Origin of the sequence: Pseudomonas sp. NPDC089554 (assembly GCF_050280645.1) — a bacterium.
GTDB lineage: Bacteria > Pseudomonadota > Gammaproteobacteria > Pseudomonadales > Pseudomonadaceae > Aquipseudomonas.
In genome coordinates this window covers 1-109,500 of sequence record NZ_JBNNVR010000004.1, presented here as the reverse complement: position 1 = coordinate 109,500, position 109,500 = coordinate 1, and the positions used below count along the sequence as shown (strand labels likewise).

92 protein-coding genes, 3 pseudogenes and 2 riboswitches are annotated in these 109,500 nt (G+C 64.5%); of the genes and pseudogenes, 63 read left to right on the top strand and 32 right to left on the bottom strand.

Features of this window, described 5'->3' with window-relative positions; all coding sequences use genetic code 11:
- Positions 1 to 145: 145 nt before the first annotated feature.
- On the bottom strand, positions 146 to 1,522 hold the full coding sequence (locus ACQKPE_RS02790) for an L-serine ammonia-lyase (RefSeq protein ID WP_427663238.1): 1,377 nt from the start codon (positions 1,520 to 1,522) through the stop codon (positions 146 to 148).
- Positions 1,523 to 1,667: 145 nt separating this feature from the next.
- Here ACQKPE_RS02790 and ACQKPE_RS02785 point away from each other — a divergent pair, with 145 nt between their 5' ends.
- Positions 1,668 to 2,612, top strand: coding sequence for a LysR substrate-binding domain-containing protein (locus ACQKPE_RS02785; protein ID WP_427663237.1), 945 nt, complete (start codon positions 1,668 to 1,670; stop codon positions 2,610 to 2,612).
- A 48-nt stretch (positions 2,613 to 2,660) separates the two neighbouring features.
- Here the strand turns inward: ACQKPE_RS02785 and ACQKPE_RS02780 are convergent, their stop codons facing one another.
- Entirely contained in the window at positions 2,661 to 4,364 is a 1,704-nt protein-coding gene (locus tag ACQKPE_RS02780; RefSeq protein ID WP_427663236.1) for a sulfatase-like hydrolase/transferase, read from the bottom strand.
- A gap of 385 nt (positions 4,365 to 4,749) precedes the next feature.
- On the opposite strand from ACQKPE_RS02780, the gene ACQKPE_RS02775 reads away from it, so the two are divergent.
- From ACQKPE_RS02775 to ACQKPE_RS02655, 25 genes are all read left to right on the top strand, one after another.
- Entirely contained in the window at positions 4,750 to 6,117 is a 1,368-nt protein-coding gene (locus ACQKPE_RS02775) for a UDP-glucose dehydrogenase family protein (RefSeq protein ID WP_427663235.1), read from the top strand.
- Positions 6,114 to 7,178 carry an NAD-dependent epimerase gene (locus ACQKPE_RS02770; protein WP_427663234.1) on the top strand — a complete coding sequence of 355 codons (1,065 nt, stop codon included), beginning with the start codon at positions 6,114 to 6,116 and terminating at the stop codon, positions 7,176 to 7,178. The genes ACQKPE_RS02775 and ACQKPE_RS02770 overlap by 4 nt, the downstream gene beginning before the upstream one ends.
- Positions 7,175 to 7,921 (top strand): sugar transferase, encoded by a 747-nt coding sequence (locus ACQKPE_RS02765; protein WP_427663233.1) that lies wholly within the window; start codon positions 7,175 to 7,177, stop codon positions 7,919 to 7,921. Before ACQKPE_RS02770 ends, ACQKPE_RS02765 begins: the two co-directional genes overlap by 4 nt.
- A gap of 1 nt (position 7,922) precedes the next feature.
- Positions 7,923 to 8,564, top strand: a complete 642-nt coding sequence (locus ACQKPE_RS02760) for a CpsD/CapB family tyrosine-protein kinase (protein WP_427663232.1) — start codon at positions 7,923 to 7,925, stop codon at positions 8,562 to 8,564.
- Between the two features lie 22 nt (positions 8,565 to 8,586).
- On the top strand, positions 8,587 to 9,606 hold the full coding sequence (locus ACQKPE_RS02755; protein WP_427663231.1) for a polysaccharide biosynthesis/export family protein: 1,020 nt from the start codon (positions 8,587 to 8,589) through the stop codon (positions 9,604 to 9,606).
- A 14-nt stretch (positions 9,607 to 9,620) separates the two neighbouring features.
- Complete coding sequence (locus tag ACQKPE_RS02750; RefSeq protein ID WP_427663230.1) at positions 9,621 to 11,195, top strand: GumC family protein; 1,575 nt, start codon at positions 9,621 to 9,623, stop codon at positions 11,193 to 11,195.
- Positions 11,192 to 12,292 carry a glycosyltransferase family 4 protein gene (locus ACQKPE_RS02745; protein ID WP_427663229.1) on the top strand — a complete coding sequence of 367 codons (1,101 nt, stop codon included), beginning with the start codon at positions 11,192 to 11,194 and terminating at the stop codon, positions 12,290 to 12,292. Before ACQKPE_RS02750 ends, ACQKPE_RS02745 begins: the two co-directional genes overlap by 4 nt.
- Positions 12,289 to 13,659 carry an O-antigen ligase family protein gene (locus tag ACQKPE_RS02740; protein WP_427663228.1) on the top strand — a complete coding sequence of 457 codons (1,371 nt, stop codon included), beginning with the start codon at positions 12,289 to 12,291 and terminating at the stop codon, positions 13,657 to 13,659. The genes ACQKPE_RS02745 and ACQKPE_RS02740 overlap by 4 nt, the downstream gene beginning before the upstream one ends.
- Positions 13,656 to 14,621 (top strand): glycosyltransferase family 2 protein, encoded by a 966-nt coding sequence (locus ACQKPE_RS02735; protein ID WP_427663227.1) that lies wholly within the window; start codon positions 13,656 to 13,658, stop codon positions 14,619 to 14,621. The genes ACQKPE_RS02740 and ACQKPE_RS02735 overlap by 4 nt, the downstream gene beginning before the upstream one ends.
- Positions 14,614 to 15,750, top strand: a complete 1,137-nt coding sequence (locus ACQKPE_RS02730) for a glycosyltransferase (protein WP_427663226.1) — start codon at positions 14,614 to 14,616, stop codon at positions 15,748 to 15,750. The genes ACQKPE_RS02735 and ACQKPE_RS02730 overlap by 8 nt, the downstream gene beginning before the upstream one ends.
- Before the next feature lie 9 nt (positions 15,751 to 15,759).
- Positions 15,760 to 16,770, top strand: a complete 1,011-nt coding sequence (locus ACQKPE_RS02725; RefSeq protein ID WP_427663225.1) for a polysaccharide deacetylase family protein — start codon at positions 15,760 to 15,762, stop codon at positions 16,768 to 16,770.
- Complete coding sequence (locus ACQKPE_RS02720; RefSeq protein ID WP_427663224.1) at positions 16,767 to 18,071, top strand: lipopolysaccharide biosynthesis protein; 1,305 nt, start codon at positions 16,767 to 16,769, stop codon at positions 18,069 to 18,071. Before ACQKPE_RS02725 ends, ACQKPE_RS02720 begins: the two co-directional genes overlap by 4 nt.
- Entirely contained in the window at positions 18,068 to 20,014 is a 1,947-nt protein-coding gene (locus ACQKPE_RS02715; protein WP_427663223.1) for a hypothetical protein, read from the top strand. The genes ACQKPE_RS02720 and ACQKPE_RS02715 overlap by 4 nt, the downstream gene beginning before the upstream one ends.
- A gap of 33 nt (positions 20,015 to 20,047) precedes the next feature.
- Positions 20,048 to 20,722 carry an N-acetyltransferase family protein gene (locus ACQKPE_RS02710; RefSeq protein WP_427663222.1) on the top strand — a complete coding sequence of 225 codons (675 nt, stop codon included), beginning with the start codon at positions 20,048 to 20,050 and terminating at the stop codon, positions 20,720 to 20,722.
- 4 nt (positions 20,723 to 20,726) lie between these two features.
- Positions 20,727 to 21,890: a GNAT family N-acetyltransferase gene (locus ACQKPE_RS02705; protein ID WP_427663221.1), complete on the top strand. Its 1,164-nt coding sequence runs from the start codon at positions 20,727 to 20,729 to the stop codon at positions 21,888 to 21,890.
- On the top strand, positions 21,862 to 22,644 hold the full coding sequence (locus ACQKPE_RS02700; protein WP_427663220.1) for a ChbG/HpnK family deacetylase: 783 nt from the start codon (positions 21,862 to 21,864) through the stop codon (positions 22,642 to 22,644). The genes ACQKPE_RS02705 and ACQKPE_RS02700 overlap by 29 nt, the downstream gene beginning before the upstream one ends.
- Positions 22,645 to 22,714: 70 nt before the next feature.
- Entirely contained in the window at positions 22,715 to 26,482 is a 3,768-nt protein-coding gene (locus ACQKPE_RS02695; protein ID WP_427663219.1) for a dermonecrotic toxin domain-containing protein, read from the top strand.
- Between the two features lie 308 nt (positions 26,483 to 26,790).
- The gene (locus tag ACQKPE_RS02690) at positions 26,791 to 27,669 is read left to right on the top strand and encodes a helix-turn-helix domain-containing protein (RefSeq protein ID WP_427663218.1); all 879 of its coding nucleotides are present in this window, start codon (positions 26,791 to 26,793) and stop codon (positions 27,667 to 27,669) included.
- Between the two features lie 447 nt (positions 27,670 to 28,116).
- A complete protein-coding gene (locus ACQKPE_RS02685) occupies positions 28,117 to 28,755 on the top strand; it encodes a helix-turn-helix domain-containing protein (RefSeq protein WP_427663217.1) in 639 nt (212 codons plus the stop codon).
- 103 nt (positions 28,756 to 28,858) lie between these two features.
- Positions 28,859 to 29,356, top strand: a complete 498-nt coding sequence (locus ACQKPE_RS02680; protein ID WP_427663216.1) for a cupin domain-containing protein — start codon at positions 28,859 to 28,861, stop codon at positions 29,354 to 29,356.
- 22 nt (positions 29,357 to 29,378) lie between these two features.
- Positions 29,379 to 29,822, top strand: coding sequence for a cupin domain-containing protein (locus tag ACQKPE_RS02675; RefSeq protein WP_427663215.1), 444 nt, complete (start codon positions 29,379 to 29,381; stop codon positions 29,820 to 29,822).
- Positions 29,823 to 29,981: 159 nt separating this feature from the next.
- The gene (locus ACQKPE_RS02670; RefSeq protein ID WP_427663214.1) at positions 29,982 to 30,746 is read left to right on the top strand and encodes a transporter substrate-binding domain-containing protein; all 765 of its coding nucleotides are present in this window, start codon (positions 29,982 to 29,984) and stop codon (positions 30,744 to 30,746) included.
- Positions 30,747 to 30,749: 3 nt separating this feature from the next.
- On the top strand, positions 30,750 to 31,397 hold the full coding sequence (locus ACQKPE_RS02665) for an amino acid ABC transporter permease (RefSeq protein WP_427663213.1): 648 nt from the start codon (positions 30,750 to 30,752) through the stop codon (positions 31,395 to 31,397).
- Positions 31,398 to 31,411: 14 nt separating this feature from the next.
- Positions 31,412 to 32,143 carry an amino acid ABC transporter ATP-binding protein gene (locus ACQKPE_RS02660; protein WP_427663212.1) on the top strand — a complete coding sequence of 244 codons (732 nt, stop codon included), beginning with the start codon at positions 31,412 to 31,414 and terminating at the stop codon, positions 32,141 to 32,143.
- Positions 32,140 to 32,805 (top strand): amino acid ABC transporter permease, encoded by a 666-nt coding sequence (locus tag ACQKPE_RS02655; RefSeq protein WP_427663211.1) that lies wholly within the window; start codon positions 32,140 to 32,142, stop codon positions 32,803 to 32,805. Before ACQKPE_RS02660 ends, ACQKPE_RS02655 begins: the two co-directional genes overlap by 4 nt.
- A gap of 79 nt (positions 32,806 to 32,884) precedes the next feature.
- On the opposite strand, the gene ACQKPE_RS02650 is transcribed toward ACQKPE_RS02655, so the two are convergent.
- Together ACQKPE_RS02650 and ACQKPE_RS02645 are read right to left on the bottom strand one after the other, a co-directional pair.
- Positions 32,885 to 33,127: a DUF2790 domain-containing protein gene (locus tag ACQKPE_RS02650; RefSeq protein WP_427663210.1), complete on the bottom strand. Its 243-nt coding sequence runs from the start codon at positions 33,125 to 33,127 to the stop codon at positions 32,885 to 32,887.
- Between the two features lie 126 nt (positions 33,128 to 33,253).
- Positions 33,254 to 35,524: a putative bifunctional diguanylate cyclase/phosphodiesterase gene (locus ACQKPE_RS02645; RefSeq protein WP_427663209.1), complete on the bottom strand. Its 2,271-nt coding sequence runs from the start codon at positions 35,522 to 35,524 to the stop codon at positions 33,254 to 33,256.
- 140 nt (positions 35,525 to 35,664) lie between these two features.
- Between ACQKPE_RS02645 and ACQKPE_RS02640 the strand changes: the two genes are divergently transcribed.
- From ACQKPE_RS02640 to ACQKPE_RS02625, 4 genes are all read left to right on the top strand, one after another.
- Positions 35,665 to 37,284, top strand: a complete 1,620-nt coding sequence (locus tag ACQKPE_RS02640) for an NADP-dependent glyceraldehyde-3-phosphate dehydrogenase (protein WP_427663208.1) — start codon at positions 35,665 to 35,667, stop codon at positions 37,282 to 37,284.
- A gap of 121 nt (positions 37,285 to 37,405) precedes the next feature.
- Positions 37,406 to 37,873 carry a VOC family protein gene (locus ACQKPE_RS02635; protein WP_427663207.1) on the top strand — a complete coding sequence of 156 codons (468 nt, stop codon included), beginning with the start codon at positions 37,406 to 37,408 and terminating at the stop codon, positions 37,871 to 37,873.
- Positions 37,874 to 37,946: 73 nt separating this feature from the next.
- Positions 37,947 to 39,137, top strand: coding sequence for a hypothetical protein (locus ACQKPE_RS02630; RefSeq protein ID WP_427663206.1), 1,191 nt, complete (start codon positions 37,947 to 37,949; stop codon positions 39,135 to 39,137).
- A 134-nt stretch (positions 39,138 to 39,271) separates the two neighbouring features.
- On the top strand, positions 39,272 to 40,150 hold the full coding sequence (locus ACQKPE_RS02625) for an SDR family NAD(P)-dependent oxidoreductase (RefSeq protein WP_427663205.1): 879 nt from the start codon (positions 39,272 to 39,274) through the stop codon (positions 40,148 to 40,150).
- Positions 40,151 to 40,161: 11 nt separating this feature from the next.
- On the opposite strand, the gene ilvA is transcribed toward ACQKPE_RS02625, so the two are convergent.
- Positions 40,162 to 41,724, bottom strand: coding sequence for a threonine ammonia-lyase, biosynthetic (gene ilvA / locus ACQKPE_RS02620; protein ID WP_427663204.1), 1,563 nt, complete (start codon positions 41,722 to 41,724; stop codon positions 40,162 to 40,164).
- Between the two features lie 280 nt (positions 41,725 to 42,004).
- On the opposite strand from ilvA, the gene ACQKPE_RS02615 reads away from it, so the two are divergent.
- The gene (locus tag ACQKPE_RS02615) at positions 42,005 to 43,198 is read left to right on the top strand and encodes an MFS transporter (protein ID WP_427663203.1); all 1,194 of its coding nucleotides are present in this window, start codon (positions 42,005 to 42,007) and stop codon (positions 43,196 to 43,198) included.
- On the opposite strand, the gene ACQKPE_RS02610 is transcribed toward ACQKPE_RS02615, so the two are convergent.
- Positions 43,148 to 44,203, bottom strand: coding sequence for an alpha/beta hydrolase family protein (locus tag ACQKPE_RS02610; protein WP_427663202.1), 1,056 nt, complete (start codon positions 44,201 to 44,203; stop codon positions 43,148 to 43,150). The genes ACQKPE_RS02615 and ACQKPE_RS02610 overlap by 51 nt on opposite strands.
- 132 nt (positions 44,204 to 44,335) lie before the next feature.
- Positions 44,336 to 44,944 carry an FMN-dependent NADH-azoreductase gene (locus tag ACQKPE_RS02605; RefSeq protein WP_427663201.1) on the bottom strand — a complete coding sequence of 203 codons (609 nt, stop codon included), beginning with the start codon at positions 44,942 to 44,944 and terminating at the stop codon, positions 44,336 to 44,338.
- A gap of 135 nt (positions 44,945 to 45,079) precedes the next feature.
- On the opposite strand from ACQKPE_RS02605, the gene ACQKPE_RS02600 reads away from it, so the two are divergent.
- Both ACQKPE_RS02600 and ACQKPE_RS02595 read left to right on the top strand, forming a co-directional pair.
- Positions 45,080 to 45,982 carry a LysR substrate-binding domain-containing protein gene (locus tag ACQKPE_RS02600; RefSeq protein ID WP_427663200.1) on the top strand — a complete coding sequence of 301 codons (903 nt, stop codon included), beginning with the start codon at positions 45,080 to 45,082 and terminating at the stop codon, positions 45,980 to 45,982.
- Between the two features lie 7 nt (positions 45,983 to 45,989).
- A complete protein-coding gene (locus ACQKPE_RS02595; RefSeq protein WP_427663245.1) occupies positions 45,990 to 46,340 on the top strand; it encodes an MmcQ/YjbR family DNA-binding protein in 351 nt (116 codons plus the stop codon).
- A gap of 2 nt (positions 46,341 to 46,342) precedes the next feature.
- On the opposite strand, the gene ACQKPE_RS02590 is transcribed toward ACQKPE_RS02595, so the two are convergent.
- Entirely contained in the window at positions 46,343 to 46,765 is a 423-nt protein-coding gene (locus ACQKPE_RS02590) for a DUF1294 domain-containing protein (protein WP_427663199.1), read from the bottom strand.
- A gap of 1 nt (position 46,766) precedes the next feature.
- Positions 46,767 to 47,597: an undecaprenyl-diphosphate phosphatase gene (locus ACQKPE_RS02585; RefSeq protein WP_427663198.1), complete on the bottom strand. Its 831-nt coding sequence runs from the start codon at positions 47,595 to 47,597 to the stop codon at positions 46,767 to 46,769.
- 304 nt (positions 47,598 to 47,901) lie between these two features.
- Here ACQKPE_RS02585 and ACQKPE_RS02580 point away from each other — a divergent pair.
- The 11 genes and pseudogenes from ACQKPE_RS02580 to ACQKPE_RS02530 form a co-directional block, all read left to right on the top strand.
- A pseudogene (locus tag ACQKPE_RS02580) lies at positions 47,902 to 48,663 on the top strand (cache domain-containing protein); the annotation flags it as partial.
- Between the two features lie 138 nt (positions 48,664 to 48,801).
- Positions 48,802 to 49,536, top strand: a complete 735-nt coding sequence (locus ACQKPE_RS02575; RefSeq protein WP_427663244.1) for a methyl-accepting chemotaxis protein — start codon at positions 48,802 to 48,804, stop codon at positions 49,534 to 49,536.
- Positions 49,537 to 49,639: 103 nt separating this feature from the next.
- A complete protein-coding gene (gene pnuC / locus ACQKPE_RS02570; protein WP_427663197.1) occupies positions 49,640 to 50,206 on the top strand; it encodes a nicotinamide riboside transporter PnuC in 567 nt (188 codons plus the stop codon).
- Entirely contained in the window at positions 50,203 to 50,745 is a 543-nt protein-coding gene (locus ACQKPE_RS02565; protein ID WP_427663243.1) for an AAA family ATPase, read from the top strand. Before pnuC ends, ACQKPE_RS02565 begins: the two co-directional genes overlap by 4 nt.
- A 293-nt stretch (positions 50,746 to 51,038) precedes the next feature.
- Positions 51,039 to 51,488 carry a hypothetical protein gene (locus ACQKPE_RS02560; protein ID WP_427663196.1) on the top strand — a complete coding sequence of 150 codons (450 nt, stop codon included), beginning with the start codon at positions 51,039 to 51,041 and terminating at the stop codon, positions 51,486 to 51,488.
- A gap of 10 nt (positions 51,489 to 51,498) precedes the next feature.
- Positions 51,499 to 52,071 (top strand): adhesin, encoded by a 573-nt coding sequence (locus ACQKPE_RS02555; RefSeq protein ID WP_427663242.1) that lies wholly within the window; start codon positions 51,499 to 51,501, stop codon positions 52,069 to 52,071.
- Positions 52,072 to 52,126: 55 nt separating this feature from the next.
- Positions 52,127 to 53,089, top strand: coding sequence for a heme utilization protein (locus ACQKPE_RS02550; RefSeq protein ID WP_427663195.1), 963 nt, complete (start codon positions 52,127 to 52,129; stop codon positions 53,087 to 53,089).
- Between the two features lie 59 nt (positions 53,090 to 53,148).
- The gene (locus ACQKPE_RS02545) at positions 53,149 to 53,829 is read left to right on the top strand and encodes a C39 family peptidase (protein ID WP_427663194.1); all 681 of its coding nucleotides are present in this window, start codon (positions 53,149 to 53,151) and stop codon (positions 53,827 to 53,829) included.
- A 35-nt stretch (positions 53,830 to 53,864) separates the two neighbouring features.
- Positions 53,865 to 54,611 (top strand): hypothetical protein, encoded by a 747-nt coding sequence (locus ACQKPE_RS02540; protein ID WP_427663193.1) that lies wholly within the window; start codon positions 53,865 to 53,867, stop codon positions 54,609 to 54,611.
- A gap of 46 nt (positions 54,612 to 54,657) precedes the next feature.
- On the top strand, positions 54,658 to 55,938 hold the full coding sequence (locus tag ACQKPE_RS02535; RefSeq protein WP_427663192.1) for a hypothetical protein: 1,281 nt from the start codon (positions 54,658 to 54,660) through the stop codon (positions 55,936 to 55,938).
- 170 nt (positions 55,939 to 56,108) lie between these two features.
- Positions 56,109 to 58,313, top strand: coding sequence for an LTA synthase family protein (locus ACQKPE_RS02530; protein WP_427663191.1), 2,205 nt, complete (start codon positions 56,109 to 56,111; stop codon positions 58,311 to 58,313).
- Here ACQKPE_RS02530 and ACQKPE_RS02525 read toward each other — a convergent pair.
- Entirely contained in the window at positions 58,310 to 59,635 is a 1,326-nt protein-coding gene (locus ACQKPE_RS02525) for a sigma 54-interacting transcriptional regulator (RefSeq protein WP_427663190.1), read from the bottom strand. The two genes, ACQKPE_RS02530 and ACQKPE_RS02525, sit on opposite strands and share 4 nt — an antisense overlap.
- A 335-nt stretch (positions 59,636 to 59,970) precedes the next feature.
- Between ACQKPE_RS02525 and ACQKPE_RS02520 the strand changes: the two genes are divergently transcribed.
- Complete coding sequence (locus ACQKPE_RS02520) at positions 59,971 to 60,237, top strand: hypothetical protein (RefSeq protein ID WP_427663189.1); 267 nt, start codon at positions 59,971 to 59,973, stop codon at positions 60,235 to 60,237.
- Positions 60,238 to 60,325: 88 nt separating this feature from the next.
- Here ACQKPE_RS02520 and ACQKPE_RS02515 read toward each other — a convergent pair whose 3' ends face one another.
- From ACQKPE_RS02515 to cobW, 4 genes are all read right to left on the bottom strand, one after another.
- On the bottom strand, positions 60,326 to 60,913 hold the full coding sequence (locus ACQKPE_RS02515) for a vWA domain-containing protein (RefSeq protein WP_427663241.1): 588 nt from the start codon (positions 60,911 to 60,913) through the stop codon (positions 60,326 to 60,328).
- A 95-nt stretch (positions 60,914 to 61,008) separates the two neighbouring features.
- A complete protein-coding gene (locus ACQKPE_RS02510; RefSeq protein WP_427663188.1) occupies positions 61,009 to 62,010 on the bottom strand; it encodes an ATP-binding protein in 1,002 nt (333 codons plus the stop codon).
- Between the two features lies 1 nt (position 62,011).
- The gene (gene cobN, locus ACQKPE_RS02505) at positions 62,012 to 65,776 is read right to left on the bottom strand and encodes a cobaltochelatase subunit CobN (protein ID WP_427663187.1); all 3,765 of its coding nucleotides are present in this window, start codon (positions 65,774 to 65,776) and stop codon (positions 62,012 to 62,014) included.
- A gap of 3 nt (positions 65,777 to 65,779) precedes the next feature.
- The gene (gene cobW / locus ACQKPE_RS02500) at positions 65,780 to 66,847 is read right to left on the bottom strand and encodes a cobalamin biosynthesis protein CobW (RefSeq protein ID WP_427663186.1); all 1,068 of its coding nucleotides are present in this window, start codon (positions 66,845 to 66,847) and stop codon (positions 65,780 to 65,782) included.
- Positions 66,848 to 66,948: 101 nt separating this feature from the next.
- Positions 66,949 to 67,146, bottom strand: a riboswitch (cobalamin riboswitch).
- Positions 67,147 to 67,175: 29 nt separating this feature from the next.
- On the opposite strand from cobW, the gene ACQKPE_RS02495 reads away from it, so the two are divergent.
- From ACQKPE_RS02495 to ACQKPE_RS02460, 8 genes are all read left to right on the top strand, one after another.
- The gene (locus ACQKPE_RS02495) at positions 67,176 to 67,400 is read left to right on the top strand and encodes a hypothetical protein (protein WP_427663185.1); all 225 of its coding nucleotides are present in this window, start codon (positions 67,176 to 67,178) and stop codon (positions 67,398 to 67,400) included.
- Positions 67,401 to 67,677: 277 nt separating this feature from the next.
- Positions 67,678 to 67,902, top strand: a riboswitch (cobalamin riboswitch).
- A gap of 92 nt (positions 67,903 to 67,994) precedes the next feature.
- Positions 67,995 to 68,180: a CbtB domain-containing protein gene (locus ACQKPE_RS02490; RefSeq protein WP_427663184.1), complete on the top strand. Its 186-nt coding sequence runs from the start codon at positions 67,995 to 67,997 to the stop codon at positions 68,178 to 68,180.
- 11 nt (positions 68,181 to 68,191) lie between these two features.
- Complete coding sequence (locus ACQKPE_RS02485) at positions 68,192 to 68,890, top strand: CbtA family protein (protein ID WP_427663183.1); 699 nt, start codon at positions 68,192 to 68,194, stop codon at positions 68,888 to 68,890.
- Between the two features lie 17 nt (positions 68,891 to 68,907).
- Positions 68,908 to 69,300, top strand: a complete 393-nt coding sequence (locus ACQKPE_RS02480) for a cobalamin biosynthesis protein (RefSeq protein WP_427663240.1) — start codon at positions 68,908 to 68,910, stop codon at positions 69,298 to 69,300.
- Positions 69,301 to 69,333: 33 nt separating this feature from the next.
- On the top strand, positions 69,334 to 70,083 hold the full coding sequence (gene cobM / locus ACQKPE_RS02475) for a precorrin-4 C(11)-methyltransferase (RefSeq protein ID WP_427663182.1): 750 nt from the start codon (positions 69,334 to 69,336) through the stop codon (positions 70,081 to 70,083).
- 62 nt (positions 70,084 to 70,145) lie between these two features.
- Positions 70,146 to 70,409 carry a DUF1272 domain-containing protein gene (locus ACQKPE_RS02470; protein WP_427663181.1) on the top strand — a complete coding sequence of 88 codons (264 nt, stop codon included), beginning with the start codon at positions 70,146 to 70,148 and terminating at the stop codon, positions 70,407 to 70,409.
- A gap of 229 nt (positions 70,410 to 70,638) precedes the next feature.
- On the top strand, positions 70,639 to 71,253 hold the full coding sequence (locus ACQKPE_RS02465) for a response regulator (RefSeq protein ID WP_427663180.1): 615 nt from the start codon (positions 70,639 to 70,641) through the stop codon (positions 71,251 to 71,253).
- A gap of 12 nt (positions 71,254 to 71,265) precedes the next feature.
- Positions 71,266 to 74,535 (top strand): transporter substrate-binding domain-containing protein, encoded by a 3,270-nt coding sequence (locus tag ACQKPE_RS02460; RefSeq protein ID WP_427663179.1) that lies wholly within the window; start codon positions 71,266 to 71,268, stop codon positions 74,533 to 74,535.
- On the opposite strand, the pseudogene ACQKPE_RS02455 reads toward ACQKPE_RS02460, so the two are convergent.
- The 3 genes and pseudogenes from ACQKPE_RS02455 to ACQKPE_RS02445 all read right to left on the bottom strand — a co-directional run.
- Positions 74,510 to 74,941: pseudogene (locus tag ACQKPE_RS02455) on the bottom strand (methyl-accepting chemotaxis protein); the annotation flags it as partial. The gene ACQKPE_RS02460 and the pseudogene ACQKPE_RS02455 overlap by 26 nt on opposite strands.
- 105 nt (positions 74,942 to 75,046) lie before the next feature.
- Positions 75,047 to 75,730 (bottom strand): annotated as a pseudogene (locus ACQKPE_RS02450) (PAS domain-containing protein); the annotation flags it as partial.
- A 200-nt stretch (positions 75,731 to 75,930) separates the two neighbouring features.
- The gene (locus ACQKPE_RS02445) at positions 75,931 to 76,950 is read right to left on the bottom strand and encodes a LacI family DNA-binding transcriptional regulator (RefSeq protein ID WP_427663178.1); all 1,020 of its coding nucleotides are present in this window, start codon (positions 76,948 to 76,950) and stop codon (positions 75,931 to 75,933) included.
- A 195-nt stretch (positions 76,951 to 77,145) separates the two neighbouring features.
- Here ACQKPE_RS02445 and ACQKPE_RS02440 point away from each other — a divergent pair, with 195 nt between their 5' ends.
- From ACQKPE_RS02440 to ACQKPE_RS02430, 3 genes are all read left to right on the top strand, one after another.
- Entirely contained in the window at positions 77,146 to 77,685 is a 540-nt protein-coding gene (locus tag ACQKPE_RS02440) for a gluconokinase (RefSeq protein WP_427663177.1), read from the top strand.
- 106 nt (positions 77,686 to 77,791) lie between these two features.
- Entirely contained in the window at positions 77,792 to 79,144 is a 1,353-nt protein-coding gene (locus tag ACQKPE_RS02435; RefSeq protein ID WP_427663176.1) for a GntP family permease, read from the top strand.
- A gap of 83 nt (positions 79,145 to 79,227) precedes the next feature.
- Positions 79,228 to 79,512, top strand: a complete 285-nt coding sequence (locus ACQKPE_RS02430; protein ID WP_427663175.1) for a hypothetical protein — start codon at positions 79,228 to 79,230, stop codon at positions 79,510 to 79,512.
- 100 nt (positions 79,513 to 79,612) lie between these two features.
- Here the strand turns inward: ACQKPE_RS02430 and ACQKPE_RS02425 are convergent, their stop codons facing one another.
- From ACQKPE_RS02425 to ACQKPE_RS02410, 4 genes are all read right to left on the bottom strand, one after another.
- Positions 79,613 to 81,040 carry a sigma-54-dependent transcriptional regulator gene (locus tag ACQKPE_RS02425; protein WP_427663174.1) on the bottom strand — a complete coding sequence of 476 codons (1,428 nt, stop codon included), beginning with the start codon at positions 81,038 to 81,040 and terminating at the stop codon, positions 79,613 to 79,615.
- Positions 81,030 to 82,502, bottom strand: a complete 1,473-nt coding sequence (locus tag ACQKPE_RS02420) for a sensor histidine kinase (protein ID WP_427663173.1) — start codon at positions 82,500 to 82,502, stop codon at positions 81,030 to 81,032. Before ACQKPE_RS02420 ends, ACQKPE_RS02425 begins: the two co-directional genes overlap by 11 nt.
- A gap of 231 nt (positions 82,503 to 82,733) precedes the next feature.
- On the bottom strand, positions 82,734 to 84,170 hold the full coding sequence (locus tag ACQKPE_RS02415; RefSeq protein ID WP_427663172.1) for a sensor histidine kinase: 1,437 nt from the start codon (positions 84,168 to 84,170) through the stop codon (positions 82,734 to 82,736).
- Between the two features lie 96 nt (positions 84,171 to 84,266).
- On the bottom strand, positions 84,267 to 84,863 hold the full coding sequence (locus ACQKPE_RS02410) for a lytic transglycosylase domain-containing protein (protein WP_427663171.1): 597 nt from the start codon (positions 84,861 to 84,863) through the stop codon (positions 84,267 to 84,269).
- A 173-nt stretch (positions 84,864 to 85,036) separates the two neighbouring features.
- Between ACQKPE_RS02410 and gspG the strand changes: the two genes are divergently transcribed.
- Positions 85,037 to 85,462, top strand: a complete 426-nt coding sequence (gene gspG, locus ACQKPE_RS02405) for a type II secretion system major pseudopilin GspG (RefSeq protein ID WP_427663170.1) — start codon at positions 85,037 to 85,039, stop codon at positions 85,460 to 85,462.
- An 11-nt stretch (positions 85,463 to 85,473) separates the two neighbouring features.
- The gene (locus tag ACQKPE_RS02400; RefSeq protein ID WP_427663169.1) at positions 85,474 to 86,664 is read left to right on the top strand and encodes a type II secretion system F family protein; all 1,191 of its coding nucleotides are present in this window, start codon (positions 85,474 to 85,476) and stop codon (positions 86,662 to 86,664) included.
- Positions 86,665 to 86,673: 9 nt separating this feature from the next.
- On the opposite strand, the gene ACQKPE_RS02395 is transcribed toward ACQKPE_RS02400, so the two are convergent.
- Both ACQKPE_RS02395 and ACQKPE_RS02390 read right to left on the bottom strand, forming a co-directional pair.
- A complete protein-coding gene (locus tag ACQKPE_RS02395; protein ID WP_427663239.1) occupies positions 86,674 to 87,519 on the bottom strand; it encodes a site-specific integrase in 846 nt (281 codons plus the stop codon).
- A 65-nt stretch (positions 87,520 to 87,584) separates the two neighbouring features.
- Entirely contained in the window at positions 87,585 to 87,854 is a 270-nt protein-coding gene (locus tag ACQKPE_RS02390) for a hypothetical protein (protein WP_427663168.1), read from the bottom strand.
- 119 nt (positions 87,855 to 87,973) lie between these two features.
- Here ACQKPE_RS02390 and ACQKPE_RS02385 point away from each other — a divergent pair, with 119 nt between their 5' ends.
- Positions 87,974 to 88,234 carry a DUF1652 domain-containing protein gene (locus ACQKPE_RS02385; RefSeq protein ID WP_427663167.1) on the top strand — a complete coding sequence of 87 codons (261 nt, stop codon included), beginning with the start codon at positions 87,974 to 87,976 and terminating at the stop codon, positions 88,232 to 88,234.
- Positions 88,235 to 88,255: 21 nt separating this feature from the next.
- Here ACQKPE_RS02385 and ACQKPE_RS02380 read toward each other — a convergent pair whose 3' ends face one another.
- From ACQKPE_RS02380 to ACQKPE_RS02340, 9 genes are all read right to left on the bottom strand, one after another.
- Positions 88,256 to 90,343, bottom strand: a complete 2,088-nt coding sequence (locus tag ACQKPE_RS02380; RefSeq protein WP_427663166.1) for a putative bifunctional diguanylate cyclase/phosphodiesterase — start codon at positions 90,341 to 90,343, stop codon at positions 88,256 to 88,258.
- Positions 90,344 to 90,474: 131 nt separating this feature from the next.
- A complete protein-coding gene (locus ACQKPE_RS02375) occupies positions 90,475 to 91,974 on the bottom strand; it encodes an efflux transporter outer membrane subunit (protein WP_427663165.1) in 1,500 nt (499 codons plus the stop codon).
- Positions 91,971 to 95,081: an efflux RND transporter permease subunit gene (locus ACQKPE_RS02370; protein WP_427663164.1), complete on the bottom strand. Its 3,111-nt coding sequence runs from the start codon at positions 95,079 to 95,081 to the stop codon at positions 91,971 to 91,973. The genes ACQKPE_RS02375 and ACQKPE_RS02370 overlap by 4 nt, the downstream gene beginning before the upstream one ends.
- Positions 95,078 to 98,176: an MdtB/MuxB family multidrug efflux RND transporter permease subunit gene (locus ACQKPE_RS02365; RefSeq protein WP_427663163.1), complete on the bottom strand. Its 3,099-nt coding sequence runs from the start codon at positions 98,174 to 98,176 to the stop codon at positions 95,078 to 95,080. The genes ACQKPE_RS02370 and ACQKPE_RS02365 overlap by 4 nt, the downstream gene beginning before the upstream one ends.
- Positions 98,173 to 99,465 carry an MdtA/MuxA family multidrug efflux RND transporter periplasmic adaptor subunit gene (locus ACQKPE_RS02360; protein WP_427663162.1) on the bottom strand — a complete coding sequence of 431 codons (1,293 nt, stop codon included), beginning with the start codon at positions 99,463 to 99,465 and terminating at the stop codon, positions 98,173 to 98,175. Before ACQKPE_RS02360 ends, ACQKPE_RS02365 begins: the two co-directional genes overlap by 4 nt.
- A gap of 200 nt (positions 99,466 to 99,665) precedes the next feature.
- A complete protein-coding gene (gene tpx / locus ACQKPE_RS02355; protein ID WP_427663161.1) occupies positions 99,666 to 100,166 on the bottom strand; it encodes a thiol peroxidase in 501 nt (166 codons plus the stop codon).
- Between the two features lie 131 nt (positions 100,167 to 100,297).
- On the bottom strand, positions 100,298 to 101,581 hold the full coding sequence (locus ACQKPE_RS02350; RefSeq protein ID WP_427663160.1) for an aromatic amino acid transport family protein: 1,284 nt from the start codon (positions 101,579 to 101,581) through the stop codon (positions 100,298 to 100,300).
- Positions 101,582 to 101,835: 254 nt separating this feature from the next.
- Positions 101,836 to 103,035 (bottom strand): aromatic amino acid transaminase, encoded by a 1,200-nt coding sequence (locus ACQKPE_RS02345; RefSeq protein WP_427663159.1) that lies wholly within the window; start codon positions 103,033 to 103,035, stop codon positions 101,836 to 101,838.
- A 115-nt stretch (positions 103,036 to 103,150) separates the two neighbouring features.
- Complete coding sequence (locus ACQKPE_RS02340; RefSeq protein WP_427663158.1) at positions 103,151 to 104,176, bottom strand: Ldh family oxidoreductase; 1,026 nt, start codon at positions 104,174 to 104,176, stop codon at positions 103,151 to 103,153.
- Between the two features lie 403 nt (positions 104,177 to 104,579).
- Here ACQKPE_RS02340 and ACQKPE_RS02335 point away from each other — a divergent pair, with 403 nt between their 5' ends.
- The 4 genes from ACQKPE_RS02335 to ACQKPE_RS02320 form a co-directional block, all read left to right on the top strand.
- Entirely contained in the window at positions 104,580 to 105,392 is an 813-nt protein-coding gene (locus ACQKPE_RS02335) for a gamma-glutamyl-gamma-aminobutyrate hydrolase family protein (RefSeq protein ID WP_427663157.1), read from the top strand.
- Positions 105,393 to 105,859: 467 nt separating this feature from the next.
- Positions 105,860 to 106,771 carry a 5-dehydro-4-deoxyglucarate dehydratase gene (gene kdgD, locus ACQKPE_RS02330; protein WP_427663156.1) on the top strand — a complete coding sequence of 304 codons (912 nt, stop codon included), beginning with the start codon at positions 105,860 to 105,862 and terminating at the stop codon, positions 106,769 to 106,771.
- 106 nt (positions 106,772 to 106,877) lie between these two features.
- The gene (locus ACQKPE_RS02325) at positions 106,878 to 108,239 is read left to right on the top strand and encodes an MFS transporter (protein WP_427663155.1); all 1,362 of its coding nucleotides are present in this window, start codon (positions 106,878 to 106,880) and stop codon (positions 108,237 to 108,239) included.
- Between the two features lie 77 nt (positions 108,240 to 108,316).
- Positions 108,317 to 109,500, top strand: a 1,184-nt coding sequence (locus ACQKPE_RS02320; RefSeq protein ID WP_427663154.1) for a UxaA family hydrolase, incomplete at its 3' end; no start/stop codon positions are given.

Here is a 109,500-nt window from a genome sequence, read left to right as displayed (position 1 = left end):
TATTGTGTATTTTTTTGTTCTCCTCGTGGGGGGGGGCTTTTGGGGGGCATCCCCGCAACCTACCGTTTCCCGGCCGGCGGGTGGGGGGCGCAATTCCTGTAGGAGCGGGCTTGCCCGCGAAGAGGCCGCCACCTATTTCAAGAACTCAACATTCGACGAACGCCACCGCCAACCCGCCGCGCGAGGTCTCCTTGTAGTTGGCGTGCATGTCCGCGCCGGTGTCGCGCATGGTGCGGATCACCCGGTCGAGGGAAATGAAATGCTCGCCATCGCCACGCAGAGCCATCTGCACAGCATTGATGGCCTTCACCGCAGCAATGGCGTTGCGCTCGATGCACGGCACCTGCACCAGCCCGCCAACCGGGTCGCAGGTCAGGCCCAGGTTGTGCTCAAGGGCGATCTCGGCAGCGTTTTCCAACTGCGGCGGTGTCGCGCCAAGCACTTCGGCAAGGCCCGCTGCGGCCATCGAGCAGGCCGAGCCCACCTCGCCCTGGCAGCCCACCTCGGCGCCAGAAATGGAAGCGTTCTTCTTGCACAGGATGCCCACCGCAGCAGCCCCCAGCAGGAACTTCACCACATCGTCGTCGCAGGCGTCGGGGTTGAACTTCATGTAGTAATGCAGCACCGCCGGGATGATGCCCGCCGCGCCATTGGTAGGCGCGGTGACCATGCGCCCTCCGGCAGCATTTTCTTCGTTGACCGCCAGGGCAAACAGGTTGACCCATTCCATGGCGCTCAAGGTCGAGCCGATCACGTTAGGTTTGCCCAGCTCCTGCAAGCTGCGGTGCAGCTTGGCGGCGCGGCGCTTGACCTTGAGCCCGCCGGGCAGGATGCCCTCGTTGGCCAGGCCATTGGCGACGCACTCGCGCATCGCGGCCCAGATCTTCAGCAAGCCTTCGCGAATATCCGTTTCGCTGCGCCAGGCGCGTTCGTTGGCCATCATCAGCTGGCTGACGCTCAGGCCATGGGCTTTGCACAGCGCCAGCAGCTCGGCGCCGGAAGAAAACTCGTAAGGCAGTTCGACCTCCGAACCGCTGGACACCGGCGCATCGAGCTCGGCCTGCTCGATGATGAAACCACCGCCAATCGAGTAGTAAGTCTGCACCAGCAGGCTGCCCTGCTCGCCCATGGCCTCCAGGCTCATGGCGTTGGGGTGGTAGGCTAGGTTCTCGTTCAGCAGGCACATGTCGCGCCCGTACTGGAACGCCACCGGATGGCTACCGTCGAGCATCAGGCACTGCTCCTGCATCAGCTGGTCGATACGCGGCTCGATGCTGTGCGGGTCGATGCGGTCCGGCCACTGGCCCATCAGGCCCAGCAGGCAGGCGCGGTCGGTGGCATGGCCAATGCCGGTGGCCGAAAGCGAGCCATACAGACGAACCTCCACACGCTGCACCTGGGCCAGCACACCCCGCTCGCGCAACGCCTGGGCGAAGGTCGCGGCGGCGCGCATGGGGCCGACGGTGTGGGAGCTGGACGGGCCGATGCCAATCTTGAAGAGGTCGAAAACACTGATAGCCATGCTAATGCCTGGCCGCTACGGCAAACCTCTGCGCGAAGCGGCTCTCCTGAAAAATTGATGGAAGCTGCGAATTTGATGATACTGACGCGCTCGTCACCTGATGACCAACGAAACTTCCTACACAAGGCTTTAGCAGGACTAAACGATGAAAGGCCAACTCAACGGCCAGGTGTTCGTCTGGCTGCATGTGTTCTCCTGTGCGGCGCGGCACCTGTCGTTCACCCGCTGCGCCGAAGAACTGCACATCACTCCCGGTGCGGTCAGCCAGCAGATGCGCCAGCTCGAGGAGCGCCTGGGCTTCAAGCTGTTCCTGCGCCGCGCCCGGGGCGTGGAGTTGTCTGCCGAGGGCCAGCGCCTGGCGCAGACCGTGGCGGAGGCCTACGGCAGCATCGAGACCGAGCTGTTGCGCCTGGATGCCGGCGAGATCCGCGGCACCCTGCGCCTGCGCTCGATCCCCTCGTTCCTGGCCAAATGGCTAACCCCGCGCTTGCCGCGTTTCCAGCAGCGCTACCCGGACATCGAGCTGCGCCTGGTGGCCGAGGACAGTAAACAGGCGCTGCACGAAGGCGACTTCGACCTGGCCATCGACCTCAACGACGGCAGCTACCCCGGCATGCTCTCGACCCCCCTGCTGGACGAGCAGATCTTCCCCGTGTGCTCGCCGGCCTTGCTGCGCGGGCGCCCGCCGCTGCATGGCCCACAGGACCTGGCGCACTACCCGTTGCTGCACGACATCACCGCCTGGCGCGGCAGTTCGGAATACGCCGAGTGGGAGTTCTACCTGGAGGGCATTGGTGCGAGCGGGCTGGACGTGCGCCGTGGGCACACCTTCAACCGCAACCACCTGACCATCGAGGCGGCGATTGCCGGGGTGGGCGTGGCGATCGCCCGGCGTACCCTGCTCAACGACGAACTCGAACGCGGCACGCTGATCGTGCCGTTCGGCGTGGCGATCCCCAACCACAAGCGTTATGTGCTGCTGTACCCGCCTGGTGGGCTGACCCAGCCGGGGGCACGGGCAGTGCATGACTGGCTGGTGGAAGAAGCGCAGGCGTTCAGGGCGCTGCACCCCCTGAACCTGCCCCATTGATAGCGTAAGCACCTTGTTGTGGGTGCGACCTGGTTGTGGGAGCCGCCTTCACTGCGCCGCCGTCGTCACCGACACGCCCTTGGCCTTGTCCGGCGTTACCACCTGGCTCAAGTCGATGTGGCGGAACTCAGGCTTGGCCCCCAGGCGCGCATTGAAACGCACGTTGAAGGTAAACGGGTCCTCAGTGGGTACATCCAGCGCCCGACCATAGGTGGCTGCCACGCCCTGGGCGTCATAGCCCATCAGGCGCAGCAGCGTGGGGAAGATGTTGTAGTGGCTGGACGCATTGCGGTTCTGCGCCAGGTGCTGTTGCCAGTCCAACCCCTGCACGCCCTTGCCCTGGATCACCACCAGCGGCACCACACCTTCCTCGGGCACCGGGTCGCTGTCGCAGTGCGTGTTCAGGCCGGGGTTGCCGCGTTCGTGCAGGTCTTGTCCGTGGTCGGAGGTGTAGAGCAGCACGGCCTGGCTCATGTCGCCCTCGGCGAACAACCGGCGGAAGAACTCGCCGACGTTCCACAGCACGGTATTGCGGTAGGCATTGCGGTACAGCACCCAGTCCTGGGGCTGGCCGTCGAAGCCGTCGCGGGTGCCGGTATCGGCGATGTCGGTGTAACGCCCGCGTGGCAGGACCGGCTGATACGTCAGGAATTGGTCCGGATACTTGTCGTGCACCGGAAAATGCGCCCCGACCTTGTTGATCACGATCAGTTGCGGCGTGTCGTTCTTGAGCAACGCCACCAAGCGCTCCAGCGCGGCCATATCGCGCTCCATGACCGGTGTTTCCTCGAACTGCACGAACAGGTCGATATCGCGCTTCTCGGTCTCGGTCATGAGGTTCTGCAAGTTGCCGCCGGTGCGCTGGCTGTCGATATACACCGTGCCCATGCCCGCCGCCTTGGCGTACTGCCAGATCGACGGCAAGGTGGCGTTCATGCGCAGGTAGTCACCACGGGTGCCGCCGTAGCGCAGGGTCACGTTGGTATCGGCGCTGCAATTGGCGATGGAGGCCGCATAGCCATAGTTGACGATGTCCACGCCCGGCTGCGGCTGCGCCAGGTGGCTGGTGACGCCGGCCGGCGTGTTGATGTCCAGGTAGTTGCCCGAAATGCTCTCGTCGATCACCAGCACGATGTCACGCGCCATCGGCGCACCAGTACGCGCCAGGGTTACCGGTTGGCGTGGGCCGACACGGTCATGCAGGGCTTCGTAGCCGAACAGGCTCAGGTAGGCCAGTGGCGTGTACATTACCGGCAAGCCCCGGGCGCCCTCGCCTGCACGCACGAACAACACGCCGATCAACAGCAGCAAGGCCAGTGCCGGCGCAACCAGCGGCAGCGCCCACGGCAGGCGCGGCCAAGGCCCTGGACGCAGCCCCAGCCCCAGTAGCAACAACAAAGCCTTGGCGGCAGCCTCGGTGATTGCTACGTGGTACTGCTGCAACGCCTCCTGGATAAAACCGCCGGAATAGACCATGGACACGAACGCGCTATAGGTCAGGTAGGTCTCGGTGATGCGGATGTAGGCGTCGAAGAACAGTGCGCTGGCGGCGAACACCAGCGCCAGCGGCCAGCGTACCCAGCCCGGACGTATCCACGCCGCCATCAGTAACCCCAGCAGCAGTACGCCCGCCATCCCAAGGTAGAGCAGCAACGCGAAGCCAAGACCCAGCGCGTCTATGCGCTCCTGGTAATAGGCGTGGAAGCTCGCCAGGTAGATGAACAGCAACGCCAGCTTGATCCATCCGCGCATGATTCGCCCACTCCGGTCATGGATTTCTCCTCAAACCGTAGCAGTCTTGAAACAAATCACAAGCCGTAAAAGTCAATTTTCCGGCGATATCAGAACGCCTGAATTTGGCACTTTTGGCATACCCATCCCAAGCCTCTCTATTACGACGAGCCCTCATTATTCGCGGCCTCTGACCGTTCATCAGTTCGCAAAGCGGCCAACTGCCAGTAGCTTTGTGCGCTAACTCTCGGATTGGAAACAGGTTGATGGCCAATGGCCGTTTCGATTAGGCGCTGTAACTGCGACGCAACATGCCATTGCTTTGACGCAAACCCAGGCAGCTGAGCTATACCGAAAACACACCACTGTTTCACCTCCCTTACTCATCCATACGAGGCGAGCCGACATGGACGTGAGCGTATTTGGCACCGGTTACGTAGGACTTGTACAAGCGGCCGCCCTGGCGGATGTCGGCCACCGAGTCCTGTGCATCGACGTAGACGCCCACAAGATCAACCAGCTGCGCCAGGGCGTACCGCCCATCAGCGAGCCGGGCCTGTCGGACCTGCTGGAAGACAACATCAAGGAAGGCCGCCTGCTGTTCAGCACCCAGGCCAGCGACGCGGTAACCCACGCCGAGCTGATCTTCATCGCCGTCGGCACCCCGCCCGACGAGGACGGCTCGGCCGACCTCAGCCACGTGCTCAACGTCACCCGGCAGATCGCCGAGCTGATGACCGCCGACCGCACACTGATCATCAAGTCCACGGTGCCGGTGGGCACTGCCGACCAGGTCATGGCCCTGGCCTGCGCCGAATTGCAGCGCCTGGACAAGGGCCAGTTGCAGGTGCGCGTGGTGTCCAACCCGGAATTTCTCAAGGAAGGCAGCGCCCTGGCCGACTGCATGCGCCCGGACCGGATCATCGTCGGCACCCATGACGAAGTGGCCCACGACCAGCTTGCCGAGCTGTACGCGCCGTTCTGCCGCAACCACGAAAAACTGATGTTCATGGACAACCGCAGCGCCGAGCTGACCAAGTACGCCGCCAACGCCATGCTGGCCACGCGCATCAGCTTCATGAACGAGCTGGCCAACTTGAGCGAGCACCTGGGCGCCGACATCGAGGCGGTACGCCGCGGCATCGGCTCCGACCCGCGCATCGGCTACCACTTCATCTACCCCGGCTGCGGCTTCGGCGGCTCGTGCTTCCCCAAGGACATCAAGGCCCTGCTGCATACCGCAGAACACAGCGGCATGCCGCTGCGCCTGCTGCAAAGCGTCAATGAAGTGAACGACCAGCAGCGCCGTATCCTCTTCGCCAAGCTCAAGCAGCGCCTGGGCGGCGGCCTGAAAGGCAAGTCGATCGCCCTGTGGGGGCTGGCCTTCAAGCCCAACACCGACGACATGCGCGAAGCGCCCAGCCGCTACCTGATGGAAGCACTCTGGGCCGAGGGTGCCACGGTGCGTGCCTACGACCCCGAGGCCATGGACGAATGCCGCCGCCTGTACGGCTACCGTGACGACCTGCAACTGTGCGCCACCCGCGACGACACCCTGCAGGACGCCGATGCCCTGGTGATCTGCACCGAGTGGAAGAACTTCCGCGTGGTGGACTTCTCGCTGCTGGCCAGCAAGCTGCGCGAGCGGGTGATCGTCGATGGCCGCAACCTCTACAACCCCGAGCAAGTTGCCTCCCATGGCCTGATCTACAGCGGCATCGGCCTGCGCCAGGTCACCCCGTGTGCCGACGGCGGCCAGGTGGGCGCGCCATGAAGGTGCTGGTCACCGGCGCGGCCGGCTTCATCGGTGCCCACACCTGCCGGCGCTTGCTGCGCGAGGGGCACCAGGTGGTGGGCCTGGACAACTTCAACGACTACTACGACCCGGCCCTCAAGCACGACCGGGTGCAGTGGGTGCGCCAGTTGCCTGGCGAGTTCCAGCTGCACACCCTGGAACTGGCCGACCGCGACGCCATGGCCCGCCTGTTCGCCAGCGAGCGCCCCGAGGTAGTGGTACACCTGGCCGCCCAGGCCGGGGTGCGCTACTCGTTGCAAAACCCGCAGGCGTACCTGGACAGCAACCTGGCCGGGTTCCTCAACATCCTCGAGGGCTGCCGCCGCCACCCGGTGCAGCACCTGCTGTATGCCTCGTCCAGCTCGGTGTACGGCGCCAACCAGCGCACCCCCTACCGGGTCCAGGACGCCGTCGACCACCCGCTGTCGCTGTACGCCGCCACCAAGAAAGCCAACGAGGCCATGGCCCACAGCTACAGCCACCTGTTCGGCATCCCGTGCAGCGGTTTGCGCTTCTTCACCGTGTACGGCCCCTGGGGGCGCCCGGACATGTCGCCCATGCAGTTCGCCAAGGCGATCAGCGAGGGCCGGCCGATCCAGCTGTTCAACCATGGCCGCCACCAGCGCGACTTCACCTACATCGACGACATCGTCGAAAGCCTGGTGCGGCTGATGCCCAACCCGCCATTGGCCAACCCCGGCTGGAACCCGTTCCTTCCGGACCCGGCCAGCAGCCAGGCGCCCTGGCGCCTGTACAACATTGGCGGGCAACGCCTGGTGGAGCTGCTCGACTACCTGGCGCTGCTGGAAAAGCACCTGCAACGCAACGCGGTGATCGAGCTGCTACCGCTGCAACCGGGCGACGTGCTGGCGACCTGCGCCGATGCCAGCGCCCTGGCCCAGGTCACCGGCTTCACCCCACAGGTCTCCCTCGATGAAGGGCTCAGGCGCTTCGTCGCCTGGTTTCAACACTACTACTCGCACAGCGCCACAGACGGCCAACCCGCAAGCGAGCAGGCGGATCAACGGAGGGTGGTATGACAGGACAAGCCAAGAGCGCACAGCTACAAGCGCTGTACCAGGACAAACGCATGGACCCGGCGCACCGCCAGCGCATCGACGCGGCCATCCACATGCAGGGCCGTGGCTGGGTGACCGGCCGCGTCGGCGGGCGGCCCTGGACCCTGTCACGGACCAACCGCGTGCTGTCGTGCATCGCCGCCCTGGGCTTGCTGGCTGTGCTCTCACCGCTGTTCCTGGTGCTGGCGGTGCTGATCAAGCGCAGCAGCACAGGCCCGGTGTTCTTCGTGCAGAAACGCACCGGCTACCGGGGGCGGCTGTTCGGCATGTTCAAGTTCCGCACCATGGTCGCCAACGCCGAAGCGCTGAAGGACTCGGTGCGCCACCTGAACAAGCACGGCAGCGACTCGATCGACTTCAAGATCGACAAGGACCCGCGCATCACCTCGGTAGGCAGTTGGCTGCGGCGCAGCAGCCTGGACGAGCTGCCCAACCTGATCAACGTGGTCACCGGCGACATGCGTCTGGTCGGCCCACGCCCCACCTCGTTCAACGCCTACCGCTACAAGGACAACCACCTCGCGCGGTTGTCGATCCACCCCGGCATGACCGGCCTTTGGCAGATCTCCGGGCGCAGCAACATCGATTTTGACCAACGCGTAGAGCTTGACCTGAGCTACATCAACGAACAGAGCCTGCTGCTGGATCTGAAGATCCTGTTGAAGACCCCGTTCAAGGTTTTCACTGGCCACGGAGCAAGTTGAGATGGACGGTTCCACTTCGAGAAGCCTGAGTATCGCCACCCCAAGCGAGACCAACCTGACCGCCACTGTCCTCGACCTCGACCAGCGCACCCTGCTGCTGACCGCGGCCAACACCGGCACCGGCACCAGTACCAGCACCCTGGCCTTCGCCAGCCAGCTGGCCATGATGAGCGCAGGCAACGTGCTGGTGGTCGACGCCAGCAACGCCAGCCTTAGCCAGCAACTGGGCCTGGGCAAGCTGCGCGGCTACAGCGACCTGTTGTTCGATGACGACACCCCGCCGCTGGCCCAGGACTGCGTGGTGCACCTGAGCGACCAGCCGTTCGATGTACTCCCGGCCGGCATCTGGCGGCGCGGCCGCGAACGCCTGGACCCGGAGCGCCTGCGCATTCTGCTGAACCAGTTCGCCGCCCAGTACCGCTTCGTGGTGATCGATGGCGAGGCGATCTACGCCAGCGCCGACAGCCTGGTGATCGGCACCCTGGTCGATGGCGTGATCCTGGTGGTGTGCGCCGAGCAGACCCGCAAGGAGGTGGCCCAGGCAGCCGCCCAGCGCCTGACCCAAGCCGGTGCGCGGTTGATCGGCAGCGTGTTCAACAAGCGCAAGTACTACATGCCCAAGTGGCTGTACGACAACCTCTGAGAGGACGCACAGGATGAACGCCATGAGAGTGCCAACGATAGCCCTGTGCGTGCTGGCCCTGGCCGGCTGCGCCAGCCAGCAAAGCCGCGAGATGCCGGTGTCGATCCTCACCGCCCCCGCCGCCGAAAGCCAGGCCACCGAAGTGGCCCGCCGCGAGCAGGTGCTGCGCCCGCAGGACGTGCTGGAAGTGATCTTCCACGTCAGCAACCGCTCCGCCGGGGTGTACCGCATCCAGTCCGGCGACACCCTGGACCTGAACTTCATGGCCGCCAGCGGCCTGAACGGCCAACAGCTGGTGCAGCCCGATGGCAGCATCACCCTGCCCAGCACCAACGCCTCGGTACGCGTCGAGGGCATGAGCCCCAGTGAGGCGGAGGGCGCGATTCGCCAGGCCTACCAGGACAAGCGGGTGTTCAAGCCCAACCGCGACCAGGTCACCGTGCGCGTGCTGAGCCCGATGACCGACGAGGTCAACCTGAAGAACGCCCTGACCCACCCCGGCACCGGCATGAGCCGCGACATCACCGTGGGTAACGACGGCCGCGCGACCTTCCCGGAAATCGGCTCGATCCCGCTGCAGGGCATGACCGTCAACCAGCTGCGCGACTACCTCAACGAACGCTACGCCAGCCTGCCGGGGCGCATGAGCGTGGACGTGCTGCTCAAGTCCACCGCCGCCAACGAAATCTATGTGCTCGGCGAAGTGGGCCAGCCTGGCGCCTTCCAGATTCGCCGGCCGGTCTCGGTGCTGGAGGCCCTCACCCTGGCGCGCGGCCCGACCCTCAAGGCCAAGCTCGGCTCGGTGGTGATCATGCGCCGGCAGGGCAACGTGGTGCATGCCGTCAACTACGACGTCGACCAGGCCCTCTCCGGCGGCACCCAGAAACTTGCCTACCTGCAGCCCGAAGACATGCTGTACGTGCCCAAGACCACCCTGGCCAGCGCCGCCGAGCTGTCCCGGCAACTGGCCGATGTGGTGCTGTTCCAGGGCTTTGGCTTCAGCTTCAGCTACCGCGTCGACAACAAAGACGATGACAACTGACCGGGGACAGGACCATGACCACGCAACCGAAAGAAAACTATGTGCATGAGTTCTTCCGCATCTTCTTCGCCAACCGCCAGTTGGTGAAAAGGGTGTTCCTGATGTTCGCGATCATTGCCCTGGCACTGCCCCTGGTGCTGCGCGAAAGCTTCGATATCACCGCTGAAGTGATCGTGCAGTCCAAGAAGCTGTCGCAGAGCGACACCAGCTCTGCCCTGGCCCAGGAAGCCGACCAGTTCATCCCGCCGTCGCTGGCCGACATGGAAACCGAGAGCAACATCCTGCGCTCGCCCACCCTGATCCGCCAGACCATCGCCCAACTGCGAGAGGAAGGCCAGTACCAGAGCGAGCCGGGGCTGCTGCAACGCACAGTGCTGACCCCGCTGCGCCAGGGCGTGCTCGACCCGCTGCGCAACCTGCTGGGCAGCAAGGCCAGCGACACCCGCGACACCGAGCTGGACGCCCTCACCGACCAGGCCATCAAGGACCTCGCCGTCGAAACCCTGCCAGGCTCGAACGTCATCTCGGTGAGCTACAGCGCGCAAGACCCGAAACAGGGCACCCTGTTCGTCGCCCGCCTGCTGGACAACTTCCTGAAGAACCGCCAGGACCTGCAATCGAACGAGTTGCCCGAAGCCTTCTACGAGCAGAAGAAACTGCATTACCAAGCGCGTCTGGGCGACCTGGAGACCCAGCGCCTGGGCCTGCTGACAGCCATCGGCTCCTCTGACCCCAAGGAAGAGATCACCTTCCGCCTGAACGCAATCAACACCGAAGAGCAGGCGCTGAACCTGCAACGTGACCGCCAGTTGCAGAACCAGCAGTGGCTCGACTACCTGCGCAGCAGCCTGAGTGCTGCGAGCAAGGCGAAGATGGCCGACTACGCCTTCCCCTACACCTTCACCACCACGGTGGACAACGTCGCCTTCGAAGACCGCGAGATCAAGCAGCTCGGCGAGCAACTGACCACCCAACTGGCCCGCTACAACGGCGATGCCACGGTGTTCCAGCCCGGCGCCGAGCAGATGGTCATGGCCCGCCAGCAGATCGCCCAGTTGCGCGGGCAATTCCTGAAGATCGTCGAGAACCGCATTCGCGAGCGTCAGCAGGACCTGGCCGTGACCAAGCAGGTGATCGACCAGAAGACACAGCGCATCGCCGAGTACAAGCAGCGCATCAACCAACTGCGCGAAACCCAGAGCAAGACCCGCCAGCTCGACACCGAGATCGACGCCCTGCACAAGGCCTTCTCCACCTATGCCCAACGCTACGAGGAAAGCCGTGGCCAGGGCCTGCTCGACGGCAGCCAGTCGAACGCACGGATTCTCAGCGCGCCCTACGAACCCGCCACCGCGGCCTTCCCGAAACCTGGCCTGATCATTCCATTCGGCCTGATCACCGGCTTGCTGCTGGCGATTGCCGTGGTGTACGTGCGTGAGTTCTTCGACCACCGCTTCAAGCACCCGGCACAGGTCACCCACGAACTGGACCTGCCCGTGCTGCTGGTGATCAACGACCAGGCCCCGGCACTGGCCAACCCGCACAGGAACTGGTCGCTGCCACGCCTGGTGCATTGGGTGCGCAATTGAACGCCGCCGTACCCGCAGCCGAGCGCCCGATCCTGCACCTGCTCAGCAGCGGTGGGTTCTACGGCGCCGAGCGCATGCTTCTGGACCACTGCCAGGCCACCCCTGGCAGGCACCGGGTGCTGTTTCTCGACGCCCCGGCAGAACTGGTGATGCGCTTCCAGCAAGCGGGGGTCGACTGCCAGGCCTGCCGTGGCCTGGGCGAGCTGTTGCGGGTACTGGCGGCGCAGCGCGGCGAGCGGCCGCTGATCAACACGCACAATTTCAAGGGCCTGCTGTTCGGCTGGGTCGGTGCGACGCTGTGGCGCCTGCCGATGGTCACCACCCAGCACGGTTTCACCCCACGCAGCCGCAAGCAGCGTTTCTATACCTGGCTGAGCCTGCAACTGTGCCGCACCCCGACCGTCGACCGGGTGGTGTGCGTGGCCGAGAGCATCGCGCGCATCCACCGTGAGGCTGGGGTCCAGGCGCACAAGCTGGAGGTGATTCCCAATGGCCTTCCAGACAGCACCGAGCACACCGCTGCGCCACGCCCCGCGCACGGCGACAACGCCTGGCTCGCCGCCTACGTAGGCCGGCTGTCCAGCGAAAAAGGCCCCGACCTGTTCCTCGACACCTTGATCCCCCTGTGCCAGCGCCACCCCCAGGTGCACGCCGTGATGCTCGGCGAAGGCCCCGAGCGAGACAACTTGCAAGCCCGCATCGACGCCGCTGGCCTCGGCGAACGCATCACCCTGCCAGGCTTCCAGCGCGACATGCACAGCTGGATGACCCGTCTGAACGCCCTGGTCATCAGCTCACGCACCGAAGGCACGCCAATGATCCTGCTCGAAGCCATGCAGGAAGGCGTGCCAGTGGCCGCGTTCGGCGTCGGCGGCATTCCCGATGTGATCGAGCATGGGCGCAACGGCCTGCTGGCTACGCCCCTGGCCACCGCCGAGCTGGGCGAGCACCTGCAAGCGCTGCTGCAAGACCCGCAACAGGCCGCCGAGCTGGTCGCCCGCGCCCGCCAGACCCAACGCGAACGCTACCACCTGCCGACCCTGGCACAACACTGGGCCCGGGTGTACCTGGGCACCGCCAAGGAGGTTGTCGCATGATCATCCCACTGTCGCTGGTGAGCCTGGTGGCGCTGGTGTGCCTGGGCTTGCTGGCCAGCCCCTACCCCTACCTGGCTCCCGGCGCAGTGCTGGGCCTGGCCGGTGCGCTGCTGCTGTACCGCAAGCCGGCCTGGGGCCTGCTGGCGATTGCCGCGCTGGTGCCCATGGAAGGCCTGCTCAAGGACAACCTGGTGTCCGGCGCCAAGCTGATCGGCCTGGGCCTGGTGCTGATCCTGTCGCTGCAACTGGCCGTGCGCCAACTGCCCGGTGAGCGCCTGCGCAGCAACCAGTGGCGCTTGCTGCTGCCGTTCATGGCGCTGTACCTGCTGAGCCTGTGGACCAGCGACAACGTCGGCCTGTCGGTACTGAACCTGCGCGAGTTACTGGTAGGCCTGGTGGTGTTCGTGCTCACCCTGCTGGTGGGCCGCGACCTGAACCTGGCCCTGCTGGCGCGCCTGGTGACGGTCAGCGTATGCGTCACCTGCCTGTTCGCGATCTTCTCCACCAAGTACCAGGAGCAGGGCCGCGCCTCGGGCATGCTCGACCCCAACGCTTTCGCCCTGCTGATCACCATCGCCCTACCCCTGGGCCTATGGCTGGCGATCAAGACCCGGCAATGGCCGCTCAAGCTGTTCTGGGTCGCCTGCTGCCTGTTGCTGCTGGCCGGCATGACCAAGACCGAGTCGCGCTCAGGCCTGGTGGTGCTGATGATCAGTGCCGGGATCGTGGTGTACAACTACCGCGAGCAGTTGGCGCACATCCGCCCGCGGCACCTGGGTTTCGCCATGCTGGGCCTGGCCATCGTCCTGCCACTTGGCGCAGCGATGATGCCGGCCGGCTACGTGGACCGCATCCAGTCGCTGGTGCTGCTCAAGTCCGGGGTCAATGCGCACAAGGATGAATCCCTGGGACGGCGCTCGTCCTACCTGGTGGTGGGCAAGGACATGATCAGCGAACACCCGCTGCTCGGCGCAGGCCCCGGCACCTTCCCGCTGCACTATGCCGATACCGGTTTCTCCAAGGCCTTCGCCCCGGTCAACAGCAAGACCACCGACCTCTACCGCCGCGCGCACAACACTTACCTTGAGCTGTTCAGCGAAACCGGCGTGCCGGCGGGCTTGTTGTTCGTCGGCATGATCGCCCTGGCCCTGCGCAACTTCTGGCGTGCCCGCGCCGCCTGGCAGGCGGCTGGCGACTTGGACCGCGCCGACCTGATGACCCACCTGACCATGAGCATGCTGGCCATCGGGCTGTTCCTGATGTTCCTCAGCGCCCCCAGCCACAAGTACCTGTGGCTGATGCTGGCGCTGTCCAGCGTGCTGGTGCGCCAGGCCAGCGAGGCCCCGCGACCACAGGAGCAGCCATGAGCCGGGTCAGCATCGTCATTCCGATGTTCAACGAGGCCCGGCACATTGGCCGTACCCTCGATGCCGCGCGCCGCGCCGCCAGCAATGCGGGCCTGGCCTGCGAGCTGGTGGTGGTGGACAACGGCTCCAGCGACAACGGCCCCGCCATCGCCCGCCAGCACGGCGCCCAGGTGCTGAGCCTGCCCGGGGTGGCCATCGGCGCGCTGCGCAACCAGGGCGCCCGCGCCTGCCAGGGTGATTGGCTGGCGTTTCTCGACGCCGATATCGAAGTGCCGGAAAACTGGCTGGACCTGCTGATCGGCCTGCAACAACGTGGCGAGGGCGATGTGTTCGCCCTCGATTGCGACACCCCACGCCAGGCACCCTGGTTCGCCCATGCCTGGCAGCGCCGCACCCTGCGCGCCGGGCAGACGGTACAGGACTGCACCTGGCTGCCCACCCCCAACCTGCTGATGCGCCGCAGCTGGTTCGAGCAGGTCGGCGGTTTCGACGAGCGCCTGCGCACCGGCGAAGACAAGGACTTCACCCTGCGCCTGCACGAGGCTGGCGCGCGCCTGCGGGTGCTGCGCCAGCCCGTGGTGCTGCACTGGGGCTTCGAGATGAGCTGGCGCGAATGGCTGGGCAAAGAGATGTGGCGCCAGGGCAGTCACCTGCAACTGCTGCGCAGCCACGGCGTGAGCCTGCGCCTGCTGCGTTTCCCGATGCTCTCGGTGGGCGCCTGGGTGCTCGATTTCCTGGCGCTGTCGTCCTTGCTCGACGGTTTCCCCCATGTGGCCCTGGCGCTGTTGTTGCTCAGCGCCCTGCCCGCCCTGGCGCTGAGCCTGCGCCAGAGCCTGAAGCACCGCGACACGCTGCTGACCCTGCAACTGTGGGGCCTGCATTGGCTGCGCCTGCACCTGGCTGGCGCTGCCTTCGTCCTTAGCCTGTTCAACCGCACTGCAAGGAGGCCTGCCCGTGGCTGAGATCATCTTCTGGTCGTGTCTGTTGCTGCCGCTGTATGCCTGGCTCGGCTACCCGTTGCTGTTGACCCTCGCCGCGCCCTTGTTCACGGCACGCAAGCCAGGGCCGCTGCCGCCTCAGCGTGTGAGCGTGGTGATCGCCGCGCACAACGAAGAGCGGCATATCGAACAGAAACTGGCCAGCGTGCTAGGCCAGGACTACGCAGCCGCCGAGCTACAGGTGGTGGTGGCCAGCGACGGTTCCAGCGACCGCACCGTCGCCCTGGCCCGTGCCCTGGGCGATGCCCGGGTACAGGTGCTGGACCTGCCCCGAGTAGGCAAGGCCCAGGCGTTGAACACCGCCGTGCAGGCCTGCCAGGGCGACATCCTGGTGTTCACCGATGCCGACAACAAATGGTCCGGCAACACCCTGGGCCTGCTGCTGGCGCCCTTCGCCGACAGCGACGTGGGCGGCACCGCCGGGCACATGATCATTCCCAAGCCAGGCAAAGGCCTGAGCCTGGGCGACAGCCTGTACCGTCACTACGAAGCCTGGCTGCGCAAGGTGGAGAACCGCACCGGTTGCATGGTCTCGGCCGACGGCGCCCTGCTGGCCCTACGCCGCCCGCTGTACCAAGCGATCCCCAAGCAGGTGAACGATGACTTCTTCATCAGTACCTGCGCCCCGGCGGCCGGCATGCGTATCGTCTACGTGCCTGAAGCGGTGGTACTCGACCAGGGCGTGGACGAGGCCGACAAGCAGTTCCGCCGCCGCCAGCGGGTCACCGTCGGTGGGCTGCTGAGCCTGGCGGCGCGGCGCGAACTGCTCAACCCGGCGCGCCACGGCCTGTACGCCATCGCCCTGCTCAGCCACAAGCTGATTCGCCGCCTGGCCCCGGTGTTGCTGGTGCCGTTGCTGCTGGCCAACCTGTGGCTGGCCGCCGAGCCCGGCGTCTATCGCCTGACCCTCGCCGCCCAGTTGCTCGGCTACGCCGTGGCCATCGCCGGGCTGCTGGATGCCAGCCACCGCCTGCCCAAGCCGTTTCGCCTGGCAGCCTTCCTGCTAGTGACCCTGGCCGGCATGAGCGTGGGCCTGTGGCAGTTCCTGCGCGGGCACAGCTACAGCCAATGGAACCCTGACCAGAACCGATGAGCCAAGCCCATGCCGATCAAGACCCGTATCAAGCAGGCCAGCGGTTGGCTGTACTTCAAGTCGCCCAAGGGCCGCAGCGAACTGCGCGGTGCCGGGGTGATCCTGATGCTGCACCGGGTGCTGGCCGATGATGCCAGTGCCGCCCTGGCCCACCGCAACGAACTGTGCGTAGGCCCGCGTGCCTTCGAAGGCCTGCTGCGCTGGCTGCCCCGGCATTTCGAGTGTGTCAGCCTCATGGACCTGCTCAAGGCCCATGAAGCCCCTCGCGGCACTGCCCGCCCCAAAGTCGCGCTGACCTTCGACGACGGCTGGCGCGATAACGCGCTGAATGCCTTCCCGCTGCTGCAAAAGTACCAAGTGCCCGCGAGCATCTTCCTGTCCACCGACTACATCGGCAGCCGCCAGCGCTTCTGGTGGGAAAGCGTGGGCGAAACCCTGTGGGGCAGCCATGGCGAAGCACCCCGGCACAACCTGATCGAGCACCTGCGCAAACTCGGCCGCCCGCTGCCCGCGGCCTACTTCATGAACGACCGCCCCCAGGCCCGCAGCCTGGCCCTGGCGCGCTACCTGCAAACCCTCAAGAGCCTCAGCCCGCAAGCCTTGCACGTGCTCACCGACGCCTGCCCGGACGAATCCTTGCCACAGGCCATGAACTGGCAACAGGTGCGTGAAATGGAAGCCTCGGGCCTGGTACGTTTCGGCCCCCACGGCGCCAGCCATGCGCTGCTGCCGTTCCTCGACGACCGCCGCCTGGAAGAAGAACTGCAACGCAGCCACGCCGCCTTGCAGTATGGCTGCGAACAACCGCTGCCGGTGTACTGCTACCCCAATGGCGACCACGACGAACGCGTGCGTGCACGCCTGGCCGCGCACCGCTACCCCTATGCGCTGAGCACCCGCCCAGGCATCTGCCATGGCCACGACGACCCACTGGCCCTGCCGCGCATCGGCGTCAGCCAGCGCAACGCCAGCCGCCCCTCGTTGCTGGCCTGGCGTATCAGTCGCGGAGGCCACGCATGAGCCGCAACCAGTACCTGCGCCACCTGGCCCTGAGCATGGGCACTAAGCTTGCGATGATCGCCCTGCGCTTGCTGCGCAACGTGCTGCTGGCGCGCATCCTCGGCCCCAGCGAACGCGGCCTGTTCGCCCTGCTCAGCACCCTGCCCGACCTGATCAGCGCTGCCACCAGCGGCGGGCTGAACAGTGCTGTCGGCTACCAGGCGGCCAAACAGCGTGACATGGGCCTGCTGCTGACCCAGGTGCTGGTGTACGGCTGTCTGCTGGCGGGGCTGCTGACCCTGGTGTGCGTGTTCCTGGTCCGCGAATTCGGCGCCGACCTCGACGTCACCCTGCAACTGGGCCTGCTGGCCTGGCTGTTGTTGCTGGCGGTGCCGATGACCGTGCTCAAGAGCGGCCTGTTGACCCTGCACAACGCCAGCGGTGGCGTGGGCGCCTTCAACGTGCTGCGCCTGACCGAATCGCTGGCGCCGTTGCTGCTGTTCCTCGGACTGTTCTGGATGTGGCAGGACGAGGCCCTGGAAGCGGCGCTGATCAGCTGGCTGTGCGGTATCGCCCTGGTGCTGGTGCTGGGCTTATGGTGGCTGCGCCGCCAGCACCCACTGGCGCTGCGCTGGAGCCGCAGCGGCCAGCGTGAGCTGTTGACCTACGGCGCCAGGAGCCACCCGGACTTGCTGTTCCAGCAACTGATCCTACGCTCGGACTACCTGTTCATCGGCGCCATGCTCGGCAGCACCGCCCTGGGCCACTACGCCATGGCCAGCGCTGCCGCCGAGCTGCTGCTGATCGTCCCGGAGGCGGTGACCACGCCGCTGATGAAACGCCTGCTGCAACAGGACGCCGGCATGGACAAGCTCACCCCCTTGGCCCTGCGCCTGACCGCCACGGTGATGCTCGGCGCCTGCCTGGGGATGGCGCTGATCGGCGAATGGCTGATCGTCACCCTGTTCGGCGCCGCCTACCAGCCGGCCTACCCGGCATTGCTGGCCCTGCTGCCAGGCCTGCTGGGGTTGTGCTACGCGAGCATCCTGCGCCTGGACCTGCTGGGCAAGAACCGCCCAGGCACGGTGTCGCTGATGATGGGCGCAGGGGCGGCGTTGAACCTGGTGCTCAACGTGCTGCTGATTCCCCAATGGGGCATCGTCGGCGCGGCGGCGGCTTCGTCCATTGCCTATCTCGCGGTAACCCTGGCCATGCTGGTGCTGTACTGCCGCCTCAGCGGCACGCCACTGGGCCAGACCTTGATCGTCCTGCCCAGCGACTTCGCGCCGGTGTGGCGCCTGCTGCAACGGAGGCCAGCATGAAGCATTGGCTTGCCTGCTGGCTGCTGGCCGCGCCCTTGGCCGAGGCTGCGACCCTGGAATGGAGCGATATCCGCGACGGCAGCCTGTACCTGCGCCCCAAGATGGCAGACGAGCTACGCATTCACTGGCAGCCAGCCTGGCAGGCCGAGGCCAATGCCGAGCAGTTGTTCCTGCTCGATGGCCAGGGTCGCCTGCAAGGCGAGCGCCCGATTCCGGCCAAGGAAGTGCGCGGCGAGCAACGCTGGCCGCTCAAAGCGGACAACGGCCCCTATCGCCTGGAGATCCCCGGCTACAGCTTCCGCGCCTACCGGGTGCGCCACGCCGACAGCACCGCCGCGCTGTTCGCCCCGGCCAAGGTGCATTTCAGCGCTGAGGTCGGCCCTGGGGTGCAGTTGTACTTCCGGGTGAAAGCCGGCGAACAGGCGGTGCTGGCGGGCAAGTACCACGGCGGTGTCAGTGGCCTGGGCGCCAAGCGCCTGAGCGATGGCCGCGAGGTACAACTGACGCTCAAACCCTACCCGGCCTACTGGCGTTTCGACCAGCAGTCGCTGCCGGTGAGCAGCCGCGACGAGACCTGGCAGTTGAAACTGCAAGGCCGTGGCAAGGCGGCGTTCTGGCTCGATGGCAGCGCCAACCTGTTCGCCCAGCGCGCCGACCAGCTGGGCGATGTGGACAACGCCCCCGGCCAGGTGCGCCTGGCCCTCGAGCCCAAGGTGCTCGGCCATACCCCGCAGTTGGGCGTGGCCCTGCCCTACGTGCTGCCGCCGCCTTCGAGTTTTGCCGCCCTTGACGCCCTGAGCCCTCAGGTCGCGGGCTACTACAGCTTCATGGACGTGCTGGCGCGCAAGCCCGAATACGAAGACGCCTGGCGCCAGCTGTACCAGCAACGTTTCGGCATCACCCAGGACATCACCCTGCTGGCCGCCACCGGCCGACGCGCCGACCTTTCCGCCGACCGTACCAGCCTCGATGGCCTGAACGCCTGGCTGGCCGCCACCGCGCGCCTGGGTGGCAAAGGCCTGCACTACTTGGCCTTCGCCGACGAACCCAACCTCAACTACCGCGACTACGCCGCCTTCGAACGCTTCTTCACAACCATGGCCGCCCAGGTGCGCGCCTACCCCGGCGCCCGCGAGGCCGGGGTGCGCATCGCCATGCCGGCGTCTTCGCGCCTGCTTGGCGGGCCGTTCACCGAGCACGGCAAGGACCTGCGCGGGATCGACTGGGCGCGGCGCCTGCTCAAGGACCACGAGCGCGATATCGATGCCCTGGCCTGGCACGAATGGATGGTGCGCGACCTGCTGGCCACCCGCAGCTACCGCGACAGCGTGCGCCAAGCCGCCGAGTTGGTCGGGCTGGATGCCCAGGGGCGACCGCGCAAGGCCCTGCTGCTGGACCAGACCAACCTGTCCAGTGGCTCGAGCCTGAGCACCTACGACCAGGACACCCATTACGCAAGCCTGTGGTGGACCTCGGTGGTGATCAACGCCTCCGCCGACGGCCTGCTGGATATGCTCAATTGGTTCCACGTGGCCGACGAGCCCGAATGGCCCAAAGGCATGCTGCGGGTGCTGGGCGATAACCACTTCGAGCTAAAGCCCGTGGGCCTGGCCCAGCAGTTCATCCAGCGCCACTGGCTCAAGCAGGTGCTGGACATGGACAACAGCGCCTTCGAGGTCGATGCGCTGGCCATGGCCGAGGGCAAGCAACGCAGCCTGCTGGGGGTCAACAAGGCCGAGCGCCTGCAACAGGTCGAGCTGCGTCTTGAACAACGCTACAGCACCGCCCAGCCCCGCGACCGCCCCGGCTGTCCGCAGGGTCGGCTGGAGTTTTTTGGCCCGGACAGCCGCCCCCGCATTGCCCGCTACACCTGCCACGAGGGCCAGATCAGTTTTCAACTGCCAGGGCAAACCCTGTTCGCCCTGACCTGGAACGCGTCATGAGACGCACCTCACCTGCTAACAACAGGAGGCACCATGCGTGCATTGAGCAAACTCCAGGAACGGATAAAACGCAAAGGACTGCGCGACACCCTCAAAACGGCTTTTCGCCACTATGTGTTCTACCATTGGGAACTGGTGTGGATGGAACGCGACCTGCACACCCCGGTGCCGCCGCACCAGCTCAAGCCCTATCCACCGCTGCGGGTGGAAACCATCACCGTGCACAACGTCGGCGCCTTCGCCACGCATTTCGGCGACCGCGTGGAGACCATGCGCGAACTGGCCGCCGAGGGCCACACAGGGCTGATGTTCCTGGACGACGACAACGCGGTCGTGGCGTTCATCTGGGGCAGCAGCCGACACTACCACGACCGGCATTTCTATGGTTGCTGGTTCCCGGTGGGGCCTGGCGAGTTCTTCGAGTTCGGCGGCGAGCTTATTCGCAAGTACTGGGGCACGGAGCTGTCGGTCGACCTGCAACTGGCACTGTGGCAAGCCATGGCCGCCAAGGGCTGCGACAAGGTGGTGGACGTCTGCGAGCAGCACAACATTCCCGCGCTCAAGCTGCACTTGCGCATGGGCTACCAGGAGCAAGGACGGATCATGAACGTGTATTGCCTGTTCGGTCGCTGGAAGTTCTACCGCGAAAGCCGCTACACCGAGTCGCGCCTGGAGCCGCTGCGCAAGCCCGCAGCGGCGGTGTCCTGAGCCCATGGCCCTGCAACTGAGCTGGTGCGCCTCGCTGCGCACCCACAGTTTCCCCGCTGCCGGATACGAGGCGCTACGCCAGCGCGTGGCCGGCAGCACCCCCTTCAACCACCTCGGCTGGCTGCGGGCAGCCGAGGCCGCGCTGCAACCGGGCCAGCAGCTACAGGTGCTGCTGGGGCACCTCGACGGACGCTTGTGCCTGTGCCTGCCCCTGGTGCGCGAGCGGCAACCGTTCGGCCCGCTGAACGTGCCGGTGGTGCGCCACCTGGGCCACCCGCTGAGCGACCGTATCGCGCTGCTGCTGGATTTGCCCGCGCAGCGTGCCGGCCAGGTACTGCAAGCGATTCGCAAGCAACTGCCCCACGCGCTGCTGCAACTGGGCGAGGTGCATGGCGCCGATGACGACTGGCTGCGTCAATGGGCCTCGGCCAGTTCCACCTACCAACGCCACCTGAGCTGCCGCGCACCGGTGCACCGCATCAGCGAGCTGGACCGCCAGGAAGTCAGCGGCGATGCACGCTACAAGCTGCGCCGAGCCCGCAAGCGGATCAAAGCCTGCGGCGCGGTGGTGCGCCGGGTGATCGCCACGGCGCAGAACATCGATGCGCTGCTCGATGCCGTCAGCGCCGTGGAGGCGCATAGCTGGAAAGGCGATGACGAGGTCGGCATTTTCAGCGGCCCTCAGCGCCACCAGTGGATGTACCAGGCCTTCACCGCCCTGGCCGCCGAGGGCCTGGTGTGCCTGGTGCTGCTGGAACTCGACGGCCAGTGCATCAGCTACCGCCTGGGCCTGCTGGAACGCGGCCGGGTGTACGACTACAACCTGGCCTTCATCCCCGAGCACCGCGACCTGGGCAGTGGCCGGGTGCTGCTGGAAGAGTTCATCCACTGGGGCCTGGACGAAGGCTGGCACTGGGTGGATGCCTCGCGGGTGAGCCTGAACAACTCCAGCCACCAGTTGCACGAGCGCCAGACCGGCCAGGTCGAGCATTGGCGGCTGAGCTGCTACAGCTGGCGCCTCGACGGTATCGCCCTGGGCCTGGTCCATCGTTGCTGGGACTGGCTCAAGCCACGCGTGCACAAAGGTCAGCGCGATACCCGCCCGACGACCCCATCCCCCACCCCCGAGGAGCGCCCGGATGCCATCTCAGGTCATAGTCAACGCTGACGATTTCGGTTTGAGCGTGCACACCAACGCCGTGATCCTGCATGCCTTCCAGGCCGGGCTGATCAGCTCGGCCACGGCCATGGCCAACATGCCGGCCTTCGCCGCCGCCTGCGTGCTGGCCCAGCAGCCAGCGCTGTGCGGGCGTGTCGGGCTGCATTTCAACCTGACCTACGGGCGACCGTTGAGCGAGGCGATCAAGGCCGAGCCGCGCTTCTGTACAGCCACCGGCGAGTTCGAACTGAAACTCAAGCGTCGCGCCCTGCGCCTGTCACGCCGTGAGCGCGAGGCAGTAGCGCAGGAGTTGCAGGCGCAATGGAAGCACTGCCTGGACCAAGGCCTGATGCCCAGCCACCTCGACTCGCACCAGCATGTGCACAACATCTGGCCCATCGGCGAGGTGGTGGCGCGTTTCGCCCATGAACAAGGCGTACCGGTGCGCCTGGCGCGCAACCTGGGGCACAACATCGGGCCGCTGAAGTGGCTGTTCAAGCGCTTGCTGAACCAACGCCTGCGCAGGCTTTCTGGCGCCACCGCCGACTACGTGTGCACCCCCGCCGACCTGAAAGCCGGGCTGGCACCGCGCGAAGGGGTTCTGGAAGTGGTCGCGCACCCCAGCGCGCTGGGCGGCCACGATTTCGGCGATGCCTACCTGGAGGGCGGCGAGTCGCTCAAGGCGTTGATCGACTCGCGACTGGAGCACGTGCCTCGCGTGGGCTACGGCGCCTGCCTGGCAAGCCCTGCGCAACTGGCGTAACACTTATCTAGCACCCCACGACCGGACATCAGGTGCCTCCTGTGCGGCCATCACGCACAGGAGCACGGTCATGTCGTTGGCCACTGAAAACCCTCACCAAACACTGCTCGAGCAGCGCTTGCCAAGCTGGGCGACCGCGATCGCTACCGAGCAGTGGCAAGCCCTGCGTAGCAGCCTGCCGGCCACTGCTGCAGAGGTCGGCGCGCCTCAGCAAGCGCGCCTCGATCAGGCACGCAGGGCCCTGGCCGTTGCCCTCGGCGGGCTGCGCCAGCCCGCCGAGTTCGCCGAGCCGCTGCTGGTCGAGCGATTCGCCACCCTGTCCATGGCGCCTCGCGCCACAGAGCTGATACGTATCCACCCCTTCTTCACCCATGGGGTGTACGTGTACAGCCATGAGCGCCATACCCTGCTGGACGCCGCCTTGCAGAACTTCGCCGATGGCCTGACCTTCAGCAGCCAGAGCAGCATTGCCCTGAGCCAGCACATCGAAGTCACCCCACAGACAGTGGTAGGCCAGACCACCTTGGGCGACAGCGAAACCCTGGTAGACATCAACCTGGCCTCACATACCTATGCCATCGAGCCCCTGCCCCTTGCGCCAGCGGCATTCGCCGAGGCAGTGCGCGACCTCGACCTGGGCCTGCGCTACCAGGTCCACCTCGACGAGGTGTTCGCCCGCCCGCCAGTGACGCCGCTGTTCACTGCAGTGGAAAAAGCGCGCCTGCACTTGGCGCTCGCCCAGGCAACCACGCTAGACACGCCAGCGCAGCAAGCACTGCTCGCACTGCTCGAGCACGACACGCCGCTGCCTTGCCAGCAGTTGAGCCTGTTCGGCCTGACCCTGCACGAATGCCTGGTGTTCGACCTCAGCGACAGCGGCTTGCTGCTTTACCTGCCGGGCGATCTCGCCAGCCTGCGCCAGTTCGCCCAACGCGACGACCTGCACGACTACCTGTGCACAGCGTTGCTCGAACCGGCCTGTAGAAGCCAGATGCTCGACTACCTGGCCCACGAACAGCACGCCACATTCCTCGACCGCTTGCAGCAAAACCTCGACGACTCAGGCAGTGCAGCCCTCGATGCCCAATGGCCGCTACGGGTCGGCGCGGACCTGCACCTGGCACTGACGCCAATCGAAGACGCCCCCTTCACGTTCCTCTACCGCGACCATCTCGCCCGCCTGAAGGCTGCCGCACGCCAAGTGCTGGTGCCCACCGCCGACGCCGATGAACAGGCCCGCAAGCGCCGCCGGGAGATGTGGTTGAACCTCGGCCTGGACACCCTGATGGTGGCCGGGTTCTTCATCCCCACAGTGGGGACGTTGATGACGGCGGTGGTCGCCTATCAATTGCTCGATGAAGCCTACGAGGGCTACGAAGCCTGGCGCGTGGGCGATCGCCACCTGGCGCTGCGCCACCTTGAGGCCGTTGGGCTGAACCTGGCGCTGATCGGTGGGCTGCACGTCGCCGGACAGCTCGTGCCAAAGCTGTTCAATAGCACGCTGATGGAAAGCCTCGACGCGATTGCCTTGGCCGATGGCAGCCAGCGCCTGTGGCGACCAGACCTGGCGGCGTATCGCAGCACCGTGCAATTGCCCGAAGCGCTTGAGGCCAATGCCCTGGGCCAGTACCTGCAGGGGGACAAGCACTACATCCAGCTGGACGGACATCTCTACGCCCAGCAGTTCGACGAGGCCGGGCGCGGTTGGCGTATCGGCCACCCCGAGCGCCCAGAGGCCTACCAGCCCCGACTCGAACACAATGGCGACGGCGCCTGGCGCGCAGAGCACGAACGGCCGCGGCAGTGGCCATTGGCCAAGCTGCTCAGGCGGCTAGGCCCGCGCGGGGCGGCACTGGACGACCTGCAACTGGAGCAGGCCGCACGCATCAGCGGCATGGGCCTGGAGCGACTGCGCCAGTTGCACCTGGCCAATGCCCCAACACCGCCGCTGCTGGCCGATACGCTGCTGCGCGTGCAAACCGAAGCCCGCGTGCAGGCCGAACTGGCGTTGGAGCCTACCCGCCAGCATGATGCGTTGTTCGCCCACTTCTACGAAGGCACTCAGCCCCCCGAGGCCAATGAAACCCGCTTGCGCGAAGCGTTCCCAGCGCTTTCGTCACCCTTGGCACAGCGCCTGTTGAGCGACCTGGATGTCGACGAGCTGAACAACTGGCACACCACCGACACCCTGCCCACCCGCCTCGCAGCGGCGGCCTCGCAAACCTGCGCGGCACTGCCGCTGGCCCGTGCACTGGAGGGGCTGTACTTGCCTGGGCTGGCCAGTACCCAGAGCGATCGCCTGATCCTGCGTGCACTGGGGCGCTTGCCAGGTTGGTCAACCGACTGGCGTCTGGAACTGCGTGCGGGCAGCCCACAGGGCGCCACGCTGGCGGCGGCTGGCAAACCCTCGGCCAGTGGCCTGAACGTGGTGATCAAGTCGCCGCAAGGCTATGAAGCGCACCTGGGCGACAGGCCCGCACCCGCACAGCAGGACCATGACCTGTGTCGCGCGGTCTTCGACGCCCTGCCCGCGACTCAGCGCCAGGCCCTCGGCCTCATGGGCGCTGACGTCCAGGCGTTGCGCCAGCAGCTGCAGCGGCAGGTCGATGCAGACCCCGCACGGTTCCTGCCTTCTCGGCTCACCCAGGGGACACCGGGGTGGGGGCGCAAAGGTGGCGCGCTGTGGGGCGGCCTGCCCAACGAGCGTCCGGTCAGCGAGGGTTTCATCGAGATGCACGCATTGCGCCGGCGCTACCGCGCAACCTTCCCCACTGCCAGCGACGAAGAAATCCAGGGGCAACTGGACGGCTGGCGGCAACTGGGCCTCACCCCGACCAGGCAATTGCAACAGATGGAGCAGCAACTGCGTGACTTCCACCAGTCCCTGGGAGACTGGGCCGGCAACAGCACACGGCGCCAGCGCGCCGTTGCCGTGTTGGTCAACGTCTGGAGGCGCAACGCGGTGCATCAACTGGATGAATACTCGCGTGGCCATGCCCTCGAACTGGCGGACCTGGGGCTCGACGACCAGGACCTGGCCAGCCTGGTACTGCCAGATCGATTCAGCCACGTGGCCCTGCTTGACCTCGGCGGCAACCCGGCACTGACACGCTTGCCAAGCGAGCTGCTGGCACGCTTCCCGCGCCTGAATCGCCTGTACCTGCGCGGTTGTCGCCTCGATCGTGTGCCGCAGGTGCCCGCACCTGCAGCGCTGGAGCGCCTGGACCTGGAGCACAATCGCATCACCTGGGACACCCAAGCCCAAGCCCGGCTGAACGAAATGACCGAACTGACCACCCTCGACCTGTCGGGCAACCCGCTGATCGCCAGCCCTGACCTGAGCCAGCTTCGCCAACTGTTGTCGCTGCGCCTGAGCGGCTGCGCCCTGAGCACTTGGCCCACAGGTTTGGAGCAGATGGAATCGCCGTTGGTCCTGGACCTTGGCGACAACCAATTCGCCGAGCTGCCCGAACCCGTGCCGCTTTCGCGCGATGCCGCGCTGGCCCTGCGCTTGGAAAGCAGCGGCCTGGGCCAACGTGCGCAGAGCCAGATCGGTGACTATTACCAGGCTCATCAGGTCGATCTGCTGGTAGACGATGGCGACTACGACGAGTTGCTACACAACGCAGGGGTGGACGAGTGGATAAGCTGGAACAGCTTGCCGTTGCAGTACCGCCGAGACCTGCGCGCAATTATCGAAACCGATGCCTTCGACCTTGATCCGCAGCGCGTGCGCAGCGAGCTATGGCGTCGGTTGAGCGTGATAGACAACAACCCGTCGTTGCGTGAAGAGGTCCTGGCCCGGCCTGCCGCACAGTTACTGGCATTGCCGCTGTAAACCCCGCACGGTGTTTCATGGACTGCCTTCTGTGAAACACCGCACCGGCAGTTTTCTTATATATCCACCTGATACTCGACACACACTAAAAACAACGGCAATGCAAGCGGCATTATTTACGTATACGTAAACGGAAGAAGACGCGACATCATGCCGCATAGTGGCACTTTTGTAATGGCCCGAATTTTTTCGGAAATTGATAGCCACTTATCAGTTCAACACCTCCTCAACTGAGAAAGTGTTTCTTTTATTATTCATCCTCGCAATACTCGGAAACACAAAAGCGATTCAGCATCGAGGTTGCAGGCATGAGCCTTGCGCGTATTCCCGCCGTTCACCGTGACAAAACCATCCCGCTCTATGGCAGCAACCCGATCGGCAGCTTGTCTCCGGCGGCCATGCCGGTCGAAACGCATCATCTGGAACCTGGCGCATGGCATAGCCATCGTCTGGATGCACAAATGCTGACAATGTTCCTGCAACCCAGCGAGCTGCTGCACAGCGAAGGCAGCCAGCCGGTGCGCAAGATTCCCGTGGCTGCTCGCTCGATCGCCTTCTCCCTGCGAGCCCGCGAAGAGAGCGTGTGCTGGTTGAAGCCGGTGCGAATGGTCAGTGTCTGTGTACGCGACGAAGTACTGCAAAACGCCGCCGAAGAATTTGGCGGCGGTCCGTTCGAGCTGCTGCCCGACCCCGGCGTTCGCGACGAGCGCCTGTCGGCACTGATGCATGCCTTGCATGTTGAACAGGTCGGCGGCTTTGGCTCTGGCCGACTGTTCGTCGATGCGATCGAACAAGCCATCGCCAGCTCGCTGGTCAGCCGCTACAACGCCTTTGCGCCAACGAAGCTGCGCCCGGTCGTGGGTCTTCCACCCTATTGCGCAAAGCGTGTGGTGGACTTCATCCATAGCCACCTCGACCAGCCCTTGACCCTGGCGGAGCTGGCCGAGTGCGCCGGGTTCAGCCGCGCGCATTTCTCTCGGCTGTTCCATGCCACTTTCTCGACCACGCCACATCATTACGTCATGAACGCACGCATCGAGCTTGCCAAGTCCATGTTGCTGGTAACCCGCAACTCTATTCTGGAGATTGCGCTGTCCTGTGGTTTCCAGACCTCACAACACTTTTCGCGTAACTTTCGCAATGCTACAGGCGTGACGCCAAATGACTTTCGCAAGCAGTACAACTGATCATGCTAAAAGCGCACGCGGCATTGGCATGTTGCAGTGAACTTAGCACGAGCGTTCCGTTCAATATATTCAACGAGTGCACGATATCTTCACCAGCCCTTCACCGATAAGTGGGCTCATGTCGTTGAATTTGATATCCACTTATCAGTTTCACCCTCTCCTGAAACAAAATGTTTCTTTTGCTGTCACAGGCCGCAATACTCATGCCACTTAGAAAACCGATTCAGCTGTGAGTTTGCCGATATGAATTTTTTGCGTAGCGTTACCATTCACGACGACAGACCCATCCCGCTGTATGGCGCACGCACCATCGATAAACATGCCACGCCAGCCTGGGAACCCAGCCCGAGGCATACCCATCGCCTGGACGTGCAAAGGCTGAATATGTTGCTGCCCCCCAGCCCATCGCGGCGCACGAGAGGCCAGCCAGCGCCCGCGCAGGTGCCTGTGCAAGCGCTCGCGTTCTCGCTGCACGCCCGTAATGAGCGCGTGCACTGGTTGGCGCCGGCCCAAGCCATCAGTGCCTGTATGCACGAAACGTTGCTGCAGGCAGCAGCCGAGGAGCTTGGCGGCGGCCTGCTCGAGCTGATTCCCGAGCGCGATGAGCGTCTGTCGGCCCTGATGTATGCCTTGCACGTCGAACATGCCAGCGACTTTGCTCGTGGGGGCTTTTTCGCCAGCGCCATCGAGCAAGGCATCGCCATTTCCCTGGACAACCACCACAACGCCTCGGCCCCGGCGAAACCACACCCGGTCAGCGGTTTGCCGCCTTCTTGCGCCAGGCGAGTGGCGGACTACATCCATGGCCACCTCGACCAGCCGTTGCCCGTGGAAGCGCTGGCCCAGTGCGCGGGCTTCAGCCGCGCGCATTTCTCTCGGCTGTTCCACGCCAGCTTCTCGACCACGCCGCATCAATACGTCATGAATGCGCGCATCGAACTGGCCAAGTCCATGTTGCTGGCAGGCCAGGAGTCCATTCTGGAGATTGCCCTGGCCTGTGGTTTCCAGACCTCGCAACACTTCGCGCGCAACTTTCGTAGCCTGACGGGCCTCAACCCGATCAGCTTTCGAAAGCAACACGGCTGATAGTCGAGCACGAATAGGTACAGGCGCAGACGAATCGACACGACGACCTTCTGGAGGTAGGGCTCAATCACCGTGAGCACCCTACCCTCCAAGGAATCGTCGAATGGCCACTTACCCTCGCGTCTATACGCACTCGCATAGCCCTGACACCTATGAACTGTTCGGTGTTGAATTGAAAGTATTGCTGTCGAGCAAAGACACCTACGGCCAGTTCTGCATCGTCGAAGGCACCATGCCGCCCGGAGCCGATGGCGGCCTGCATATTCATGTCAACGAAGATGAGTCGATGCATTTGTTCGAGGGCGAGCTGGAGGTCACCATTGGCCAGCACGTGTTCACCCTGCACGCCGGCGAAAGCTACTTCGCCCCGCGCAACGTACAACAGCGCCTGCGCAACATCGGCAAGGTACCGGCACGTGCGCTCGTGGTCGGCACGCCCGGCGGCTTCGATCAATTCGTCATGGCGGCCGGGACCCCGCTGATCCCTGGCGTTCCTCGCGACACGACGCCCCCGACGCCGGAACGCATGCAGCAGATCCTGGTACTCGCCCAGCAGCACGGTATTCGCTTGCTGCCCGACGCCCCCAAGGCAACCTCCTGAAACCCCAACCCCGAGACCTGAAATGCAAAAAATCGCTATCCCGTCCCTGCTTCTACTGACCGCCCTGTACAACGGCCTGGCCAACGCAGACGCGCCCAAACCCATCAAGTCCTCGGCGGCGCAAGTCAACGGCGCGATCTACCAGCAAGCCAATGCAGTGAAAGAAGGCTCGGGCACAAGCAGCACCATCGATGTAGTCACCTACGACTCGAAGGACAAGGCCTTCCAGACCGGCATGTTCAAGTCCGGCCCGATGAAAGTGGAGCTCAAGGCCCCCGGCCTGGACCACGACGAGTTCCTGCACTTCATCTCCGGGGGCATTACCTTGACCTCCTCCGATGGCACGCGCATGGAGGTCGGCGCCGGGGAATCGGTCACCCTTCCCAAGGGCTGGACCGGTACCTTCGAAACCGCTGGGTACTCGAAAATCTACGTGATCTACAACGCACCTGCCGCCAAACCCTGAGCTTCTCTGACGTGCGCATAAATGCGCACGTTCAGACACTTCAGGAGACGAATCGGAACGTCGCGTTCTTGCCTATCAGGTTCAATAGCCGCGCTGCAGGGGCAGTTCATGCCCTGGCAGTCGCTTTAAAACGAACCTGAATAGACAAGAGCCCTTCCCATGAAAAAAATTGGCCAAGCCATCGCCTTCTCAGTGCTGACTGTAATGACCGCCGGCGCCTTCGCCGGCAACCCTGTGCAAGGCGTGACGCTCAAAATCGCCGTTTCGCCAAACTCCCCACCGATGCTGTTCAAGGGCCAGGACGGCACGATCCAAGGGGCTGACCTGGAGATCTTCCGCAATTACTGCAAGGAGCGCGGCTGCAAGATCGCGGTCAAGGAATACGAATGGGAAGGGATGCTCGGCGCAGTGGCTGGCAAGCAGGCGGATGTCGCCTTCTCCGGCATTTCGATTACCGAAAAACGCCAGAAAGTGATGGACTTCTCGGCGCCCTATTACGAGAACTCGTTCAACCTGGTCAGCCTGGTTTCCAAGAAGCTGACGATCAAGGACCTGGCCGAACTGAAGAAATACAGCATCGGCTACCCACGTGGCATGGCCTACACCGACCTGATCAAGTCCGACCTGGAACCCAAGGGCCTGTACAAAGTGGCTGACGCCAAGCTCTACCCTTCGTACAACGAAGTCATCACCGACCTGAACAACGGCAACCTCGACCTGGCCTTCATCGAAGAACCGGTGTTCGCCAACTACAAGTACAGCAAGAAGCTGCCGATCGACGTCAGCTACGCCTTCAAGGGCGTCGACCACCTGGGCTTCGCCTTCCCGAAAGGCTCGGCGGTTCGCGATGACTTCGATGCCTACCTCAAAGAGCAGGGTCCGCAAAAGATCGCCGCGATCCTGGACAAGTGGATGAAGTCCTGACCGATGCTGGCCAAGGCGCTGCTTGATATCGTCGTGCTGTTGTTGCAAGGGGTCGTGCATACCCTGTACGTCACCCTGACCTGCTTCATGAGCGCATTCGCCCTTGGCCTGGGAGTCGCCGCCTTGCGGCGGCTTTCCGGCCGCTACATCGCGGGCCTGCTGGACCTCGTGGTATTCATCATCCGCCCCATCCCTGTGCTGGTGCTGTTGTTCCTGGTGTATTTCGGGCTGCCGGCCTTCGACGTCGCGGTGTCACCCCTGCTTGCGATGAACCTCAGCCTTGGGGTGATTGGGGGCGCCTACCTGTCGGAGGTGTTTCGCGGTGCATTGGCCATGGTCGAGCCCAGTGAAACCAGCGCGGCCCGCGCGGCAGGCTTCAGCGCCTGGCAGATCATTCGGCATCTCGAATTTCCACAGATGCTGCGCTTTTCCGTGCCGGGCGTGATGAATGAACTGACCGCCATTCTCAAGAACACGCCCTTCGCCTACATGGTCGGTATTGCAGAGATCCTCGGCCAGGCCAAGGCACTGACCGCATTGAGCCTGCTGGGGATGAACATCTACCTGATCGCCGGCCTCTTGTACTTCCTGTTGTACAGGGTGTTCGTGCTGGTCATGGACAAGATCGAACAGCGCTACGCCGTGCGCTAGCTTGCGAGAAACACATGCCCATTCTAGAAGTGAAGAACCTGACCAAGGCCTTCGACGGCAACGCCGTGCTCGAGGGTGTCGATTTGAGCGTCGAACGCGGGGAAACCCAAGTCATCATGGGCGCATCGGGGTGTGGCAAGACCACCCTGATCCGCTGCCTCAACCTGTTGGAACGCCCGACATCCGGGCAAATCGTCTTTCGTGGCGAGGATGTGCTCGGGCCGCAGGTCGATGTTCGGCGACTGCGCAGCGACATCGGCTTCGTGTTCCAGAACTTCGCCTTGTACCGCCATTTGAACGTGTTGGACAACGTCACCCTGGCGCTGCGCAAGCTACAGCGCAAAAGCCGGGTCGAAGCCCAGGCCATGGCGCGCGAGGAGCTGGCCTACTTCGACATGGCCGCCCATGAAAAGAAATTCCCCGCACAGCTGTCTGGCGGCCAGAAGCAACGGGTCGCGCTTGCTCGAACCTTGGTGATGCGCCCGCAGATGGTGATTCTCGACGAGCCGACTTCGGCGCTCGACCCGTTGATGAGCCAGGAAGTCGCGCTGTTGATCCGCAAGCTGCAAGCCCGGCATATCACCACGGTATGCGTCACCCACGACATCGCCTTCGCCGAGCGAATCAGCGAGCGCATTGCCTTCATGCATGCAGGAAAAGTGGTCGCGCAAGGCTCGGTCGCACACTTGGCGAACGTCTCGACCGACGTGAACGTGATGCGTTTCTTCGCGAGCCATGCGTCGTGACGGCCGACATGCTCAGCTTCTACCAGGACTTCCTCGAGCAATGGCCACTGATACAACTGGGGATCTGGGCGACCCTGAAGCTCACGCTGACCGTGTCGCTGAGCGGCCTGTTGCTGGGTTCGCTGGTGTTCTACCTGAGCTTGAGCCGCAACAGGCGGGTCAGCCGCTGTATTGCAGGCTTCAAGTCGTTTTTCATCGGTACGCCGCTGGTGTGCATCCTGTATGTCGCCTACTACGGCCTGCCGGCATTGATCTTCAAGCTGAGCCCCTTCGAGGCGGCGGTCGCAGGCTTCACCCTGAACGTTGCGGCGTACAACGCCAGCTACATGGCCAGTGCCTACAATGGGCTGGACAAGACCCAGGTGGAATCTGCGCAGGCCCAAGGGTTCAATGATCGCCAAGTGTTCCGATACGTGATCTTCCCGCAGGTGCTGCGAGCATCGGTCCCCGCCCTGACCAACCAGGTGCTGTATAACCTGAAGGACAGTTCGATCGCCTTCCTGATCCAATACCCGGAACTGCTCGCGCGCATGCAAGAGCTGGCTTCTGGCAACTTTGAGTTCTTCAAGGTCTATGCACTGACGGCCGTTTTCTATATTGCCTTGGCGTCGATCATTTATTGCATTTCAACCTCGGTCGAGCGTCGTCTTCCTGCGCGATAACGGAACAAGCCAAGTAAAAGCCCAATAAAGAACGCCGCATCAGGGATGCGGCGTTCTTTATGTGACATGGCCACCTGTCTCAACCGTTCTGGCGGGAATCGTCCAGGACTTTGTACTTGAGCGTGCGGGTAGCACCTTGGCTGTCGAGGTAGACCATCTTCATGTCGACGACTTCACTTACGCTCGACGCGTTCTTGGCAGGCGAGATGCTGATGACCTCGGCAATATCCAAGCGGCCAGTATTGTGTTTGCCATGAGTGTTTTCACCGGCGAAGGCAAATACACTGGTCAACGAAAGTACAGCGGCAATTACAGTTTTCATGGGTGGCTCCTGGAAGTTTGTTGAGTCGTTTGGAAGTTCGATTCGTTTTGCTGGACTCATCTTCTCAGGCTGCCCCTGCAATGAAAAATACTCAGGGTCAATACTTGTTATTGCGTTCGTTGATGATTATTCGAGGTACCCCGTGCCCAGGCTGGGCACCTCCCGCTGCTGGGCCAGGCGCCAGCGCATCTGGTTGTCGGCCAACCAGTTGCCCAGCGCCATGGCCGGCATCGGGCGCCCCAGCAAATAGCCCTGGCCCTGGTCGCAACCGGCGTTACGCAGGAAGTCGCGTTGCGCCTCGGTCTCGATGCCCTCGGCGGTGATCCGAAAGCCCAGGGCGTGGCCCAGGTCGATGATCGCCCGGGCCACGGCGACGGCGTCGTCGTCGGTCGGCAGGTCCTTGATGAAGGCGCGGTCGATCTTCAGGTGGTCGATCGGCAACGAGCGTAGGTAGGCCAGCGATGAATACCCTGTGCCAAAGTCATCCACTGCAGTGGTCACCCCCAACGCTTGCAGTTGCGTCAGCACCGCGAAGGCCTGCTGCTGGCTCTCCATCAGCAGGCTCTCGGTGATCTCCACCTCCAGCAGGCTGGGTGGCAGGTCGTGGCGTGCCAATGCGGTGGCCAGGCTGGCCACGTAGTCGCTGCGCTCGATCTGCAAGGCCGCGACGTTGATCGCCATCGGCCCCGGCAGGCAATTGGCGGCGCGCCAGGCGGCCAACTGCGCACACGCCAGCTCCAGCACCCGCTCACCCAAGGGAATGATCAGGCCGGTACGTTCGGCCAGGGGGATGAAGTCCCCCGGCGACACCAGCCCGTGCTCCGGGTCGCGCCAGCGCAGCAGCGCCTCGACGCCCTCCAGCTGGCCACTGAACAGGTCGATCTTGGGCTGGTACCACAGCTCGAATTCGTTGAGTTCCAGCGCCCGGCGCAGGTTGCGCTCAAGCTCCAGGCGCTGCTGCAGGCGCTCGGTCATGTCTGGATGGTAGGGGCGCCAGGTGTTGCGCCCGGCCTCCTTGGCCGCGTACATGGCGGTGTCGGCATGGCGCAGCAGGCTGTCGGTGTCTTCACCGTGCTGTGGACACCAGGCAAGGCCGATACTGCCGGTCACCAGCGTGGCATTGCCATTGAGGTCGAAGGGCCGCTGCAAGCAACGCAGCAAGGCGCGCACCTGGTGGCTGACCTGGCCCTGGCTGCCTTGCAGCATGAACACGAATTCGTCGCCGCCCAGCCTGCACACCCGGTCCTGGGTATCGAGCTCCTGCAAGAAGCGCGCAGTAGCCCGTTGCAGCAACAAGTCGCCCATGGCATGGCCGAGGCTGTCGTTGACTTGCTTGAAGCCATCGATATCGAGCATCAGCACCGCCAGGCCACGGCCATGGTAGATGGCGCTACCCAGTTGGCGCTGGAACAGCACCCGGTTGGGCAAGGCGGTGATGGCGTCGTAGTGGGCCAGGCGTTCGAGCTGTGCCTGTGACTGGCGCAACTCGCGGTTGCGCTGTTGCAGCAGGCGCTGGTTGCCCTTCAAACGACTGACGAACAGGCTGAACAGCAGCGTGCTGCCCAGGCCAAGCATGAACAAGGGCGAGGCGAACAAGGTGCCGCTCGACCAGCCGCCGCGTGGCGCCGCTACCAGTTGCCATTGCCCGCCCGGCACATCGACGCCCAGGCTGACCTGGGGCGCCTCGAACAAGCGGGTATCACCCCAGATCAGCGCGCCGTGCGCGCCTTTGCCATCGGCGCCGCGCACCGCCAGGTTGATATCCTGCGCCGCTTTAAGGCCCGCCGCATCGAGCAGGCGGTCGATGTCGGCGACGATGGAGATGTTGCCCCAGTAGAAATGCACCCCGCGCTTGCCGTTGACGAAAACAGGCCTGCGGTAGATCAAGGCGCGTCCACCCTGGTACAGCTCCACAGGCCCGGCCAGCATGGGCTGGCGTCGGTCGCGGGCGGCTTGCAGCATCGGGTACTGCAGCGGCAAGCGCCGGTAATCGAGGCCAACCACGCTCTGGTTGCCCTTGAGCGGGTAGACGGCCGCGATCACATCGTTCGGCGCCATCGACACATGGCGCATGTACGGCGCCGACTCCAGCGCTTCACGGGCCATGCTCTGGAAGTGCCGGGTGCTGATGTAGCCGTCGGCCGCGAGCAACTGGGCGATGCCCTCGGTCTCGCCGAACGCGGCGCGCAACTGAGCCTCCAAGGCACCCCGCACACCCGAAAGGCGTGCCGCGACATTGGCCTCTTCCTCGGCATGGCGGCGCTGCACATCGAGGTGGCCGAGCGCGATCGACAAGCCGATACCGATCAGCGCGAAGCCGATAGGCAGCAGGCGGCCAATGGAATGACGCAGCGGCGTAGAAGACGAGTCGTCGGGCAAGGGACTGTTCAGGCTCATAGAGGACGGTCGAGGGCTATTCATCCTGTATCGGCGCACCGGCAACAATGTTGAGCCAGACTGGAGTTTTTCCAACGGTGGGCGCATGCTCGAAGCTGAAGCGTTTCACCCAACCCAGGAATGATGAGGTGCAGCCGCCTATGGACCCGCTATTCGACTCGCTGTTTCCCACCCCCCACGACATTCCCGAGGCCTGGCGCCTAGGTGAGCCCCTGGAGCAACGCGACTACCTGGTCGGCGGCGAGCTAAAGCGCTGGGATGGCCCCCTGGCCACGGTGCGCAGCCCCGTGTGGCTGCAAGGCGCCGATGGTGAACAGCAGGTGGTGCTCGGCAGCGCACCGCTGCTGGACGCTGACACCGCCCTTACCGCCCTGGAGGCGGCAGTGCAGGCCTACGACAAAGGCCGCGGCGCCTGGCCGACGATGCGCGTCGCCGAACGTATCCAGCATGTCGAGGCGTTCCTGGCCCGCATGCGCGAACAGCGCAGCGCGGTGGTCAAGCTGTTGATGTGGGAGATCGGCAAGAACCTCAAGGACGCCGAGAAAGAGTTCGACCGCACCTGCGACTACATCGTCGACACCATCGAGGCGCTCAAGGACCTCGACCGCCGCTCCAGCCGCTTCGAGCTCGAACAGGGCACCCTCGGGCAGATCCGCCGCGCACCACTCGGCGTGGCGCTGTGCATGGGGCCCTACAACTACCCGCTCAACGAAACCTTCACCACCTTGATTCCGGCACTGATCATGGGCAACACCGTGGTGTTCAAGCCGGCCAAGTTCGGCGTGCTGCTGATTCGTCCGCTGCTCGAAGCGTTCCGCGACAGCTTCCCAGCGGGGGTGATCAACGTCATCTATGGCCGTGGCCGCGAGACAGTGAGCGCCTTGATGGCCAGCGGCAAGGTCGATGTGTTCGCCTTCATCGGCACGCACAAGGCCGCCAGCGACCTGAAGAAGCTGCACCCGCGTCCACACCGGCTGCGCGCCGCACTCGGGCTGGACGCCAAGAACCCCGGCATCGTGCTGCCCCAGGTCGACCTGGACAACGCCGTCGAGGAAGCCCTGACCGGCGCGCTGTCGTTCAATGGCCAGCGTTGCACGGCGCTGAAGATCCTGTTCGTGCATGAGCAGGTGGTCGACGCGTTCCTGGAAAAATTCCAGCACAAGCTCGCCGCCCTCAAGCCCGGCATGCCCTGGATACCGGGCGTGGCCCTGACGCCACTGCCGGAACCGGGCAAGGTCGACTACCTCGATGGCCTGGTGGCCGACGCCACCGCCAAGGGCGCGCGGGTGCTCAACGAAGGCGGTGGGCAAAGCCGCGGCTCGTTCTTCTACCCCGCCCTGCTCTACCCGGTCAGCCCCGCGATGCGCGTATACCACGAGGAGCAGTTCGGCCCGGTGGTGCCCGTGGTGCCCTACCGCGACCTGCAGACCGTGATCGACTACGTGCTCGACTCCGACTACGGCCAGCAGTTGAGCCTGTTCGGCAACGACCCGGCGACCATCGGCACGCTGGTCGACACCTTCGCCAACCAGGTCGGGCGCATCAACCTCAACACCCAGTGCCAGCGCGGACCAGACACCTACCCGTTCAACGGCCGCAAGAACAGCGCCGAGGGGACCTTGTCGGTGCATGATGCGCTGCGCGTGTTCTCCATCCGCACGCTGGTGGCGAGCAAGTTCCAGGAGGCGAACAAAACCCTTATCAGCGAGATCATTCGCAATCGCCAGTCGAGTTTCCTGACCACCGACTACATCTTCTGATGCCAGGCGATAGTGGCAAGCGTGCTTATAGGTAAACGGTCTAGCCCCTGTGTCGATCTTCCCTGGGCTTGAACGACTCTAATTCACCAGCACTCACCCACCGTGAAGAGGAGACAAGCCCATGGCCGCCAAACCCATCCCCGAGGGCCAGCACAGCATCACACCGTACCTGGGCATCAAGGACGCCGCCAAGGCCATCGCGTTCTACCAACAGGCCTTCGGGGCTATCGAGATGTTCCGTCTCGATGGCCCCGACGGTCGCGTAGGCCACGCCGAGCTGAAGATCGGCGATTCGTCGCTGATGCTCGCCGACCCCTGCGACATGGAAGGCAGCCTCAAGGCCAGCCAAACCATCGACGCCCCCGCCATTGGCCTGCACCTGTACGTGGAAGACTGCGACAAGGTCTACGCCCAGGCCCTTGCAGCCGGGGCGACCCAACTGCACCCGGTGCAGGACCAGTTCTATGGCGACCGCAGCGGCACGCTGAAAGACCCGTTCGGCAACCTGTGGTTCATCGCCACCCACAAGGAAGACCTCAGCGTCGAGGAAATCCGCGCCCGCGCGGCCAAGATGTTTGGCGGTACGTGATCGACAAGCCCCAGGTTGAAAGCCGCCTCGCTTTGCTTGAAGCTTGAGGCTTGTAGCTTGGAGCTGCTTCTCAATGCGAATCATCGAAAAATCCGGCGCGCAGGTGCGCAGCCTCACGCCGGCCGAAGAAGAACTGCTGGCCGCGTTCGCTGCTGGCACCCTCTCCGGCCCGCGCCTGTTGCAGGCCAACCAGTGGCTGATGAAAGTGCGCAGCGCCAACCAGTGGCTGGCCTGCGACTGTCGCAAGGATGCCCTGCCGGTGCTCAATATCAGCCTCAATGGCAACACCGGCACACTGTTCCTGCGCAACAACCCCGACCCCCCTGAACACGCACCCGGCTGCCCGTTCACCAAGGATGAGCGCGAAGCCAGCGAGCGCAGTGAGGAAGTCGCGCCGCCCGCCGCCTGGTTGGCGCCTGACGCGCCACTGCGTCTGCTCGGCGATTTCCGCAAGGCCAGCGAAGGCGCCAGTGCAGGCAGCAGTGAGCCGGGCGAGCGACGCGAGCAGCAGCGCCTGCTGTCGTTGCTGCTGACCTGGATCGAAGCCAGCGGCCTGAATGTCTACGCCACCCACCTGAAGAAAGACCTCACCGCGCAGTTCGCCGAGCTGCGTGGCGTGGCGGCGCGCTACCCGCTGCTGGAGCGGGTGCCGGCCAGCAACTACCTGGAAACGCGCCTGGACATGAAGCACATGATGATGCTCAAGGCCCGCCTGCGCGACGCCACGGTGTTCGGCAACCACCGCCGCCACGGTCTGTTGCTCGACTGCGTCGAACAGATCAAGGGGCGCAAGCTGCTCAATGCCCGCAGCGAGGACGGCTTCGATTTCCAGGGCCACCACCTGCTCTGGGGCGGCAGCAAGACCAGTGGGCCATTGCTGGCCCTGGCGCTGTACTCGCCGGCCACTGCCGGCAGCCACTACTACGAGCTGATCCACGTAGCGAGCGTACCGGTGCTGTCGCGGGCGCACCTGTTTCCGGTCTATCGCGACGAAGAACGCGAGCCGCTCAAGGCGCTGGTGTCGCTGATCGACTGGATGGCCGGCAAGGGCGTCAAGGTGCTGATGCGCCGCCCGGTGATCGGCGGCCAGGTCATGGATGAGCTGGTGCTCACCTCGGACCAGGACCGGGTGCTGTCGGTGTCGCTGCTGGAACAGCCGGTCGGGCCGGAACCCGAAACCGAACACTTCAAGCGCTATGCCGACTTCAAGAGCCTGGAAACCTTCCGCAAGTACGTGGCGGGGTTCTTCATGCGCGAGCGCTGATTTTCACAGTCGACCCGACCTTAGAGAGGATTCCACCGTTCTCTGATCGGATCTGCACAGTCGCGCGTGCAGGTCAGGGATATGTTTCCAGCGGCAAACATACCCTGAACGATCATCAGATCACGGAGTGAATCATGCAAAGCGAAGACAGTTTTCAGCTCGGCAGGCGCAAGATCATCCTCGGTGCGTCCGCCATGGTTGCAGCCGCCGCCGTCGCCACCTCCGGCCCCGTCAGTGCGCTGCAAGCGCGCGCCGATACGCCGAACCCTGCGAAAGAACTGTCCGGCAAGCGTGCACTGGTCACTGGCGCCTCCCGGGGTATCGGCGCCGCCATCGCCTTGGCGCTGGCCGACAAGGGCGCCGATGTGGCGATCACCTATTTGCGCTCGACCGACAGTGCAACGGCGCTGGTTCGAGCGATCGAGGCAAAGGGCGTGCGGGCTCTGGCCATCCAGGCCGACAGTGGCGACCCGGCAGCGGTCACACGTTCGGTCGGGCAGGCGGTCAGGGGGCTTGGCGGCCTCGATATCCTGGTCAACAACGTCGGCATCGCCCGCCTTGGGAACTTCACCGACCTGACACTCAGCGATATCGATGCGCTACTGGCGGTGAATGTCCGCTCCGCCGTGCTGGCCATACAGGCGGCCATCCCGCACCTTGGGCAAGGTGGCCGTATCATCACCACAGGTTCCAATGCAGCAGAACGCGCGCCCTTCGCAGGTATCGCAGGCTATTCGATGACCAAGTCGGCGCTGCTTGGGCTGACCCGCCACCTCGCCCGCGAACTGGGGCCACGGGGCATCACCATCAACCTGGTGCAGCCTGGGCCGACGGAGACCGACCTCAACCCGGATGACGGCAGTGAGCTGTCGCTGATGAACCGCAAGCTGACGTCGCTTGGCCGTTACGGCAAGCCGGCCGACATTGCGGCGGTGGTGGCGTTTCTCGCAACCCCCGCGTCGAGCTTCATGACCGGGTCTTTCGTCACGGTGGACGGCGGGTACAACGCCTAGTTGCCCGGGTGCTAGCCGAGGAACAGCCGGTAGGCCGGGTTATCCGTCTCGTCCCAATAGCGGTAACCCATGGCCTCCAGCGCCTGGGGCAGCCCGCGCAGTTCGTCGTCCGGTACCTGCAATGCGGCGAACACTCGGGCTACGGCGGCGCCATGGTTGCGGTAGTGGAACAGGCTGATGTTCCAGCGCTTGCCCAAGCGCTCCAGAAAGCCCAGCAACGCACCGGGCCGCTCCGGGAATTCGAAGCGCAATACTCGCTCCTGCGCGCCAGGCGCGGCATGCCCGCCGACGGTATGGCGCACGTGCAGCTTGGCCAGTTCGTTGTCGGTCAGGTCCACTACCTCGTAGCCTTGCCCGCTCAGGCTTTGCAGTAGCGCCTGGCGGGGGTCGTGCAGCGGGTGGGTCTGCACGCCGACGAACAGCCTGGCCTCGCGCCCCGGCTGGCAGCGGTAGTTGAATTCGGTGACCTGGCGCTTGCCCAGAGCCTGGCAGAACGCCCGGAAGCTGCCCGGCCGCTCAGGGATGGTCACGGCGATGACGGCCTCGCGCTGCTCGCCCAACTCGGCTCGCTCGGCCACGTGGCGCAGTCGGTCAAAATTGATATTGGCGCCCGAGTCGATGGCCACCAGGGTCTGCCCGCACACGCCTTCGCGCGCCACGTACTTCTTGATGCCCGCCACCGCCAGGGCACCGGAGGGCTCGGTGATCGAGCGGGTGTCGTCGTAGATGTCCTTGATCGCCGCGCACAGCTCGTCGCTGCTGACCGTCAGCACCTCGTCTACGAAGTGCCGGCACAACTCGAAGCAATGGGCGCCGACCTGCGCCACTGCCACGCCGTCGGCGAAGGTGCCCACCTGCGGCAGGATCACCCGCTCGCCTGCGGCCAGGGCGGCTTGCAGGCAGTTGGAGTCTTCCGGCTCCACGCCGATCACCTTCACCTGCGGGCGCAGGTACTTGACGTAAGCAGCGATGCCCGCCACCAGCCCGCCGCCGCCCACCGGCACGAAGATCGCGTCCAGCGCGCCCGGCTGCTGGCGCAGGATCTCCATGGCCACGGTGCCTTGGCCGGCGATCACATCCGGGTCGTCAAACGGTGGTACGAAGGTCGCACCGTCACGCTCGGCCAGTTGCAGGGCGTGGGCCAGGGCATGGGGGAAACTCTCGCCGTGCAGTAGCACATGCCCGCCGCGGGAACGTACCCCGGCAACCTTCAGCTCAGGGGTGGTGGTTGGCATGACGATGGTGGCGTGCAGCCCCAGGTGCGAGGCTGCCAGGGCGACGCCCTGGGCATGGTTGCCGGCCGATGCGGTGATAACGCCGCGCGCACGCTGCGCAGGGGTCAGGCGCGAGAGCCGGGTGTAGGCGCCGCGGACCTTGAAGGAGAAAGTCGGTTGCAGGTCTTCGCGCTTGAGCAGCACCTGGTTGCCAAGGCTTGCCGACAGCGCCGGGGCCGCTTGCAGGGGCGTCTCGATGGCCAGGTCGTACACGGGCGCTGCGAGAATGCGGCGCACCTGCTCCGACAGCAATTGCTGAGGAGTGACGGCGCTGCGAGGGCTGACATTGAGGCTGGTCATCGATGACTCCTGGGAGGTTGCAGATGCCCGGGAGTCAGAGTGAAAGAACCCGCCTCCAGGGCGGGTTCGGTGCACGTACGCGCTAGCCCGCCAATCCGATAATGGCGGTAATAATGATGCTGGCGGCGTGAAGGTGCGGCTGTGTATTCATAGGCGTTGAACTTATCTTGCGCTGTTGTGGGAAGTCAACACTTGCTGCGCAGGCAAATATCGTTAGCCTGCTTTCTTTTATCCCGCCTAACGTCCATCATTGTCCCACCGCCTGCCCGCGAACGAGCTCATGACCGCACCATCCCCTGCCCCCGCCAACACCCGCGCAGTGACCCTGCAAATCCTGTCGATCGTCTTCTACACCTTCATCGCCTTTCTGTGCATTGGCCTGCCGATTGCCGTGCTGCCTGGCCATGTGCACGACCAACTGGGCTTCGGCGCGGTGGTCGCCGGTATCACCATCGGCCTGCAATACCTGGCCACACTGCTCAGCCGCCCGTTCGCCGGGCGCATCGCCGACAGCCTGGGTGGCAAACGGGCAATCGCCTATGGCTTGTATGGCATTGCCGCGTGCGGTGTGCTGACGCTGTTGTCCGGCTGGACCCTCGGCCTGCCCTGGCTGAGCCTCGGCTTACTGCTGGTCGGGCGTCTTCTGCTGGGCATCGCCCAGGGCCTGATCGGCGTCGCCACCTTGAGCTGGGGGATCAGCCAGGTCGGCCCGGAGCACACCGCCCGGGTGATTTCCTGGAACGGGATCGCTTCCTACGGCGCCATCGCCATTGGCGCGCCAGCTGGGGTGGTGATGGTGGACGAACTGGGCTTCGCCATGCTCGGGCCGGCACTGCTGGCCATGGCGCTGCTCGCGCTGCTGGTGCTGCGTACCCGCCCGGATGCAGTGGTGGAGGCGCGCGGCGAACGCCTGCCATTCTGGTCAGCCTTTGGCCGGGTGGCACCTTGTGGTCTCGGGCTGACCTTGGCGTCGATCGGCTATGGCACCCTGACCACCTTCGTCACCTTGTACTACCTGGAGCGCGGCTGGGCGGGTGCGGCCTGGTGCCTGAGCGCATTCGGCGTGTGCTTCATCGTCTCGCGGCTGTTGTTCGTCAATTCGGTGCACCGCTTCGGCGGCTACAACGTCGCCATCGCCTGCATGATCACCGAGGTGCTTGGCCTGGGGCTGCTGTGGCTCGCGCCGTCGCCGGCCTGGGCGCTGGTCGGGGCCGGGTTGACCGGCTTCGGGCTGTCGCTGGTGTATCCGGCGCTGGGCGTGGAGGCGATCAAGCAGGTGCCGAGCCACAGCCGCGGCGCAGGCCTGGGTGCCTATGCGGTGTTCTTCGACCTGGCCCTGGCGTTCGCAGGCCCGGTGATGGGCGCGCTGGCCGCGCACCTGGGCTATGCATCGATCTTCTGCATCGCGGCACTGCTCGCCCTGTCAGGGGTCGCTTTGGTCCTGTTCCTCGCCCGCCGCGTGCGCCAGCACTGAGCCCTCTGCGGGCTGCGGTGCGTCCAGCGCCTGGCTGAAGAACGAGGCCGTCTCGCTCTGCAAACCGTGGTGGATGTCGCGTCGGTCGACGCCATCAGCGTCCTTGCACAAGGCCGCCATGCGCTGGCGCTGCTCGGCATCGCAAGGGGCCATGAACACGAAGTGCCCGGCGCCGGAGAGCAGACGGTAATCGGGGGTCAATGGCAGCTTGCGCGCCAGGGCCTGGGCGTTGTGCTCCAGCGCCAGCAACTGGTCCTGGTCGCCGCTGTAGATCAATGCCGGCACCTGCACCCCTGCCAATGCATGGCGACCGAACATCAGGCTCAAGGGCGCCATCAGCATCACCGCGCCGACCCGTGGGTCGGCCTGGGCCGTCAGTTCGCTGCGGTCGGCGATCAGCACGCCGTGGGTCTTGCAGGCATCGGCATCTTGGGGGCGTTCCAGGCAATAACTGCGCAGGCGCTCCAGGTCGGGCCGTGCGCCAGACAGAATCAGCGCGGTCTCGCCACCAGCCGAGTAGCCGATCACCCCGACCTTGCCGTGGTTCAGGTAGGGCCTGAGCAAGGCGTCGTCGCGCGCTGCGCCGATTGCGGCGCTGATCTGCAACGGGCGGCCATAGAGGTTGCTGAGGGAGCCCAGTCGGCTGTGGTCGCGCAGGTTGTCCCCAGGGTGCGTTACCGCTACCACTACGAAGCCCTGGCGCGCCAGGTAAGTGGCCAGGTCATGAAGGGCCAGCGGGCTGCCGGTATTGCCATGGGACAACAGCAACAACGGATATTGCCCCATGGCCACCGGCGCGTCCTCGGCCACCTTCAGCGTGTAGCCGTCGATGCGTGTCGCTCGTGCAGGGCTGCTCGTAGGATAGAACGCCAGCGCCTGCATCGGCCGGGCATCCACCGGGTCGGCCAGGGTCAGCCGATGCAGGCCCGCCACCCAAGGCTGCGCCTCGGCACGGGCCAACAGGCCGCCGAGCAGCAGCAAGGTCAGTAGAGCACGGGTTTTCATCGATGCAGGCCTCCCCCCGAGGTGGACGGACCGCCTCAGCATAGAGCCTGCACCGAGGGCGCCAGATGAAACCTGAATGAAAAAACCGGCTGGCGCACGAGGCGACAGCCGGTTTTTTCGATACCGCTACGATCAGGCGGCGAACAGCTCGCCAGCAATCTGCGCCTGGGCGGCGTCGATGGCCTTGCTGCGGTGCTCCGGGCCATAAGCCAGGCCATGGGCACGGACGATTTCCACATCGGTGATGCCGATGAAGGTGAGGAACACCTTGAGGAACTCTTCATGACCCACGCCGGTCGGCTGGCCAAGGTGCAGGCCACCGGAGGTGGACACCAGGATCACCTTCTTGCCGCCACACAGGCCTTCGGAGCCGGCCGAGGTGTAGCGGAAGGTCTTGCCGGCGACGGCAACCCGGTCAATCCAGGCCTTGAGCTGGGTCGGCACGGTGAAGTTATACATCGGCGCGCCGATTACCACGGCATCGGCGGCAAGGAATTCGGCCAGGGTCTCGGTGCTCAGCTTGGCTTCGTGGGCCAGGGCGGCGTCGCGGGCTTCTTCTGGGGTGCCGGCGGCGAGCAAGGTGGCGGACGAGAAGTGGCTGATGGCATCGGCGGCCAGGTCACGGTAGACCACTTCGATGCTCGGGTCGGCGGCCTTCCAGGCCTCGACCACTTCGTGGCTCAGCTGGCGGGAGGCGGAATTGTCGCCCAGGATGCTCGAATCGATATGCAACAGTTTCATTGGATTCTCCTGTGAATAAAGACCGCAGCGTTGAGCGATCACGATGGCAGGCAATCCTACAGAGCCGACGAACGGCTGATTAGTCGGTAAAAATGCACTAGATTGTCCTACTGATGGAACAATGAGAGCACCTCTATGCAAGATCTCAACGATCTCTTCTACTTCGCCCGGGTGGTCGAAGCCGGTGGTTTTGCCGCCGCCGGGCGCCAGTTGGGCGTTCCCAAGTCGCGCCTGTCTCGGCGTATTGCCGAGTTGGAGGAGCGCCTTGGTACCCGTCTGCTGCAACGCACCACGCGCCAGCTGAAGCTCACCGCCGTGGGCGAGCGCTACCTGCATCACTGCCAGGCCATGTTGGCAGAGGCCGAGATGGCCGACGAGGCAGTCGCAAGCATGACCAGCGAGCCTCGCGGGCGCCTGCGAGTATCCTCGCCAGTGGCCCTGGCTCATGCGTTTCTTCCCGACGTGATCTGCCGCTTCCTGACCCAGTACCCTCAGGTGCAACTGGAGATGGTGCTGCAAAACCGCCGCGTCGACCTCATCGCCGAGGGCATCGATGTCGCACTGAGGGTGCGTGACCTGGGCGACGAAGACCCGGCCCTGGCCACCCGCCGCCTGCGCCAGGCGCAGATGCACCTGGTGGCGGCACCGGGTTTTGCCGACCATATCCAACACCCCTCGCAATTGGTAGGTCTGCCTGTACTGGGCGCCCCTGACGCGGACCGCCTGGTGCGTTTCCGCCTGCATGGGCCATACGATCAGGTACAGGAAGTGGCGCTCGAACCTCGCCTGGCCATCGACGACTTCGTCGTGCGCAAGACCGCCGCCCTCGCCGGCTTGGGTTTCACCGCGCTGCCCAGCATGAACTGCGAAGAGGAACTGGCCCGTGGCGAGCTGGTGCGCCTACTGCCGGAATGGTCGCTGCCAGGGGGTTACTTGCAGGCGGTCTACCCGCATCGACGCGGCGTGTTGCCTGCCGTGAGGGTGTGGATCGATCATCTGGCCGAAGTGTTCGACAGCTGCGGAGAACGGCATGTCTAGGAAAAGCATGAACGCCGAGCAAGTGGCCGCATTCTGCCTGGCGCTGCCCGGTGCACGGGAAGACTACAAATGGGGCGGTATCCGCGTGTTCTCGGTGGCCGGTAACAAGATGTTCGCGGTGCTCGACCTGGCCGGTGCGGGGCTGTCGTTCAAGGTGGCCGACGACCTCTTCCTTGGCTACTGCGACCGCCCTGGCGTGCGGCCCGCACCGTACCTGGCCAGGGCCCACTGGATCAGCATGCTTGCGCCCTACCCCATGGGCCGCGAGGAACTGAGCGATTTGTTGCAGCGCTCGCACCAACTGGTGGTGCGGCGCTTGCCCAAGCGCTTGCAGCCGGGGTTACTGATGCAGGACTGAGTTCAGAACAACGACCAGCGCCCGTCAAAAAACAGGTGGCTGGCCCAGAAGGCCTGGTGCATAAGGACGATGCCCCAGAACACCGCCTGATAAGAAACCTTGCGCGTCTTGTGCCGCAACAATTGCTGGGCCAGCAAGGCCCCGGGCCAACCGCCCAGCAGCTCGCAGGCGTGCAGCACTTTCTCTGGCGTGCGCCAGGCTTGGTTGCGGGCCTGGTGCTTGTCCTGCCAATACAGCAACAGGCACACCAGGCTGGCCAGAGGGTACACTGCGAGCGGCAGCCACGACTGCCCGCTCCAGGCCACCTGCGCCGCACCCAACCCGGGTAGTAGGCACAACACCAACAAAACCAGCAGCTTCAGGCGGGGGTTGCGTACCCCGCCCGAGCTGGCACTGGCACGCCGGGCCTCTTGTACGCGGGCCATATCAGCCTTGCGCGGTGGCCCAGTCGACCCAGCCGAACTGCCAGGTCGCCAGGATCAACAGGCCAAAGGCGATGCGGTACCAGGCGAACACCGCGTAGCTGTGGTTGGCGATGAATTTCAGCAGGCCACGCACGGCGATCATCGCGAAGATGAACGACACCACGAAGCCAATGGCGAACACCGGCAGGTCCGCTGGCTGGAACAGCTCACGGTATTTGTAGCCCGAATACACCGCAGCACCGACCATGGTAGGCATGGCCAGGAAGAAGGAAAACTCGGTGGCCGCCTTGCGCGACAGGCCGAACAACAGGCCGCCGATAATGGTCGAGCCGGAGCGCGAGGTACCGGGAATCATCGCCAGGCACTGCACGAAACCGATCTTCAGGGCGTGGCTCCAATGCATCTGGTCGACATGATCCACCTCGATGCGGTGCTCGCGCCGCTCGGCCCACAGCATGATGACACCGCCCACCACCAGCGCTACGGCCACGGTGATCGGGTTGAACAGGTATTCGTGGATCAGGTCGGCGAACAGCACCCCCAGTATCACTGCCGGCATGAAGGCCACCAGCAGGTTGGCGGTGAAGCGCTGGGCGTTGCTTTGGCTGGGCAGCCCTACCACGACCTCGATGATCTTGCGGCGAAACTCCCACACCACCGCCAGGATCGCCCCCAGCTGGATGATGATGTTGAACGCCATGGCGCATTCACCGCCGAAGTCGATCAGGTCGGCGACAATGATCTGGTGACCGGTGCTGGAAATCGGCAAGAACTCCGTCAAGCCTTCAACGATACCCAGGATGATTGCCTGAAAGGCACTCCAAAAATCCATCAACTCCCCCAAATGGTCCGCTGCTCCAGCAGCGTCCTCGTTCTCTCTATATTCGTGTGGTTGCCGCAGGCGGCACGCCGTTTTACAGCGACCTGTGACTGCAAGGCCAGCGGAAAATTACTACAAGACTAAAGGTTTCATCTTGCGCGGCCGAAATGCTAACAGAGGCTCTGCGCAAAAGGCTTGCGCTATACGCACCATGGATGGGCAGATCCGGCACTTAGCCAATGGTCGAGTGGGTAGTAGCACCCGGCCATGATTGGATGCCCTCTAATAAAAAGAACAATGTGGAGTAACCATTTTTATGAAGAGCCTAAGGTCGATGTCGATCAGCCGACGCCTGTCGCTGATCCTGCTGGTGGCCGTCGCCATGCTGGCGGTGTTGGGAATGATGATGCTGCGCCAGATCCATGGCGACCTTTACCAGGCCAAGGCCGAGAAGACCCGCCACGTAGTCCAGACCGCCGTCGGCGTGCTGGCCTACTACCAGGGCCTGGAAGCGGCCGGCACCCTCACCCGCGAGGTTGCCCAGCAGCAGGCGCTGCAAGTGGTGCGCGGCCTGCGCTACGCCAAGGATGACTACTTCTGGATCAACGACCTGGGGCCGAAGATGGTGATGCACCCGGTCAATGCCAAGCTCAACGGCCAGGACCTGTCCGGCATCCGCGACCCTGATGGTTTCGCCGTGTTCAACGAAATGGTCACCCTGGCGCGCAGCCAGGGTGCGGGGCCGGTCGACTACCGCTGGCCCAAGCCTGGGGCCGAGGAGCCGGTGCCCAAGACCTCGTACATCGAGCTGTTCAAGCCCTGGGGTTGGATCATCGGCTCGGGGGTGTACGTCGACGACGTGCAGGCCGAGTTCGGCCGCCAGGTCCGCGACGCCTCGCTGGTAGGCCTGGCAGTCGCCGCGCTGATGGCCCTGCTGGTGTGGCTGATTGCGCGCAGCATCGCCCGACCGTTGCAGGAAGCGGTGCAGGCGATGGGCAATATCGCCAGCGGCGAAAGCGACCTGACCCGCCGCCTGGACACCCAGGGCCGCGACGAAATCACCCACCTGGGCGAGCACTTCAATCGCTTCAACGGCAAGTTGCAGGGCGTGGTCGGCCAGTTGCAAGGCACCGCCCATGCCCTGGCCCAGTCCGCCGGACACGTCGGCGACAACGCCGGCACGGCGCAGCAGCACAGCGCCCAGCAGTCGTTGCAGATGGACCAGGTGGCCACTGCCGTCAACGAAGTCACCTACGCCGTGCAGGACGTGGCCAAGAACGCCGAGCAGGCGGCAGATGAAATGCGCAGCGCCCAGCAGCAGGTGCAACATGGCCAGGAAGCGATCCACGGCAGCCTGCAGCAGATCGACCGGCTTTCGGCGACCATCGAGCAGGCCGAACAGGTCATCCGCGACCTCGCCGGGCACAGCACCAAAATCGGTGGCGTGCTGGAAGTGATTCGCTCGATCGCCGAGCAGACCAACCTGCTGGCGCTCAACGCTGCCATTGAGGCCGCGCGGGCTGGCGAACAGGGGCGCGGCTTCGCGGTGGTGGCGGACGAGGTGCGTCTTCTCGCCCAGCGTACGGCGCAGTCCACTGCAGAAATCCAGACGATGATCGAGCACCTGCAAGGCCAGTCGGAGGCGGCGGTAAAAGCCATCGGCACCAGCAGCGAAGCCTCGCGCCAGACCGTCGAGCAGGCCCGCGAGGCCGGCACCAGCCTGGATGCCATCAACCAGGCGTTGCACAACCTGGCGGCGCTCAACACCTCCATTGCCAGTGCCACCTTGCAGCAGTCGCACGTGGTCGAGGACATCAACCGGACCGTGCTCGACACGGCTGGGTTGTCGCAGCAGACCGCCGAGTCCGCACGCCAGTCGAGCGATGCCGGCACGACGCTGGCGCGCCTGAGCCAGGAACTGGAGCAGTTGCTGCGCCAATTCCGCGTCTGACCTGCCCACACCCGCCCACAGGAGCACTGCACACCTGTGGGCGATTCACCTTCCCAGCCCTACACGCTACAATCGCGCCCTTTCCCCTTCCCAAGGATCGCCGATGTCCGGCCTCGAACTCTTCGCCGCCGCGCTCGGCGTCATCGCCGTGTGGCTGACGGTCCGGCAGAACCCCTGGTGCTGGCCGATCGGCCTGGTGATGGTGGTGCTCTACAGCTGGATCTTCTACGAAGTGAAGCTGTATTCGGACATGCTTCTGCAACTGGTCTATGCCGTGCTGCAACTGTACGGCTGGTGGCAATGGACCCGTCCAGGCCGGGTGCAGGACGCGCGCCAGGTCTCGCGCCTGGCAACCACACCCTTGCTGGCGGGGCTGGCCTTAGGCCTGGTCACCAGCCTGCTGCTCGGCGCCGCCATGGCGCACTGGACAGACGCCGCGCAGCCCTGGCTGGACGCAGCCTTGACCGGTTTCAGCCTGGTTGCGCAAGTGTGGATGGCACAAAAACGCCTGCAATGCTGGGCGCTGTGGGTGGTGGTCGACGTGATTTTCGTCGGCCTGTTCCTGTACAAGGGCCTGTACCTCACTGCCGCGCTGTACGCGCTGTTCACCCTGCTCGCCGTACGCGGCTGGCTCGAATGGCGACGCGACCCGGCACTGGCAACAGCATGAAGGTCGTGGTGCTGTGTGGCCCGGAATCCAGCGGCAAGAGCTGGCTCAGTGGCGAGATCCAGGCGCGCTTCGGCGGCCTCACGGTGGGTGAGTACGTGCGCCACTTCATCGACCAGGAGCAACGCGACACCTGCTACGCCGACATTCCGGCGATCGCCCGCGGCCAGTTGGCCTGGGAAGACCAGGCCCGCGAGCAGGCACCGGCTCTGCTGATCCTCGATACCCACCTGCTCAGTAACATCCTGTGGAGCCGCGTGCTGTTCGACGACTGCCCGGCGTGGCTGGAGCAGGCGCTGCTCGCTCGCCACTACGACCTGCACTTGCTGCTCAGCCCCCAGGGGGTGGACTGGGTGGGTGACGGCCAGCGATGCCAGCCCAACCTGCAAGAGCGCCAGGCATTTTTCGATGACAGCCAGCGCTGGTTGCATCGACATGGGCAACCGCTGCAAGTGATTGCAGGCGACTGGTCGCAGCGCCGGGAGGCGGCGCTGTCGGCAGTGGCCAGGTTGCTGGAGTCCGCCACCAACGTCGACTGTTAACGCGGCGATACACCTTCGTTGTCGCAAACCCCCATTGCTGGGGCCTCTTGCGCACAATCGGGGAACTGTCTCAGCGCTGATACAGTGCCTTCCAGCCCTGGCAAAGCCCCGTTCTACACGCCTTCCGCGCTCAGGGCAGGCGCAGTTGTATCAGTGGTGATACAACAAAAAACCGTCACGCCCAGGTCAATACCACAAGCCTTTGATAACCCTACGAAAATAAAAACTGGCACAGCCTTCGCTCTAGTACTCGCAACGCTCAAGGGCCAGCGTCTCGAGAAGGGAGCACCGTCGTGGGGAATCAGCACAACACACTGCCTGCACTGCTCATTCTGAGTTGCCTCGGGGCCGCGACCCTGCCGGCCCCGGCCCTGGCCGAGGGCAACGGCGTGGTCATCGTTACCCGCGACGTACAACCGCGCCAGGCCGACCGCCGCACCGGTACCCCAGACCCCTACCCGATCAGCGCCAATACCAACGAGTCGACCCGCATCCAAGCCCAGACCAACGAACTGAGCGACGGTGATTTCGCCAACGTCGCCAGCGGCGCGATCGTCAACCGCATCATCCAGACCGACGGCTCCGGCACCCTGCGTGGCATGAGCACCGCCACGGCACAACTGCCCGGCATGCGCGGTGGTGCAAGCACCGGCTCCGCCAGCGGCGCAAGCATCTCCAACACCGTCAACCAGAACGTGCAGCGCGGCATGGCCCCGCTGCAAATCCTGACCCGGGGCCAATGACATGCGCACCCTGAAAACCTCCTTGCTGTGCCTGGCCCTGGGCTGCACCAGCAGCGCCTTCGCCGCCTCGCCCGTGGTGGACAACGCCACCCTCGACACCAGCGGCAGCGCTTACCGCGGCAACCTGAACATCAACCAGGCTGCTGGCGATGCCCAGCAGCAGGCCAACGTGCGGGCCATCGCCATCGGCACCGAGGCCCACGCCAACACCCAGGTTCGCCAGGGCAGCGATTTTCGCGCCAACCCGGCCCTGGATGCCAGCGCCAGCATCACCGGCAATGCCTTCAGCAATGGCAACGGCATGCTCGGCATCAACCAATCGGCCGGTGCTGCCACGCAGCAGGCCAACGTGGTGCGCATCAGCATCAGCGCAGTTCCACAGAACATCGACGACAGCATTCTCAGCCAGCAGAACGTCTCGCTGGCCAATGGCTCCGACGCAACTGATCGCACACCCGGCAGTCGCCTGGTCACTACCAGTGACCAGGCCTTCACCGGCAGCCGTGGCGTGATCCAGTTGAATCAGAGCGCCGGGGTGGGCAACCGAATGGCCAACACCCTGAGCGTCCGGGTCGCAGACTGACCCAGCGGCAACACACAACAACACTTAACAACGAAAATATAAGCGGAGAAACACCATGAAACCTAAAATGGCACTCAAGCCTCTGGTATTCGCCCTCGCTGCGGTCATGGCAGTTGCTGCACAAGCTGGCGGACGTGACGATGATCGCGGCCGCGGCGGCCATAACAATGGCCACAACAATTATGAAAACCTGCTGGTACAGCTGATGGTGACCGCAGGCTCTGCCGCCACCGTGCTGGACACCCAGGCCAACTCCGGCAACCGCGTGCTCAACCAAGGCACCCGCAACGATGCCAAGATGGACAACTCGGCCAACGGCTCGCAGGGCAACCTCGGCGCCAACATCGCCGCCGGTGACGGCAACCAGCAGGACAACGTCGCTGCCATCGCCACCGCCGATGAAAGCTTCATCTTCGGCAGTGCCGTGGCCATGTCCCAGGCCACTCAGAGCAACGTCGGCAACACCGTCAAGAACCTCTCCACGTCCAACAATGCCAACCTCACCGGCTCTGCCAACAACAGCTCCGGCAACATCGGCATCAACGTGACCGCTGGCGACTTCAACCAACAGAAAAACAACCTGGCGATCGCCGTTTCCGGTGGCCGCGTAGCCGCCGCCACTGGCGCTGCCAACCAGGCTGTGACTGGCCTGTCGGTCAACAACAAGGCCGACCGTACCTACAGCAAGGAAACCCTCACCTCCACCTTCGTCGCCGCCGGCCACTACCAAGGCAATGGCTGGGGCTATGTGGAAGACGAGAGCAGCCGTGATCGCCATGGCAAAGTCGACAAAGATCCTCTGAAATTCCACGAAGAGGGCACCTTCGGCCTGGCTGGCGTCGCTTCCTACCAAGTGCTGACCCCCACCGGCTGGCGCAACCCTGTGACCAACACCGCCAACATGACCAACTCGCTGAACGGCGTGTCGGGCAACGTCGGCGCCAACGTGTCGGCCGGCAGTGGCAACCAGCAGACCAACTCGCTGTCCATCGCCGCAGGTTGCAAAGCCTGCATGTAACAGCAGTCGATCGGGGCCCTTCGGGGCCCCTTTCCTGTCTCTACCAGGTGGACCAGCCCATGCGTATCGTCCTGCTTGCCGCACTCATGTTCCTTGCCGGTGTCATCGAAGCCGCGCAGATGCCGATCGCGGCAATGCCTGGCGGCAACCTCGTGTACAAACCGGTGCAGAGCCTGCGCGAACGGCGTTTCGCCGACCTGGTGCAACAGAAGACCGATTTCAGCTGCGGCGCCGCCGCCCTGGCCACCGTCCTCAAGCAAGCCTATTGGCTGGATGTGGACGAGCACCAGGTCATCGAAGGCATGCTCGCCCATTCCGACCAGGACACCGTCAAGGTGCAGGGCTTCTCGATGCTCGACATGAAGCGCTACGTAGAAAGCATCGGCATGCGTGCCCGGGGCTACCGGGTCGAGCCGGACACCCTGGAAAAGGTGAGCATTCCGGTGGTGGTGCTGATGGATATCCGTGGCTACAAGCATTTCGTGGTGCTGCAACGCATCCACAAGGGTTGGGTGTATATCGGCGACCCGGTGCTGGGCCACAAACGCTACACCTTCGACGACTTCCTCAAAGGCTGGAACGGCATCATCTTCGCGGTCATCGGCCCCGGCTACGACAAGGCCAACGCCCTGCTCGACCCGCCGGCGCCACTCACCGCCAAGAACCGCATCGACGGTTTTTACCCGGTGGACGACGCACAGCTGATGGAATTCGGTTTCATCCAGAGCGATTTCTTCTGATCACTACAAGGGGCAGGACGCTCCGGGGAGCAGCGATGAAGACTACCACTTGGCTGGTTGCCGCCTGCTTGGCCGCCAGCCTTCCTGTCGAGGCACAGGTATTCAAACCCATCGAAATGAAGGACCAGGAACTGGCCCAGTTGCGTGGACGCTATGTGATGCCCGGACGCATCATCAGTTTTGGCGTGGTCATGAGCAGTACCTGGCAGAACGCCGCGGGTGACCGTATTGGTGCCACCAGCACCCTGCAGGTCCAGCAGAACAGCTACCAACCGCAGTTCTACGTGTCGATGATCGGCAACGATGGCAACGGCGGCAACGTACCTGGGCAAGGCACCGGCGTGGTCAGTGGCGGTGCGGGCCTGGCCAACACCAGTGGCGTGACCCAGTCGGTGCGCGCCGCAGGCGACTACAACAGTGCCTACAACAATGTGTCCATCAATGTACGCGAGGCCCGCCAGGCCGCCGATGGCAGCAGCCCGCTGGGCCAAGCCCTGCCGGTCGGCACGACCTTGGTCAATAGCAACGGCGCCGGCACGGTGAGCGTTTCGAACTCCGGCAACGGCATCCAGATGGCCATCCAGGCCAACAACAACCAAGGCGAAAGCATGCAGCGCCTGGCCAATGGTGGCCTTTTGCAATCCACCACCTTGCTGGGCGGCAGCAACGCGGTCAACAACATGACCCAGCTCAACGTCGTGCTGCGTGACAACCTGCCTACGATGGGGGCCTTAAACTGTAGTCTCGATCAACTCAAGGGCCTACGTGTTTCAGGATATTGATCTACGCTTCGTCTCAAATAACGTAGTTGGAAGGGACGGCTGACTTATGCATCGATCGTTGTCGTTGGGGGCAGTAGTCTGCCTGGGGAGCCTGGTGCCATCGTCGCTGCTCTACGCGGCCGCCGACCCCCAGGTAGAGGCCTTGAAGGCCGAACTGGCAGCGCTCAAGCAGCGCTACGAAAGCCAGCAACAAGCGCTGATGGTCCTCGAGCAGCGCGTACGACAGGTCGAGGAACAACCTGCCGCCCCACCACCCAAGCGCCTGACCCGCTCGCCGGCTTCGCAGCCGCGCAACAACCAGGCCATTGCCGCCTCCGGGGGCACGGGCGCTTCGTACGGTGAATCGCTCAAGGACGACTCGGAACCGGCGCAAAGCGTCTCCAACCTCTACGACGAGGCCAGCGGTTTCTTCGGCGGCGGCAAGTTCAGCGTCGAGACCGGCATCACCTATGCCCGCTACGACACCCGCCAGCTGATCCTCAACGGCTTCCTGGCACTGGACTCGATCTTCCTGGGCAACATCAACCTCGACCGCATCAAGGCCGACAACTGGACCCTGGACCTGACCGCCCGCTACAACTTCGACAACCGTTGGCAATTCGACATCAACGTACCGGTGGTGTACCGCGAATCGACCTACCAGTCCGGCGGCGTCGGCGGCAACGCCCAAGGGGTGTCCGAGCGCACCGTCACCCGCGACCCTACCCTGGGCGATGTCAACTTCGGCGTGGCCTACAAGTTCCTCGACGAGTCCGAGAACACTCCCGATGCGGTGTTCAGCGTGCGGGTCAAGGCGCCCACCGGCAAGGACCCGTTCGGCATCAAGCTGCTGCGTGACACCGAGAACGACAGCCTGAGCTACCCAGAAGACCTGCCCACCGGCAACGGCGTGTGGTCGATCACCCCGGGCATCTCGCTGGTCAAGACCTTCGACCCGGCCGTGCTGTTCGGCAGCCTGTCGTACACCCATACCTTCGAGGAGTCGTTCAGCGACGTCAGCTCGACCCTCAACCAGAAGGTGCCGGGCAAGGTGAAGATCGGCGACAGTTTCCAGATTGGCGCGGGCATCGCCTTCGCCCTCAACGAACGGATGTCGATGTCGTTCTCGATCTCCGAGCTGATCGCCCGGCGCTCGCGGATCAAATCGGCGGAAACCGGCGATTCGTGGTCCGACGTCAAGAGCAGCGACGCCAACGCCGCCTACTTCAACGTCGGCATGACCCTGGCTGCCAGCGACAACCTGACCATCGTGCCGAACCTGTCGATCGGCCTGACCGACGATGCACCCGACTTCACCTTCAGCCTGAAATTCCCCTACTACTTCTGATCGCCCCGCCCACCAGCCCCGCACGGGGCCGGTAGGTGGCGGTGTTTTTCCCTGGGAAACCCAGCCCTCACCTTTTGGTAACCATCCTTGTCTCCCGCGGCCTGCCAGCCATGGGCCTGTTATGATGCAGCACATTTTCGTGACTGTTTCATGGCAAGAAGGACGTTTTCGTGAAGAACATGCTTGGCCATCCCCACGCCCGGCTTGCCACCCTGGTAGGCCTGGTGTTGGTGATCCCCCTGGGCGTGCGTGCGCTACTAGGTTGGTCCGACCCGCTGGGTTACCTGTCGGACCTGGCCATCGGCAGCCTGCTGCTCCTGTTATTGCTGCGCAGCCCCTGGTGGCTGGCGTTGCCCGTGCTGCTGGCCTGGGGTGGCCTGCTGGTGGCCTCGGCCGAACTGGTCAGTGCGGTGGGCCGCTTGCCGACCAGCGCCGACCTCGCCTACCTGTTCGACCCACAGTTCATGGAAAATTCCACCGGTGGCGCCCTTGCCCACCCCTGGCTGCCGTGGGCCCTGGGTCTCGGCCTGCTGGCCTGCCTGCTCGCCCGGGGCTGGCGCCGTAGCCAGCCGGTCCAAGCCTTGCCACGCAAGGCCTGGACCCTGCCACTGCTGGTCTTCGTCGCGCACTGGAGCAGCGAGCGCCTGGCCCCGTCCGAAGCCGACCAGTGGCGCCAGTACAACCTTCCTCACCAGTTGCTGTCCGCAGGCGTCGGCGACCTGCAACGTCAGGCCGACCGCTGGCTGGGCCGGGAAACAGCGAGCGAGCCATTACCCAGCGCTGGCCTGACCCAGGTCGACCTCAACGGCCCACGCCTGATCGAGGGGCCAGGCAGCGCCCGAAACCTGCTGGTCATCACCCTGGAAGGCATCCCCGGCGCCTACTTGCGTGCCAATCGCCAGGCCCTGCACAGCCGCTTCGACGACGACCTCATGCCCAACCTCAGCCGCTGGGCCGAGCGCGGCATGAACACGCCCGACTACGTGCTGCACACCCACCAGACCATCCGCGGCCTGTATGCGATGCTGTGCGGCGACTACGACAAGCTGGCCAACGGCACGCCCAAGGGCGTCGAGCTGCTGACCCAGAACGCCCGCAACCAGGCCTGCCTACCGGCCCAATTGCGCCAGGCCGGCTTCACCACCCACTACCTGCAAGGTGCCGGGCTGCGCTTCATGGCCAAGGACCGCATCATGCCGCACATCGGCTTCGAAGCAGTGCATGGCCTGGAATGGTTTCGCAACGACAACTACCTGGAGTTTCCCTGGGGCAAGGACGACCGCGCCTTCTTCGAAGGCGCCCTGGGCTACCTGGACGAACTGCGCAAGCAGCCCCAGCCCTGGATGCTCACCCTGTTGACGGTGGGTACCCACCAGCCTTACTCCGCCCCAGACGATTACCTGCAACGCTACGACACCGCCAAGCAGGCAGCCGTCGCCTACCTGGACGATGCCATCGGCGCGTTCCTCGACGCGCTGGAACGCCAGGGCGTGCTCGACGATACCCTGGTAGTCATCACCTCCGATGAGTCCCACGGTATCGACGGTGTGCGCCTGGCCTCCTCCTGGGGGTTCAACCTCACCCTGGCGCCAGAGCAGGCGCAGCTGCCACGCCTGAACCCCGGCACCTACGGTCATGTCGACCTGGCGACTTCACTGCTCGACTATTTCGCCCTGCCGATTCCCGCCGCACTGGCCGGTCGCTCGCTGTACCGCAACTACGACAGCGGCCGCGAGATGATTTCCTTCACCAACGGCCTACTGCGTTACCACGACGGCCTGGGCACCTTGAGCGAATGCGACTTCCAACAGCGCTGCCGGCGCTATGCCAGCAGCGGTTTCATCGCCGACCAGGCACGTTTTCTCGGACGCAGCGACGAGCCAGCAGCCCAGCAGATCAGCGCACTGGCCGCCGTACTGGACCAATCGCTGCTACAAACGCCCTTGAACCTGCGCTACCAGTTCGGTGGCCCGGCGCCAATCGCCCTGAGCGAGGCCATCCGCGATGACTGGGCCGACAACCTGATCGGCGCCCAGTACCTGGAAATGCCCGAGGGCTCACGCACCCGAGTGCGAGTCACCGTGCGCGCCCTTGGCAAGGCCAACCAGGCGCACATCCAGCTCAAGGCCAAGGAATACGAGCAGGACGTGCCCCTGGGGCTGCCGGAGGAAATCAAGGTAACGGCCAATGAGCCCATGGTGCTGGAGTTCGACTTCGACAACCCGAGCGCGCGCAAGGCGTTCTCGTTCCACCTGCTGGGCTACGGCACGGGCGAAGTGGAGGTCAGCGACTTCAGTGTGATCACCGCGCTGCCAGGTGAGGAAGAAAGCGCCGAGGAGTTGCCCCAGGATGAGCACGTGGCGCAGTCGAGCTAGCGAATCTGGTGCTTGTGCAGCAACCTGTAGAACGTTGGACGTGACACACCCAGCACCTTGGCGGCAATGCTCATGTTGTCGCTGTGGCGGTTGAGCACATCGCACAACGCCTGGCGCTCGGCGCGGTGCTTGTAGTCTTCCAGGGTGCCCAGCGGCTCCTCGCCCTGCTCCAGCTCTTGCAGGCCGAGGTCCTGAGCTTCGATCTGCCGCCCCTCCGCCAACACCAGCCCCCGCCGCACACGGTTGGCCAGCTCGCGGACGTTACCTGGCCACTCATGACGGCCCATTGCAGCCAACGCACTCTCGCTGAATGAACGGGGCCGCCGCCCGGTTTCCAGGCTGTAGAAATGCGAGAAATGGTTGGCCAGCATCGACAGGTCGCCATGCCGGTCACGTAGCGGCGCTGTGACCACCTGAAGCACGTTGAGCCGGTAATACAGGTCCTCACGGAAGCGGCCGCGCTCGATGGCCTGCTCCAGGTCCACGTGGGTCGCCGCCAGCACCCGTGCATCCACCTGTATCGGTTGGCTGCCGCCTACCCGCTCGATGTGTTTTTCTTGCAGGAAACGCAGCAAATTGGCCTGTAGCTCCAGCGGCAGGTCGCCAATTTCATCGAGAAACAATGTTCCGCCATGCGCTGCCTCGATGCGCCCCACCTTGCGCTGGTGCGCACCGGTGAAAGCCCCCTTTTCATGGCCGAACAACTCGGACTGGATCAGGTGCTCGGGTATGGCGCCGCAGTTGATGGCAATGAACGGTTTGTCGTGCCGCTGGGACTGCCGATGCAGGGTACGCGCCACCAACTCCTTGCCGGTGCCGCTTTCACCCCGGATCAGCACCGGTGACTCAGTGGGCGCAAGCTTGCCCAACAACTTGCGCAGCTCGCGGATGGGGCGGCTTTCGCCAAGCAGTTCGTGCTCAGGCTCATCAACCCGCACCACGCCTTTGCCACGCAGGCGCGCCATGCCGAAGGCGCGCCCAAGGGTCACCTGCACACGAGAGACGTCGAACGGCAAGGTATGGAAATCGAAGAACCACTCGCACACGAAATCGCCTACGTTCTGCATCCGCAGCTCTTCAGCGCTGAGCACAGCGATCCACTCGGTGTTGCTGCGCTTTATAAGGTCTTTCACGGCGTCAGGGTGACGCAGGTGCGAGGCCTGCAAGCGCAGTAAACCGACGTCGCAGGGGTGTTCCAGGGCGACCCCCAGCGTGCAGCTGCGCACATCCCAGCCAGCGCCGTTCAGGCCCGGCAATAGACGATGGCAATCGTCGCAGGGGTCGACAATCAGCAGGCGGCGTTGGGATGCGGGCTCGAGCATGACCTATCCTTGGCGCCAATTTTCGGTTTTTTAATTAGAAACAGTAAGTTGCGGCGCCCGAATTAACAGTAGCAACGAACCCGTCAACGCCCACTACCGTTTGTCTGCCCGACACCGTCCAACGCAGCCCATCGGGGAATTTTCTTAAATAAATAGCGTCACAGGCGGCACACCAAGGGCGAACTTACGTGGCCCTTGAAAAAAATTTCAACTGCCGTGTGACTTCACCTTCAACTCGGAGCATCAGTACAAATAACCCCGCGCTGCACCTTATGTTTCTTCACGCTGCGCGGACACAGAATTCCGTTGTTTGGGACCACAAGAGAGACCGAACCATGAATGCCTCGCTCCGTGTCAACGAAGCACTGCTGATTGCCGACCACGCCTTCGAACCCTTCCAGTGCGTCGCCTGGGACGCGCCCAACGGTACAGGTGAACTTAGCCTGGCAGTGGTCGACCGGACCAACACCCGTATCGGCAGCAAACAGGTATCTTCCCGGGTGTATTCCGACCCTGCGCAATGGGCCAGCCTGATCGAAGAAGTGCGCGCCGAACTGTCCGAAAAAGGTTATGACCTGCAACCCTGGACCATGCCTCGCTAACTAGTTGCCTGCACAGGTGCGTGTCTTGTCACGCACTTGTGTAACTTCCTCCTGCCGCCCTGGCAACTTCTAGATCGCCAACTTACTGTTAGCGAGCCGCTTTCCCAACCCAATCAATTACTTTGAACTGATCGACATGCTGGTACTGCGCCTGCAGTTGCTCGGCCAATTGCCGTGCGCGCCCCAGGCGTACCGGCGCGGTTTCGATGTCCACCAGCACACAAGGGCAAGGCATCGGTGCCTGCGCCTCCCAGCGTTGCAAGCGACCATCGGTGAATACCAGGCAGCGCTGGGCTTCATGCGGGTAGCGCCGGCCGCGCTCCAGCAGCCACCGTCGCGCCTGTTCCAAGGCAGCGAACAGCGGCGTACCACCGCCCGCCCCCAGCGCTTGCAACCAGGGCTGCAACGCCGCAGAAGCCTTCAGGCCATGGCGTTGCCACTGGGGGGTAGCGCCGCTGGCGGTCAGCAACGCCAGGCGGGCGCGCTGGCGATAGGCCTGGTCGAACAACTCGGCCAATACGCCCTTGGCCTGGGCCAAGGACTGGTGGCGACGCGTCGAGGCCGACGCATCGACGATCACCAGCCACAGTTGCGCAGCCGGTCCCTGGCGCTGTTGCCAGCACAGGTCCTGGCGCTGGCGTGGTCGCCCCTTGAGCAGGGTCGCCGACCAGGCGATGCTGCCTTTGCCTCGGCCCGCACGTCCACGCGCACCGGCAAGCTTGCCAACACCCGGCCTGGCATCCGCCGCAACGGTGTCACGGGGGCGGATGCTCAGGGCTTTTTTATCCAGTGGGGCACCTCACGCCGGGCGGCGCTCGCCACTGGCTGAGCGGGTAACGCCCCCCAGTCGCCCTGCCCGGCTTGTGTGTCTTGGCGCTGATCGGTGCCTGCCGGTGGCGTCGACGTCGCGGATGGCGCTGACGCTTCGCGGCGGCGATGGCGCAAGGCGAACTCGGCCACAGCCTCTACATCCCCTTCTTCGATTGCATCGCTTGCACGCCATGCGGCATGTGCCCGCGCCGCACGCAGCCAGACCAGGTCGGCACGCAGGCCATCGACCCCGGCAGCGAAGCAGCGCTCGGTGATCCAGGCCAAGGCCTGGTCGTCGAGCGCAATGCCAGCCAGGCGCTGGCGCGCCGCCCGGCAGCGCTCGCGCAACTGCGCCTGGGCGTCAGCCCATTCGCTGCAGAACGCCTGTGGGTCGCTGTCGAACGCCAGGCGTCGGCGGATGATCTGTTGCCGCGCTTCAGGGGCCGGCAGACCTTCGAGCGCAACGTTCAGGCCAAAACGGTCGAGCAGTTGCGGGCGCAACTCGCCTTCTTCCGGGTTCATGGTGCCGATCAGCACGAAACGGGCCTCATGGCGGTGCGAGATACCATCGCGCTCGATGCGGTTGGTGCCGCTGGCGGCGACGTCCAGCAGCAGGTCTACCAGGGGGTCGGGCAGCAGGTTGACCTCGTCTACGTACAGCACGCCACCATCGGCATGTGCCAGCACACCCGGCGAGAAACGCGCCTGGCCCTGCCCCAGTGCGGCGTCGAGGTCGAGGGTGCCGACCACACGTTCCTCGGTCGCACCCAATGGCAGGGTCACGAAAGGCCCGGCACCCAGTAGATCGGCCAGGCCCCGCGCCAGGGTGCTCTTGGCCATGCCACGCGGGCCTTCGATCAATACGCCGCCGATCTTCGGGTCGATGGCGGTCAGGCACAGGGCCAGCTTGAGATCGTCGGCACCGACCACGGCGGCCAGGGGAAACTGCAAGGGTTCGCTCATGTCAGGCATCTTCCTCGCCCTCGAGCAGTTGCTGCTCCAGGGCTTCACGGTATTCGTCAGGTGGCGCCTGCCACAAACCGCGCTGCTGGGCTTCCAGCAAGCGCTCGGTGAGGTCGTGCAGGGCTTGGGGGTTGTGTTCGCGCATGAAGTCGCGGGTGGCCGGGTCGCGCACATAGGCATCGGTCAGGGCCTGGTAATGGTGGTCGTCGATCAACTGCGTGGTAGCGTCGAAGGCGAACAGGTTGTCCACCGTGGCTGCCAGCTCGAAGGCCCCTTTATAGCCATGGCGCTTGACCCCGTCGATCCACTTGGGGTTCAGCGCGCGGGCGCGGATCACCCGGTTCAGCTCTTCCTTCAGGGTGCGGATGCGCGGGCGATCGGTCTGGCTGTGGTCGCCGTGGTAGCTGGCCACCGTGTTGCCGCCCAGGGTTTCTACGGCCGCCAGCATGCCACCCTGGAATTGGTAATAGTCGTTGGAATCGAGCAGGTCGTGCTCGTGGTTGTCCTGGTTTTGCAGCACCGCCTGCACGTTGGCCAAGCGCTCGGCGAACTGGGCCCGCGCCGGGGTGCCTTCGTCGGCACTGCCATAGGCATAGCCGCCATGGTTCAGGTACACCTCGGCGAGGTCGCTGCGCTCGTGCCACAGGCGCCCATCGATAGCGTTCTGCACCCCTGCGCCATAGGCGCCTGGCTTGGCGCCGAACACCCGCCAGCCGGCCTGGCGGGCGGCCTGCTCGGCCTCGACGCCCTGCGCCAGCAACGTGTCGCGCTCGGCACGCACCCGGGCAGCCAGCGGGTTGAGGTCTGCGGGCTCGTCCAGTGCCGCTACGGCCTGTACTGCGGCATCGAACAGGCGAATCAGGTTACCGAAGGCATCACGGAAGAAACCAGAAACCCGCAGGGTCACATCCACCCTGGGACGGTCAAGCAAACTCAAGGGCAGGATCTCGAAATCATCCACCCGCTGGCTGCCGGTGGCCCACACCGGGCGCACGCCCATCAGTGCCATGGCCTGGGCGATATCGTCACCGCCGGTGCGCATGGTGGCGGTGCCCCACACCGACAGGCCGAGCTGGCGCAGGTGGTCGCCGTGGTCTTGCAGGTGGCGTTCGAGAATCAGGTTGGCCGAGGCGAACCCCAGGCGCCAGGCGGTGGTGGTCGGTAGGTTGCGCACATCGACGGTATAGAAGTTGCGCCCGGTGGGCAGCACGTCCAGGCGGCCACGACTGGGGGCGCCACTGGGTCCGGCAGGCACGAAGCGCCCGGCCAGTGCGGCCAGCAGGCCATCGATTTCTGCCGCGCCGCAGGCATCCAGGTTTGGCGCCACCTGCTGTACCAGCGCCTCCAACACCACCCTTACCGGTTGCCAGGCAGCATCCTCGGGCAGTTGCAGACGGGCGTCGAGGGCCTGTTCGATCAGGCCCAAGGCAAGCTGCTCCAGACGCTCACGGGTATCGCCACAGGTGCGCCACAGGGCTGTGTCCAGCGCTTGCAGTGTTGCTGGCCGTGGGCCGCTCCAGGGTTGTCCCAAGTCGCAGTCGAGCGGGTCGAAACCCAACCTCAATGCCTTGGCCAAGGCACGCACCAGGCTGGCATTGCCCCCCCGGCCATCGCCACGCTCGACCCGCAGCAAGGCCAGCAGCGTATCGATGCGCAGCCGCCCGCTGGGCGACTGGCCGAACACGTGCAGGCCATCGCGAATCTGCGACTCCTTCAGGTCGCACAGGTAGGTATCCAGGCGCGGCAGCCACAGCGCGGCGTCGTCCAGTTGCCCTTCCAACTGCAACTCGCGGTCGATGTGGTTGGCCTTGACCAGCTCGAGGATATCGCGCTGCAACTCCCTCGCTCGGCGCGGGTCGAGCAGCTGCGCTTCGTAGTATTCGTCGGCCAGTTGCTCCAGGTGGCGCAAGGGGCCGTAGGTTTCGGCGCGGGTCAAGGGTGGCATCAGGTGGTCGATGATCACCGCCTGGGTACGGCGCTTGGCCTGGGCACCCTCGCCAGGGTCGTTGACGATGAACGGGTAGATGTTCGGCAACGGCCCGAGCACGGCGTCCGGCCAACACTCGCGGGACAAGCCGACGCCCTTGCCCGGCAGCCACTCCAGGTTGCCGTGCTTGCCGACGTGGATGAGCGCATCGGCGGCAAAGCCATTGCGCAGCCAGAAGTGAAACGCCAGGTAGGCGTGTGGTGGCACCAGGTCGGGGTCGTGGTACACCGCGCTGGGGGCGACCTGGTAGCCGCGTGCCGGCTGGATGCCGACGAAGGTCAGGCCGTAGCGCAGGCCGGCGACCATCATGCGTCCGGCGCGGAACATCGGGTCTTGCTCGGGCGCGCCCCAGCGCTCGAGCACCGCACGCTGGTTGGCATCGGGCAATTGTGCGAAGGCGCGGTGGTAGTCGTCCAAGCTCAGGCTTTGGGCACAGGGACGTTGGTCGAGATGGTCGAGGTCGTTAGTCACGCCGCCGAGCAATTGCTGGATCAACGCCGTGCCGCTGTGCGGCAGGCCAGCCACCGGGTAGCCCTGTGTTTGCAGGGCTTGCAGGATATTCAAGGCAGCTGCCGGGGTGTCCAGACCGACGCCGTTGCCGATGCGGCCATCGCGGGTTGGGTAGTTGGCCAAGACCAGGGCCACACGTTTCTGCGCGTTGGGCAGGCGCGCCAGCTCGACCCAACGGCGGGCCAGCTCGGCGACGAAATCCATGCGCTCGGGGTGGGCGCGATAGCAGACTACATCCGACTGGCTGCGCTCGCTGCGCCAGGCCAGGTCCTTGAAGCTCACCGGCCGGGTGATGATGCGTCCGTCCAGCTCCGGCAAGGCGATGTGCATGGCCAGGTCGCGCGCGCCCAGGCCTTGCTCGCTGATCTCCCAGCCGGGCTGGTTGTCCTGGGCGCAGATCGCTTGCAGCACCGGAACATCGCGGCGCAACGGGCGCAAGTTGGGCTGCTCCGGGCTGGACAAGGCAAAACCGGTGGTATTGATGACCACTTCGGCCCCCACCTCATCCAGCCAGGTTTCGACCTGTGTAAGGCAGCCTGCCTCCTTGAGGCTGGCCACGGCGATGGGCAGCGGGTTTAGCCCCGCCGCCTGGAGCCGCTGGCAGAACACGTCGATGAACGCGGTGTTGGCGGCTTGCAGGTGCGAGCGGTAGAACAGCAGCGCTGCAACGGGCTGGCCGACGCTCCACTGGCCGAACCAATCCTCGGGCACGGCGCTGGGCTTGTCCGGGTGGTAGACCGTGGTGCGCGGCAGCGGCTGCGGCGCATCCCAGGCGTAGTCTCGGCCCAGGTACTGGCTGGCCAGGCAATGGAACAGATTCACCGCGTTGGCCTTGCCACCTTGGCGCAGGAAATGCCACAGCCGCTCGGCCTGCTCGCCATGTACCGTGCCCAGGTCGGTCAGCTCGGGGTCGGGGCGGTCATCCCCTGGCACCAGGATCAACTGCACCCCGCGCGCGGCCAGTTCGACCAGTTGCTCGACGCCATAGCGCCAGTAGCCGACGCCGCCGTGCAGCGACACCAGGATCACCTTGGCATGGCGCAGCACCTGGTCGACGTACAGGTCGACCGAGGCGTGGTTCTGCACCTGCATGGGGTTGGCCAGGCGCAGGCTGGGGAAGTCGTCCGGCAGCTGCTCGGCGGTGTCGGCGAGCAGTGCCAGGTGTGAATCGCCGCTGCAGAGGATCACCAGTTCGGCGGGGGTCTGACCGAGGTCGGCGATGCTGTCGTCCGGCACGAAGCCGCCGGGCTGGGTCCGCAGCAGGTGCATGGCTTAGGCGCCCAGGGCTTGGCGCAGGCGCGCTTCCAGCTGCACGGCATCGAGGTCCTGGCCGATCAGCACCAGGCGGGTAATACGCGGCTCATCGCTGCGCCAGGCGCGGTCGAAGTGCTTGTCGAAGCGGGTACCTACGCCTTGGATCAGCAGGCGCATCGGCTTGCCGGGGATGGCAGCGAAGCCCTTGGCGCGCAGGATGCCGAACTCGGTGACCAGCTGGGTCAGAGCATCGAGCAGCAGGCTTTCGTCGGCCTCGGGCAGGTCGATGGAGATGGAGTCGAAGGCGTCGTGATCGTGGTCGTCGTGGTCATCGTCGTCGTGGTGCGAGTCGTGATGGGTGCGGCGGCCATCGATGTGCACCTCGGACTCGGCACCGATACCCAGCAACACGTCCAGCGGCAAGCGGCCGCTGCTGGCCTCGATCACCTTGACCGCAGGCGGCAGTTCCTCGGCCACCTCGGCACGGACCTTGGCAAGGCCTGCGGCGTCGATCAGGTCGGCCTTGTTCAATACGACCAGGTCGGCGCTGGCCAGCTGGTCGGCGAACAGTTCGTGCAGGGGGGATTCGTGGTCGAGGTTGGGGTCGAGCTTGCGCTGGGCGTCGACCTGGTCGGGGTAAGCGGCGAAGGTGCCGGCGGCGACCGCGGGGCTGTCGACCACGGTAATGACGGCATCGACAGTGCAGGCGTTGCGGATTTCCGGCCACTGGAAAGCTTGCACCAGGGGTTTGGGCAGGGCCAGGCCGCTGGTTTCGATGAGGATGTGGTCGAGGTCGCCACGGCGTGCGACCAGTTCGCGCATGACCGGGAAGAACTCTTCCTGCACGGTGCAGCACAGGCAGCCATTGGCCAGTTCATAGACGCGGCCGTTGGCTTCTTCTTCGGTACAACCGATGCTGCATTGCTTGAGGATTTCGCCGTCGATACCCAGCTCGCCGAATTCGTTGACGATCACCGCGATGCGACGGCCTTGGGCGTTGTCGAGCATGTGACGCAGCAGGGTGGTCTTACCTGAGCCGAGGAAGCCGGTAACGATGGTGACGGGGAGTTTGGCCAGTGTTTTCATGTCGCGATGCCCTTGGCAGCAGTGGCGCGGGCATGCAGGACGATAGCCACGGACGCTGCTGGCCGGGCACGTTCGTCACCGGATCACCCCGCCCGGTTGAAAGTCGAAAACGTTACGAGGCAGGTCTCCTGGCTTGCACCCTACCGGCCTGTGGCCAGTCGGACGACGCCTTCCCGCGTGATACGCAGTGGCTATGTCGGCCCTTTGGATGCTTACAGTTGCGGGGGCAGCCGCGGCTTGTACCGCGTTCCCGTCTTAGCTCCGGCTGGCGCCGGAGAACCTCGAACTGGCAAGGCTACGCAGTGGTTGGCGGGTGGTCAACCGTGGGATGGCGAGTGGCTTTATTTATGCACCACACGCCCCAGCCCGCCCCTGCCCGGCTTTAGCTTTAGCTTTGGCTTTGGCTTTGGCTTTGGCTTTTGATCTTGATCTTGATCTTGATCTTGATCTTGATCTTGATCTTGATCTTGATCTTGATCTTGATCTTCGCGACTTCCAGAAGGCCGAGCGGAGGCGTCTGGAGGGCCCTGGCGCGCAGCGCCCTTCGGCGTAGCCGAAGTCGCGAGATGTAGACTTGCGAAGCAAGTCGTAGGCCGCGAAGGCCCGTAAGACGCCGGAGCGAGGGAACCCGGAGCACAGCGTAGGGCCGTATGGGGGAGCAAGCGGTTTTTGCTTACTTTTTTCCAAGAAAAAAAGTAAGTCGCCGTAAGGGCGAAAAGGTGAATGAGCGCCACCAAAGCAAATGGATATTCACCCAACGCCCGCGCCCCAATCCCAATCCCAATCCCAATCCATTGATTAGAATTGACTGAAATATTTCCTCATGATTTGCTAGCACATTGCGTTCGGGTGCCCCCAATCAGGGGGTGAAACGGGAAACCGGTGCGTCGCAGGCCCCACCCAGGGCCCGACAACTCCGGTGCTGCCCCCGCAACGGTAAGCGAGTGAAGCGTCTGAACCACTGTGCCCCCGCCAAGGCATGGGAAGGTGACGCCATCAGGGACCCCACCCCCACCTCGCAAGCCCGGAGACCGGCCCAACGCTCAATGATCACCCCGCGGAGGGCGGGCGCTGTCGCATTCCCCTGGGCCAACCACGCCCGGGCGCGCCGCGCTTGTCCGCTGCTAAAAAAGCAGAGGAAAGCGTCATGCCCATCACCAGCGCCAAACACAGCATCGCCACCCCCGTCAGCCTCAGCCAGCGCCTCGTAGTGGCCATCGGCGCCAGCCTGCTGGGCCTGTGCCTGGTCTACTTCGCCGGTTTCTCGCATATCGAGGCCGTGCACAACGCCGCCCACGACACCCGCCACAGCGCCGCCTTCCCCTGCCACTGAGTAGCCCGCCCATGATCTCGCGAATCGCCCGCACCGCCGGCTTCAGCGGCCTGCTCGCCGCCCTGTTGCTGACCCTGCTGCAAAGCTTCTGGGTCGCCCCGCTGATTCTTCAGGCAGAAACCTACGAAAGCGCAGGCCCCGCTACCGAACAGCATGACCATGCGGGCGAAGCAACGGCCGCCCACACCCACGAGCACAGCGAAGAGGCTTGGTCGCCGGAAGACGGCTGGCAGCGCATCCTCTCCACCACCGGCGGCAACCTGGTCGTCGCCGTAGGCTTCGCCCTGATCCTCGCCGCCCTGTACAGCCTGCGCGAGCCCGGCCGGGTCAGCACCGGCGCACTCTGGGGCCTGGCCGGTTTCGCAGTATTCTGCCTGGCGCCGACCCTCGGGTTGCCACCGGAGCTGCCCGGTACCGCCGCCGCCGACCTGGGCCAACGCCAGACCTGGTGGGTCGGCACCGCCGCCGCCACCGCCGCCGGCCTGGCCCTGCTGGTGTTCGCCAGGCACTGGCTGTTCAAGGTCGCCGGCGTCGTGCTGCTGGTGGTCCCGCACCTGATCGGCGCACCACAGCCAGAAGTGCATGAAAGCCTCGCGCCCGAGGCGCTCGAGTCACAGTTCGTGATCGCCTCGTGGCTGACCAACGCAGCCTTCTGGGTTGCCCTGGGCCTGCTCAGCGCCTGGCTGTATCGTCGCGCAAGCCACGCCTGATGAGCCAACACGCCAGAGTGCCGGCGCTGTATGCCGGCTTTGGTTGTCGCAGCGGCTGTCCGGTCGAAGCACTGGACAACCTGCTACGCCAAACCCTCGCGGCGCACCAACTGCCCCTTTCGGCCCTGCGCGGCATCGCCAGCATCGACAGCAAGGCGCACGAACCTGGCCTGCTGCAACTGGCCGAACGGCTTGCCCTACCGCTGGTGGTATTCACTGCCGAACACCTGCTGCCGCTGGCTCCCCAGCTCAGTCACCGCTCCAGCACAGCCTTCGAGCACACCGGTTGCTGGGGGGTTGCCGAGAGCTCGGCCCTGGCGTTGGCGCAATCCGAGCACCCGCAGGCCCGTCTAAGGGTCGACCGCCAAGTACTCGGACCCGCTACCCTGGCTATCGCCAGTCGCGAATAATCGCCCTATCCTCCCGCTTTTCAAGGATTTGCCATGACGGTCTATTTCATCGGCGCCGGGCCCGGCGACCCCGAGCTTATTACGGTCAAGGGCCAGCGCCTGATCCGCCAGTGCCCGGTCATCATCTATGCAGGCTCCCTGGTGCCACCTGCCGTGCTGCAGGGGCACAGCGCCGAAACCGTGATCAACAGTGCCGAGCTGCACCTTGAGCAAATCATCGAAGCGATGCGCCTGGCTCATGCCAACGGCCAGGACGTTGCGCGCGTGCACAGCGGCGACCCGAGCCTGTACGGCGCCATCGGCGAGCAGATCCGCCATCTGCGTGCGCTCGGTATCGACTTCGAGATCGTGCCCGGGGTAACGGCCACTGCCGCCAGCGCGGCCCTGCTCGGTTGCGAGCTGACCCTGCCCGACGTGGCGCAGACCGTCATTCTCACCCGCTATGGCGACAGCTCGCCGATGCCGCCCGGCGAGCAATTGGCGGACCTGGCTCGGCACCGCGCCACCCTGGCCATTCACTTGGGTGTCCGGCACCTGCAACGAATCGTTACCGAGCTGCTTCCCCATTACGGCGACACGTGTCCGATCGCCGTGCTGCACCGCGCCAGCTGGCCGGACCAGGACTGGGTCAAGGGCACCCTGGCCGACATCGTCGAACAGGTAGAAGCCAAAGGGTTTCGCCGCACGGCGCTGATCCTGGTGGGCCATGTGCTAGGCGATGCGCCATTCGCCGACTCGGCCTTGTACCGGGCTGGCCACGCACACCTCTACCGCCCTGGCTGACGATTGCAGCCCGCGAGTGATCGGCCCACACTCCAGGCTTTCCTGTCTATCGGAGTAACGCCATGCTCGAGCTGCGCCCCAATTGCGAATGCTGTGACATCGACCTGCCCGGCGACAGCCCGGATGCAGTGATCTGTTCGTTCGAGTGCACATTCTGCCGTCCCTGCGCCGAACAGCACCTGCAAGGGCGCTGCCCCAACTGCAATGGCCAGTTGCTGCAACGGCCAACCCGCGTCGGGACAGCCCTGCAAAACAACCCCGCCTCGCACCAGCGCGTCAGCAAGCCACACCCCGGCTGCACCCCCTCCTCTACTCAAGGCGCTTGAGCAGCGCCCCAAGTCGGTCGGCACAACCGTGTCGGCCTGCTATACCCTGTTTACCTGTCAGTCGTTCTTGTAGGATTTTTCAACAGTTCATGCGGGCAATTTCAACAGCTTCATGTCGGCCATTACCAAGCGTCGAGAATATACGTATTGTGCGCGCAGCCGGATTGGCCCTACAGAAGTGTTCCTGGCTGTTTCAGGAAACGGACAATATTTCCTACAGGAGTTTCCCATGACAACCGTGCTGATGGTCGACGACCACCCAACCGTCAGGCTGGCTGTACGTATACTGCTGGAGCGCGAGCGCTTCACTGTCGTCGGTGAAAGTGGCGACGGCATCGAAGCCGTACAAATGGCGCGCAGACTTTCCCCCAACGTCGTCATCCTCGACATCGGGCTACCTGGGCTCGATGGCATGGAAGTCATCAAGCGCCTGCAGCTGCTCGACCCCGCTCCCAAGATCATGGTGCTCACCGGCCAACCCGCCGATCTCTACGTCCGCCGTTGCCTGGATGCCGGTATCGCCGCGTTCGTCAACAAGGACGAGGACCTCGATGCCGTGGTGTTCGCCCTCAAGGCTCTGGTCAAGGGCTACTCGACCTTCCCGCAGATGTCGGTCAACAGCAACTCCCTGGAAAGCGAAGGCGTACGCCTGGACAGCCTGTCCAACCGCGAGATGGAAGTGCTGCGCCGGCTGACCCGAGGCGAGAACAACAAATTCATTGGCGAGCGCATGAACCTCAGCGCCAAGACCATCAGTACGTACCGCGGCCGGATCATGGAAAAGCTCAAGACCGAGTCGCTGGTGGAAATGGTCGACCTGGCCAAACGCAACCAAGTCCTCTGAACCTCGTTGCACATGAAAGGCATGCTGCCAGGCTTGCTTGCGCTCATCGCCCTGGCCGCGCCTTCGCCCGCTCCCGCACAGAGCGAGCCGCGCCAGGTGCTCGCCCGCTCGCTGAGCGCAACCGCGCCGCTGCCGGTTTCTTCCCAGGACCTGCAGTGGCTGCAGCAGCGAAAGGTATTGGTGCTGGGCAGCTCCACCCCCGACTATCCCCCCTTCGAAATCAACACAAGCCTGCGCGACTATGAGGGCCTGAGCGCAGACTACGCGGGCTTGCTCGGCGAGCAACTGGGGCTTGTGCTGGAGGTTCGGCGCTTCGCCAGCCGCGCGGCGGCCGTCGAAGCCTTGCGCGAGGGGCACATCGACCTGCTCGGCAGCTCCAATGCGTTCGAGGCCGCCGAGGCCGACCTGGCCTTGAGCATGCCCTACGCCGACGATATGCCGGTGATCGTCACCCGTCAGGGCCTCGCCCTGGACAAGGACGACGACCTGGCCGGCATGCGCCTGGCGATGGTCGACCACTATCTGCCCGAAGCGGCCGTCCGTGCGCTCTACCCTCGGGCTCGGCTGCAGCTGTACCGCTCGACTGCCGCCGGTTTCGATGCCGTCACCCAGGGCATGGCCGACGCCTACATCGGCGATGCCATCAGCTCCGACTTCATGATCGGCAGCACTTACCAAGGCCTGGCCCGCATCGATCACTTCGCGCCCACCGCTCCAGGGGTCTTCGCCTTCGCCCTGAACCGCGACAACACCCGGCTCGCCCACCTGGTAAACCAGGCAGTGGCGCGCATCACCGACAGTGAGCGGTTGAACATTCTGCGGCGCTGGACCAGCGGCAACACCAGCCTGCTGCTGCAACGCCACCTGAGCAACCTGACACCCCAGGAGCAGGACTGGATAGCCAGCAACCCGAGGATACGCGTGCTGGTCAACAGCGCCTTGGCGCCGCTGACCTTCAACGACAGCCAGCAACGCCTGAGCGGCATCACCATCGACCTGCTCAAGCAGATTGGCCTGCGCACCGGGCTGCGCTTCGAGGTGCTCGAGCGCGGCGCCGTTTCCGGCATGATCGACGAAGTGGCGCGCGGCGAAGCGGAAATGGCCGGTGCCCTGGACTATGGCCCGAAACGCCTGGCCAGGCTGCTGTACACCCGCCCCTACTTCATCACGCCACGGGTGCTGGTGACACGCAGCGATGCAGATGCCGGGATGACCCTGAACGATCAACGCGTCGCGCTGATCCCCGATGCCGCCCAGCATGCGGCGCTGCTGGCCGCTTATCCAAAGGTGAAGGTGGTCGAGGCGCAAGACTCCCTGGCGCTCATGGAGGCCGTGGCCAGGGGCAAGGCAGACGTGGCGCTTGCCGGACACCTTACCGCCACCTACTACATCACCCAGGTATTCAAGGACAAACTGCGTATCGCCAGGCTGCAGGACGACGCCCCGGCCACTGCCGCCTTTGCCGTGACGCCGAACCTGCCGCAACTGCAGTCGATTCTCGACAAGGCGCTGATGAGCATTCCCCCCGAGGAACTGCACCAGCTGGTTAACCGCTGGCGGCCAAGTGCGGTAGCCAGCGACAGCCTGTGGGGCAATTACCGCACCCTGGTGCTGCAAGTGGTGGGGCTGTCGACCTTGCTGTTGGCCGGGGTGGCGTTCTGGAACAGCTACCTGCGCAAGCTGATCCAGCAGCGTGGCGAGGCCCAGCGCGCCTTGCAGGCACAGCTGGCACTGAGCAGCAGGTTGCTTGAGCAGTTGCGCCAGGCCAAGAACGCCGCAGAACAGGCCAGTCAAGCCAAGAGCAGCTTCCTGGCAATCATGAGCCATGAAATCCGCACGCCCATGAACGCGGTGATCGGCCTGTTGGAGCTGGCACTCGAGGACAGCCGCCCAGGCCGCAACGACCCCGACGGCCTGCGCATTGCCCATGATTCGGCCTTGGGCCTGCTCGACCTGATTGGCGATATCCTCGATATTTCTCGCATCGAGGCGGGGCATATGACCCTGCAACCGGTCGCCACCGAACTGACCGAGCTGGTGCGTTCGACCCTTCGGGTATTCGATGGCAATGCCCGACGCAAAGGCCTTGCCCTGCAGGCACAAGTGCCCGAGACCCATGTGTGGGTGCTGCTCGATCCGCTGCGCCTGCGCCAAGTGCTGTCCAACCTGTTGAGCAATGCCATCAAGTTCACCGACCACGGCAGCATCGACGTCACCCTGACGGTCGAGCCGGGTAGCTGCGGACAACCGTTGCAGGTTCACCTGCGCGTTCAGGACAGCGGTGCCGGTATCAGCGCGGCAGACCAGGCCAGGTTGTTCCAAAGCTTCGCGCAACTGGACAGCCATCGCGCCCGGCAGGGCGCTGGGCTGGGCCTGGTCATCAGCCGCACGTTGTGCCAGCTGATGGGGGGCGAGCTGCACCTGGAAAGCACCGAGGGCATGGGTACGCAGGTAGACATGCACCTGCCACTTGAAGCTGCGCAACCGGTAGCTCGCGAAACGCCAGCGCCTGCCGAAACAGCCGAAATCGAGCCCTTGCAGGTGCTGGTGGTCGATGATTACCCCGCCAACCGCATCCTGCTGGAAAGGCAACTGCAAAGCCTGGGGCATCAGGTCACCCTGGCCGAGCACGGCGAAGCGGCCCTGGCCCTGTGGCAAGCGGGACATTTCGATTGGGTGCTCACCGATTGCAGCATGCCGGTGATGGATGGCCATGCCTTGACCCGGCAACTTCGTGCCCAGGAACGGGCCACCCACAAGGCCCCCTGCAAGGTCCTTGGCATCACCGCCAACGCCCAGGCAGAAGAGCGTGAACGTTGCCTGGCCTCAGGCATGGACGGCTGCCTGTTCAAGCCGGTGGGCCTGGCTACCCTGAGCGCCCACCTGCCCCGGGCTCGCCAGGCGAAGGCCTACCCGCCAGCGGCGAGCTCCCCGCCAAGCGACTTCGACCTTGCACGCCTGCACCACCTCACCCAAGGCGATGCGCGGCTGGCCCGCCGCCTGCTCGAACAGCTTGCCCAAAGCACCGCCGAAGACCTGCAAGCCCTGCGCACGCTGCCGCCCGATGCCCACGACGAGCACCTCAAACCTCTGGTGCACCGCATCAAGGGCGGTGCACGCATGCTTCAGGTCAGGGGCTTGGTGCGCGAGTGCGAAGCCATCGAGAAGGCCTGTGTCGAAGCGGCGCCCACCCACACCCTGCTGCTGCGCCTGGATGCCAGCCTGCAAGCGCTGCAACAGCAGTTGCGTGACGACCTCAATGCAATTGCAGCGTCGAGCTGATCTGGCTGATCGCATCCACCACGTGGCGTGAGCCCTGCTGGATCTCCATGATCACCGTGCCGGCCTCGTTGGCCAGCTCCACCCCAAGGTCGGTGCGTGACAGGCTCGACTGCATGCTCGCCACCGCCGTCAACGACAAGTCGTGGTTCTGCCGCACCACCTCGACAATCTCCAGGGTTGCCTGGCTGGTGCGCGCGGCCAGGCTGCGCACTTCATCGGCCACCACGGCGAAACCCCGCCCATGCTCGCCGGCCCGCGCCGCCTCGATGGCAGCGTTGAGGGCCAGCAGGTTGGTCTGGTCGGCAATGCCACGGATGGTCAGGACGATCTTGCCGATCACCTCCGATTGCTTGCTGACCGCATCGATACGCCGAGCGGCGTCGTTCAGCTCGGCGGAAATCTGCTCGATGACCTCTACGGCCTGCTGCACCACCTGGGTGCCCTTGCGCGCGCAGGCGTCGGTCTGCACGGAACTGGCGTGGGCGGCATCGGCCGCGCTTTGCTGGGTGCTGACCTGGTTGGTGATATCGCTGGCGAACTTCACCACTTTGTACAGGCGGCCCTTGTTGTCGAAGATCGGGTTGTAGCACGCCTCCAGGTAAACCGTGCGACCCTGCTTGTCGACCCGTTCGAAACGATGGGAATGGTACTCCCCGCGGTTGAGCGAGGCCCAGAACTCGCGGTAATGCGCCGACTCGCGTTCTTCCTGGGTGCAGAACAGGCCGTGGTGGCGACCCACTACCTCTTCGAGGCGATAACCCATGGTGTCGAGGAAATTCTGGTTGGCCTTGATCACCCGACCCTGCGGGGTGAACTCGATCACTGCCATGGCCCGGCCGATGGCCTTGAGCAAGCTTTCGCTCTCATGCTCTTCGTTGATCCGCTGGGTGATGTCGGAGGCGACCTTGATCACGCTGGTCACTTGCTGGAGCTCATCGAGCACTGGCATGTAGCTGGCTTCCAGCCACACTTCATTGCCCGCCTTGTCGACGCGCTCGAACGTACCGCTGATCGCCTTGCCCTGCCCCAAGGCCTGCCATAGCTGCTGGTACTCGGTGCTCTTGACATAGGTCGGATCGCAGAACAGCCGGTGGTGCTTGCCGCGGATCTCGTCGGCGCCATAGCCCATGGTCACGCAGAAATGCTCGTTGGCATCAAGGATGGTGCCGTCGGGGCTGAACTCGATCATCGCCATCGACCGGCTGATCGCTGCGAGCTTGGCATCCATCCCTGAGAGCGCTTTGTGACAACGCTCGATCTCGATCACGTCGGACTTGCGATGGTACTCGAACATTTCGACCGGCCTCCTTTATGCGCGGGACTTCCTGAGCATAGATGGGCGCCGCCGCCATGCAAGCGATCTGATATCACCTTGTAGCTAGGCCTTGCGCTGTATCAGGAGCTCTCGCGCACCACCAGTTCGAAGCCCATGTCCTGCTGCTCGGTCGCCACCCGCTTGCCATCGAGCAAGGCCAGCAGCGCCTGTGCAGCATTGCGCCCCACGGCCGCGCGCGGCGTGCGGATAGAGGTCAGGCGCGGCACCATGTGCGCCGAGGCCGGCAGGTCGTTGAAACCGACCATCGCCACCTGTCGGGGCACCTCTATGCCCTGGCGCAAGGCCTGGAGCACTGCGCCTTGGGCCAGGTCGTCGTTGCAGAAGAAAATGCCGTCGACGTCCGGCGATTGCGCCATCAAGCGGCTGAACAAGGTACCGCCCAGTTCGATGGAAGATGGCTGCGGGGCCAGCAGTTCAAGCTCCGACGCCAACAAGCCGGCAGCGGCCAGGGACTGACGGAAACCCTCGGCGCGCTGCATCACCCGCGGGTCGAGCTGCGCGGCAATGAACGCCAGGCGCCGCCGCCCGCGATCGATCAGGTGCTTGGCCGCCGCCGCACCTGCTTGCTGCTGGGAAAAGCCCACCGACAAAGCCCCCGGCTCGCCGCCCAGCTCCATCATGTGCACGCACGGCACGCCGCTGGCTGCCAGCATCTGCCGCGATGCCTCGCTGCGGTCGAAGCCCGTCAGCAGGATGCCGCAGGGCTGGTAGGCCAGGTAGTTGCGAATCAGGTTCTCTTCTTCGGCGATATCGTAGTGATAGTTGCCGATCAACACTTCAAGCCCACGAGGCCGCATGACCTCGTGAATGGCTTCCAGGGTATCGATGAACAGCTGGTTGGACAGCGACGGGATCAGCACCACCACCGACTGGCTGCGCGCCGAGGCCAAGGCGCGGGCGGCGGGGTTGGCCACGTAGCCCAGGCTGGCGGCAGCGGCCTGGACCTTCTCCACCAATGCCGGCGCGACCGTAGCGACACCCCGCAGGGCACGCGAGGCGGTGATCGGGGAAACCCCGGAAAGCCTGGCGACTTCTGCCAGGGTGGGACGACCAGTGGTACGCGAGCCTGTTCGGGTCATAGGTATTGTAATTTTACTACTTGCAAGGAAAGGGAACGGTCACTAAGGTAGCGCTGTCTCAAGACCCGGGCAACGTAATCTTCGCCTGGCGTCCATACTGCGTCTGACAAAACCAATAACACCCGGGAGGGTGGCGCTCGTGCCTCTCGCTTTGCCGAATCGAGACAGCGCTATCTCACCCCGCAGGAGGTACTGATGAATGCTCCCCTGTCCGCACTCGTGGTAATGGGCGTGGCTGGCTGCGGCAAGAGTGTCGTGGGCTCGGCCATCGCTGCTCGAAGCGGCGGCCGCCTGATCGAAGGCGATGCCTTCCACCCCGCCGAGAACATCCAGAAGATGAGCGCCGGCATCCCCCTGGACGACCACGACCGCGCCGGTTGGCTGGTGCGCCTTGGCGAGGAACTGCAAAGCGCCCTTGCCGCGGGCGAACGCCCCATCCTCACCTGCTCGGCGCTCAAGCAACGCTACCGCGACACCCTGCGCGACGCCGTGCCAGGCCTTGGCTTCGTATTCCTCGAGCTGACCCCGGCTGAAGCCGAAAAACGCGTGCTGGCCCGCCCCGGCCACTTCATGCCGGCCAGCCTGATCGACAGTCAGTTCGCCGCCCTCGAAGCCCCCCACGGCGAGCCATTGACCCTGACCCTGGACGCCACCCAACCGATCGACACCCTGGCCGGGCAGGTGCACACCTGGCTAAAGCCCCACGGTGAGCCGAAGCTTGCGCGAACCGCCTGAGTCGGTGGTTTTCGGCCCACCAAAGATAGCGCTGTCTTGATAAGCAACTGAACGCAACAAAACGTTTCGCCACTAACAACAACGACAAGACCGAGGCATAACAACCATGTTCGGACTGGCTACCGATACCTTCCTGTTGCTCGACGCCCTGGTGACCATCATCGGGCTCATCCTGCTGATCACCCATTTCAAGGTCCACCCCTTCGTTGCCCTGACCCTGGCCGCAGGCTTTCTTGGCCTGACCTCCGGCATGCCGGTGGCCAAGGTCATGAAGTCGTTCCAGGACGGCTTCGGCGGCGTGCTGGGCTTCGTCGGCATCGTCCTGGCGCTGGGCACCATGCTTGGCAAGCTGATGGCCGACTCCGGCGGCGCCGACCAGATCGCCCAGACCCTGATTCGCGCCTTCGGCAAGCAGAAGGTGCACTGGGCGATGATGTTCGCCGCGTTCCTGGTGGGCATCCCGCTGTTCTTCGAAATCGGCTTCGTGCTGTTGATCCCGCTGGTGTTCATCGTCGCACGACGCTCGGGGGTGTCGCTGGTGAAGATCGGCATCCCGCTGCTGGCCGGTCTTTCCGTGGTACACGGACTGGTGCCGCCACACCCGGGCCCGCTGCTGGCCATCGGCATCTTCCACGCCGACATGGGCAAGACCATCTTCTACGGCCTGCTGGTCGCCCTGCCCACCGCCATCATCGCTGGCCCCTTGTACGGCAACTTCATTTCCCGCTACATCCCTGGCAACCCGTCCCAGGAGCTGATGGACCAGATCGCCCGAGAATCCAACCAGAAGAACCTGCCGAGCTTCACCATTACCCTGGTGACCGTGCTGCTGCCGGTGGCGCTGATGCTGCTCAAGACCTTCGCCGACGTGGTACTGCCCGCCGAGCACATCGTGCGCCAGTGGATGGACCTGATCGGCCACCCCATCAGTGCCCTGCTCGCCGCATTGTTGTTGGCCTTCTATACCTTCGGCTCGGCGCGGGGATTCTCGCGCCAGCAGATCATGAAGATGCTCGACCAGAGCCTGGCGCCCACCGCGGCCATCGTGCTGATCGTCGGTGCCGGTGGCGGCTTCAAGCAGATGCTGGTAGACACCGGCGTAGGCAACGTGATCGGGCAGATGGCCGTGCAGGCCGAGATCTCGCCGATCCTGCTGGCCTGGCTGGTGGCTGCGGTGATTCGTATCGCCACCGGTTCTGCCACCGTGGCCACCATTACCGGCGCCGGCATCGTCGCCCCTGTGGTCGACCTGGTGCCGGGCGTGAACCGTGAGCTGCTGGTGCTGGCCACCGGCGCTGGCTCGCTGATCCTGTCCCACGTCAACGATGCAGGCTTCTGGCTGGTCAAGCAGTACTTCAACATGACCGTGGCGGAAACCTTCAAGACCTGGAGCATGATGGAGACCATCCTGTCGGTGGTCGGCATCATCTTCATCATGTTGCTGTCGATGGTGATCTGACCGTCGGTCGGGATAATGGCACCTTGCAACGCGTGGAATGGCCAAACGGTTAACCCAACCACCGCGTCGCAAGGAGCTTGACCATGAAACGCTACCTGCTGCTCGCTGCCCTGCTCTGCTCACCGCTGGCCATGGCGGTGGGCACCGGCACCACCTACCCGGACGACCCGCACAACCCGGCGCCCAAGCCTGGGGTGGACAGCACCCTGAACCCCATCGAGAAGCCCATGCCGCGTGATACCGACCCACGCCTTCCGGGTGACGCCCCTGAGCGCCTGCCAGGCCAGCCGGATGACCAGCGCTTGCCGGGCATGGATGGCAGTGGTTCGGAAGGCGGTGGCGGCCAGGGGAGCGGCGGTAAGCCGTGAGGGCCATTCGCGGGCAAGCCCGCTCCTACAGGCATTGCGCGATTTCAAGAGCGACGCTGTACCTGTAGGAGCGGGCTTGCCCGCGAAGAGGACCGCAGCCTCACCACTGCCGCTTGTCCGGCCGCGTCAACCCCAGCTTTTCGATCTTGTAGCGCAACATATCCCGTGACAGCCCGAGCAAGCGCGCCGACTTGGTCACGTTCCAATCGGTGCGGTCCAGCGTGCGGCAGACCATGTCACGTTCCATATCCGGCAAGCTGGCGCTGCTCACCTCCGGCTCGTGGCGCGGCGCTTCGTATACGGGGTGCGGCACCACGGTTGGCGGCTCGTCCACCAGCGTCAGGCACAGATTCAACTGGTGTGCGCCAATGACTTCAGTAGGCGCCAGCAGCACTGTCTGCTCCAGCATATTGCGCAGCTCGCGCACATTGCCCGGCCAGCTATAGCCCAGCATCAATGCCTCGGCCTCGGCCGAAAAACGCAGCTTCGGCTTGCCATAGCGGCGGCCATGGTGCGCCAGAAAATGCCGGGCCAGCAGCAGGATGTCCTGGCCTCGGGCGTACAACCTGGGCACCTTGAGGGCAATGATGCGCAAGCGGAAGAACAGGTCGCGGCGGAACTTGCCCTGCTGCACCATTTGCTCGAGGTTGCAGTTGGTGGCGCTGATCACCCGCAGGTCGACCTTACGCTCCTTCACCGCGCCGATTCGGCGAATGCTGCGGTCTTCCAGCAGCTTGAGCAGCTTGGCCTGTAGCACCAGGTCCATCTCGCCGATCTCGTCGAGAAACAGCGTGCCGCCATCCGCCGCCTCCACCAGTCCCACCCGGCGCTCCTTGGCATCGGTGAAGGCGCCCTTCTCGTGGCCGAACAGCTCCGCCTCCAGCAAATTCGCCGGGATCGACGCACAGTTGAACTCGATGAACGGCCCCTTGGCCCTCGTGCCATCGAAATGCAAGGCACGGGCAACCAGCTCCTTGCCCGTGCCGGTCTCGCCCTCGACCAGCACTGGTGGCAGGTCGTCGCTGGTCATGCGCCGCTCGGCGTCGAGCAACTGGCGCAAGGTGTGCTTGAGCCCCTGCATCGCCTGCGACTCGCCGATCAGCGCCTGCAAACCGGACTTCTGCGCCTCGCGCTCCTGGTAGAACGACAGGGTGCGCTCCATGCGCTCGGTGGCCAGGGCCTTGTCGAGCATCAGCTTGAGCTCGGCCAGCACCACCGGCTTGGTCAGGTAATGGAAGGCACCCTCCTTCATGGCCAGCACGGCGTCTTCGACATTGCCGTAGCCGGTCATCATGATCACCTTCAGCGCCGGCGCCTGGGCCACCAGGGTGCGCAGCAGGTCGTGGCCGCTCATGCCGGGTAGCGAGTTGTCGGTCAGCACCGCATCGGGTTGGGCACGGGCGACCTGCTCGAGGGCCAGCTCCGCGCTGTGGCACACGCTGGCTTCGAACCCCTTGAGGTTCAGGTAGGTGCGTATGTTGTCGGCGAGGATTTCATCGTCCTCGACCACCAGAATGCTAGGCCCCATGGTCCCCTCCCGCTGCAATGTTGAAGATCAGGCTGACGTGGGTTCCTTCCTCTTCACGGCTGCTCAGGCTGACCGAGCCGCCAAACCGTTCCATTATCCGCTTGACCAGGGCCAGGCCTACGCCCAGGCCGCCCTGCTTGGTGGTGAAGAATGGCTTGAACACCATCCGCTCCTGCTGCTGGGTCATGCCCTTGCCAGTGTCGCTGAGCAACAGCCGCACCTGGTGCCCCTCCAGCAAGTCGACCTTGGCGCGCAGCTCACCGCCCCTGGGCATGGCCTCCAGGGCATTGGCGAACAGGCTGTTGAGGATCTGCGTGAGCTGCAACGGCTGGCTGGCCACCCACTGCATGGGCGGCCCTTGCAGGCTGAAGCGCACGCCATTGCGCTCGATCTGCTGGGCGAAGGCCAGGCGGGTATCTTCCAGCGCCGCCACCAGGTCCACGGCTTCGGCTTCATCGCTGGTCGGGCGCAGCGACACCAGCAGGTCGCGCACCCAGCGCGACATGCGGTCGACCTGGCTGATGATATCGGCAATGTTCTTCTGCGCAGCTGGGCTGGCCACTTCCTGGGCCAGCTCGGCGCTGGAGCGGATATTGGCCAACGGGTTGCGCAGGCTGTGGGCCACCGCCGACGACATCTCCCCCAGCGCCACGTAGGTTTCGCTGGCCACCAGGCGCTCCTGCTGGTGGTGCAGCAAGCGCGCGGCGCGGCGCACGATCCAGAACAGGCCAAAGTAGATCAGCGCCCCGCCCACCAGGGTCGAGATCCAGATCAGCACGTAGCCGCGCTGGATACGCCGGATCAGGTCCTGGGGCTCCTTGTAGATTTCCACCATCGCCAGCACCTGCTCACCCTGGCTGTCGAACAGCGGAATGTAGTTCTCGATGAACAGGTAGCCCGGCTCGCGGGTGAATTTCTGCTCGTCGCGGTGCTCGTCGGCCTTGTGATAGCTGGCAGAGACCGGCTTGCGCGAGCGCAAGGCTCGCTCCAGCTCATCGTCATCCAGCACGCGCTGGCCGATCAGCATGGGGTTGGTCGACCAGACGATGGTGCGGTCGCGGGCATAGACATTGGCCAGCAAGGTGTCCGGCAGGTGTTCGACATGGTCGAGGAACTCCACCCGGGTGGATTCGGCCAATGCCGCAGGGACCTGCAGGTGCTGCTGGTCGAGTCGCGGATCGAGCAGTTCACCCAGTGTCGTACCAGGTGGCAGCAGCGAATGGCGAACCTCGGCCTGGGCCATGGCCTGGATGAACTGCGCTGTGAGCATCGCGTCGCGCTCGACGCTGTCGCGCACCACGAAGCGCGTCGACACATACCCAAGGCCACCTGCCACCGACGCGATGATCATCAAGCTGATGACGGAGAACCAGCGCAGCAGGTTGAACTCGCGCAGCGGCGCCGCCAGGCCGCTGGACGGGGGGGGAGTCTTGTCGGCGACATCGTGTTCCAGCGTCTGCATCGCATCGGCCTCGGGTGAACGTCATTCTGGTGGTCAGCGCGCTCGTGTTTGCATGAGGGACTGAGCAAGAAGCTCGCCATCTTGATCTAAAATAAAAATATACATACATATCAATATCTTAAGAAAACAACTGAAAGCTAGATCGAGAAAGAGCACCCAATATTGGGGAATAGCACCCATAAAATAAAAAACAATTTAAAACAAAGACTTAAATAAAAATCCTCATCCTTTTTATTGATTTCCCGTTACCCGAAAATTCAGCGACACACAGGTGCCTGCCCCCTCTTTACTGCTCAAGCGCACCGACCCACCGAAGCGCTCCATGATTCGTTTGACCAGTACCAACCCCACGCCCAAGCCACCCTGTTTGGTGGTAAAGAATGGCCTGAACGCCATGCGCTGCTGCTGCTCGCTCATCCCACGGCCGGTGTCCGAGAGCCGCAAGGTCAGGCTGCGCCGATCCTGGCGCACCACTTCCACGCACAAGCGTCCGCCCTGTTCCATCGACTCCAGGGCATTGGCGATCAGGCTGCTGAAGATCTGCCCCAGCAGTTCAGGCTGCCCCAATACGTGTACGGCCGGCAGCGGTTGCAATTGCAATTGCACCCCGCTGCGGCGCAGCGGCTCGGCGAACACTTGCAAGCTGTCTTCCAGGGCCTGGGGCAGGCTGACCGCCACGGCGGCATCGCTGAGTGGGCGCAGCGACTGCAAAAGCTCGCGCACCCAATGCGACATGCGGTCGACCTGACGGATGATGTCGTTGATGTTCCTGCCCGCCGCGCCCTCGTCGAAGGCTTGGGCCAGCTCGGCACTGGAGCGAATGCTGGCCAGCGGGTTGCGCAGGCTGTGGGCCACCGCCGACGACATCTCCCCCAGTGCAACGAAGGTTTCGTTGCCGATCAGGCGTTTCTGCTGCACCGCCATCAACCGTGCGGCACGACGCATGATGCCGTACAAACCGACATAGACCAGCCCGGCGCCCATCGCGATGGCCAGCCAGATCAGCATCAAGCCATGCTCGATGCGCACGATCAGGTCGTGGGGCTCCTTGTAGATCTCCACCATGGCGGTGACCCGCTCGCCATCGGCATCGAACAGCGGGATGTAGTTCTCGATGAACAGCTGTTGCGGCGGGGTGATGAACTTCTGCTCGCTGCGCGCGGCTTCGAAGTCGTGGTAGCTGGCCGAGACACGCATCTTGTATTCGAAGGCCTGCTCCAGGTCATCGTCGGCCTCGATCATCTTGCCGGTCAGCGCCGGGTTGCTCGACCAGATCACCGTGCGGTCCGGGGCATAGATATTGGCCAGCAGCATGTCGGGCAGGTGGGCGATATGGTCCAGGAACTCGCCGCGGGCCTTGCGCCGGGCTTCAGGGTCGACATCCGGCATGGCGTGGTCCAGGCGCGGGTCCAACAACTCGCCCATGGTACGCACGTTGGGAATCGCCACATGACGCACCTCGGCATCGGCGATGGCGGTGATGAACTGGGCGGTGAGCAAGGCATCGCGCTCCACGCTTTCATCGATGATGAAGCGACTGGAGATCAAGCCCAGGCCGACCGCCACGGAAACGATGATCGTCAGGCTGACCCAGGCGTACCAACGCAACAGGTTGAATGGCTTGCGCACCGGGGCTTGGGCGCCAGCGCACGGCAGGTCGAGGTCCATCGGCGAGCTCCGCGGCTGGGTCCCTTCTTGAAGGTTATAGCCCAGAGTTGGGGAAACCATGGAAATGTTGCACATGGCGCGGGCGGCAAGCTGCAACTACAGCGGCGCATCCTCGGCCAGCCCTTGCAACCTGCGGTACTCGCGCAGCACGCTGGGCACGTAGCGACGGGTTTCGGCGAACGGCGGTACCACCCGGCCACGCCTGAGCACAGCATCGGGCCCGGCGTTATAGGCGGCCACCGCCAGGGTAATGTCGTTGTCGAACAGCGTGAGCATGCGCTTGAGGTAACGCGCCCCGCCTTGCAGGTTGTCCTTGGGGTCGAGCACATCGCGCACGCCCATGGCCTTAGCGGTGCCTGGCATCAGTTGCATCAGGCCGGCCGCCCCCTTGGCCGAGCGGGCCTTGGGGTCGTACCCGGATTCGGCCTGGATCACCGCATGCAACAGCGCCTGGGGCACTTCGTGGGTGCGGGCGGCTTCGGCCACCAAGTCGGCATAGGGCCGCCCGGTGACCAGTTGCGCGCCGACAGCACCGGCCTGCACACCGGCCTCGCTGATGACCCGCTCGTAATGACGCCCCGGTCGGTGCACGTTGGACAACACGTAGGTGCCCTGCGCGCCGATGGAAATGTACACGTCGGCCTGGGCGGCACCCGCCACCAGCCCGATCAACCCGAGGATGAGTCCACGCATCTCGCTCTCCTGCGCGCCGTGCCCCGATGTGGGGGAAATGCCCCGGAAAACCCAGGCCCTACCCCTGCAACGCAAGCAGCGTGCCGCTCGCCATCGCCCATGGCGCAAGGCCTCGGCGCTGACGTGCACGGCTGTTGCATAAGGCCCTTGCACACACAACGGAGGGTTTCACCATGCAGCGCAGAAGCTATGCCCAACACGGTTTCACCCTACTCGAACTCTTGGTGGTGCTGGTGGTGCTGGGCCTGTTGGCCGGCATCGTCGCGCCCAAGTACTTCAGCCAGCTCGGGCGCTCCGAGGCCAAGGTGGCGCGGGCGCAGATAGAGGGCCTGGGCAAGGCCCTGGACCTTTACCGCCTGGAGGTGGGCCATTACCCCAGCAGCGAACAAGGCTTGCAGGCGTTGGTCAGCGCCCCCAGCGGGGAAACGCGCTGGTCGGGCCCGTACTTGCAGAAAGCCGTGCCCCAAGACCCCTGGGGACGCGCCTACCTCTACCACCAGCCTGGTGAGAACGGCGGCGAGTACGACTTGCTGTCGATGGGCAAGGACGGCCAGCCAGGCGGCGACGGGGAAAACGCCGAGATCACCAGCTGGCAATGAGGGCAACCGCCATGCGCTACCACCTCAAGGCCCTGGACGGGCGCGGTATCGTGCAGATGCAGGTCGAGGCCGAGGACGCTGAACAGGCGCGCCGCCAGGCCGAGGCCCAGGGGCTGCGCGTGGTCAGCCTGAAGGGCCAGGGCCTGAGTTGGCGAGCCCTGGCCTGGCGACGCCCGGCGGCCTTCGACCTGGTGCTGTTCAGCCAGGAGCTGGGCACCCTGCTCGCAGCGGGCCTGCCGCTGATCGAGGCCCTGGAAAGCCTTGCCGAGAAAGCCGCCAATGCCCACGCCCGGCGGGTGCTCGGGCAACTGGTCAACCAGCTCTACGAGGGCCGCTCGTTGTCCCAGGCGCTCGGCCAACAGCCGCAGGTATTCCCAGGCCTGTACGTGGCGCTGGTGCAGTCCAGCGAGCGCACCGGTGCCTTGGCCGAGGCGCTGGCGCGCTATATCAGCTATCGCCAGCGGCTCGAGCAGGTGCGCCAGAAGCTGGTAGGTGCTTCGGTATACCCATTGCTGCTGTTGCTGGTGGGCGGCGGCGTGGTGTTGTTCCTGCTGGGCTACGTGGTGCCGCGCTTCAGCCTGGTGTTCGAAGGCATGGGCAGCGAACTGCCAGGGCTGTCGCGGGTATTGATGCAGCTGGGGTTGTTCCTGCATGCCCAGCAGTTGCCGCTAGGGTTGGGTGCAGTGGCAATGGTCGGCGCACTCGCGCTGCTGCGCCGCCAGCCGCGCGCCCGGCGCTGGGCAGGTCGCCAGTTGCGGCGGCTACCAGCGTTGCATCAGCGCCTGGTGATGTACGAGCTGGCGCGCTTCTACCGTTCGCTGGGCATCCTCCTGCAAGGCGGTATCCCGGTGCTCACCGCCATGGGCATGGCCCGTGGCCTGCTCGGTAGCCACACCGCCGAGGGCCTGGCGCAGGCGTCTCGCCAGGTCGGTGAAGGGCGGGCGCTGTCCGATGCGCTCGAGGGCGGCGGCCTGGTGACACCGGTTTCACTGCGCCTGCTGCGTGCCGGTGAGCAGTCGGGCAACCTCGGGGAGATGCTCGAACGCTGCGCGGATTTTCACGATCAGGAAATCGGCCGCTGGGTGGAGTGGTTCGTCAAGCTGTTCGAGCCGCTGTTGATGACCTTCATCGGGCTGTTGATCGGCTTGATCGTGATCCTGATGTACATGCCTATCTTCGAGCTGGCCTCAAGCATTCACTGATGCTCGCGCTCAGTAATCGAAGCGCTCCACCGCCCGGCGCCGCGCGTTGTCGTCGCGCCGGTCATAGCCCGCCGTGGTCTGGATATTGGCGTGGTGCGCCAGCTTCTGCGCGATCGACAGGTCATGCTCTTCGATCACCCGGGTGATGAACGCCCGGCGAAAATCATGGGGCATGATTTTCACCCCCACCTGTGCGCCACGCTGGCGGGCAATGTAGTAGATCGCATGCTTGGTGATGCGCGCCCGGGTAATGTGGTTGCCTCGGCGGATGCGGTTGAACAGGAAGGCATCGTCCGCCACCCCTTCAGGCAACTGCGCGCGGCGCAGGTCGAGCCAGACCTGGAGCTTTTCGAAGGCCCAGGCCGGCGCGTACTTGATCAGTTGGCGGTTGCCCTTGCCCAGTACCTGCAAGCTGCGCTCCTGGAAGTCGACCTGGGCCAGGTCGATGTCCACCGACTCGGATTTGCGCATACCGGTGCCATACAGCAACGCGATGATCGCCGCATCGCGCACGCCCTGGGGGCGCGGGTCGGCGGCGCAGGCCTGCATCAGCTCGCGAATCAGGCTACGGCGCAGATTGCGCCCGGCCGGCAAGCGACTGCCAGCGACCGGCTTCACTTCACGAATGCGCAGCAGGCGTTCATGGTCGATCAAGCCTTGGCGCCACGCCTCGTTCATGACCCCACGCAGCGCATTGACATACAACGACGAGGTGTTGGGTGCGTAACCGTCTTCGCGCAGAGCCGCCACCAGGGCGATCACCTGCCCTGGCTCCAGGGCGTGCCAAGGTATGTCGCAGATATCGCAGTCGACAAAGCCCAGGCGGTCGGCGGCATCCTGGAGGATGTAGCGCATGGTCAGCTGGCTGGACGGCGCCAACCGGGCGAGGTATTGGAGCAGAGGGTTATGCAGGTGGTGGATCAAAACGGGGTCCTGTAAAGCGAAACGACATGCAGCAGTGGTGCCATCACCTTGATATACAAGGCGTTGGGCAGGTGAACACACCGCATGGTACCCCATCGCAGCGCTTTCAAGGCCGCCAGTACGGCGCGACGTCCAACTTTGCCGTTGGTCTGAAACTTGGTCGGCAGCGGCGACATGGCGATCCCTTGCAAAGCCCAAGGAAAACGTTTGCCCGCGCGAATGCTCGGCCACACACGCCACAGCTCGCTGTGACGGGCGTCATGCATTGACATCTTTGTCACATAGTGTGGGCGACACTGACTTGGCAACTGCTATGGTTACAGTTCCCCGAGCAATCAGATGGCCACCCAACGACGCGTTCAGGTTCAAGACAAGGAGGCTGGCAATGAACAAGATGACGTTCCCCAACGCCTGCCAAGTCATGCGCTGGCATTTTCACCCTTTGGGCTTCGAGGCCAGCATGGATGCACCGCGCAGCATGGTTGCGCGGCTGTTCGACCGGGCTACCGGGGAAACCCTGCTGGCCATCGCCGGCATTCCCTGTGCGACGATCATGGCGGCCACTGATGTGGAGCGCATCATCGAGGCCGTGGAAGCGGAAATGGAAGCCTTCGTGCCGTTTCGCAGTTTGCAGGACGCCGTCTGACCCTACCCCCCGCCCTTCGCGTCACGGCACTTCGCTGGACGTCGTGCGCTTGCTGCCCAGCTCACGTATGAGCTGCTCGGGCGGCACTGGCCTGCCCAGCAGGTAACCCTGTAACGAATCGCACCCCAACCGGGTGAGGAAGTCCTGCTGGCCATCGGTCTCCACCCCTTCGGCGACGATACGCAAGCCCAGTGCCTGGCCCAGCGCGACGATGGCCGAGACGATCGCTGCATCGTCGCTGTCCTGCTCGAGGTCACGTACGAAACCACGGTCGATCTTCAGTTCGTTGGCTGGTAGGCGCTTGAGGTACATCAGGCTGGAATAGCCGGTGCCGAAATCGTCGATCGACAGGTCCACACCCATGTCCGCCAGGCGCTGCAATACCGCAAGGCTCGCGTCGGCATCGCGCATCGCCGTGGTTTCGGTGATCTCGAGGGTCAGCCGGTGGGCAGGCAGGCCGTTGGCCGCCAGGGCCTGGGCCACGCTGTCGACCAGCCCTGGGTAGCAGAACTGGATGGTCGAAAGATTCACCGCAATACGCCAGTCTTCACGCCCCTGCTCCAGCCACAGGCGCATCTGCCGACAGGCCTCGCCCAACACCCATTCGCCGATGGGAATGATCAGGCCGGTTTTCTCCGCAAGGCCAATGAAACGGTCCGGCAACAGCAGGCCGTGCTGGGGGTGCTCCCAGCGTAGCAAGGCCTCGGCGCCGATGGGCTCGCGACTGAGGGCATCGAACTTGGGTTGGTAGTACAAGCGGAACTGGCCCTGATCGAGGGCTGCGCGCAGGTCCTGGAGCAATTGCAGTTGCTGGCGCGCGTTGCTGTTCATCGACATGTCGAAGAAGCTGTAGCCGTTCTTGCCCGCGCTCTTGGCGTGGTACATCGCGGCATCGGCGTTGCGCAGCAGCTCGTGCAGGTCGGCGCCGTTGCCGGGGTACAGCACGATCCCCAGGCTCGCCGACAGTTGCAGTTCGTGTTCGGCCACCTGGAACGGTTGCGACGCCAGGTTGACCTGGGTCTCGGCCACACCCACGGCATCGTCGGGTTCCGCCAGTTCCACCAGCAGCACGAACTCGTCGCCGCCGATCCGCGCCAAGGTGTCCTGGCTGGGCAGCCCAGCGCGCAAACGTGTGCCTACCGCCTTGAGCAACAGGTCGCCGACGTGGTGGCCAAAGGCGTCGTTGACCGGTTTGAAGCCATCCAGGTCGATGAACATCAAAGCGAAACAACCGCCCTGCTCCTGCACCTTGGCAATCGCCTGCTCGATACGGTCGGCCAGCAAGGTGCGGTTGGGCAGCCCAGTGAGGGTGTCGTGCAGGGCCAACTGGGTCAGTTCCTGGTTGGCCAGGGTCAGCGAGCGGGCCAGCTCTGCGGTGCGCGATTCCATGCGTGCATCCAGCACCGAGGTCAGCAAGGCGACCGACAGCACCGCCAGGGTGGTGATCAGTACCGCGTAATCCAGCCAGTCACCCGACAGCCCGGTCGCCAGTGCTCCGCAATAGCTACCCTCGGGAAAGCCTGCCGCCGCCATGCCGGTGTAGTGCATGCCAACGATGGCGATGCCCATCACCACCGCCGCTGCGCCGCGGATCTCCCGCACGTAAGGCGTGTGCCGACGCAGGCGGAAGGCGATCCACAAGGCCGCCGCAGAAGCACCCACCGCAATCACCAGCGAGACCGCGAACAAGGTGGGGTCGTAATCGATGCCCGGTTGCATCTGCAACGCCGCCATGCCGGTGTAGTGCATGCTGGCGATGCCCATGCCCATGAACAGCGCCCCCAGCGCCAACTGCGGGCACGGCAGGCGCGGCTGGCTGACCAGCCAGAGGGCGAACCCCGACGACAGCACCGCGATCAGCAGCGACAGCGCGGTCAGGGTCAGGTCATAGCCCAGGTCGATGGGCAGTTTGAAGGCCAGCATGCCGATGAAGTGCATCGACCAGATGCCGACGCCCATGGCCAGTGCACCACCGGCCATCCACAGGTACACCGCCCGCCCCTTGGCCGTGGCCAGCCGCCCGGTGAGGTCCAGCGCCGTATAGGACGCCAGGATCGCCACGCACAGCGAGATCAGCACCATCGAGGAGGAATAGCTACCCGTCAGCATTTCAAGTTCCGGCCTTGCCCGCGAGGGCCTGGGAAAAGCCCAGATTTTACGCGAGCGCGGGCGAAACGCACGGGGTTTTACGTAGAAGAATGGATCCAGCTGCGCGCTGCTGCTGCGCCTTTGAACTGCGCTTATTCGCCGCGCTCGCCTGCCTCGGCAAACGCCTGCTGCGCCTCCCAGCCGCCACCGAGCGCGGCGATCAGTTGCACACTGGCCACCAGGCGCCCTTGCAGCAGGTTCAGCACGCTGCGCTCGTTGCTCAGCGCGGTGGTCTGCACGTTCACCACATCCAGGTAGCCGATCAGCCCGGCGCGGTACTGGTTCTCGGTCAGGCGCAGCGACTCACGCGCCGCATCCAGCGCCTCCTGGCGCACCACTGCCTCGTCGCCGTACACCTTCAGTTGCACCAGGTAATTTTCCACTTCGCGGAAACCGTCGAGCACCGCCTGGCGGTACTGCGCCACGGTCTGGTCGTACACGGCGACCGTGCGGTCCACCTCGGCACTGCGCCTGCCTGCATCGAACAGCGTCAGGGCCAATTGCGGCCCCACCGACCAGTAGCGGTTGGGCAACTCGACCCAGTTGTTGAACGAGCTGCTGGAATAGCCACCACTCATGCTCAGCGACAGGTCCGGGAAGTACGCGGCGCGCGCCACGCCGATATTGGCGTTGGCCGACATTACCCGGCGCTCGGCCGAGGCGATGTCCGGGCGGCGCTCGAGCAGTTGCGAAGGCAGCGATACCGGAATGGTCGGCAGCGCCGGGATACTGTTGCTGGCGGCCAGGGAGAACTCGGCCGGGGCCTTGCCCATCAGCACGGCGATGGCGTTCTCGTACTGGGCGCGCTGCCAGGCCAAATCGATCAGGTCAGCCTGGGTGCTCTTGAGTTGGGTACGCGCCTGGGCGACCGCATCGGGGCCGGCGACGCCTGCGCGGTACTGGTTTTCGTTCATCCGCAGGGAGCGCTCGTAGGCCGCCACCGTGGCTTCGAGCAAGCGCTTCTGCTCATCGATCACCCGCAGTTGCAGGTAGTTCTGCACCAGTTCCGACTGCTGGCTCAGGCGAATCGCGGCCATGTCGGCGAAGCTGGCCTCGGCGCTGGCTTCGTTGGCGTTGAGGGTTTCGCGCAGCTTGCCCCACAGGTCGATTTCCCAGCTCACGCCCAGTTGTGCGTTATAGGTGTTGCGGATACCGCTGCTGTTGTTCGAAAGGCTCGAGCTGGAACTGCCGGTGCCCTGGGCCGAGCGGTTCTTGCTGGTGGTCAGGTCCAGGCTCGGGAACAGCGAGGCGCGACTGCTGCGGATCAGCGCCTGAGCCTGGCGGTACTGCGCCTCGTACTGGGCGACGGTCTGGTTGCTGCGGTTCAGCTCCTCGACCAGCGCGTTCAACCCGGTATCGCCATAGATTTCCCACCACGCGCCACGGGCGATGGCGTCCGACGGGTTGGCCTGGGTCCAGCCCTCGGCCTGCTTGAACTGTGCCGGAGTGCTGACTTCGGGGCGGTGGTAGTCCGGGCTCAGGGTACAGGCGCTGAGCATCGCCACGCACAGGCTGGCGGTGAGCAGCCGCGAGCCGCGACCACGGGTCAGCAGTTGCAGGGCACGGTGAAGTGGGGTTTGGGCAAAGTTCATAGCGGGGTATCCAGTGCGGCGTCGGTGCGCACGCCGCGCCAACGGTTGAAACGGTGGCGCAGGCGGTCCAGGTACAGGTAGACCACGGGCGTGGTGTAGAGGGTGAGGATCTGGCTGAACACCAGCCCGCCGATCACGGTAAGGCCCAGCGGCTGGCGCATCTCGGCGCCCTCGGCGCGGCTGAGCAGCAACGGCAGCGCGCCAAGGATCGCGGCCAGGGTGGTCATCAGGATCGGCCGCAAGCGCAGCAGGCAGGCGCGGCGGATCGACTCCTCGGGGCTCAGGCCGTCGTTGCGCTCCAGTTGCAGGGCCAGGTCGATCATCAGGATGGCGTTCTTCTTCACCACGCCAATCAACAGGAACAGCCCCAGCAGCGAGATCAGGCTGAACTCGCCGCCGGTGGCGTACAGCGCCAGCAAGGCACCGACCCCGGCCGATGGCAGGGTCGAGAGGATGGTCAGCGGGTGGATATAGCTCTCATAGAGGATGCCCAGCACCAGGTACACCAACACCAGGGCGCCAAGGATCATCAGCGGCTGGCCTTGCTGGGTCTTGGCGAAGGCATCGGCAGTACCGCCCAGGTTGGCGATCACCGACTCCGGCAGCCCCACCGTGGCCACCGCCCGCTCCAGCGCCGCGAGGGCCTGGTCGGGGCTGTAGCCCTCGGCTACGTCGAAGGCGATGTTCTCGGCCGCGAACTGGCCTTCGTGGCTGACCCTGTCATCGCTCAAGCTGTTCTCGTAACGAGCGAAGGCCGACAGCGGCACACGCGCACCGTCGGCAGTGATCACCTGAACCTGTTCCAAGGTACTTGGGTCATGGGCGTACTTTGGGTTGACCTCCAACACCACCTGGTATTGGTTGAGGCTGTCGTAGATGGTGGAGATCTGCCGTTGGCTGTAGGCGTTGTTGAGCACCGAGGTCACCATGGCCATGTCGATGCCCAGGCGCTTGGCCTGGTCGCGGTCGACCACCAGGGTCACCTGCTGGGTACCGGCGCCGTCGCGGCCATCGATGGCGGTAAGCTCGGGCAGTGCACGCATGGCCGCGAGCACTTTCGGGTACCACTCGCGCAGGGCCAGCAGGTCGCCGCTTTGCAGGATGTACTGGTACTGCGAGCTGCTCTGGTCGCGCCCGGCATTGCCAATTTGCAGGTCCTGGTCGGCCATCAGGAACAACCGCCCGCCCGGCACCTTGGGCATTTCCTTGCGCAGGCGCTCGATCACCTGTTGCGCCGAGGCGCCACGCTCGGCGATCGGTTTCAGGCGCACCAGCATGAAGGCGTTGTTGGTGCCGTTGTTGCCACCGATGAAGCCGGCCACGCTGTGGATGGCTGGGTCCTTGAGCAGGGCGCTGCGGTAGATGTCCATCTTCGGCTGCATCACGGTGAACGACAGCCCATCGTCGCCGCGCACGAAGCCGATCAGCTGGCCGGTGTCCTGTTGCGGCAGGAAGGTCTTGGGCACCACCACGTACAAGGCGATGTTGACCACGATGGTCACCAGCAGGCTGAGCAGCGTCAGGCGCCGATGGCGCAAGGCCCAGCCAAGGCTGCGGTCGTAGCCGGCGACCATGCGCTGGTGCAGGCGATCGCTCCACTGTTGCAAGCGGGTCTGGCGCTGCGGCTGGTGGGGCTTGAGCCAGCGTGCACAGAGCATCGGCGTGAGGGTCAGGGACACCACCAGCGACACGATGATCGCCGCCGCCAGGGTGATCGAGAATTCCTGGAACAGGCTGCGGATGATGCCGCCCATGAACAGGATCGAGACGAACACCGCCACCAGCGAGACGTTCATCGACAACAGCGTGAAGCCCACCTCGCGCGCCCCGAGGAACGCCGCGCGCATCGGCGGCTGGCCGTCCTCGATATGCCGCGAGATGTTCTCCAGCACCACGATGGCATCGTCCACCACCAGGCCCGTGGCAAGGATCAGCGCCATCAGCGACAGGTTGTTCAGGGAGAAACCGCACAGGTACATGACCGCGAAGGTGCCCACCAGCGACACCGGCACTGCCAGGCTCGGGATCAAGGAGGCGCGCAGGTTGCCGAGGAACAGGTAGACCACCAGGATCACCAGCACCACGGCGATCAACAGGGTGTGCTCGGCTTCCTTGAGGGTCGCCTTGATCACCGGCGAACGGTCCATGGCCACGTTCAACTGAACGCTGGCCAGCAGCAGCGACTGCAAGGCCGGCAGTTGCGCCTTGATCTGTTCGACGGTCTGGATGATGTTGGCGCCGGTATGGCGGTTGATCACCAGCAACACCGCGCTCTGGTCGTTGAAAAAGCCGCTGTTGTAGCGGTTCTCGACCGCATCGGTGACCGTTGCCACATCGCCCAGGCGCAGGATCGCGCCGTCCTGCTGGCGGATCACCAGCGGCTCGTAGTCGGCGGCCTTCTCCAGTTGGTCGTTGGCCCGTACCTGCCAGTTACGCTCGCTGTCTTCGACGAAGCCCATGGGCCGACGCTGGTTGGCGTTGGCCACGGCGGTGCGTACGTCGTCCAGGGCCAGGCCATATTGGTTGAGCAGTTGCGGTTCGAGGGAAATGCGCACGGCAGGCAGCGAGCTGCCGCCGATCTGCACCTCCCCTACCCCCGCCACCTGGGCCAGGCTCTGGGACAGGATGGTGTCGGCCAGGTCGTACAGCTGGCCTTTCTGCAACACGTCCGAGGTCAGCGACAGCACCATGATCGGCGCCTGGGACGGGTCGACCTTCTTGTACGTGGGCATGCTGCGCATACCGCTGGGCAACAGGTTGCGGGTGGCGTTGATCGCCGCCTGCACCTCGCGCGCGGCGGCGTCGACGTTGGTCCCGGCATCGAAACCGATGATCACCCGGGTGGAGCCCTGGCTGGACCGGCTGGTCAGGGTGGTGACCCCGGCGATGGCGCCCATCTTGCGCTCCAGCGGCGTGGCCACAGTGGCGGCCATCACCTCGGGGCTGGCGCCGGGCAGGTTGGCCTGTACCACGATTACCGGAAAATCCAGCTTGGGCAGCGGCGAAACTGGCAGCAGGCCGAAGCTCAGACCGCCCAGCAGCATGATCGCCAGGCTCAGCAGCATGGTCGCTACCGGCCGGCGAATGAACGGCGCAGACAGGTTCATGCCTGGGCCTGCGGCGCGTCAGGTGCGGGCCGCCAAGGCCGGGCCAGGCGGTCGAAGTACAGGTAGATGACCGGCGTGGTGAACAGCGTCAGCACCTGGCTGACCAGCAGCCCGCCGACCATCACCAGGCCCAGCGGCTGGCGCAGCTCAGCACCGGAGCCGGTGGCGAACATCAGTGGCAAGGCGCCGAACAGCGCCGCCAGGGTGGTCATGAGGATCGGTCGGAAACGCAGCAGTGCTGCCTGGTAGATCGCTTCGTGCGGGGTCATGCCCTGGTGACGCTCGGCCTCCAGGGCGAAGTCGATCATCATGATCGCATTCTTCTTGACGATGCCGATCAGCAGGATGATGCCGATGATGGCGATCATGCCCAGGTCATTGCCGCTGAGCAGCAACGCCAGCAGCGCCCCCACCGCAGCCGATGGCAGGGTCGAGAGGATGGTCACCGGGTGGATATAGCTCTCGTACAGCACGCCCAGCACGATGTACATGGTCACCACGGCGGCGAGAATCAGCAGCAAGGTGCTCGACAGCGAAGCCTGGAACGCCTCGGCTGCGCCCTGGAAGCGGGTTTGCACGCCCAGCGGCATGCCGATGTCGTGCTGAACCTGCTCGATCGCCTTGACCGCCTCGCCCAGCGCCACGCCATCGGCGAGGTTGAACGACATCATTACCGCCGGGAACTGGCCGATGTGGGAAATGGCCAACTGCGCCTGGCGCTGCTCGATACGCGCCAACGCCGACAGGCGTACCTGCCCGCCATCGGTGGCCTTGACGTGGATCGACTCCAGGGCTTGCGGGCCGATGCTCGCGGCTGCCTGCGACTGCAACACCACGCGGTACTGGCTGGCCTGGGTATAGATGGTGGAGATCTGCCGCTGGCCGAACGCGTCATACAGTGCGTTGGTGATCTGCGACACGCTGACCCCCAGGCGGCTGGCGCGGTCGCGGTCGATCACCAGGTACACCTGCAGGCCCTTGTCCTGCAGGTCGCTGGCCACATCCTTGAGTTCGGGGCGTTGTTGCAGGGCCTCGGCCAGCTTGCCGCTCCACTGGGCGAGCAGATCGGCATCGGGCGATGACAGGCTGAACTGGTATTGGGTGCGGCTGACCCGGTCTTCGATGCTCAAATCCTGCACCGGCTGCATGAACAGGCGGATACCCACCAGGCGATCGAGCTGCGGTTGCAGGCGGGCGATCACTTCGCTGGCGGTGACATCGCGCTGGCCATGGGGTTTGAGATTGATCAGCAGGCGGCCACTGTTGAGGGTGGCGTTGTCGCCGTCCACGCCGATGTAGGACGACAGGCTCTGCACCGCCGGGTCTTGCAGGATCACCTTGCTCAGGGCCTGCTGGCGCTCGCTCATGGCAGCGAACGACACCGACTGCGGCGCCTCGGAAATCCCCTGGATCACCCCGGTGTCCTGCACCGGGAAGAAGCCCTTGGGCACGATCACGTACAGGAACACGGTCAGCGCTAGGCTGCCGATGGCCACCAGCAGGGTCAGCGGCTGGTGGCGCAGCACCCAGGTCAGGGCACGGCCGTAGTGCTCGATCAGCCAGTCGATCCAGGCGCCGCTGGCACGGTAGAAACGGCCCTGTTCCTCAGGCTTGGGTTCACGCTTGAGCAAACGCGCACACATCATCGGCGTGAGGGTCAGCGACACCACCAGGGAAATCAGGATCGCCACCGCCAGGGTAATGGCGAACTCGCGGAACAGGCGGCCGACCACATCGGCCATGAACAGCAGCGGGATCAACACCGCGATCAGCGAGAGGGTCAGCGACACCAGGGTGAAGCCGATCTGCCGCGCGCCCTTGAGCGCCGCCTGCATCGGCGTCTCGCCCTCCTCGATGTGCCGCGAGATGTTCTCCAGCATGACGATGGCATCGTCCACCACGAAGCCGGTGGCGATGGTCAGGGCCATCAGTGTCAGGTTGTTGATCGAGAAGCCCGCCAGGTACATCACCGCGAACGTGCCGATCAACGACAGCGGCACGGCGATGGACGGGATGACCGTTGCGCTGACCCGGCGCAGGAACAGGAAGGTCACCATCACCACCAGGGCGATGGCGAACAGCAGCTCGTGCTGCACGTCGCGCACAGCGGCGCGGATGGTCTGGGTACGGTCGGTGAGCACCGATACGTCGAGGCCGGCCGGCAGGTTGTCGGTGATGCTCGGCAGCATCTGTTGGATGCGGTCGACCACCTCGATGACGTTGGCCCCCGGCTGGCGCTGGATGTTCAGCAGCACCGCCTGGTTCTGGTTGGCCCAGGCCGCCAGGCGCTCGTTCTCGGCGCCGTCGACGATTTCGGCGACGTCGCGCAGGCGCAGTGGTGCGCCATTGTTGTAGGCGAGAATCAGGTTGGCGTATTCCTCGGGCGAGCGCAGCTGGTCGTTGGCATCGAGCATCGACACCCGGGTCGCGCCGTCGAAGTTGCCCTTGGGCTGGTTGACGTTGGAGGCGCCGATCAGGGTACGCACGTCATCCAGGTTCAGGCCGTTGGCGGCCAGGGCGTCGACGTTGACCTTGATGCGCACCGCCTGGCGCTGGCCACCGGCGATGCTGACCATGCCCACGCCGCTGATCTGCGCGAGCTTCTGCGCCACGCGGGTGTCGACCAGGTCGTTGAGTTTGGGCAGCGGCAAGGTGGCGGAGGAAATCGCCAGTGTCAGCACCGGGGTGTCGGCGGGGTTGACCTTGTTGTACACCGGCGGTGCCGGCAGGTCGCTGGGCAGCAGGTTGCTGGCGGCGTTGATCGCGGCCTGCACCTGCTGCTCGGCGACATCCATGTTCATGTCCAGGTTGAAGCGCAGGGTCAGTACCGAGGCGCCACCGGAGCTGGTCGAGGCCATCTGGGTCAGCCCTGGCATCTGCCCGAACTGGCGCTCCAGGGGCGCGGTAACCGCGCTGGTCATCACCTGCGGGCTGGCGCCGGGGTACAGGGTCATGACCCGGATGGTCGGGTAGTCGACCTGGGGCAAGGCCGCAACTGGCAGCAGCTTGTAGGCGATCAAACCGGCCAGGACAATGGCCAGCATGCTCAGCGTGGTGGCGACTGGCCGCAGGATGAACAACCGCGAGATGTTCATGCGCCCGCCTTGCCCGACTCACCGACCTCGGCCGAACCCTTGGCATCCTGGCCTTGCAGGTGCTGGCCGGGGGTGGTCGGCACTTGCGAGCTGTCTTGCACCACTTCCACCGGGCTACCCTCGCGCAGGCGGTCGGTGCCTTCGAGCACCAGCTTGTCGCCGACCTTCAGGCCTTCGAGGATCACACTGTTCTCGCCGTCGCTGGCCCCTACCTTGAGTTTGCGGATATTGACCTTGCTTTCGGCGTTGACCACATAGGCGAAGGTGCCGTCGTTGCCGTACTGGATGGCCGCAGACGGCGCCAGGGTCACCTGCTTGAGGGTGTCGGCCAGCAGGCGCACGTTGACGAACTGGTTGGGGAACAGGGCGTGGTCCTTGTTCTCGAAGAAGCCCTTGAACTTCAGGGTGCCGGTGGTGGTGTCGATCTGGTTGTCCAGGCTGCCCAGCACACCGGTGGATTGCAGCTTGGTATCGCCACGGTCCCAGGCCTCCACCGCCAGGCTGGCGCCACTGCGGTAGCGCTCCAGCACCGTGGCCAGCTCGGTTTCGGGCAGGGTGAAGGCGACGTTGATCGGCTCGGTCTGGGTGATGATCACCAGCGCGGTGGTGTCGTTGGTCGCCACCAGGTTGCCCAGGTCGAGCTGGCGCAGGCCCAGGCGCCCGTTGATCGGCGCGCGGATCTGGGTGAACTCGAGATTAAGGCGCGCATCGCTGACGGCGGCCTGGTTGGTCTTGACCAGCCCCAGGAACTGCCCCACCTGCGCCTCGGCGGTGTCTAGGGTCTGCTTGGCGATACTGTCTTCGGCATACAGGCCCTTGTAGCGCGCAAGGTCCACCTGGGCGTTTTTCAGCTGCGCCTGGTTCTGCGCCAGGGTGCCTTCGGCCTGTTGCAGGGCGATGCGGTAGGGGCGCGGGTCGATCTCGGCGAGCAGGTCGCCGGCCTTGACCTGCTGGCCTTCCTTGAAGTGGATCTTCACCAGCTCGCCGGCCACCCGGCTACGCACATTGACCGTGTTGGTCGCCGTTACCGTGCCCAGGGCCTTGAAGTACAGCGGGAAGTCACCGACCCGCACAGGCTCGACGCGCACCGGTACCGGCTCGGTGGAGCCGCCGAAGCCGGGGCGCCCCATGCCCATGGCACCGCCGCGTCCTGGGCGGCCATTGGCCCCCGCCCCCTCCTGATGCACCGGCGCGGCGGGCCACAGCCACCAGGCCAGCAAGGCCACCAGCAGCAGGATCAGCAGGCCGAACAGCCAGCGACGAGGGGAACGGGAGACAGAAGCTTGCATGGCTTGAACGAACCTTGTTCAGAGAGCGATGTGGGGAGGTTGCACCATAAGCACTGGTGCAGGTTTCGCAAAGGGCCTTTACCAGGGATTTACCTTGGGCTGACGTTACTAAACCGATGAACTTTAAATGAAAACGGCCTGGGAAGTATTTCCAGGCCGTTACAGTGTGTATGCAGAATGTTAACGCAGGGGCACTTGCCTTACTTCAAGACAGCCAGCGCCGCCTCGTAGTTCGGCTCCTGGCCGATCTCGGCCACCAGCTCGCTGTGCAGCACCTTGTCGTGTTCATCCAGCACCACCACGGCACGCGCGGTCAGGCCGGCCAGCAGGCCTTCGGCGATGGCCACGCCGTACTGCTCGTGGAAGCCATGGCTGCGGAAGGTCGACAGGTTCTTCACGTTGCTCAGGCCCTCTGCGCCGCAGAAGCGCGCCTGGGCGAACGGCAGGTCGGCCGAAACGCACAGCACCACAGTGTTGGCCACATCGTTGGCCTGGGCGTTGAACTTGCGCACGGAGGTGGCGCAGGTCGGGGTGTCGATGCTTGGGAAGATGTTCAGTACCTTGCGCTTGCCGGCGTAGTCATTGAGCGACTTGTCGGCCAGGCCCTCGCCGACCAGGGTGAAGGCCGGGGCCTGGGCACCGACCTGCGGCAGTTCGCCGTTGACCTTGATCGGGTTGCCTTTGTGAGTCACTTGAGCCATGGCAGAAGTCCTTATACGGGTTTGGGAAAAGACCCAGAGTTAAGCATGAAGGCGTGCGGGTGCCTACTGTCGCACGCAACAAAAAGCCCGGGTGACATGCGTCGACCCGGGCTTTTGCGCAAGCTGCGCCGTTAGCGTGGAATCAGTCCGTACACCACCGAGCTCAAGGCCACCAGACCGATCACCACGACGAACACGTTGGACAGCGCACCGCTGTACTTGCGCATCGACGGCACCCGGCGAATGGCATACATCGGCATCAGGAACAGCAGCACTGCCAGGATCGGCCCGCCCAGCGACTCGATCATCCCCAGGATGCTCGGGTTGAGGGTGGCGACCGCCCAACACACCACCAGCATCAGGCCAGCGACGGTGCGATCCATGGCCTTGGCGCCTGGGCGCAGGCCGGTCTTGGCGATGATGCCCTTGAGGCCCTCGCTGGCACCGATGTAGTGGCCGAGGAACGACTTGGCGATGGCGATGAAGGCGATCAAAGGCGCTGCAAAGGCGATGGCCGGGTTGCTGAAGTGGTTGGCCAGGTACGACAGGATCGACAGGTTCTGCGCCTTGGCCTCGGCCAGTTGGGCGCTGCTCAGGGTGAGGACGCAGCTGAACACGAAGAACAGCACCATGGCCACCATCAGCAGGTGGGCGCGTCGCAGGATCTGCCCGCTGCGCTCATCGGCATGCATGCCGTGGCGGCGCTTCTGGTCGACAGCGAAGGCCGAGATGATCGGCGAGTGGTTGAAGGAGAACACCATCACCGGAATCGCCAGCCACACCGTGTGCAGGAAGGCCGAGCCCGACGGCAGCTGGCTGGCGGTGTCGAGGATGCCGCCGTTCCAGTGCGGCACCAGGTAAAGCGCCAGCAGCGCCAGGGCGACGATGAAGGGGTAGACCAGCAGGCTCATGACCTTGACCGTGGCCTGCTCACCGCAGCGCACGATCGCCAGCAGGCCGAGAATCAGCACGAACGACAGGATCGCCCGCGGCGGCGGGGTCATGTGCAGTTGGTGCTCCATGAAGCTGGTGACGGTGTTGGTCAGCGCAACACTATAAATAAGCAGGATGGGGAAGATGGCGAAGAAGTACAGCACCGTGATCGCGGCACCGGCCTTGATGCCGAAGTGCTCCTCGACCACCTGGGTGATGTCGCCGTCGCCCCTCCCGGACAGCACGAAGCGGGTGAGCGCGCGGTGGGCGAAGTAGGTCATGGGGAAGGCCAGCAGCACCAGGACCAGCAGTGGCCAGAAACCGCCGAGGCCGGCGTTGATCGGCAGGAACAGGGTTCCGGCGCCGATGGCCGTGCCGAACAGGCCCAGCATCCAGGTGGTGTCGTGACGGGACCAGCTGCCGAGGGTGGCGGTCTGGGTCGATTCGAAGCGTTGTTCGACGCTTTGGGCCTGCTCGTTCATTCCGGGTGCAACTCCACTCGCAAGACTACAACAGGCTGAGAGTGGCGAAATAGAAGCCTCACGCCACCTCAACCGAAAAGAGGGGCGCGATTGTGCACCGAAAGGTTGCACCAGGGAAACCCTTTCCGAGGGACGGTTGCACCTTTTGTGTGCGCCCTCCAAAAGCAACACGGACCCTGTAGGAGCGGGCAAGCCCGCTTACTACAGGGTCCGTGTCGTTGTTGAACGAGCGCCAGGTACCTGGCGCTGTTGCATCAGCCTTGCTGAACCGCCGCGATAGCTTCGGCCACCTGGCGCAGGTTGGCCGGGCGCAGGCCGGACATGCACATACGCCCGCTGTCGATCAGGTACACGCCGAACTCGTCACGCAGGCGACGCACCTGCTCGACGCTGAGGCCGGTGTAGCTGAACATGCCGCGCTGACGTACGAAGAACTGGAAGTCCTGGCCCGGCAGCAACTGCCCAAGCAGGTCGACCAGGCCTTGGCGCATGTTGAGGATACGCTTGCGCATCACTTCCACCTCGGCCACCCACTGGGCGTTGAGCGCGGCATCACCGAGCACACCGGCTACCAGCTGGGCGCCGAAGGTGGGTGGGCTGGAGTAGTTGCGACGCACCGTGGCCTTGAGCTGGCCAAGCACGCTCTGGGCGCTGTCGGCATCGTCGCTGACTACTGACAGACCCCCTACCCGCTCGCCATACAGCGAGAAGATCTTCGAGAACGAGTTGCTGACCAGGCACGGTACACCGGCACGGGCCATTTCGCGGATGGCATAGGCATCCTGCTCCAGGCCTTCGCCGAAGCCCTGGTAGGCGATGTCGAGGAACGGGATCAGCTCACGCGCCTTGACCACTTCCACCACCTGCTGCCACTGGCTCTGGTCCAAGTCGACGCCTGTGGGGTTGTGGCAGCACGGGTGCAGCAGCACGATGGCCTGCTTGGGCAAGCCCTGCAGGGCCGCCAGCATGCCGGCGAAGTCCAGGCCACGGCTGGCCTGATCGAAGTATGGGTAGGTGTGCACCTTGAAGCCCGCGCCTTCGAAGATTGCGCGGTGGTTGTCCCAGGTGGGGTTGCTGACCCACACCTCGGACTGCGGGAAGTAGCGCTTGAGGAAGTCGGCACCGACCTTCAGCGCGCCGGAGCCGCCAACGGTCTGCACAGTGGCGATGCGCTTGCCGGTCACCGCTGGGTGCTCGGCACCGAACAGCAGCGTCTGGATCGCCTGGCGATAGCTGGCCAGGCCTTCCATCGGCAGGTACAGCGAGGCTTCGTGGGGTTTCCCGGCCAGGCGCTTCTCCACCTCGCCCACCGCCGCCAGTTGCGGCACCACGCCAGCTTCGTCGTAGTACAGGCCGATACTCAGGTTGACCTTGTCGGCACGGGGGTCGGCCTTGAAGGTCTCCATCAGCGAGAGAATCGGGTCGCCGGCATAGGCATCGACATGTTTGAACACAGCGCACAGCTCCTTGGATCAGGACAGTTCGAAAAAGATTGTCCAGAGAATACCCGCAGTGGCGGCGCAGGAACATCATTGAATGTGCACAATGCTCGTGCAGCGCTGCATAGCTTCACGCCAACAGCGCGCGCAACCCCTGAAGCTCCTGTTCGGTCAGTGCCACGCCCTCGCGCGCGGCCTGCGCCCGCTCGCGAAAACGCCGTTCGCCAGGCAGGCGCGACAAGCCCACGGCCTGCATCTGCCCTACCAGCTCGCGGCTGCGCAAGGCGAAGCGCCCGCCTTCTGCCTTGCTCGGGTCGATGACGATGATCAACTGGCCGGTCCACGGCGTCTTGGCGCCGGGGTGCTTGGCCCAGTCGAACTCCCAGGAAAAATGCCCGCCGGTCAGCGCCGCCGCCAGCAGCTCGACCATCATCGACAGCGCCGAGCCCTTGTGCCCGCCAAAGGGCAACAAGGCGCCGCCTTCGAGGATGGCTTTGGGGTCGGTGGTGGGCTCACCGGCAGCATCCACGCCAACGCCGAGCGGCAACTGCTGGCCCTGGCGCGCTGCGATCTGCACATCGCCATGGGCCATGGCGCTGGTGGCCATGTCGAAGACGATCGGGTCGCTACCTTCACAGGGCGCAGCGAAGGCGATGGGGTTGGTGCCGAACAGCGGCTTGCGGGCGCCGTGGGGCACCACGCAGGTCATGCTGTTGACCACGCTCAGGGCTACCAGGCCCTCTTCGGCAAAGGGCTCGACATCTGGCCATAGGGCGGCGAAATGGTGGGAATTATGAATCGCCAGTACTGCGATGCCCGCCGTGCGCGCCTTCTCCACCAACAACGCCCGCGCGGCAGCCAGGGCTGGCTGGGCGAAACCGCCGCCGGCATCGACACGTACGAAGGCCGGCGCTACATCGCTGACCTGAGGTTGGGCCTGGCCATTTACCCAGCCGCTGGCCAGGGTGGACACGTAGCCCGGCATGCGAAATATACCGTGGCTATGCGCCCCGTCGCGCTGGGCGCTGGTGCAGTTATGGGCCAGAACCGAAGCGACCTGCTCGGCGCAGCCATGGCGCACGAAGATACGCTGCAACAGCCCCTGCAACTCGCTGAACGGCATGCGTACGACGGGGCTGGCGGAAGGTGCGGACATCTGGAGCTCCTTTATAGGTATTGGAGTGGCTACAGCGTAGGCGTCAGTGACGGCACTTTCTGCCTGGGCGCCGGGAGCTGTCAAATTTCCCCGCGCCTGGCAACCCGACATTGCAGCGACGCAATGACCCAACTGCATCGTTAAATATTATTGACCGGCGCCTCGACCAAACCCTTGCCAGCCATGGCTTACAGCCCCGAAAACGCTCAAGAACAGGCGATATACCGACGCGCCACTCGTTTGACATATCGAACGGCTCTGTCAAGCTAGAACCTATGTCCCGACCGGAATTGCAGCCCCTTGAGGCGCACCGGCAGTGCTCGGGACGACAGGTTGCGCACACAAGGCTCAAGGCCGCGCACCTGCACAACAACGACAGGCCGAGCTTGTCCCAAGGTGACATATGTCCAACAGCAACATTGGCAACAAGACCCCATCCCCGCGCAAACCCGTCGTCCTGATGACCATGGGCACCCAAGAGCGCAAAGGCCATGACTATCAGGTCATGACCCATAAATACATCACCCCGCTGGTCGAGTTCGCAGGCTGCGTCCCGGTCCTGGTCCCTACCTGCTGCGGCACCGAAGACCTCGAGGCCTACCTCGACATGGCCGACGGCATCTACCTGACCGGCGCCGGCAGCAACATCGACCCGGCGCTTTATGGGCAGGAGAACGAAACCCCCGGCAAGGCCCAGGACAAGGACCGCGACCTGTTCGACATCCCCCTGGTACAACTGGCCATCGCCCGTGGCCTGCCGATCTTCGGCATCTGCCGGGGCATGCAGGAAATCAACGTGGCCCTGGGCGGCGATATCTACCAGAAGGTATATGCCGAACCCGGCTTCAATGACCACCGCGAAAACCCCGAAGACCCGGTCGAGGTGCAGTACGGGCCTGCTCACAGCGTGACGATCAAGCCTGGCAGCTGGCTGCGCGACACCCTCGGCAGTGACGAGATTCGCGTCAACTCGCTGCATGGCCAGGGCTTGCGCAACCTGGGCGAAGGCCTGGAGCCGATCGCCCATGCCGAAGATGGGTTGGTCGAGGCGATCCACGCCCCAAGCATCTCGCCCTTCCTGTTCGCCGTGCAGTGGCACCCCGAGTGGCAGGCGGCCGACAACCCTGATTCGATCAAGATGTTCCAGGCCTTTGGCGATGCGTGCCGCGCCCAGGTCGGTAAAAACCAGGCCAGCAAGCGTCACCAGGCGGCCTGACCCCTCGCTTCGTTAGCTTTGATCGCGGGGCGGCGCAAGGCCGCCCCTGTTTCCCCGGACACCCTCTGCTGGTCCCAGAACACCTTCCGTGGAAGCGGGCGGCGGGCTTGCGCCTGTCTCCGCGATCATTTTTTTCCTGCCTAAAGACATACGATGACCTGCTTGATCAGGTTCTAAAGCGCGGCGCAGTGCATGTGGGAGCGGGTTTACCCGCGAACCAGGGCAAAGCCCTGGCCAGGCACCGCGGTGGCTCATTCGCGGGTAAACCCGCTCCCACAGTTCTTGGGGGCAGTCCAGTTATTACGAAATGCAGGAACACTTTGGCGCAAGGCCCGACCGCTTCCACCACCCATCCCCTCGCAAAAAAATTTCCTGCCAAGGACTAGTCATAATTTAGGTTGTACGATAACTTACCTCTCGCCTTGGTTCTCTACCTTTTCCAAGCGCCCAACAGGATGCCTACAACAATGACTTCACAAGAACTGCAATCCATCCTTTCCCACGGCCTGCTGTCGTTCCCTGTCACCGACTTCAACGCCCAAGGCGATTTCAACCCAGCAGGCTACGTCAAGCGCCTGGAATGGCTGGCTCCCTACGGCGCCAGCGCGCTGTTCGCCGCCGGTGGCACCGGTGAGTTCTTCTCCCTGGCCGCCAGCGAGTACAGCCAGGTCATCAAGACCGCAGTCGACACCTGCGCCAAGTCGGTGCCAATCCTCGCAGGCGTCGGCGGCTCCACCCGCCAGGCCATCGAATACGCACAGGAAGCCGAGCGTCTGGGCGCCAAGGGCCTGCTGCTGCTGCCGCACTACCTGACCGAAGCCAGCCAGGACGGCGTTGCCGCCCACGTAGAGGCGGTGTGCAAGTCGGTAAACATCGGCGTAGTGGTCTACAACCGTAACGTCTGCCGCCTCAACGCCGACCTGCTGGAAAAGCTGGCCGAGCGCTGCCCGAACCTGATCGGCTACAAGGATGGCCTGGGCGACATCGAGCTGATGGTGTCGATCCGTCGTCGCATGGGTGACCGCTTCAGCTACCTGGGCGGCCTGCCTACCGCCGAGGTGTATGCTGCGGCCTACAAGGCACTCGGCGTGCCGGTCTACTCTTCAGCCGTGTTCAACTTCGTACCGAAGACCGCGATGGACTTCTACCACGCCATTGCCCGCGACGATCACGCCACCGTCGCCAAGCTGATCGACGATTTCTTCCTGCCATACCTGGACATCCGTAACCGCAAGTCGGGCTACGCCGTGTCCATCGTCAAGGCAGGCGCCAAGATCGCCGGTTATGACGCAGGCCCGGTGCGTACCCCGCTGACCGACCTGACCCCCGAAGAGTACGAAATGCTGGCCGCCCTGATGGACAAGATGGGCCCGCAGTAAGCACGGTGCAACGCGGCCTGCCAATGCCGCCACCGGGGCGCCCGACAGCGCCCCGGCTTACAATTCGATCCGCCCGCACAAGAATAAATAGTGGGAGTACCCCAGCATGCAAGCGACTAAAAAGACGCATGTGCGCTACCTGATCCTGTTCATGCTGTTCCTGGTGACCACGATCAACTACGCAGACCGCGCCACCATCGCCATCGCAGGCTCCAGCCTGCAGAAAGACCTTGGCATTGACGCCGTCACCCTTGGCTACATCTTCTCCGCCTTCGGCTGGGCCTACGTGGCCGGGCAAATCCCCGGTGGCTGGTTGCTGGACCGCTTCGGCTCCAAGAACGTCTACGCCTTCAGTATCTTCACCTGGTCGCTGTTCACCCTGCTGCAAGGCTTCGTCGGCGGCATGCCGGTGGCCTGGGCAGTGGTCACCCTGTTCACCCTGCGCTTCCTCGTCGGCTTCGCCGAAGCCCCGTCGTTCCCGGGTAACGCCCGTATCGTGGCGGCCTGGTTCCCGACCGCCGAACGCGGCACGGCCTCGGCGATCTTCAACTCGGCGCAGTACTTCGCCACCGCGCTGTTCGCGCCGCTGATGGGCTGGATCGTCTACAGCTTCGGCTGGGAGCACGTGTTCGTGGTGATGGGCGCACTGGGTATCGTGTTCTCTGGCATCTGGCTCAAGACCATCTACAACCCGCGCCAGCACCCCCGCATTGGCCAGGCCGAACTCGAGCATATCGAGCAAGGTGGCGGCCTGGTGGACATGGACCAGAAACGTGCCAACGACGGCCCGAAATGGGGCTACGTCAAGCAACTGCTGACCAGCCGCATGCTGCTGGGCGTGTACCTGGGCCAGTTCTGCATCAACGCCATCACCTACTTCTTCCTCACCTGGTTCCCGGTGTACCTGGTGCAGGAACGCGGCATGACCATCCTCAAGGCGGGCATCATCGCCTCCTTGCCGGCCATCTGCGGCTTCATCGGCGGTGTGTTGGGTGGCGTGCTGTCCGACTGGCTGCTGCGTCGCGGTCATACCCTGACCTTCGCCCGCAAGCTGCCGATCGTCTGCGGCCTGTTGCTGTCGACCACTATGGTCTTCTGCAACTACGTCGACGCCGAGTGGATGGTCGTAGGCTTCATGACCCTGGCCTTCTTCGGCAAAGGCATTGGCGCCCTGGGCTGGGCTGTGGTGGCCGACACCTCGCCCAAGCAGATCGCCGGCTTGTCTGGTGGCCTGTTCAACACCTTCGGCAACATCGCCTCGATCACCACTCCGATCGTCATCGGCTACATCATCAGCGCCACTGGCTCGTTCAAGTGGGCCCTGGTGTACGTGGGTGCCAACGCACTGGTGGCGGTGTTCAGCTACCTGGTGATCGTCGGCCCGATCAAGCGTATTGAGCTGCGCGAAGAAGCGTCGCCTGAAAGCATCCCGCCCGCCGGCAGCGAACTGGCAGGCTCGCGTCACTGAGTCGCACACGCCCGTACCCGGCCCTGGCCGGGTACAGGCGGATGAATAGCCTGAGAAAAAATTGGAAGGGCACCACCATGCAGTTGATCGAACACTCCGAGTCGCCCCGCTACGTCCGCCTGCACGATGACGACAATGTCGTGGTCGTGGTCAACGATGGCGGCCTGGGCGAAGGTGCACGTTTCGCTGACGGCCTGACCCTGGTCGAAGGCGTACCGCAGAGCCACAAGGTGGCCACCGTGACCATCGCCAAAGGTGACGCCGTACGCCGCTACGGGCAAATCATCGGCTACGCCCTGGAAGACCTGCGCCAGGGCAGCTGGGTACAGGAAAGCCAACTGGCCATGCCGGCCGCACCGGAACTCGACAGCCTGCCGCGCTGTGATGCCGTGCCTGCCGCCCTGCCCCCGCTCGAAGGCTTCACCTTCGAGGGTTACCGCAACGCCGACGGTACTGTCGGTACCCGCAACATCCTTGGCATCACCACCACCGTGCAGTGCGTCACCGGCGTGCTGGACCACACGGTCAAGCGCATTCGCGAAGAGCTGCTGCCCAAATACCCCAACGTCGATGACGTGGTCGCCCTCACCCACAGCTACGGCTGCGGCGTGGCGATCAACGCCCGCGACGCGTATATCCCGATTCGTACCGTGCGCAACCTGGCGCGCAACCCCAACCTGGGCGGTGAAGCACTGGTCATCAGCCTGGGCTGCGAGAAATTGCAGGCCGAGCAGGTGATGCACGAGAACGACCCCTCGGTCGACCTCAGCGACCCCTGGCTGTACCGCTTGCAGGACGCCAAGCTGGGCTTCGTGGAAATGGTCGAGCAGATCATGGAGCTGGCCGAGACGCGCCTGAAGAAGCTCGACCAGCGCCGCCGTGAAACCGTGCCGGCCAGCGAGTTGATCCTGGGCATGCAGTGCGGCGGCAGCGATGCGTTCTCCGGTATTACCGCCAACCCGGCGCTGGGCTATGCCTCCGACCTGCTGGTGCGTGCCGGCGCCACGGTGCTGTTCTCGGAAGTCACCGAAGTGCGCGATGCCATCTACATGCTCACCTCCCGCGCCGAAACCCCGGAAGTGGCCGATGCGCTGGTGCGCGAGATGGACTGGTACGACCGCTACCTGCAACAGGGCGCCGCCGACCGCAGCGCCAACACCACGCCTGGCAACAAGAAAGGCGGGTTGTCGAATATCGTCGAGAAATCCCTGGGTTCGATCGTCAAGTCCGGCAGCGGCGCCATCCAGGGCGTGGTGGGCCC

What these genes read in the sequence shown, in the direction of transcription:
- ACQKPE_RS02790 (WP_427663238.1), bottom strand. Translation starts at nt 1,522, where the DNA reads ATGGCTATCAGTGTTTTCGACCTCTTCAAGATTGGCATCGGCCCGTCC.
- ACQKPE_RS02785 (WP_427663237.1), top strand. Translation starts at nt 1,668, where the DNA reads ATGAAAGGCCAACTCAACGGCCAGGTGTTCGTCTGGCTGCATGTGTTC.
- ACQKPE_RS02780 (WP_427663236.1), bottom strand. Translation starts at nt 4,364, where the DNA reads ATGCGCGGATGGATCAAGCTGGCGTTGCTGTTCATCTACCTGGCGAGC.
- ACQKPE_RS02775 (WP_427663235.1), top strand. Translation starts at nt 4,750, where the DNA reads ATGGACGTGAGCGTATTTGGCACCGGTTACGTAGGACTTGTACAAGCG.
- ACQKPE_RS02770 (WP_427663234.1), top strand. Translation starts at nt 6,114, where the DNA reads ATGAAGGTGCTGGTCACCGGCGCGGCCGGCTTCATCGGTGCCCACACC.
- ACQKPE_RS02765 (WP_427663233.1), top strand. Translation starts at nt 7,175, where the DNA reads ATGACAGGACAAGCCAAGAGCGCACAGCTACAAGCGCTGTACCAGGAC.
- ACQKPE_RS02760 (WP_427663232.1), top strand. Translation starts at nt 7,923, where the DNA reads ATGGACGGTTCCACTTCGAGAAGCCTGAGTATCGCCACCCCAAGCGAG.
- ACQKPE_RS02755 (WP_427663231.1), top strand. Translation starts at nt 8,587, where the DNA reads ATGAGAGTGCCAACGATAGCCCTGTGCGTGCTGGCCCTGGCCGGCTGC.
- ACQKPE_RS02750 (WP_427663230.1), top strand. Translation starts at nt 9,621, where the DNA reads ATGACCACGCAACCGAAAGAAAACTATGTGCATGAGTTCTTCCGCATC.
- ACQKPE_RS02740 (WP_427663228.1), top strand. Translation starts at nt 12,289, where the DNA reads ATGATCATCCCACTGTCGCTGGTGAGCCTGGTGGCGCTGGTGTGCCTG.
- ACQKPE_RS02735 (WP_427663227.1), top strand. Translation starts at nt 13,656, where the DNA reads ATGAGCCGGGTCAGCATCGTCATTCCGATGTTCAACGAGGCCCGGCAC.
- ACQKPE_RS02725 (WP_427663225.1), top strand. Translation starts at nt 15,760, where the DNA reads ATGCCGATCAAGACCCGTATCAAGCAGGCCAGCGGTTGGCTGTACTTC.
- ACQKPE_RS02720 (WP_427663224.1), top strand. Translation starts at nt 16,767, where the DNA reads ATGAGCCGCAACCAGTACCTGCGCCACCTGGCCCTGAGCATGGGCACT.
- ACQKPE_RS02715 (WP_427663223.1), top strand. Translation starts at nt 18,068, where the DNA reads ATGAAGCATTGGCTTGCCTGCTGGCTGCTGGCCGCGCCCTTGGCCGAG.
- ACQKPE_RS02710 (WP_427663222.1), top strand. Translation starts at nt 20,048, where the DNA reads ATGCGTGCATTGAGCAAACTCCAGGAACGGATAAAACGCAAAGGACTG.
- ACQKPE_RS02705 (WP_427663221.1), top strand. Translation starts at nt 20,727, where the DNA reads ATGGCCCTGCAACTGAGCTGGTGCGCCTCGCTGCGCACCCACAGTTTC.
- ACQKPE_RS02700 (WP_427663220.1), top strand. Translation starts at nt 21,862, where the DNA reads ATGCCATCTCAGGTCATAGTCAACGCTGACGATTTCGGTTTGAGCGTG.
- ACQKPE_RS02695 (WP_427663219.1), top strand. Translation starts at nt 22,715, where the DNA reads ATGTCGTTGGCCACTGAAAACCCTCACCAAACACTGCTCGAGCAGCGC.
- ACQKPE_RS02690 (WP_427663218.1), top strand. Translation starts at nt 26,791, where the DNA reads ATGAGCCTTGCGCGTATTCCCGCCGTTCACCGTGACAAAACCATCCCG.
- ACQKPE_RS02680 (WP_427663216.1), top strand. Translation starts at nt 28,859, where the DNA reads ATGGCCACTTACCCTCGCGTCTATACGCACTCGCATAGCCCTGACACC.
- ACQKPE_RS02675 (WP_427663215.1), top strand. Translation starts at nt 29,379, where the DNA reads ATGCAAAAAATCGCTATCCCGTCCCTGCTTCTACTGACCGCCCTGTAC.
- ACQKPE_RS02670 (WP_427663214.1), top strand. Translation starts at nt 29,982, where the DNA reads ATGAAAAAAATTGGCCAAGCCATCGCCTTCTCAGTGCTGACTGTAATG.
- ACQKPE_RS02665 (WP_427663213.1), top strand. Translation starts at nt 30,750, where the DNA reads ATGCTGGCCAAGGCGCTGCTTGATATCGTCGTGCTGTTGTTGCAAGGG.
- ACQKPE_RS02660 (WP_427663212.1), top strand. Translation starts at nt 31,412, where the DNA reads ATGCCCATTCTAGAAGTGAAGAACCTGACCAAGGCCTTCGACGGCAAC.
- ACQKPE_RS02650 (WP_427663210.1), bottom strand. Translation starts at nt 33,127, where the DNA reads ATGAAAACTGTAATTGCCGCTGTACTTTCGTTGACCAGTGTATTTGCC.
- ACQKPE_RS02645 (WP_427663209.1), bottom strand. Translation starts at nt 35,524, where the DNA reads ATGAGCCTGAACAGTCCCTTGCCCGACGACTCGTCTTCTACGCCGCTG.
- ACQKPE_RS02640 (WP_427663208.1), top strand. Translation starts at nt 35,665, where the DNA reads ATGGACCCGCTATTCGACTCGCTGTTTCCCACCCCCCACGACATTCCC.
- ACQKPE_RS02635 (WP_427663207.1), top strand. Translation starts at nt 37,406, where the DNA reads ATGGCCGCCAAACCCATCCCCGAGGGCCAGCACAGCATCACACCGTAC.
- ACQKPE_RS02630 (WP_427663206.1), top strand. Translation starts at nt 37,947, where the DNA reads ATGCGAATCATCGAAAAATCCGGCGCGCAGGTGCGCAGCCTCACGCCG.
- ACQKPE_RS02625 (WP_427663205.1), top strand. Translation starts at nt 39,272, where the DNA reads ATGCAAAGCGAAGACAGTTTTCAGCTCGGCAGGCGCAAGATCATCCTC.
- ilvA (WP_427663204.1), bottom strand. Translation starts at nt 41,724, where the DNA reads ATGACCAGCCTCAATGTCAGCCCTCGCAGCGCCGTCACTCCTCAGCAA.
- ACQKPE_RS02615 (WP_427663203.1), top strand. Translation starts at nt 42,005, where the DNA reads ATGACCGCACCATCCCCTGCCCCCGCCAACACCCGCGCAGTGACCCTG.
- ACQKPE_RS02610 (WP_427663202.1), bottom strand. Translation starts at nt 44,203, where the DNA reads ATGAAAACCCGTGCTCTACTGACCTTGCTGCTGCTCGGCGGCCTGTTG.
- ACQKPE_RS02605 (WP_427663201.1), bottom strand. Translation starts at nt 44,944, where the DNA reads ATGAAACTGTTGCATATCGATTCGAGCATCCTGGGCGACAATTCCGCC.
- ACQKPE_RS02600 (WP_427663200.1), top strand. Translation starts at nt 45,080, where the DNA reads ATGCAAGATCTCAACGATCTCTTCTACTTCGCCCGGGTGGTCGAAGCC.
- ACQKPE_RS02595 (WP_427663245.1), top strand. Translation starts at nt 45,990, where the DNA reads ATGAACGCCGAGCAAGTGGCCGCATTCTGCCTGGCGCTGCCCGGTGCA.
- ACQKPE_RS02590 (WP_427663199.1), bottom strand. Translation starts at nt 46,765, where the DNA reads ATGGCCCGCGTACAAGAGGCCCGGCGTGCCAGTGCCAGCTCGGGCGGG.
- ACQKPE_RS02585 (WP_427663198.1), bottom strand. Translation starts at nt 47,597, where the DNA reads ATGGATTTTTGGAGTGCCTTTCAGGCAATCATCCTGGGTATCGTTGAA.
- ACQKPE_RS02575 (WP_427663244.1), top strand. Translation starts at nt 48,802, where the DNA reads ATGGACCAGGTGGCCACTGCCGTCAACGAAGTCACCTACGCCGTGCAG.
- pnuC (WP_427663197.1), top strand. Translation starts at nt 49,640, where the DNA reads ATGTCCGGCCTCGAACTCTTCGCCGCCGCGCTCGGCGTCATCGCCGTG.
- ACQKPE_RS02565 (WP_427663243.1), top strand. Translation starts at nt 50,203, where the DNA reads ATGAAGGTCGTGGTGCTGTGTGGCCCGGAATCCAGCGGCAAGAGCTGG.
- ACQKPE_RS02550 (WP_427663195.1), top strand. Translation starts at nt 52,127, where the DNA reads ATGAAACCTAAAATGGCACTCAAGCCTCTGGTATTCGCCCTCGCTGCG.
- ACQKPE_RS02545 (WP_427663194.1), top strand. Translation starts at nt 53,149, where the DNA reads ATGCGTATCGTCCTGCTTGCCGCACTCATGTTCCTTGCCGGTGTCATC.
- ACQKPE_RS02540 (WP_427663193.1), top strand. Translation starts at nt 53,865, where the DNA reads ATGAAGACTACCACTTGGCTGGTTGCCGCCTGCTTGGCCGCCAGCCTT.
- ACQKPE_RS02535 (WP_427663192.1), top strand. Translation starts at nt 54,658, where the DNA reads ATGCATCGATCGTTGTCGTTGGGGGCAGTAGTCTGCCTGGGGAGCCTG.
- ACQKPE_RS02525 (WP_427663190.1), bottom strand. Translation starts at nt 59,635, where the DNA reads ATGCTCGAGCCCGCATCCCAACGCCGCCTGCTGATTGTCGACCCCTGC.
- ACQKPE_RS02520 (WP_427663189.1), top strand. Translation starts at nt 59,971, where the DNA reads ATGAATGCCTCGCTCCGTGTCAACGAAGCACTGCTGATTGCCGACCAC.
- ACQKPE_RS02510 (WP_427663188.1), bottom strand. Translation starts at nt 62,010, where the DNA reads ATGAGCGAACCCTTGCAGTTTCCCCTGGCCGCCGTGGTCGGTGCCGAC.
- cobN (WP_427663187.1), bottom strand. Translation starts at nt 65,776, where the DNA reads ATGCACCTGCTGCGGACCCAGCCCGGCGGCTTCGTGCCGGACGACAGC.
- cobW (WP_427663186.1), bottom strand. Translation starts at nt 66,847, where the DNA reads ATGAAAACACTGGCCAAACTCCCCGTCACCATCGTTACCGGCTTCCTC.
- ACQKPE_RS02495 (WP_427663185.1), top strand. Translation starts at nt 67,176, where the DNA reads ATGGCGAGTGGCTTTATTTATGCACCACACGCCCCAGCCCGCCCCTGC.
- ACQKPE_RS02490 (WP_427663184.1), top strand. Translation starts at nt 67,995, where the DNA reads ATGCCCATCACCAGCGCCAAACACAGCATCGCCACCCCCGTCAGCCTC.
- ACQKPE_RS02485 (WP_427663183.1), top strand. Translation starts at nt 68,192, where the DNA reads ATGATCTCGCGAATCGCCCGCACCGCCGGCTTCAGCGGCCTGCTCGCC.
- cobM (WP_427663182.1), top strand. Translation starts at nt 69,334, where the DNA reads ATGACGGTCTATTTCATCGGCGCCGGGCCCGGCGACCCCGAGCTTATT.
- ACQKPE_RS02470 (WP_427663181.1), top strand. Translation starts at nt 70,146, where the DNA reads ATGCTCGAGCTGCGCCCCAATTGCGAATGCTGTGACATCGACCTGCCC.
- ACQKPE_RS02465 (WP_427663180.1), top strand. Translation starts at nt 70,639, where the DNA reads ATGACAACCGTGCTGATGGTCGACGACCACCCAACCGTCAGGCTGGCT.
- ACQKPE_RS02460 (WP_427663179.1), top strand. Translation starts at nt 71,266, where the DNA reads ATGAAAGGCATGCTGCCAGGCTTGCTTGCGCTCATCGCCCTGGCCGCG.
- ACQKPE_RS02445 (WP_427663178.1), bottom strand. Translation starts at nt 76,950, where the DNA reads ATGACCCGAACAGGCTCGCGTACCACTGGTCGTCCCACCCTGGCAGAA.
- ACQKPE_RS02440 (WP_427663177.1), top strand. Translation starts at nt 77,146, where the DNA reads ATGAATGCTCCCCTGTCCGCACTCGTGGTAATGGGCGTGGCTGGCTGC.
- ACQKPE_RS02435 (WP_427663176.1), top strand. Translation starts at nt 77,792, where the DNA reads ATGTTCGGACTGGCTACCGATACCTTCCTGTTGCTCGACGCCCTGGTG.
- ACQKPE_RS02430 (WP_427663175.1), top strand. Translation starts at nt 79,228, where the DNA reads ATGAAACGCTACCTGCTGCTCGCTGCCCTGCTCTGCTCACCGCTGGCC.
- ACQKPE_RS02425 (WP_427663174.1), bottom strand. Translation starts at nt 81,040, where the DNA reads ATGGGGCCTAGCATTCTGGTGGTCGAGGACGATGAAATCCTCGCCGAC.
- ACQKPE_RS02420 (WP_427663173.1), bottom strand. Translation starts at nt 82,502, where the DNA reads ATGCAGACGCTGGAACACGATGTCGCCGACAAGACTCCCCCCCCGTCC.
- ACQKPE_RS02415 (WP_427663172.1), bottom strand. Translation starts at nt 84,170, where the DNA reads ATGGACCTCGACCTGCCGTGCGCTGGCGCCCAAGCCCCGGTGCGCAAG.
- ACQKPE_RS02410 (WP_427663171.1), bottom strand. Translation starts at nt 84,863, where the DNA reads ATGCGTGGACTCATCCTCGGGTTGATCGGGCTGGTGGCGGGTGCCGCC.
- gspG (WP_427663170.1), top strand. Translation starts at nt 85,037, where the DNA reads ATGCAGCGCAGAAGCTATGCCCAACACGGTTTCACCCTACTCGAACTC.
- ACQKPE_RS02400 (WP_427663169.1), top strand. Translation starts at nt 85,474, where the DNA reads ATGCGCTACCACCTCAAGGCCCTGGACGGGCGCGGTATCGTGCAGATG.
- ACQKPE_RS02395 (WP_427663239.1), bottom strand. Translation starts at nt 87,519, where the DNA reads ATGCGCTACATCCTCCAGGATGCCGCCGACCGCCTGGGCTTTGTCGAC.
- ACQKPE_RS02390 (WP_427663168.1), bottom strand. Translation starts at nt 87,854, where the DNA reads ATGCATGACGCCCGTCACAGCGAGCTGTGGCGTGTGTGGCCGAGCATT.
- ACQKPE_RS02385 (WP_427663167.1), top strand. Translation starts at nt 87,974, where the DNA reads ATGAACAAGATGACGTTCCCCAACGCCTGCCAAGTCATGCGCTGGCAT.
- ACQKPE_RS02380 (WP_427663166.1), bottom strand. Translation starts at nt 90,343, where the DNA reads ATGCTGACGGGTAGCTATTCCTCCTCGATGGTGCTGATCTCGCTGTGC.
- ACQKPE_RS02375 (WP_427663165.1), bottom strand. Translation starts at nt 91,974, where the DNA reads ATGAACTTTGCCCAAACCCCACTTCACCGTGCCCTGCAACTGCTGACC.
- ACQKPE_RS02370 (WP_427663164.1), bottom strand. Translation starts at nt 95,081, where the DNA reads ATGAACCTGTCTGCGCCGTTCATTCGCCGGCCGGTAGCGACCATGCTG.
- ACQKPE_RS02365 (WP_427663163.1), bottom strand. Translation starts at nt 98,176, where the DNA reads ATGAACATCTCGCGGTTGTTCATCCTGCGGCCAGTCGCCACCACGCTG.
- ACQKPE_RS02360 (WP_427663162.1), bottom strand. Translation starts at nt 99,465, where the DNA reads ATGCAAGCTTCTGTCTCCCGTTCCCCTCGTCGCTGGCTGTTCGGCCTG.
- tpx (WP_427663161.1), bottom strand. Translation starts at nt 100,166, where the DNA reads ATGGCTCAAGTGACTCACAAAGGCAACCCGATCAAGGTCAACGGCGAA.
- ACQKPE_RS02350 (WP_427663160.1), bottom strand. Translation starts at nt 101,581, where the DNA reads ATGAACGAGCAGGCCCAAAGCGTCGAACAACGCTTCGAATCGACCCAG.
- ACQKPE_RS02340 (WP_427663158.1), bottom strand. Translation starts at nt 104,176, where the DNA reads ATGTCCGCACCTTCCGCCAGCCCCGTCGTACGCATGCCGTTCAGCGAG.
- ACQKPE_RS02335 (WP_427663157.1), top strand. Translation starts at nt 104,580, where the DNA reads ATGTCCAACAGCAACATTGGCAACAAGACCCCATCCCCGCGCAAACCC.
- kdgD (WP_427663156.1), top strand. Translation starts at nt 105,860, where the DNA reads ATGACTTCACAAGAACTGCAATCCATCCTTTCCCACGGCCTGCTGTCG.
- ACQKPE_RS02325 (WP_427663155.1), top strand. Translation starts at nt 106,878, where the DNA reads ATGCAAGCGACTAAAAAGACGCATGTGCGCTACCTGATCCTGTTCATG.